The sequence below is a fragment of the Streptomyces sp. AC602_WCS936 genome, assembly GCF_019049125.1.
Lineage (GTDB): Bacteria > Actinomycetota > Actinomycetes > Streptomycetales > Streptomycetaceae > Streptomyces.
In genome coordinates this window covers 1-112,665 of sequence record NZ_JAGMUF010000039.1, presented here as the reverse complement: position 1 = coordinate 112,665, position 112,665 = coordinate 1, and the positions used below count along the sequence as shown (strand labels likewise).

The window sequence follows — 112,665 nt, the reverse complement described above, 5'->3', positions numbered from 1 at the left end:
CCCGCGATTATTCGGTTTGGTGACGCCCCGAAAGCCGTAGTACAGTCTCGTCGTGCCCAAGGGCAGCGGTCAGGGCTTGACCGTCCCGAACTCCATCAGGGGCCAGGGAGAAGCGGAACCTTTCGAGGGGAAGCGGAGTCACATGCTTCTCACGTCCCCTAATGGGGGCGACAAGCGAAGCAAGCAGTAACAGCTTGTCCGCCCTCATCGTCTAGCGGCCTAGGACGCCGCCCTTTCAAGGCGGTAGCACGGGTTCGAATCCCGTTGGGGGCACGCAGTACATGTGCGACACTGTCGTACGTAGCTTGGTCCTGTGGAGCAGTTTGGAGTGCTCGCCACCCTGTCAAGGTGGAGGCCGCGGGTTCAAATCCCGTCAGGACCGCTGAGGTTTCACGTGAAACCTCGCGGCTGGGTAGCTCAGTTGGTACGAGCGATCGCCTGAAAAGCGATAGGTCGCCGGTTCGACCCCGGCCCCAGCCACAGCAAAGGCCCCGATCTTCGGATCGGGGCCTTGTTGTGTCCGGCACGTGCCGCCCGCTGTCCGGCGGACAAAAGCGTTCGCCAGGTTTTTCCGTCGGATGAGATCCTGGAAGCCGTATGTCTACGCATCCCGCCCCCACTCTCGGCACTCTCGCCCCCCGGCTGACCGAGCTGTCGCTGCGCGACGCGCACCGGCTCGGCCGGAGGCTGGAGGGTGCGCGGAAGATCCGTAAGCCGGAGGCCCGGGCCGCCGTTCTCGCCGAGATCGACGCGGAGGTGGCCAAGGCCGAGCAGCGCGTCGGTGAGCGCCGGGCGCGGGTGCCCGCGGTCACCTACCCCGAGCAGCTGCCCGTCAGCCAGAAGAAGGAAGAGATCGCGGCCGCCATCCGTGATCACCAGGTCGTCATCGTCGCCGGTGAGACCGGGTCCGGCAAGACCACGCAGATCCCGAAGATCTGCGTGGAGCTGGGGCGCGGCGTGCGCGGCATGATCGGGCACACCCAGCCCCGGCGGATCGCCGCACGCACCGTCGCCGAACGGGTGGCCGACGAGCTGGACACGCCGCTCGGTGAGGCCGTGGGCTGGAAGGTGCGGTTCACCGACCAGGTGAACCCGGACGCCACCTTCATCAAGCTGATGACGGACGGCATCCTGCTCGCCGAGATCCAGACCGACCGCGAGCTGCGCGCCTACGACACGATCATCATCGACGAGGCGCACGAGCGGTCCCTCAACATCGACTTCCTGCTGGGGTACCTGGCGCAGCTGCTGCCGAAGCGGCCGGACCTGAAGGTCGTCATCACCTCGGCGACCATCGACCCGGAGCGGTTCTCCCGGCACTTCGGCGACGCGCCGATCGTCGAGGTCAGCGGGCGGACGTACCCCGTGGAGGTGCGGTACCGGCCGCTCCTCGAAGAGGACGGGGACGACGCCGACCGGGACCAGATCACCGCGATCACCGATGCCGTCGAGGAGCTGATGGGCGAGGGGAAGGGCGACATCCTCGTCTTCCTCTCCGGTGAGCGCGAGATCCGGGACACGGCGGACGCGCTGGAGAAGAAGAAGTACAGATTCACGGAAGTACTGCCGCTGTACGCGCGGCTCTCGCACGCCGAGCAGCACCGGGTCTTCCAGCAGCACACCGGGCGCAGGATCGTTCTGGCGACCAACGTCGCCGAGACCTCCCTCACCGTCCCCGGCATCAAGTACGTCATCGACCCCGGCTTCGCCCGGATCTCCCGGTACAGCCACCGCACCAAGGTCCAGCGGCTGCCGATCGAGCCGGTCTCGCAGGCCAGCGCCAACCAGCGCAAGGGCCGCTGCGGCCGTACGTCCGACGGCATCTGCATCCGGCTGTACTCCGAGGACGACTTCGAGGCGCGGCCGGAGTTCACGGACGCGGAGATCCTGCGGACCAACCTGGCCTCCGTCATCCTGCAGATGACCGCGGCCGGCCTCGGCGACATCGAGAAGTTCCCCTTCATCGACCCGCCGGACCATCGCAACATCCGCGACGGTGTGCAGCTCCTCCAGGAGCTGGGCGCGCTCGACCCCGCGCAGAAGGACGTACGCAAGCGGCTCACCGACACCGGGCGCAAGCTGGCGCAGCTGCCCGTGGACCCGCGGCTGGCCCGGATGGTGCTGGAGGCCGACAAGAACGGCTGTGTCCGCGAGGTCATGGTCATAGCGGCGGCGCTGTCCATCCAGGACCCCCGGGAGCGGCCGGCGGAGAAGCAGGCGCAGGCGGACCAGCAGCACGCCCGCTTCAAGGACGAGACCAGCGACTTCCTGGCGTTCCTGAACCTGTGGCGGTACGTCCGCGAGCAGCAGAAGGAGCGCGGCTCGTCGTCCTTCCGCCGGATGTGCAAGCAGGAGTACCTGAACTTCCTGCGCATCCGCGAGTGGCAGGACATCTACACACAGCTGCGCACGGTCGCCAAGCAGATGGGCATCCACCTCGACGAGCAGGACGCACCCGAGGACCGCGTGCACGTGTCGCTGCTGGCGGGGCTGCTCTCCCACGTCGGCATGAAGGACGTGAAGGAGGGCGCGAAGAACGAGTACTTGGGCGCGCGGAACGCCAAGTTCGCGATCTTCCCGGGCTCGGCGCTCTTCAAGAAGCCGCCGCGGTTCGTGATGTCCGCGGAGCTGGTGGAGACCTCCCGGCTCTGGGCCCGCGTCAACGCGAAGATCGAGCCGGAGTGGGTCGAGCCGCTCGCCGGGCACCTGCTCAAGCGGACGTACAGCGAGCCGCACTGGGAGAAGGACCAGGCGGCCGTGATGGCGTACGAGAAGGTGACGCTGTACGGCGTGCCGATCGTGGCGCAGCGCAAGGTGAACTACGGGCGGATCGACCCGGAGGTCAGCCGTGAGCTGTTCATCCGCAACGCCCTGGTCGAGGGCGACTGGCGTACGCATCACAAGTTCTTCGCGGACAACCGCAGGCTGCTGACCGAGGTCGAGGAGCTGGAGCACCGCGCCCGGCGCCGGGACATCCTGGTCGACGACGAGACGCTGTACGACTTCTACGACCAGCGGGTGCCCGAACACGTCGTCTCGGGCGCGCACTTCGACTCGTGGTGGAAGCACAAGCGGCACGAGCAGCCCGACTTCCTCGACTTCGAGCGCGAGATGCTCATCAACGAGAAGGCGGGCGCGGTCACCAAGGACGACTATCCGGACTCCTGGCGGCAGGGGCCGCTGAAGTTCCGGGTGACGTACCAGTTCGAGCCGGGCGCGGACGCGGACGGCGTGACCGTCCACGTGCCGCTCCAGGTGCTGAACCAGGTGACGGACGAGGGCTTCGACTGGCAGATCCCGGGGCTGCGGGAGCAGGTGGTCACGGAGCTGATCCGCTCCCTGCCCAAGCCGATCCGCCGCAACTACGTCCCGGCCCCGAACTACGCGCAGAAGTTCCTGGAGCGGGCGGTACCGCTCCAGGAGCCGCTGACGGTCACCATGGCGCGGGAGCTGAAGCGCATGGTGGGGGTGCCGTTCGACGCGGAGGACTTCGACTGGGCGAAGGTCCCCGACCACCTCAGGATCACGTTCCGGATCGTCGACGAGCGGCGGCGCAAGCTGGCGGAGGACAAGGACCTGGAGGCGCTGCGGCTCCGGCTGAAGCCGAAGGCGCGCAAGGCGCTGTCGCAGGCCGCGGCGGCCACCGCCGTGCGCAGTGGCGGCGAGTCGCTGGAGCGCTCCGGTCTGACCGACTGGACGATCGGCACCCTGTCCCGGGTCTTCGAGACGCGCCGGGCGGGCCAGCCGGTGAAGGCCTATCCGGCGCTGGTCGACGACGGCGACACCGTGTCCGTGCGGCTCTTCGACACCGAGGCCGAGCAGGCGCAGGCGATGTGGAAGGGCACGCGCCGGCTGATCCTGCGCAACATCCCGGTCAACCCGGCGAAGTTCGCGTCCGAGAAGCTCACCAACCAGCAGAAGCTGAACCTGTCCGCGAATCCGCACGGTTCCATCCAGGCGCTGTTCGACGACTGCGCCATGGCGGCGGCGGACAAGCTGATCGCCGACTTCGGCGGTCCGGCGTGGGACGAGGAGTCGTACCGGAAGCTCTACGACAAGGTCCGCGCGGAGATCGTCGACACGACCGTCCGCACGGTGGGGCAGGTGCAGCAGGTGCTGGCGGCCTGGCAGGCGTGCGAGCGGCGCCTGAAGGGCGTACGGAGCCCCGCGCTGCTGGCGAACCTCCAGGACGTGCGGGGGCAGCTGGACGCGCTGGTGAAGCCCGGCTTCGTGACGGAGGCGGGGATCAGGCGGCTGCCCGACCTGATGCGCTACCTGGTCGCCGCGGACCGGAGGCTGCAGCAGATGCCGACCGGCGTCCAGCGGGACACGTCCCGGATGGAGAAGGTCCACGAGATGCGGGACGAGTACGCCTGGCTGCTGGAGCAGATGCCGCGGGGCCGGCCGGTGCCGCAGCAGGTCCTGGACGTGCGGTGGATGATCGAGGAGCTGCGGGTCAGCTACTTCGCCCACGCGCTGGGCACGGCGTATCCCGTCTCGGACAAGCGGATCGTGAAGGCGATCGACGCGCTGGCGCCGTAGCCGACAGGTGTGACGAGGCGTGCACGGAGGGTGAGTTCGACCCGGGGCTCCCCCTCCTGTACAGTCTCTTCTCGCAGCGCAACGCAAGGAAAGCGCCGCGAAACCTGGTCCTGTGGAGCAGTTTGGAGTGCTCGCCACCCTGTCAAGGTGGAGGCCGCGGGTTCAAATCCCGTCAGGACCGCAGCAGAAGGACCCGCATCCATCGATGCGGGTCTTTCCTCGTCTTCCCGTCCGAAAGCGCTCGCCACCCTGTCAAGGTGGAGGCCGCGCCCGCGGCGCAGCCGCTGCCGGGTACAGCAAATCCCGTCAGGACCGCAGCAGAAGAGGCCCGTACCTACCGGTACGGGCCTCTTTCTCGTGCCCTCGGGCACGCACCGATTGGTGTGGGCCTCTTCTTGTGCTCCCGCGTCGCGTTCCGCCCCACGCTCCCCAGAAAGCCCTCAGCGCCCCTCTCCCGGCCTTGACGGCGTCACATTCGCTCGGTACTCCAAAGAACAGGGAACGTCCCTGTACGGCCCCGGAGGTGGCGTATGGCGGCATCGGTCAGGCACGAGACGCGGGCCCTGCTCCGCGCGCATCTGTCGGCCGCGTCGTCCTACCGTCATCTGACGCGCCACTGTCCGATCTGCCACCGGTTGCTGCGGCTGGCGCTGGACTCGCCCGTCCCACAGTCCCCGACGGGCCGTCAAGACGGCGTCGAGAGCGAGACGGCGTCCCCGGCGTGACGCCCGCCGGCCCCAACACCCTTGCCACGCCAGCCTTCTGGAGCGCGGGCCTCCATTAACGCACCCGTGCCGGACCCAACAAGCACCGCGCGCTGTGACGGGTGTCACCGCATGAGTTTTTGAAACCGTGGCACTTACGGCTCCCCTACAACCGGTCAATTTAATATGTGCAATTGCACCACTCCCACCGGTCTCCGCCCGGCCCTCCCACAGCCGTTCCGACACCCCTCCCCAGACTCCGACAAGGCCGCTCACAGAGGGCGGCGGACGGCCCTCACCAGGCACAGGACCGCACAAAAAAGAGATCGCGCTGGACCCGGCGGAGTCCAGCGCGATCCACGACGCACCCCTGTTGGGGCAGGAACGGCGTCGTTTGGAGCTGTGGTTCCGAGCGCCTCGGCGGGTTGGGGGACCTGCCGTTTTGCCCGGTTATTCAGTTGTTCAGGCCTCGCTGCGCTGCTGCGGGATGCCCGCGAGCAGGGCGCGGACCTCGGCCTCGCGGTAGCGGCGATGCCCGCCGAGCGTGCGGATCGACGTGAGCTTGCCGGCCTTCGCCCAGCGCGTGACCGTCTTCGGGTCGACGCGGAACATGGTGGCGACCTCAGCCGGGGTCAGCAGCGGCTCGGCATCAGGGGTGCGAGCGGTCATGAGCGGCCTCCTCGGGAGAACCGAACCTTCTCGGTTCTTTCCTCTAAATTCTGCACCTTGACCCGCGTTGCCCGATATGGCGGACGCGAGTCGAGTCGGTTATAGGACGAACGGCTTGTCCTCGGCACTACAACTACACCATCTGTCCAGCCGCGTCGGCCAAACCGATGGAATTGCCCTCCCAGGTGTTCATCAGCGACGGAAGCCGATGGACCATGCCATAGCGGACAGTCACGCCACTGTGACGATCAGTCACAGGACGATCAGGCGTCACCAGACCCCCCAAAGCGTGCAAACCCAGGAATCCGCCCACAGTGCATCACAATGGGACGGAACGAGCCCTCCCCGGGCTCCTTGTCCTATTTTGGCATGAGGAGGGGGAACGGGCGCAAGAGTGATGTACGTGCGGTCCGTCACGCTTGACGCATACGCCCGGATCGGGACCTACGTCCCTTGTCGACAAAACATCAGCCCACACCGGGCGAGTGTCGGATCGGAAGACGAAACCTCACATCGGGCGGTACGTCAAACGTCAGTTCGCCGACCGGCGGTCCCGGACCGCGCGCCAGCGCTCCACCAGTCGCCCGTACGCCGCCCCCGCCGTGGCCCCGTCGCCGTGCCGCAGCGCCTCGATGCCCTCGGCCACGTCCGCCGCGGAGTGGTCGTCCTCCAACTCACCGGCGGGCACGGCATGCACGAGCCCTCCGTAGTCCAGCTCGACCAGGGAGCGCGGGTGGAACTCCTCCAACCAGCGCCCCACGTCCACCAGGCCGTCGATGAGCGGCCCCTCGTCCATGGCCTCCTTGAGCGCCCGCAGTCCCCGCGCCACCCGCCGGCGGGCCTGCACCATCGGCGTCCGGTAGCGCAGCACCGGCGCGGCGGCACCCTCCCCGTCGCCACCCTTGTCGTACTCCCGCTCGGCGTCGGAGACCAGCACGAACCAGTTGATCGGCACCTGCCAGGTGGCGGTGCGGATCCAGGGGCGGGCGTCCGGGTTGCGCTCCAGCCACCGTTCGTAGTCCTGGGCGCTCTGGCGGCGTACGACCGGGGGCAGCAGGGCGTCCAGCACCGGCTCCGGGAAGTCCTCGGCCAGCTCGCCCAGGGCCTGCCAGCCGCGCAGCCGGGTCCGCCAGGGGCAGACGCAGACCACGCCGTCGACCTCGGTCACGAAGGCGTCGGCGCTCTCGTGCACCGGCACCGCGACGGGCGGGGTGGGCAGCAGGTCGGCCAGGGAGCGGCGCAGCTCGTCCTGGTAGGAGGGCAGATCGGTGCGGCGGGCGTAACGGGTCCAGTGGGCGCGCTCGTCGTCGGGGAACGCGGCCAGCGGCTCGTACACGCGCAGGTACGCCGCGTAGGGAACGATCACCGAGGACACCTTGGGCACGCCTGCTCCCTCCCCCGCGCACCGCCCCGAAAACCTGCCGGAACCGATCACAAACGCGCGGGAACCTCGGCAAATCGTCGCACGCCCGTACTCCGTGCGGAGGTGATCCTGAGCACTGTGCGGCGGGGGGACGCCTCCAGGCTCTAATCTCGTGCCACAGTCCCCGCCACCCCTTGGGGACAGGTCTCCACCCGCCGCACCTACACAGGAGTCACCACCGTGACCGACGTAACCGGCGCACCTGCTGATGTACTGCACACCCTGTTCCACTCGGACCAGGGGGGACATGAGCAAGTCGTGCTCTGCCAGGACCGGGCCACCGGTCTCAAGGCCGTCATCGCCATCCACTCCACCGCCCTGGGCCCCGCGCTCGGCGGTACGCGCTTCTACCCGTACGCGAACGAGGCGGACGCCGTCGCCGACGCGCTGAACCTCGCGCGCGGGATGTCGTACAAGAACGCCATGGCCGGCCTCGAGCACGGCGGCGGCAAGGCCGTGATCATCGGCGACCCGGAGCAGATCAAGAGCGAGGAGCTGCTGCTCGCCTACGGCCGGTTCGTCGCCTCGCTCGGCGGCCGGTACGTCACCGCCTGCGACGTCGGCACGTACGTCGCCGACATGGACGTCGTGGCCCGCGAGTGCCGCTGGACGACCGGCCGCTCCCCGGAGAACGGCGGCGCCGGCGACTCCTCCGTCCTCACCTCCTTCGGCGTCTACCAGGGCATGCGGGCCGCCGCCCAGCACCTGTGGGGCGATCCGACCCTGCGCGACCGCACCGTCGGCATCGCGGGCGTCGGCAAGGTCGGCCACCACCTGGTCGAGCACCTGCTCGCCGAGGGGGCGCACGTCGTCATCACCGATGTACGCAAGGACGTCGTGCGCTCCATCACCGAGCGGCACCCGTCGGTGGTCGCCGTCGCCGACACGGACGCGCTGATCCGGGTGGAGAACCTGGACATCTACGCCCCCTGCGCGCTCGGCGGCGCGCTGAACGACGACACCGTGCCGGTGCTCACCGCCAAGGTGGTGTGCGGCGCCGCCAACAACCAGCTCGCCCACCCGGGCGTGGAGAAGGACCTCGCCGACCGCGGCATCCTCTACGCGCCGGACTACGTGGTGAACGCCGGCGGGGTCATCCAGGTCGCCGACGAGCTGCACGGCTTCGACTTCGACCGGTGCAAGGCGAAGGCCGCGAAGATCTACGACACCACGCTGGCCATATTCGCACGTGCGAAGGAAGACGGTATTCCGCCGGCCGCCGCCGCCGACCGGATCGCCGAGCAGCGGATGGCGGAGGCACGCACCCGTCGGTGACCGGGCGGTGACCGCGGGGCACCTCTACGGTGATCCGGACGGCCGGTATTCGAACGTGTGAGCGGTACCCGCCGGGGGTCGGTTGGAGAGAACTCTCACTTATCCCGGCGGGTCGACCGTCGAAACGTGGTTAAAATCGCCCTTGACCAGCGAGGACGGGGCGCCTCGACGGTCCTGGACGTGGTCACGTCCTGTGGGCGACGTACCGTATGGGCGTGGGCTCAGGTACCGTGGAAGCCCTACGGACCGGTCTCTCTGCGGAGAGCCCGTTCCGGACCATGAACGCGTGTCAAGACTCTGGGGCCGTCGAGCCCCGTCGTTGAGGGGGTCGAGCCATGGGGCGCGGCCGGGCCAAGGCCAAGCAGACGAAGGTCGCCCGCCAGCTGAAGTACAACAGCGGTGGGACTGATCTCTCCCGCCTGGCCGAGGAGCTGGGCGCATCGCCGTCGAATGCACAACCGCCTAATGGCGAGCAATTCGAGGACGATGAGCAAGAGGATGACGTGTACGCGAAGTACGCCGACCTCTACGAGGACGATGACGAGGACGAGGACGGCCAGTCCCCGCAACAACGTCGCGGCGCTTGACCTCGCACTGAACACCCGCCCGGTCGGTGACTCAGGTCACCGACCGGGTTCTGTGCTACCCGCGGGTACCGCAGCGGCTCAGGCGGCGTAGTCGCCGACGAGGGCCGCGCCGGTCCCGTGGTCGCCGCGGTCGGTGATCTCGCCGGCCACCCAGGCGTCCACGCCGCGGTCGGCCAGGGTCGCCAGTGCCACGTCCGTCGACTCCTCGGGCACGATCGCGATCATGCCCACGCCCATGTTCAGGGTCTTCTCCAGCTCCAGGCGCTCGACCTCGCCGGTCGTCCCGACCAGGTCGAAGATCGCGCCCGGGGTCCAGGTGGAGCGGTCGACGATCGCGTGCAGGCCGTCGGGGATCACGCGGGCCAGGTTGGCCGCGAGTCCGCCGCCGGTGACGTGGCTGAAGGCGTGGACCTCGGTGGTGCGGGTGAGGGCCAGGCAGTCCAGGGAGTAGATCTTGGTCGGCTCCAGCAGCTCCTCGCCGAGGGTGCGGCCGAGGCCGTCCAGGTGGGCGTCGAGCGAGAGACCGGCCTCGTTCAGCAGGACGTGGCGGACGAGTGAGTACCCGTTCGAGTGAAGGCCGGAGGCGGCCATGGCGACGACCGCGTCACCCTTGCGGATGCGGTCGGGGCCCAGCAGCCGGTCGGCTTCCACGACGCCCGTACCGGCGCCGGCGACGTCGAAGTCGTCCGCGCCCAGCAGGCCCGGGTGCTCGGCCGTCTCGCCGCCGACCAGGGCGCACCCGGCCAGGACGCAGCCCTCGGCGATGCCCTTCACGATGGCGGCGACGCGCTCGGGGTGGACCTTGCCGACGCAGATGTAGTCGGTCATGAACAGCGGCTCGGCGCCGCAGACCACGATGTCGTCCATGACCATGGCGACCAGGTCGTGGCCGATGGTGTCGTAGACGCCGAGCTGCCGGGCGATGTCGACCTTGGTGCCGACGCCGTCGGTGGCGGAGGCGAGCAGGGGACGCTCGTAGTTCTTGAGGGCGGAGGCGTCGAAGAGGCCGGCGAAGCCGCCGAGGCCGCCGAGGACCTCGGGGCGGCGGGTCTTCTTCACCCATTCCTTCATGAGCTCGACGGCGCGGTCGCCCGCCTCGATGTCGACGCCCGCGGCTGCGTAGCTGGCACCAGTTGTGTCAGACATGACGATGAGAACCTTTGTGTCGTACGGCAGGTGGTGCGGGCGGCGCTACGGGCGACGGATGGCGTCGGCGGCGGCCGTCGCGGCGGGCCCGGCGGCCAGCTCGGTCTCCAGGAGCTGCTTGCCGAGCAGCTCGGGGTCGGGGAGCTCCATCGGGTACTCGCCGTCGAAGCAGGCGCGGCACAGGTTCGGCTTGGCGATGGTGGTCGCCTCGATCATGCCGTCGATGGAGATGTACGCCAGGGAGTCGGCGCCGAGCGAGGTGCCGATCTCGTCGATGCTCATGCCGTTGGCGATGAGCTCGGCGCGGGTGGCGAAGTCGATGCCGAAGAAGCAGGGCCACTTCACCGGCGGGGAGGAGATCCGGATGTGGACCTCGGCGGCGCCGGCCTCGCGGAGCATGCGGACCAGGGCCCGCTGGGTGTTGCCGCGGACGATGGAGTCGTCGACGACGACCAGCCGCTTGCCCTTGATGACTTCCTTCAAGGGGTTCAGCTTCAGGCGGATGCCGAGCTGGCGGATGGTCTGCGAGGGCTGGATGAAGGTGCGGCCGACGTAGGCGTTCTTCACCAGGCCGTTGCCGAAGGGGATGCCGGAGGCCTCGGCGTACCCGATCGCGGCGGGCGTGCCGGACTCCGGGGTCGCTATGACCAGGTCGGCGTCGGCGGGTGCTTCCTTGGCCAGCTTGCGGCCCATCTCGACGCGCGAGAGGTACACGTTCCGGCCGGCGATGTCGGTGTCCGGGCGGGCCAGGTACACGTACTCGAAGACACAGCCCTTGGGCTTTGCTTCCGCGAATCGCGAAGTGCGCAGGCCGTTCTCGTCGATGGCGACGAACTCGCCCGGCTCGATCTCGCGGACGTAGGCGGCGCCGCAGATGTCGAGGGCGGCGGACTCGGAGGCGACCACCCAGCCGCGCTCCAGGCGGCCGAGGACCAGCGGGCGGATGCCCTGCGGGTCACGGGCGGCGTAGAGGGTGTGCTCGTCCATGAAGACGAGGGAGAAGGCGCCCATGACCTGGGGAAGCACCCGGTGGGCGGCCTCCTCGATGGTCAGCGGCTTGCCGTCGTCGTCGACCTGGGCCGCGAGCAGCGCGGTCAGCAGGTCGGTGTCGTTGGTCGCCGCGACCCGCGTGGAGCGGCCGTCCTGCTTGGGCAGGTCGGCGACCATCCCGGCGAGCTGGGCGGTGTTGACGAGGTTGCCGTTGTGCCCGAGCGCGATGGAGCCCTGCGCGGTGGCACGGAACGTCGGCTGGGCGTTCTCCCACACGGAGGCGCCGGTGGTCGAGTAGCGGGCGTGACCGACCGCGATGTGACCCTGGAGCGAACCGAGCGAGGTCTCGTCGAAGACCTGGGAAACCAGGCCCATGTCCTTGAAGACGAGGATCTGGGAGCCGTTGCTGACCGCGATTCCCGCGGATTCCTGACCCCGATGCTGGAGGGCGTAGAGCCCGAAGTACGTGAGCTTTGCGACCTCTTCACCCGGAGCCCAGACACCGAAGACGCCGCAAGCGTCCTGGGGGCCCTTCTCGCCGGGAAGCAGATCGTGATTGAGTCGACCGTCACCACGTGGCACGCCTCCGAGTGTAGGCGAGGTCGACCACTGGTCCGAATTGGGGACAGCCGCTCACGTATGGATCACTGACCGGCCCAGGCCCTGAGAGTCTTTCCGTCTTCCCTGGTCAGCGTCAGGCTTTCATGATCGATGCGGTATTCGACCCGGCCCTCGAAGAAGCCCAGGATCCGCTTCTCGGCGTCCATGAGTGAGCCTTCGCACATCATTCGGGTCGTCGCCGGGGCGCCCAGGGTGATCCGGCCGTCGCCGACCGTGGCCTTCGCGTTGACGTGGTTGCAGGGCAGGCGGCCCGCGACGGTCTTCGCGTCCTTGTCGAAGGTGAGGTGGGCCCGGCCCTCGTGACCGGGGGTCGTGACGGTCCACTTCGTGCCGTACAGGGACGCGTCCTTCGGTTTGCTGAGGCGGACGGTGTCGCCGTCGGCGGTGGTGAGGGTCAGCCGGTCGCCCTCGGCCTCGGCGGTGAGCTGGGCGGCGAGGGTGCGCCCGAGGGACTTCTCGAAGCCGGCGGGAGTGTTCTCGCAGGCCTTCTCGGTGAACATGGCGTCGCTGAGCCGGACGCTCTCGCCGTCGACGTCGGCGCGGGCGCTGAAGGTGTTGCACCCGGTGCTGCCGGACGCCTCACCGCTCTCGTCGATCCGGACCCGCGCCGAGTCGGGTGCCTTGTGGGTGGCGCCGTCCACGGTGACGGAGTCGATGCTCCACTGCACGCCGGTGACGGGTGTGCCGGCGCCGACGGAGCCGCTGCCGCCGTCGGCCTTCTCGGTGCCGCAGGCCGCGGCGAGCGGCACGAGCACGGCGACGGCGGCCACGGTCAGGGGCCTGGTGCGCCCGGTCAGAGGCCTGGTGCGCCCGGTCGGGGGAACGCTGCGCTGCTGCTTCTGCCTGTACATGCCGATTCGACGGACGCGCGGAGGAACCGGTTCCCCTCTCCCGCTCAGCCGAGCAGCGGCAGCAGTTCCCCGAGGTCGGACCGCTCCCCGCTCGCGCTCACCTTCGCGTCGGCCACGGCGTCCTTCCAGGCCAGCCGCCCGGCCGCCAGCCGCACCCAGGTCAGCGGGTCGGTCTCGACGACGTTCGGCGGGGTGCCCCGGGTGTGCCGCGGACCCTCGACGCACTGCACGACGGCGTACGGCGGGACGCGCACCTCGGTCGAGCCGCCGGGTGCCTTCACTGCGAGCGCGTCCGCGAGCAGCCGGGTCGCGGCGGCCAGCGCCTGCCGGTCGTACGGGATGTCGAGGCCGGGCACGGCGGCGTTCAGGTCGTCGGTGTGGACGACCAGCTCGACGGTGCGGGTGACGACGTAGTCGGCCAGCGGGAGGGCGCCGGCGCTGGTGGGCAGCAGCCGGGTGCCGAGGTGGGTGTCGAGGCGGTCGGTGAAGCGGCGCTCGACGTCGGCGAGGTGGGCGTCGAGGTCGGGGTGCTCAGCCGCGAGGCGCCGGGCGGTGGCGGCGATGGCGTCCGCGTCGGCGGCGATCGCGAACGGCCAGTCGAGCAGCCGCCCGTCCTGCCGCGCGGGCTCGGGCTCGTCCAGCAGCCGGTCCACGGCGGTCAGCGCCATCCCGACGTGCGCGACCAGCTCCCGCACGGTCCAGTCCCCGAGCCGGGTCGGCAGGGCGAGCTGCTCGGGCGTGAGGGTGCGTACGGCGGCCCGTACATTGCCGAACTGGGCCAGTACGGCGGCACGGGTGCGGGCGGGGTCGTAGGCGCGGGGGCGTTTCCTGGCCGGGGGCATGCGGTGAGCCTATGCGGCCGTGGTGGACGGCGAGGGCGCCTGGAAGATCTCACCGTTGCGCGGGACGCCGACGCCCCGCCAGGTGAAGGGGACGCCGCGGGCGGTGTCGGGGTCGGGGCCGTCCATCAGCTGGAAGTGGACGTGCGGTTCGGTGGAGTTGCCGGAGTTGCCGCACCGGGCGAGCACCTGCCCGGCGCGAACCCGGTCGCCCTCGCGTACGGCGAACGAACCGCGTCGCACATGGGCGTACATCGCGTACGTGCCGTCGCCGAGGTCCAGCACCAGGTGGTTGCCGATTATCCGGCGGACCCCGCCCAGCTCGCGGACCGAGCCCTCGACGAGCATCAGGTACAGCAGCGCGGGCAGTGAGTTGCGGCTGAGGTGGTCGCGCTGGCCGTCGTCGGTCCGTACGACCGTGCCGTCGGCGACCGCGAGCAACGGGGCGCCGAACGCCGGGAAGTGGCGGTTGCGCCGCGCGATCGGCCACAGAACGCGGAAGCCCGGGCGGGCGCCGGGCTCGGGCTCGGCGACGAGGTCGATGGCGAAGGTCTGGCCGTAGGCGTGGATGCCGTGGCTCGGGGTGCGGTCGGCGGGGCTGTTCAGCGCGGACCAGCGGCCGGTGACGGGCGGGCCGGTCTCGACGGGTTCGCGGACGACGCTCGGGGCGTCGGGGGCACCGCCGCCCCAGCGGTTGACCACGGCGACCAGGGCGTACGCCAGGACCAGCGGCAGGAAGTTCAGCCAGAAGGGATGGGCCAGGTCGAAGACGACATCGGCGGCCACCAGGGCCAGGAAGGCGAGTTGCAGCACCCGGAAGGCGGTCATGGCGGCTTTGCGTACGGACATCGTTCCCCCTTGCTCGTGTTGCTCGTGTTGCTCGTGTTGCTCGTGACGATCCCGGTCAGTTCCGCGCGGTCGACAGCGCCACCAGCAGCGGTACGACCCGCCCCGGCGGCACCTCGTGGCGGCCCCGGCCGGTGGTGTGCAGCCAGCCGGCGGCGGTGAGCAGGCGCAGGTGGTGGTAGATCTGGCCGGTCGTACCCATCCCGTCCAGCTCGGCCAGCTCGGCGGCGGTGCGCCGGCCGCCGACGATCTCGCGCAGCAACCGCAGGCGGACGGGGTGGCCGAGCGCGGCGAACGCGTCGGCGGACTCGGCCCAGTCGGCGTCCATCAGGCCGTCGGTGAGCGCGCCGTGCTGCCAGCCGTACTGCTCACCGGACGGCAGGCGTACCGAGCCGGTGAACAGGACGCCGCCGGCTGCCGCACCCAGCTCGGTGAGCTGTTCCTTCAGTCCTTCCAGGGCCCAGAAGTCGCCCTCCTTGGGGCGAGGTGCGGGCCGGTCGGTGGCTTCCAGTGCGGCCAGACGGCGTTCGAGATCGGCGACGCGTTGTTCCAGTTGCTCCACTCTTACGAGATTACGTATCTACGTAACATCGTGCAAGCGTCACTCGTGCGTGTGTCTGACGGCGAAACATCGCCGTGGAGCACCCTGGCCGCCGGAACACTGGCCCGCGCCCGGAAGGAGGCAGGATGACGGTGAGGGCCGCACGCACTTCTCAGATGTCGGTGGACGAGTTCGAAACGATCGTCTCCGCCGCTCCCGAGACAGTCACGTTGGAGTTCGTTGCTCGTGCCCGAGGCCCACTTCGCGGGACACGGCGCGTGGGCCGACCTGGCCGGAGCACTCATGGTGGTCGAGGTCTCCTCGTACGACCCGGACGTGGACCGGCGTAACCGGCACGAGAAGCCGGCGGCGTACGGGGAGGCGGAGATCCCCCTGTATCTCTTGATCGATCGCGACACCCGCACCCTTACGGTGCACAGCTCACCGGACCGAGCGCTCGGCGGCTACCGCAACGCCCGCGTCACGAAGTTCGGCGAGACGTTGGCCCTCCCCGACCCGGTCGGCATCGAACTCGACACCGAGATCCTCAAGAGCTACGTGCGCTGACGCGGCGGGAACGCCGAGGTCCCGCCCGGAATCGACCGGACGGGACCTCTGACTCTCAGGGACCTGCGACTACGCGAGCAGCCCCGGAATCGTCCCCTCGTGCGCCGTGCGCAGTTGCTCCAGCGGCAGCGTGAACTCGCCCTGGACCTCCACCGCGTCCCCGTCCACGACACCGATGCGGGTGGCCGGCAGGCCGCGCGCACCGCACATGTCGTTGAAGCGGACCTCCTCCGAGCGCGGGACGGCGACGACCGCGCGGCCCGCCGACTCCGAGAGGAGGAAGGTGAAGGCGTCCAGCCCGTCCGGCACGACCAGACGCGCGCCCTTGCCGCCGAGCAGCGCCGACTCGACGACCGCCTGGACCAGGCCGCCGTCGGACAGGTCGTGCGCGGAGTCGATCATGCCGTCGCGGGAGGCGGAGATCAGGATCTCGGCGAGGAGGCGTTCGCGCTCCAGGTCGACCTGCGGGGGCAGGCCCCCGAGGTGGTCGTGGACGACCTGGGACCAGGCCGAGCCGCCGAACTCCTCGCGGGTGTCGCCGAGGAGGTAGAGCAGCTGGCCCTCCTCCTGGAAGGCGACCGGCGTGCGGCGGGCCACGTCGTCGATGACGCCCAGCACGGCCACCACCGGGGTCGGGTGGATGGCGGCCTCGCCCGTCTGGTTGTAGAGCGAGACGTTGCCGCCGGTCACCGGGGTGCCGAGCTGCTGACAGCCGTCGGCCAGGCCGCGCACGGCCTCCGCGAACTGCCACATCACCGCCGGGTCCTCCGGCGAGCCGAAGTTCAGGCAGTCGGAGACCGCCAGCGGCTTCGCGCCGGTCGTGGCGACGTTGCGGTATGCCTCCGCGAGCGCCAGCTGCGCGCCCGTGTACGGGTCGAGCTTGGCGTAGCGGCCGTTGCCATCGGTGGCGATGGCGACGCCGAGGCCGCTCTCCTCGTCCACGCGGATCATGCCCGAGTCCTCGGGCTGGGCGAGGACGGTGTTGCCCTGCACGAAGTGGTCGTACTGCTGGGTGATCCACTGCTTGGACGCCTGGTTCGGGGACCCGACCAGCTTGAGGACCTGGTCCTTGAGCTGCTCGCTCGTCTCCGGACGCGGCAGCTTGTTCGCGTCGTCGGCCTGGAGCTCGTCCTGCCAGGACGGACGGGCGTACGGGCGCTCGTAGACCGGGCCCTCGTGCGCGACCGTGCGCGGGTCGACGTCGACGATCTTGCCGCCGTGCCAGTAGATCTCCAGGCGGTCGCCGTCGGTCACCTCACCGATGACGGTGGCGATGACGTCCCACTTCTCGCAGATCTCCAGGAAGCGGTCGACCTTGCCGGGCTCGACGACCGCGCACATGCGTTCCTGCGACTCGCTCATGAGGATTTCCTCGGGCGAGAGGGTCGAGTCGCGCAGGGGGACGTCGTCCAGGGTGACGCGCATGCCGCCGGAGCCGTTCGACGCCAGCTCGGACGTGGCGCAGGACAGGCCCGCCGCGCCGAGGTCCTGGATGCCGACGACCAGCTTCTCCTTGAACGCCTCCAGGGTGCACTCGATGAGGAGCTTCTCCTGGAAGGGGTCGCCGACCTGGACAGCCGGGCGCTTCGACGGCTTGGCGTCGTCGAAGGTCTCGCTCGCCAGGATCGACGCGCCGCCGATGCCGTCGCCGCCGGTGCGGGCACCGTAGAGGATGACCTTGTTGCCCGCGCCGGACGCCTTGGCGAGGTGGATGTCCTCGTGCCGCATGACGCCGATGGCACCGGCGTTGACCAGCGGGTTGCCCTGGTAGCAGGCGTCGAAGACGACCTCGCCGCCGATGTTGGGCAGGCCCAGGCAGTTGCCGTAGCCGCCGATGCCGGCGACGACGCCCGGGAGGACGCGCTTGGTGTCGGGGTGGTCGGCGGCGCCGAAGCGCAGGGGGTCCACGACCGCGACCGGGCGCGCGCCCATCGCGATGATGTCGCGGACGATGCCGCCGACACCCGTGGCCGCGCCCTGGTAGGGCTCCACGTAGGAGGGGTGGTTGTGCGACTCGACCTTGAAGGTGACCGCGTAGCCCTGGCCGACGTCGACGACCCCGGCGTTCTCGCCGATGCCGACGAGCATCGCGTCGGACTCGGGGGCCTTCTCGCCGAACTGGCGCAGGTGGACCTTGCTGCTCTTGTACGAGCAGTGCTCGGACCACATCACCGAGTACATGGCCAGCTCCGCGCCGGTGGGGCGGCGGCCGAGGATCTCCACGACCCTCTCGTACTCGTCCTTCTTCAGGCCCAGTTCGGCCCAGGGCAGCTCGACGTCGGGGGTCTCGGCCGCGTGCTCGACCGTGTCCAGAGGCGTCCGGCTCATGCGTTGACCAGCTTCTTGAGGATCGAGGTGAAGAACGGGAGGCCGTCGGTGCGGCCGGTGCCGATCAGCGGCTCGACGGCGTGCTCGGGGTGCGGCATGAGGCCGACGACGTTACCGGCGGCGTTGGTGATGCCGGCGATGTCGTTGAGCGAGCCGTTGGGGTTCATGTCCAGGTACCGGAAGGCGACCCGGCCCTCGGCCTCCAGCTCGTCCAGCGTCCGCCGGTCGGCGACGTACCGGCCGTCCATGTTCTTCAGCGGGATGTGGATCTCCTGGCCTGCGGTGTAGTCGCTGGTCCAGGAGGTGTCCGCGTTCTCCACCCGCAGCTTCTGGTCGCGGCAGATGAAGTGCAGGTGGTCGTTGCCCAGCATGCCGCCGGGGAGCAGGTGCGCCTCGGTGAGGATCTGGAAGCCGTTGCAGATGCCGAGGACGGGGAGCCCGGCCCTGGCCTGGTCGATGACCGTGCCCATCACCGGCGAGAAGCGCGCGATGGCGCCGGCGCGCAGATAGTCGCCGTACGAGAAACCACCGCAGAGCACCACGGCGTCGACCTGCTTGAGGTCCTTGTCCTTGTGCCAGAGGGCGACGGGTTCCGCGCCGGCGACGCGGATCGCGCGCTGCGTGTCGCGGTCGTCGAGAGAGCCGGGGAAAGTGACGACGCCAATACGAGCGGTCACTTCGCGGCCTCCGCGACTACGTCCTCGGACTCGACCTTGACGGTGAAGTCCTCGATCACGGTGTTGGCGAGGAAGGATTCCGCAAGATCATGGATGCGGGCGAGGGCGGCGTCGTCGACCGGCCCGTCCACTTCCAGTTCGAATCGCTTTCCCTGACGGACGTCCGAGATCCCTTCGAAACCCAGTCGCGGCAGTGCGCGCTGCACCGCCTGGCCCTGGGGGTCGAGGATCTCCGGCTTGAGCATGACGTCGACTACGACGCGTGCCACTGGCACTCCCGGTGTGTGGTGCTGAGCAGGTTCCTTCAGACTACCCGTACAAAATTTCTACGCGCGTAGCCTTGGAGGAAACTACGTGAGCCCAGTCACGATCGGGTATCGGAAGGGTGCCGCCACGAAAAGCTTCGGGAAAGATCCCGGATCACCCCCCGCCACCTATTGCGCACAGACACGCCAAGAGATTTAGTCGGGCTTCCCATTGCAATGCCGGGCACTGTACAAATGAAATGTCATTAGCCGATACTTTGCCCAATTACAGGCGAACAGTCGGCATCATCGCGGCGTCTTGGCACGTTCGGGCACGTCATCGCGGAGATGCCGCACGAAGGGACCGATATTCGTGGCGCAGCGTGTCGTGGTCACTCTCTTTGACGACATCGACGGCTCGGAAGCAGCGGAGACGATCGCCTTCGGAGTCGACGGCCGGATGTACGAGATCGACCTGAACGAAGCCAATGCCCGGAAACTGCGCACGGCCCTCGAGCCGTACGTGTCGGCCGGCCGCAAGCGGTCCCGGTCCGGCAAGGCGTACCGGCAGACGGAGGTCGCCCCCGACCCGGCGGCGGTTCGCGCCTGGGCGCAGGCGAACAAGATGGACGTGCCCGCGCGGGGCCGGATCCCGAAGCGGGTGTACGAGGCGTTCGCCGCGGCGCGGTGAGCCGCCGCCGCGGTGAGCCACCGCGGGCCAGGAGGGGCCGACGGGCGCTCAGCCGCCCCTCGCGTCAACCGACTTGCGCGGCACCCCGGGTGATCAGCTAAAGTCTGGAGCACGCCGAGGGGCGAGGCCGAAAGGCCCAGCTCACGGAACATGCGGGTGTAGTTCAGTAGTAGAACATCCCCCTTCCAGGGGGAAGGCGCAGTGTGCAATTCCTGTCACCCGCTCTGCATCGCCGTACCGGCCACTCGATTGGATCAGGTAGGCTGGTGCTCGCACCGATCGGTGAAGGCCGGTCGGGGGCAATGCGGACGTAGCTCAGTTGGTAGAGCGCAACCTTGCCAAGGTTGAGGTCGCGAGTTCGAGCCTCGTCGTCCGCTCGGGAATGAGACCCCGGTCCTCCGTGGACCGGGGTCTTTTCATGCGTCCCGTCCGGTACGACTCCCCCGGGCGGCCTCCGTCTGACATTTGTCATGCCCGGTGATGACGGCCCGCACTGTTCCGAGACCCGGGAGCCCGGGATGCTTGGGGCATGCAATCAAACGGACACGAACACGTGATTGAGGTCACCGACCTGCGGCGTGTGTACGGGGGCGGGTTCGAGGCCGTGCGGGGGATCGACTTCTCCGTGCGCCGCGGTGAGGTCTTCGCACTGCTCGGCACCAACGGCGCCGGCAAGACGTCGACGGTCGAGCTGCTGGAGGGCCTCGCCGCTCCGGCCGGCGGGCGGGTGCGCGTCCTCGGGCACGATCCGTACACCGAGCGGGCCGCCGTACGACCCCGCACCGGGGTCATGCTCCAGGAGGGCGGCTTCCCGTCCGAGCTGACCGTCGCGGAGACCGCGCGGATGTGGGCGGGGTGCGTGAGCGGGGCGCGTCCGCCGGCCGAGGTGCTGTCCCTGGTCGGACTGGAGACGAAGGCCAACGTCCGCGTGAAGCAGCTCTCCGGGGGCCAGCGGCGCCGCCTGGACCTGGCGCTCGCGCTGCTCGGCGACCCCGAGGTGCTCTTCCTCGACGAGCCCAGCACCGGACTGGACGCCGAAGGCCGCCGGGCCACCTGGGAGTTGGTGAGCGCGCTGCGCGACGCCGGGACGACGGTGCTGCTGACCACGCACTACCTGGAGGAGGCCGAGAACCTCGCCGACCGGCTCGCGATCATGCACGAGGGCCGGATCGCCGCCACCGGCACCCCGGCGGAGGTGACCGCCGCGCAGCCGTCCCGGATCTCCTTCGAACTGCCCGACGGCTACTTCGCGGGCGACCTGCCGCCGCTCGGCGAACTGGGCGTGAGCGACCACGAGGTGGACGGCCGGCTGATCCGGCTCCGCACCCGCGAGCTCCAGCGCGCGGCCACCGGACTGCTGACGTGGGCCGAACGGACCGGCGTCGAGCTGCGCCGCCTGGACGTGCGGTCGGCGTCGCTGGAGGAGGCGTTCTTGAGGATCGCGAAGGAGGCCTCCGCGAAGGACGCGCGGAGCGCCTCCGCACAGGCCGCCGACACCACGACGAAGAAGGAGTACGCGGCATGAGCGCCACGGACACCCAGGCCCCCGCGGCGCGCGCCGCCAAGGGCCGGGCCACCACGCCGATGAGCCGGATGACGGCGCTCGCCCGCGCCGAACTGACCCTGCTGGCACGGAACAAGGGCACCGTCTTCGCCGGCCTGTTCGTGCCGCTGGTGCTGCCGTTCAGCGTGTACTCGGCGTCCCAGGAGATGGACCTCGCCGAGGCCGGGCTGACCCCCGGCATGCTGGTGCTGCCCGCCGCGGTCGGCTTCTCCCTGCTGTTCGCCGTCTACTCCTCCCTCGTCGGCGTCTTCGTCGTCCGGCGCGAGGAACTCGTCCTCAAGCGGCTGCGCACCGGCGAACTGCGGGACGTCGAGATCCTCGGCGGCTCCGCGATGCCGGCCGTGCTCAGCGGACTCGTGCAGAGCCTGCTGCTCGCCGTGGGCTGTGCCGTCCTGCTGGACCTGTCCGCGCCGTCCGCGCCCCACCTCGCCGTCCTCGGCCTGCTGCTGGGCCTCGTGATGTGCGCCACGCTCGCCGCCGTCACCGCGAGTTTCACCCGTACCGGTGAGAGCGCGCAGGTCACGCCGTTGCCGTTCACGTTCGTCTCGATGATCGGCTCCGGCATGTTCGTGCCGCTGGACCTCTTCCCCGACCAGGTGGCCGCCGTCTGCGAACTGCTGCCGCTGACGCCCGTCGTCACCCTGGTCCGCGGCGGCTGGGCCGGCGACCTCTCGGCCTACGAGGCGCTGGGCGCCGTGGCGACGGCGGTGGCCTGGACCGTGGTCGCGGTGTTTGCTGTACGGCGGCGGTTCCGGTGGGAACCGCGGCACTGACCAGCGGGGCGAGCGGGAGCGGCGGACGGATGCGCAGACCGGGCGGATGGTGGCGGCTCAAGAGCACGCCGGAGAAGGTGGAGACGTACACGCGATGGTCGTTCCACTTCTTCGGGATCGCGGAGATGGTCGTCGCAGGGCTGTCCGCGTTCGGTCAGGTCGACGCGCGGCTCGCGGCCGTGCTCTTCCTGGTGGTCACCGCGCACGCCGCCGTCCTCATGGTGGTCGCCTCCCGGACCCTGGACTGGGAGCTCGGCCTGCGGACGAAACCCGTGCGACTGCTGTGGGCACTCGCCGTCCTCACCATGGTGATCGCCGTTGCCGCGCTCGCCTTCGCCAAACGCGGTCCGGACAACGACGCCGCCGCGGCGGCGGCGGGTGGCGTCTTCGGGTGTGTCGTGACCATCGGGTCCGGTGTGCTCGCCCTCGGGGTACGCAGCCACCGGCACACGGCCGCGCTCGTCCTCGGTATCGCGGTCGCGGCCGGAGCCTTGTCGCTGGTGCTGGGCGTCCCGGGCCCCGCCGCGCTGTTCACCGCGGGCGTGGTGCTCGTGGGCGGCGGTTTCATCTCCTTCACCTGCGTGTTCTCCGTGTGGCTGCTCAACGCGGTGTACCAGCTCGACGAGGCCCGCGAGACCCGCACCCGGCTCGCCGTCGCCGAGGAACGGCTGCGGTTCGGCCGGGACCTGCACGACGTGATGGGACGGAACCTGGCGGTGATCGCCCTCAAGAGCGAACTGGCCGTCCAGCTGTCCCGGCGCGGCCGGCCCGAGGCGGTGGAGCAGATGATCGAGGTGCAGCGCATCGCCCAGGAGTCGCAGCGGGAGGTCCGGGACGTCGTGCGCGGCTACCGGGAGGCCGCCCTGGAGGTCGAGCTCGCCGGTGCCCGGGGCGTGCTCTCGGCGGCCGGCATCGACTCGGAGGTCACCGGTGGGACGGACGGGCTGCCCGCCGAGGTGCAGTCGGCGCTCGGCTGGGTGGTGCGGGAGGCGACGACCAACGTGCTGCGGCACGGAAACGCGCAGAAGTGTGCCGTGGCGGTACGAGTTTCGGAGGGACGTGTGGTGCTGACGGTGGAGAACGACGGCGTGGCGGAGGCGGCCGAGGACGGCGCCGCCGCACGGCCGGGCGGCTCCGGGCTCGCGGGACTGCGGGAGCGGCTGGCCGCCGTGGACGGCACGCTGGAGGCCGGGAGCGCGGGCAAGGGCGTGTTCCGGCTCAGGGCCGAGGTCCCGCTGCCCGCGTCCGCCGGGGCGGGCGTGCTGGAGGCCGCGTCGTGACGATGCCCGTACGGGTGCTGCTCGCCGACGACGAGCACCTCATCCGCGGGGCGCTGGCCGCCCTGCTCTCCCTGGAGGAGGACCTCACCGTGGTCGCCGAGGCGGCCACCGGGCCGGAGGCGCTGGCGATGGCGCGGGCCCACGAACCGGACGTCGCCGTGCTGGATCTCCAGATGCCCGGCGCGGACGGTGTGAAGGTCGCCACATCGCTGCGGGCCGAGCTGCCCGCCTGCCGCGTGCTGATCGTGACCAGCCACGGGCGGCCCGGCCATCTGAAGCGGGCGCTCGCGGCGGGAGTGCGCGGCTTCGTGCCCAAGACGGTCAGCGCCCAGCGGCTCGCCGAGCTGATCCGCACCGTGCACGCCGGAAACCGTTACGTCGACCCCGAGTTGGCCGCCGACGCGATCTCCGCCGGGGACTCGCCGCTGACCGCGCGGGAGGCCGAGGTGCTGGAGCACGCCGCCGACGGGGCGCCCGTCGCGGAGATCGCCGAGCGGGCCGCGCTCGCCGAGGGGACCGTGCGGAACTACCTGTCGTCGGCCGCGAGCAAGCTCGGCGCGGAGAACCGGCACGCGGCGGTGCGGCTCGCGAGGGAGCGGGGTTGGGTATAGTGGCTGTCGCGCCACGGAGAAATCCACGGCGCGGAGTGCGAACGTAGCTCAGTTGGTAGAGCGCAACCTTGCCAAGGTTGAGGTCGCGAGTTCGAACCTCGTCGTTCGCTCCACATGAGGAAGCCCCCGGTCCCGGCCGGGGGCTTCTTCGTGCCTGCGCCTCCGTCCTACGACCAGCTGAGGCCGGTCAGGCGCTCGTAGGCCTCCACGTACTTGGCGCGGGTGGCGTCCACGACCTGCCGGGGCAGCGGCGGCGGGGGCTGCTCGCTCTTGCGGTCCCAGCCGGACTCCGCCGAGGTCAGCCAGTCCCGGACGAACTGCTTGTCGTACGACGGCTGCGCGCGGCCCGGCTGCCACTGGTCGGCCGGCCAGAAGCGGGAGGAGTCCGGGGTGAGCACCTCGTCGGCGAGGATCAGGTCGTCGCCGACGAAGCCGAACTCGAACTTGGTGTCGGCCAGCACGATGCCGCGTTCGCGGGCGATGTCCCGGGCGCGGGAGTAGACGGCGAGGGTGGCCTGGCGCAGGCGGGCCGCGGTGTCCGCGCCGACCTGGCGGGCGACCTCCTCGTAGGAGACGTTCTCGTCGTGCTCGCCGACGTCGGCCTTGGTGGCCGGGGTGAAGATCGGGGCGGGCAGCTCCGAGCCGTCGACGAGGCCCTCGGGGAGGGCGAGGCCGCAGACGGTACGGGTCTCGTTGTACTCGGCCAGCCCGGAGCCGGTGAGGTAGCCGCGGGCCACGCACTCCACGGGGACCATCCGCAGCGACTTGCAGACCAGGGCGCGGCCCTCCCAGTCGGCGGGGGCGCCCGAGGGCAGCTCGGTGCTCAGGACGTGGTTCGGGACCAGGTCGGCGAGCTGCTCGAACCACCACAGGGAGAGCTGGGTGAGGACCCGGCCCTTGTCGGGGATCTCGGTCGGCAGCACCCAGTCGTAGGCGGAGATGCGGTCGCTGGCGACCATCACGAGATCGCCCGCCTCGTTCTGGTACAGCTCGCGCACCTTGCCGGTGTGCAGATGCACCAGACCCGGAACCTGGAGCGGCTCGGGCTTTTCGACGAATCCGGACACGGTTCCTCCCCGTGGTTCTGTCCAATACGTCGATTGTCCCGTACGTCGCGGGGAGGGGGGACGGCGGGGCGGTGGGGGTGCGCCCGGGTCAGTCCCGTTTGCAGATGCGGTCCAGGAGGTTGGCGGTGGCCCGCTGGACGCGCGGGTCGACGTGGCCCGGGCGGTCCAGGGCCGGGGACCAGGCGAACGTCCCGGACGCGAAGACCCAGGCGCCCGACGGCGCCCGGTACAGCGACGTCTCCTGGTGGCGGCGGGCGCCGTCCGCGTCGGTGTAGGGGCTGTGCGCCAGCAGGACCCGCTCGTCGTGCGCGGGGAGCGGGGCGCGCGGGAAGTAGCGGTCGGCCTCGCCGGCGACCATGTCCTCGATCTCGTCGCCCTCGTGGGCCCCGGTGGCCTCCCACAGCCAGTGGCCGGCGTTGCGGACGATCATCGGGTGCGGTTCGGGGACGCGGCCGGCGTACTGGATGCCGAGGAGCTGCTGCTCGGGGCGGTCGACCTCCCGCCACAGCACCGGCTTGCCCGGCCCCTTGCGCTTGCGGCAGGTCAGCAGCCGGTCGGGGGCGCCGGACGGGGACGGGCCGAGCTCCACCTGCCAGTACATGGTGTTGGCGGAGAGGAAGACCAGGGAGGTGCCGTGCTCGCGGGCGAGTTCCGTGGTGCGGCGCATCGGGACGGACCAGTACTCGTCGTGGCCAGGGAAGACCAGGCCCCGGTAACGGGTGGGGTCGATGCGGCCGGAGTGCAGGTCGCGGGCGTCGGCGTAGGCGAGGTCGTAGCCGTAGCGCTCGGCGAAGCGGATGAAGTCGTAGGCGTGGCCGACGTGCAGGGGAAGCCCGGCGCCCGCGTACGGGCGGTCGAAGGAGACGGTCGTCGCGGCGTCCGCCTCGCCCAGCAGGCGGCCCTCCTCGTCCCAGGCGTGGTACAGGCTGGCGCCGGTGCGGCCGTCCTCCGGGTACAGGTTGTACGCCTGCCAGGTGACGTCCGGCAGGAGGAGGAGCAGGTCGGCGGGGTGGCTGTCGCGGACCGTGAAGGGCACGTGGGAACGGTGGCCGTCGGCGGTGGTCAGGACGGCGACGTACGCGCCGATGTTCCAGTACGACGGGATCTGCAGCCGCCAGGACAGCCACCAGTGGTGGCATGAGACCGTGCGGTCGGCGGTGAGCGGCGGGGGCTGGACGATGCCGGACAGGCGGGGGCTGGTGGTGATCTTGGCGGCGCCGTCACCGCCGTAGTGGCCGATGCGGTAGACGTCGACGCTGAACTCCTGCGGCGGGTCGACGGTGATGTGGAAGTCGATGGCCTCGCCGGGGGCGGCGGCTCCGGTGGCGGTGAAGCCCTTGATCTGGCGGCGGACGTCGTCGGCGGCGCGCGGGCCGCCGCCGTCGGTGCGCCGCTCGCGGGACCTGGTGCCGGGCGAGCCCGTTGTGCCGTCCGGGTCCGGTGCGGCGTCCGGGTCGGCGTACCAGGGGATGACCTGGCCGGTGTCGCCGAAGTACGTCTCGCCACCGCGCAGCCAGGGGACGGGCCCCTGTCCGAAGGGGTCCGTGACGGCGTGCGCGAGTGCGCCGGACTCCCAGCGGCGGATCTGCTCGGGCCCCATGGGACAGTCCCCTCCCTCGTGCCCCCGTGGTCGTGCGTATGACGAACGCCTTTGCCATGTGCGCGATCGGTCCCAGCACATCACATTTCGCGCGCGCGCTGTCACTGTTCGTCGCGAAGTGGCCGAAAGTGGAATTCGGAGGTCCGCTTTGAGTGAGGCTGGGCGGGGTCAGACGAGGCGTACCGGCTTCTCGGGGCGTACGCCGAGATCGGCCAGCCAGGCGCGCAGCGGGTCCGGATCGCCGGTCTCCACGAGGCTGCGGACGTGGGAGGCCAGATCGGCGGCGCGGGCGCCGTCGACCAGGAGGGACGGTCCGTCGAGCCAGTCCAGGCCGGGGGCCGCGCCGGCGGTGTCCATCGCCGCGCAGCACACCATCGCCGTGATGTGGGCGGTGAGGATCTCGCGACCGGTGCGCGGGGGCTGCAGGGGGAGGAGGGGCAGCGCGCGGTCGTCCCAGAGGGCGGTGTCCGGGGCGACAGGTCCGGCGTCCGCCCCGGAGGGAGCGGCCGGGGCCGGGGCGCCGGTGGGCTGTGCCTGTGCTTCCTCGCGGGCCAGCTCGGCACTGAGCCCGGCGGCGAGGGCGGCACCGCGGGAGGTGGTGCCGGCGAGGTCGTCATCGTCGTCGGGGGGGAGGGCGATGCCGGTGTCGGTGTCGGACTCGGCCGCCGGGTCATCCGCGGGTGCGGGGCCGTCCGGGGGCGTGGTCGTGAGGTGGTCCAGGACGCGGGACAGGGTCGGACCGTCCGTGCCCGGTGCGGCCCCCTCGGCGGCGCGGCGGACACCCAGTGCGTCGAGGACGCGGTGGAGGCGGGCCGCGTCCGTGCGCCAGGTCCGGTCGACGACCTCATCGGGATACTCCTCCCACCCGACCGGCGCCCAGTCCGGGCCGGTCTCGGCGGGTCCCCCGTGGAAGAGGCGCGCGGCCAGGAGCGAGACCGCGGCGTCCATCGCCCCGGGCTCCTCCAGCAGGTCGCAGGCGGGACGCTCGCCCAGGCGGGAGGCGAACCCCTCGGCCAGCCGGTCGCGGCGGGACAGCTCCGTGAGCGCGGCGACGACGCCCACGTCCAGCCGGGAGGGCCAGCGGCCCATCCGCCAGGCGGGCAGCGCCACCCGGGTCAGCAGCCGGTCCCAGCCCGCGTAGGCGAGCCCGACCTGCTCCTGCGCGACGATCCGCAGACCGTAGTCCACAGCCTGTGCACGCTCCGCGGCTGCCGCGGCGACCCCGCGCTCCATCTCGGCCGCGTGCACACGGCAGCTGCGCAGCAGGAGCCGGGACACCCAGCCGAGGCCCGCGCCCACCGCACGGGACAACGGCCCCCGCCCGACGTCCGACGCCGCCGCCACCGCCGCGTCCAGGCCCCGTATGAAACGGCGGGCCGCGGCTATGTCGGGGTGGGCCGAGGGCCCCGTACCGGCGACGACCGGGGCGAGGACTGCGCGCAGCTCCCCCACCCGCATCCACCACAGGAAGGGCGAGCCGATGACGAGGACGGGCGCGGCGGCACTCCGGCGACGGGCGGGTCCGCCCGGTCCGGACACGTCGTCGTGCTCCTGGGCGGACGGCGGGCCGTGGGCCGGGTGGTTGCGGTCCTCCAGCCAGCTGTCGCAGTCCGGAGTGAGGGCTATCGCGGAGGGAGCGGGAACGTCGAGCCGGTCGGCCAGGTCGCGGACCATCCGGTAGAGGTCGGGGGCCGACTCCTCGGCGACCGCGACCGTCGGCGTGGCGGCGGGCCGGGAGCGGGTGACGACCAGGGCGACCGCGGCGGCGGCCGCCAGGACGAGGAGCGCGAGCACGGACACGGCCCAGCGGACGGCGTCCCAGCCCCCGCCCACCAGATGCCCGGTCGAGCCGCCCGCCAGCAGGATCACGGCGGCGGCAGCGGGCAACAGGGCGACGGCGACTGCCCTGCTCCGGATGCGCAACACGGCCAGCGCCCGGGAACGCGCGGCCTGCGCGCCCAGCTCCACTCCACCACCGATACCGGTCACGACCGGACCTCACCCCCTCCTCGCTGTCCTGTCCGTCCAGGGCTGTCCTGCTGCTCTCCCGCTCTTGCTCACTCACCCCACTGTGGCACCCGCCACTGACATCGCAATGCCGGTGGGCCAAGTGCCGGACGCTTGCGCGGCACCCTAGTTGGGGGTCGTGCACCCGTCAGCCGTATAGCCCATCGGTCACTCGATGGAATGGCTTTGGGGAAAGGTGGGTGACGGACGGCAAGGATCAGGCCCCGGCTCCTGAGACGGAGCCGGGGCCTGTCGGGTTCGGGTTGCTGGGCGTCGGGTTACGCGCCCGCCGCCTTCGCCGCGATGTCCGTGCGGTGCTGGGAGCCGTCGAGGCCGATGCGGGCGACGGCCCGGTACGCGCGGTCGCGGGCCTCGGTGAGGTCGGCTCCGGTGGCGGTGACGGACAGGACGCGGCCGCCGGCGCTGACGACCGCGTCGCCCTCGCGCCGGGTGCCGGCGTGCAGGACGTAGGCCTGCGGGGCGTCCTGGGCGGCGATCTCGTCGAGGCCGGTGATCGGGTCGCCGGTGCGCGGGGTGCCGGGGTAGTTGTGGGAGGCGACGACCACGGTGACGGCCGCGTCGTCGCTCCAGCGCAGCGGCTCCAGGTCGGCGAGGTTGCCGGTGGCGGCGGCCATCAGCAGACCGGCGAGCGGGGTCCGCAGCCGGGCCAGCACGACCTGGGTCTCGGGGTCGCCGAAACGGGCGTTGAACTCGATCACGCGGACGCCGCGCGAGGTGATCGCCAGACCGGCGTACAGGAGTCCGGAGAACGGGGTGCCGCGGCGGCGCATCTCGTCGACGGTCGGCTGGAGGACACTCTCCACGACCTCGTCGACCAGCTTGGGGTCGGCCCACGGCAGCGGCGAGTACGCGCCCATGCCGCCGGTGTTGGGGCCCTCGTCGCCGTCGAGGGCGCGCTTGAAGTCCTGGGCGGGCTGGAGCGGGCGGACGTTCTCGCCGTCGGTGATGGCGAAGAGGGAGACCTCGGGGCCGTCCAGGTACTCCTCGATGACGACGCGGTCGCAGGCCGCCGCGTGCGCGCGGGCCGCCTCGGCGTCGCCGGTGACGACGACGCCCTTTCCGGCGGCGAGCCCGTCGTCCTTGACGACGTAGGGCGCGCCGAAGGAGTCCAGGGCCGCGTCGACCTCGTCCGCGTTCGTGCAGACGTACGAGCGGGCCGTGGGCACGCCGGCGGCGGCCATGACGTCCTTGGCGAAGGCCTTCGAGCCCTCCAGCCGCGCGGCCTGGCCGGAGGGGCCGAAGACCGGGATGCCCGCCTCGCGCACGGCGTCGGCGACCCCGGCGACGAGGGGCGCCTCGGGCCCGACGACGACCAGTTCGGCACCGAGCCGGGTGGCGAGCGCGGTGACGGCCGCACCGTCGAGTGCGTCGACCTGGTGCAGCTCGGCGACCTCGGCGATACCGGCGTTGCCGGGTGCGCAGTGCAGCGCGGTCACGTCGGGGTCGAGGGACAGGGAACGGCACAGGGCGTGTTCGCGGGCGCCGCCGCCGATGACAAGGACCTTCACGGGGGTCAGCCTAATGGGAACGGGCCGGTGCGCTTTGTGCGGGCTTCCGAAGGGGCGGGACGCGGATGGTTGTGCTTTCCTCCAGCGCGGCTCGCCCCTGCTCGTTACTCGCCCACTTGTTCACTCGTTCGCGATCTCCTCGACCACGGTCGCCCCCAGCTCCCGTACCAGCAGCTCCTTGCCGGAGAGGGCCGACTCGTCCAGGTCGGGGTCGTCGTCCTCGGGGATGTCGTCCTCGGGGGAGACCGAACGCGGCTCGGGCGCCGGGGGTCTGGGCGCGGGAGCGGCCGCGGGTGCGGCGGGCGGGGTGGACGAGGGGGCCGGCGCGGACGGCGCGGAGGCCGGCGGCCGGGCGGCGGGCGAGGGCTCCGACGGGCGCGGCGCGGGCGCACCGCCACCGAAGCCGCCACCACCTCCGCCGCCGGTGTTCCCGAAGCCGCCGGGACCGCCGTATCCACCGGCGGGTCCGGCCGGGGCCGCAGGTGCCGAGCCGCCCGACGGATCGACGACCGCCTCGATCTTCCACTGCACGTTGAACTGCTCGACCAGGGCCTGCCGCAACACGTCCTCGCTGCCGCTGCTCAGGAAGTTGTCGCGGGCACCGGCGTTGACGAAGCCGACCTGGAGGGTGGTGCCGTCGAAGCCGGTCACCTGGGCGTTCTGACTGAGCAGGATCCAGGTGAACCGGCGGCGGTTCTTCACCGCCTCCAGGATGTTGGGCCAGAGCTGGCGGGGGTCCGCTCCGGAGCCCGGCGGCGGGGCGGCGGGTGCGGCTGCGGCCGGCGCGGGTGCCGGAGCGGCGGCCGGAGGCGCGGCGGGGCCGGGAGCGGCCGGGGTACGGGGCTGGCCGCCGCCCGCGGGTGCCGCGGTGGGCCACCCTCCGGGCCGCCGTCCGCCACCCGCGGGCGCCGCGGTCGGCCACGCACCGGGCGTGGGCGACGAGGCGGGCGGGGCGGCGTCGGGCTCGGGAGCGGGCGCGGGAGAAGAGGCAGGGGCGGGAGCGGCCTGGGGCGAGCCGCCGCCGCCCCCGAGGGAGTGACCGCCACCGGCACCGGCAGCCGGCTCCGGGGCAGGACCGTCCTGGCCGGCCGCCGCCGGCCCACGCACCGCCGCCCGCGCGGCGGCGGGCCCACCGCCCGGCGGAACCGGAGCGGCGGGAGCGGAAGGAGCGGGAGCGGAAGGAGGGGAAGCGGAGGGGGCCGCGGCACCGGCGTGCGCCTCGGGCCCGGGTACGTATCCCATGGCGGGCGCGCCCGCACCCGCCGAGAACTGCACGCCACGCTCGATGCGGTCCAGCCGCGCCATCACCGAACGCTCGTCGCCGTACGCGGCGGGCAGCAGCACGCGCGCGCAGATCAGCTCCAGCTGGAGGCGCGGCGAGTGGGCGCCCCGCATCTCGGTGAGCCCCTCGTTGACGATGTCGGCGGCGCGGCTCAGTTCGGCGGCGCCGAAGGAACCCGCCTGGGCCTGCATCCGCTCCACGACGTCGGCGGGGGCGTCGATGAGCCCCTTCTCCGCGGCGTCGGGCACGGCGGCGAGGATCACCAGGTCACGCAGGCGCTCCAGCAGGTCGGTGACGAAGCGCCGCGGGTCGTTGCCGCTCTCGATCACCCGGTCGACGACCTCGAAGGCGGCCGAGCCGTCCCCTGTGACGAACGCCTCGACGACGGAGTCGAGCAGCGAGCCGTCCGTGTAGCCGAGCAGGGCGGTCGTCATGTCATACGTCACACCGTCGGCACCGGCGCCCGCGAGCAACTGGTCCATGACGGACATGGAGTCACGGACCGACCCCGCGCCGGCCCGCACCACCAGGGGCAGCGCGCCGTCCTCGACCGGGATCTCCTCCTTGCCGCAGACCTCGCCGAGGTAGTCGCGCAGGGTGCCGGGCGGCACGAGACGGAAGGGGTAGTGGTGGGTCCGCGACCGGATGGTGCCGATGACCTTCTCGGGCTCGGTGGTCGCGAAGATGAACTTGAGGTGCTCCGGAGGCTCCTCGACGACCTTCAGCAGCGCGTTGAAGCCCTGCGGCGAGACCATGTGGGCCTCGTCGATGATGTAGATCTTGTACCGGCTGGAGGCGGGCCCGAAGAACGCCTTCTCTCGCAGGTCACGGGCATCGTCCACGCCACCGTGGGAGGCGGCGTCGATCTCGATGACGTCGATGGAACCCGGCCCGTTCCTGGCCAGGTCGCGGCAGGACTGGCACTCGCCGCACGGGGTCGGCGTGGGGCCCTGCTCGCAGTTCAGACAGCGCGCCAGGATGCGGGCGCTGGTCGTCTTGCCGCAGCCGCGCGGACCGCTGAACAGGTACGCGTGATTGACCCGGTTGTTCCGCAGCGCCTGCTGCAGCGGGTCGGTGACATGCCCCTGACCGATGACCTCGGCGAAGGACTCCGGGCGGTAACGGCGGTAGAGCGCGAGAGACGACACGCATACGAGGTTATAGGCGCCCACTGACAACCGGACCGCCCCGGGAACGCAGGCGCCCCCCACGCACCCGCCAGAGCCGACCTACCCTTGCTGCCTTCCGGCCCTGGGGGAGTTCAGTCAGATAGTGCCGCGTGAGGGGCTGAGCCACACGTTACCCGATCCTGGGCCCCGAGAACGAGTTCGCGAGCACTCTCCGACGTCATGTAATGTTCTCTGCGGAGGATTCGCCTAGAGGCCTAGGGCGCACGCTTGGAAAGCGTGTTGGGGGCAACCCCTCACGAGTTCGAATCTCGTATCCTCCGCCAGTGCCTCACCGGGCACGAAGTCGAAGGGCCCCCTGGAAACAGGGGGCCCTTCGACGTTGTCGTGGTCTTTGTCCAGCGCACCGGCGGCCGCCACCGTTCACCGCCGCACGCGCCCCGCCCGTGTGACCTGCACCGCGACCCCCTATGAACGCCGCCGTACGACCGCGCGGACAGTTGACAGCACGTTGGGGGCAACCCCTCACGAGGTCCAAGCGCTCGTTCGCCGACTTGCACGCTGGATCCAAGTCCGCCGTACCAGCGCCTTCCATGTCGCTCGGCACCCCAGAGGGTCGAGCCGTTTGCGCGGCCCGACCCTCTGACGTTGCACTCAGCCTCCGGCGACCGTTCCTCAGTCCCATCGCCTCGCGAACTCAGCACCGGCCAGCAGGTCGCCCGTCCGCACGATCGAATCGTCGATCCCCAGAGCCACCATCACATCGGCGGGAAGGGCCACGTATCTTCCCTTCAGTTTCGTGACACGACATGGAAAGCGGTTCGCCCTCACCAACCCGGATGCCTTCGACGGATCGACCCCGAGGAGATCTGCCACCTTGCGCAGGGGCATTGGCTCGGCCAGCCATTGCGACAGTCGCCTTGCACCTGGGCTCATTCGGCTTCCCTCTGCGGTCCGCCGAGTTCACCGGACTCGCCCTCGGGCTCCTGCTCTGAACTCAAGGCGAGGAACTCGCCCAATAGCCCGAGGCGGTGCAAGGTAGCGCCCATGCGTTCACTGCTGATGCGCTCCCACAACAAGGGGTCCGCCTCGTCGACCGCCTGGATGTCCGACTCGTTGCGGATGGGCGAGTAGCCCTCGTCGCATCGGCTCGTTCGATCGACAAGGCTGTGCGGATCCATCGTGCGCTCGGCCGGATCAGCGCGATCCACTGCCCAGCCGGCCGCGTTGGCGGATCGAACAACCTCGTCACGGACATCGTCGCCTTCAAGGGCCAGCGCCAGACCGTACAGCGCACCGAACACCATGGCCGATCTCACCTCGGCGACGTCGACGCAGAGCCTCCTCGACACCCTCCCGGCCGACTTCCGTAGGTAGGGGATGACGAAATACAGGGCGAGCAACTGACTACGCTGAGCCAGGCTCGGCACGTCACTACGGGCATTGCGGCCTACACATCGCCACAACGCGTCCCGAAGCGCAACGTCGGTGGCATCTCGCGCCGCAGCATCCTTCGCCTCCGAGAGCGTGAGGTGTTCACCCACCGAACACCTCTCCCCGGGCGCATGTGGACACACCAACTGCCCACCGAACAACTGCGAAACCTTTAGCTCGATCGATCTGAAGACGTCTGCCGAAGGCAGCAGGGACACGGCCCCTCCTCTTGTGGTTCCGCCAACGGCAGGAGGCTCACCGCGTCGAAGGGTGACTATCCACACCAGCCGATGCATGCGCTGGCGGGAGTGAACGGCTCGGGGTGACCGAGTGAAACGGTGTGTCCCAGCGATCGACATCGGGGAAGGCTCCGGGATCACCCACTCGCATCCTGGCCTGGCTGGTCCAACGAGCCTGGTATGGATACTTACACCAAGAGTATGGTCTCTAGTATGGCAACGAAGAAAGTCACGGTGACGATCCCCGAAGATCTCCTCGACGAGATCCGCGCTGACGCGGCTGAGCGGGGACTTTCGGCATATGTAGCCGAAGCACTGCGATTCAAGCGCGATCGGGACCGGCTGCTGGAGCTGGTCGACTGGCTGCAGGCGGAACACGGGCCGGTCACCGAGGACGAGCGCGCGGCAGCCCTCGCGGAACTGGACGATCTCGACGCCGAGCACGAGCGCCGGCACGCCGCCGGAGGACACGATGCCGGAGAGGCCGCGTGAAAAAACGCGCCGGTGAGCACAGGCAGCGGCCACTGCGCGTCTTCGTACTCGACTGCGAAGCCCTGTCCCTGGCCGTGCGCGGCGACCGCAGGATGATCGCCTGGCTGGACCTCGCGGCCGGGGGTGAGGCCGAAGTGGTGACGTCTCCCATGACGCTGGTCGAGGCGTACGACGGCAGGACCACCGAGCAACGTTGGGACTGGGTGCTCTCCCGGATCAAGGTCGCCGATATCGGAAAAGACGAGGCCCGCCAGGCCCGGCGTCTCCTGGCCGGCGCCAAGCTGCACGGCCACAAGTACGCGATCGATGCCGTGCTCGCTGTCATCGCACGCCAACAGAAAGGGCAGGTCACAGTCTTCACCTCGGACGTAGACGACTTGGAGAAGCTCCTCCCGGACACCATCGTTGTCGTGAAGGTATGACCCAGCAGCACCCTGGTCTCAGTTCTGGTCTCAGTCCTGGTCCCATTTCACACCTGACCAGCGCCGTCCGCGGCCTCCCAATGCAGTACGAACAGTCGCAGGGGCATAGGAACGGCGGCGCAGTGCGCCCAGTGCGCCCAGCGCGCCCGGCAGCTGCCGGGTGCCCAGCCCCAGCTGGGCGGAGACCACCAGCTCGCCCACCAGCTCCTCGGCACCAGCCCGGTCGGCGTGCGGGCGAACAGCTCCACGCCCAGTTCCCGCTCCAGGCCCCGGATCTGCTGGGACACCGACGGCTGGGCGACGCGCAGCGATTCCGCCGCCGCCGTCACCGAGCCCTGCTCGGCCACGGCCAGGGCGTACTCGATCTGACGGAGACTCATCGGTGAAGGGAAGAAGTCCTTCCCGGCCGTCGTTCATCCCTACCTTTCGATGCGTATCCGCCTCGACTCGCTCACCTGGTCGATCTCCGACACCCGGACCGTCGTCCTCATCGTCCAGGTGCCGGGGAGCGGGAGGGTGAGGGAGTTGGCGCTCCAGTAGCCGCCCCGGTCGACGAGTTCCGCGTCGATCGGGCCCACGTCCTGGTCGGGCAGGGTGAAGGAGAGGCGCAGTTCGGGTACGGCGGCCAGACTGCCGTCGGGGCCGAAGACGACGGCCTGGACCGCGTTGTCGCCGGTGCGGCCGGGGTCCAGGGTGATCTGGACGGTGCCGCGGCCGGAGGCGCCGATCTCGAAGGGGATCGTGGTGACGGACGCGGGCAGGACTCCGCCCGCCGGCGCGGACCGCGCCGCCTCGGCCGCCGCGCGGCCCGGGACGGTGCTGGTGAGCACGGTCGTGATTCCGAGGACGACGGCCGCGACGGTGGCCTCGGCGATGACCGACCTCCGCAGTCCCCGGCGGTGGGCGTCCACGGCGGTCCCGGCCGGTGGCGCCGACTCGGACGGCTCCGGGGCGGCCTCCCGAGGCCCGGGCGGTCCGCCCACCCGTGCCGGCACCCTCTCAAGCGCGTGCCCCCGTTCCCGTACGGCTGTCCCGGCATCCGCCAGTGCCGCCGTCCACCGCCGCGAGACCGCCGCCGCGGCCAGCAGCACGGCGACCGCCGCCAGCTTGGCCAGCAGCAGCCTGCCGTACGTCGTCCCGGTGAGCGCCTGCCAGGAACCGAGGCCGCGCCAGGACTGGTAGACGCCGGTGACGACCAGGACGGTCACGGAGACGAAGGCCGCGCGGGAGAAACGGGCGACGGTGGCGGCGTCCGTGGTGCCGCGCAGGGTGAGGAGGAGGGCGACGAGGCCGCCGAGCCAGACGGCGGTGGCGAGGAGGTGCAGCACGGACGACGTCATCGCGACCGGCACCTGGATGCCGGCGGAGGCGTGCTCGGCCGCGGCCCAGGTCAGGGCGAGACCGACGGCGAGCGCGACGCCCGCCGCGGCGGAGACGGGGGTGCGTATGTGGCGCCGGGCGGCGCGGGCCAGGAGGAACGCCACCGGCACCAGCAGCGCCAGCCTGGCCAGCAGCAGCGCGCCCGGCCGGGTCGACGCCGTGTCGCCGAGGGCCGAGACGTCGAGGACCGCCGACGGTCCCGTCCCCGCCTCGTACGGCGCCCTGAGCAGCAGCAGGGCGACGGTGGACGCCAGCAGGGCCCACCAGGACGCCACCAGCGGACGACGTAGCGGGGCGAGGTCCGGCGGGCGGCACAGGGCGACGAAGGCGGCCGCGCCGATGAGCAGGGCGGCGGACAGGTAGGCGAGGTAGCGGGCGATGTGGTGGAGGGCCGCGGTCGCGGGGTCCTCGGTGGGGCCGGGGTCCACCGCGGCCGCCCCCGCGGAGGGCTTGCCGACGGAGAAGGTGAAGGCGCCGGAGACGGGGTGGCTGTCGGCCGACACCACCCGCCACGCCACGGTGTACGTGCCCTCGCCGAGCTCGCCCGACAGCGTGACGCGGGCCGTGTCGGAACGGCCCTCGGCACGTCCGGCCTCCCCCGTGCGCACCCGGTGACCTCCGGGGTCCAGGACGCGGAAGGAGTCGTCGCGCAGGCCGACGGACTCGGTGAAGGTCAGGGTGACGTGGCGCGGGGCCGACCGGAGGACGCTGCCGTCCCCGGGGTCGGTGGAGCGGAGGGCGGCGTGGGCGGACGCCGGTCCGGCACCGCCGACGCCGAGCACGAGCAGGGCGAACACGGTGCCCAGGAGCACCGGCCACCGCCGCCCCCATGGCCCCCGCACTCGCCGGTCCACGGCACGCGCACCGCCACCACGCCTCACGTCGCAACTCCGTCGTCGGGACCCACTGCCTCGGGGATACGTACGGATGCGGGGGCCGCGCCGCTCAGCGGATGCCCGGCCGGTTCCTCACCACGACGGGCGTGCCGTCACCCCGCCGTCCACCACGAGGTCGTGGCCGGTGATCCAGGACGCCAGCCGCGAGGCGAGGAACACGCACGCGTCGCCCACGTCCTCCGGCCGCCCCAGCCGCCCCGTGGGCGCCGCCCGCCGCCACCGCCGTACGCCGTCCGGCCAGGCCTCGGCGAGGCCGTCCCGGTCGATGAGGCCGGGCGAGACGGAGTTGACCCGCACTCCCCACGGCCCGTACTCCAGGGCCGCCGAACGGGCATGCATCACGACCGCCGCCTTGGATGCGCTGTAGTGCGCGTGGGCGGGGGCCGGGGCGCCCGCCTCGATGGACGCGATGTGGGTGACGGTACCGCCGCCGTCCTGGTCCCGCATGATCCCGGCGGCGGCCTGCGTGCACGCGAAGACGCCCGTGAGGTTGGTGTCCACGACCTCCCGCCACTCGGCGGCCGTCGTGCCGGGCAGTTCCCGCAGCGGCTGCACGCCGGCGTTGTTGACCAGCGCGGTCAGCCGTCCGCCGCCCCAGTCGGCGGCGTCCTCGACCAGGGCGCGGCAGGCGTCCTCGTCGGTGAGGTCGGCGCGCAGCACGATCGCCCGGCCGCCGTGGTCCCGGATCCGCGCGGCCACGTCCTGGGCCGCCGCCACCGCCGTACGGCAGTGCACCGCGACCGCCGCGCCCTCCTCGGCGAACCGCAGCGCGATGCCCCGGCCGATGCCGCCGCCCGCGCCGGTGACCAGGGCGACCTGTCCGTCGAGGAGAGTGGGGGGAGTGGGGAGAGTCATGGACGGCACAGTTCCACGATCCGCGCCGCCTGGTCCGGGTAGCGCGCCGTGAGTGAGGCCGCGTCGCCGTGCTCGTAGTCCCCGTAGGTGAAGCCGGGCGCCATCGTGCAGCCGAAGAGCGACCACGCGCCGCCCGTCCGCACCCGGCCGCCCATCCAGGTCCCGGCGGGGACGGTGAACTGCACGTGCTGCCCGCCCAGGACGTCCGGCCCCAGCACGGCGGTGCGCGTGCCGCCGTCCGGGCCGAGGAGCAGCAGCTCCAGGGGATCGCCGAGGTAGAAGTGCCAGACCTCGTCGGAAGGCAGGCGGTGCAGTGCCGAGAAGTCGTCCGGGCGGGCGGTCAACAGCGCCACGATGGCGGACCCGGCGGGGCGTCCGTCGGGGCGCCCGGGGCCCGCCCAGGTGCGGCGGAACAGGCCGCCCTCCCGGGGGATGGGCTCCAGCCCGTAGTGCGCGATCAGGTCCTCGGCGGTCGGCGTGCGCGTCACGCGGGGAAGGCTACCTCCCGGCGGAGGAAGGCGAGTTGCGCCTTCTTCTCCGGCAGGTACACGTCCGGCAGATCGACCTCGGGCAGCACGACGGCCGGTCCGGCGGTGAAGCCCTGCTTGAGGAAACGGGCGATCGCCTTCTCGTTGCCCACGTCCGGGTCGACCACGATCCGCGTCCGGTCCAGGCCGATGAGGACGTACGCCATGAGGGCCGAGGCCAGTGCGGCCGTCCAGCCGGGGCGCGCGCCCTCCGGTCCCGCGGGCGCGAGCAGCAGGTGGACGCCGATGTCACCGGGTTCGGCCTCGTAGCACTCGCTCACCCGGTCGGCCTCGGGGTCGTAGGTCTGGAGCAGCGCGACCGGCGCGTCGTCCTTCACGACCAGGAAGGCGTGGTGGGTGTCGAGCGTGTCCATGTGGGCGTAGACGTCGGCGACCTGATCGCGCGTGAGGCCGGTCATGCCCCAGAAGGCCGCGCGCTCCTCGCTCACCCAGCGGTGGATCGCGTCGGCGTCCGCGGCGGGGTCGAGGGGGAGGACGCGGACGGTGCCGAAGCCGCCGAGCTCCTGCTCGTGGACGGGGGTGCGGGAGGCGTACGGCGGCGTGGGAGCGGCCTGGTGCGGGTGAGGGTCAGTCATCGGTTTCCTTCGTGAGCCGGTCGAAGTTGGTGACCACCGGGGCGAGTTCGCCGCCGAGCCACAGGGGTTGCTGATCACGGTGGTGGGGTGAGCCGGGGGCGCCCGAGGCGCCGAGGGGCACCACCCAGCGGCTGTGCTGCCGGTCGGCCAGGTCCCAGACGTAGCGGGCGGCGGGGCCGCGTGCGGCGCGGTCGGTGAGTCCGGGGACGGCGGAGGTGCAGAGCACGCAGTCGTGGTCGCCGGCCAGGGCGGGCTCCGGGCGGCCCGAGGTGTCCGGCAGGGCCCGCCAGGGGGCGAGGCGGTGGGTGTCGCCCCAGGTGCCGGCGGGGGGCCGGGCGGCCACCTCCTCCAGGGCGGCGCGGACGGTCTCGGCTCGGTCGATGCCGTACAGGTCGTCCGCGCGCAGGAGGTGTTCGAGGGCGTAGGCGACGCGCGGGACGAGGGCGAGCCAGGGCTGGAGCACCTCGGGGTACGCGGGCGGGACAGCCGCCGGGGCCAGCGCCGGGTGCGCCGCGAGCCGCCGTACGACGGCTGCCCGGACGGCCGCGTACGCCGCCGCGTCGGCGCTGTCCGCGTCCATGTGCCGGTCCCAGGCGAGAAGGCGGTCGCGCAGGGCGGCGGCCTCGGAGGACAGGGCGGCGGCCTCGTGGGGGAGGGTGGTGGCTGCGCGGGGCAGGGTCGTGGCCTCGCCCGGCAGGGCGGCGGCCTCCCGGGACACGGTCATGGCCTCGCCGGGTGGGCCGTCGAGTGCGGTGAGGTGGTCCAGGAGGGGGCCGGCCGAGGCGAGGTGGGTGTCCGTGTGGATCGCGGGCATGTCGGCCGCCGACCAGCGTTCCCTGCCCGCGAGCAGGGCGGCGATGCGGTCGGCGCGGTGCGGCGGGGCGAACTCGACGCCGAGCGGGGCGGCCGGGCCGCGTTGGTTGGCCATCACGGCGACGCCGTCGGTGAGGCCGGCGCGGGGCGGGGTGTGCCAGCCGGTCCACTCGTGGCCGGGCTCCCAGGCGGGCACCGGGCGCAGGCCGTTCGCGGCGGGGCGCACGGGTACGCGGCCCGCCACCCGGTGCAGCAGCCCGCCCTCGGTGTCCGCGGCCTGCACGACGTTGACCGGCTCGGCCCACGCGTCCAGGGCACGGTCCACGTCGGCGACCCGGCGGGCCCGCAGCAGCGGCAGCAGGGCGCTGAAGCCGAGGTCGGCGGTGACGCGGGGCGGGTGGCGCAGGCTGAGGGCGGCCGGGGTGCCGTCGTCCAGGCCCTCGGGGCCGCCGGCGATCACCGGGCCGCGGTCGGTCTCGATGATCTCGACCTCGACGGTGTCCTCGCCCGCGACGTGGATGGTCTCCGTGTGCCGGGCGGCGCGGTGCCAGGTGCCGTCGGGGCCGAGCGCCTCGACGCCGGCGCCGGTGCGGCGCAGCCGTTCGAGGTAGAGGTCCTGGTAGTCGGCCATGGCGTTGGTGATGGCCCAGGCGACCGTGCCGGTGTGGCCGAAGTGGGCGATGCCGGGGACGCCGGGCACGGCGAGGCCGACGACGTCGAACTCCGGGCAGGACAGATGGATCTGCTGGTAGACGCCGGGGTCCTCGATGAAGCGGTGCGGGTCCCCGGCGATGATCGCGTGCCCGGTGACGGTGCGGTCGCCGGAGACCAGCCAGCCGTTGCTGCCGGCGGTGCCGGGGCCGTCGGTGGCGAAGAGGGCGGCGGCGTCCGGGCCCAGGTGGGCGGTGATGTGCTCGCGCCAGAGCTTGGCGGGGAAGCCGGCGAACAGGATGTGCGTGGCGAGCCAGACGGCGAGCGGGGTCCAGGGTTCCCAGTGGCCCGGGGTGAGGTCCACGCGGGCGAACTCAGGGGCGTCGCAGGCGGCGAGCCCCTCGTTCACGCCGTCCGCGTACGCCCGTACCCAGGTGGCCGTCTCCGGGTCGTTCTCCTCCAGGGCGGTGAAGCAGCGGCGGGCGGTGTCGGCGAGGCGGGCGCGGCGGGCCAGGCGGTCCCAGGACAGGGCCTCGGGGCCGAGGAAGGACGCGGAGGTGCCCTGGGCGCGGTGGCGCTCGACCTCCAGTTGCCAGGCCCGGTCCCGGGCGGTGACCCGGCCCTGGGCGCGGGCGAGTTCGTCCGCGTCCTGCGCGCGAAGGTGGGGGATTCCCCAGGCGTCGCGGTATGTCTCGGCGCTCACCCCTGTGCCTCTACTTTCCTTTAGGTTAGGCTCACCTAAGTCTTGGTCGTGGCCGAATAGTACGTGAAGGGTGAAGAAACGATGGGGCAGGGGCGGGGTTGGGAGGGCGCGGTCCTCAAGCTGATGCGGGGCAAGGACTTCGAGTTCACCGTGACGGACGTCGAGGATGTGACGCCGGACTTCCGGCGGCTGCGCCTGACCGACGGCGGCATGCTGGCGGCGACCGGGGTGCATCCGACGATGTGGGTGCGGCTGTGGTTCGAGAACGCGGGCAAGCCGCACCAGCGGGCGTACACGCTGGTCGACCCGGACCCGGAGGCCGGCACGTTCGGCATGGAGTTCGCCCTGCACGAGGGGTGCGCGAGTGACTGGGCGCGGGCGGCGAAGGCGGGGGACACGATCGAGGCGACGGTCCAGGGCACGGGGTTCGAGGTGCCGCAGCCCCTTCCCTCCCGCGTCTTCGCGGTCGCGGACCCGGCGTCGCTGCCCGCGCTGAACTCGCTGCTCGACGCGGTGGGGGCGGTGCCCGCGACCATCTGGTTCGAGGGCGGCGGCGCGGAGGACGGCCTGCCGTTCCGTACCGATCCCGACCGGCACGAGGTCCGCACCGTGCCGCGCGGGGACGCGGGCGCGCATCTGGTGGCGCGGGTGAAGGAGGAGCTGCCGGAGCTGCTGCGGGCGGCCTCCGAGCCGTACGTCTGGATCGCCTGCGACACGGCGACGACGCGGGCGCTGGGGGCGTACGTGCGCAAGGAGCTGGGCGTGGCCAAGCAGCGGGTGAACGCGCTGGGGTACTGGCGCGCGACCTGAGCCGTTGCTTGCGATCATCGGGGGTATGGACGTCACACTGCACCTCGCCCAGGACCCCGAGGCCGACGAGCTGCTCGGCCGCAGTCCGCTCGCCGCGCTGGTGGGCATGCTGCTCGACCAGCAAGTGCCCATGGAGTGGGCGTTCAAGGGGCCGTCGACCATCGCGCGGCGCATGGGCGCGGAGGATCTGGACGCGCACGACATCGCGGCGTACGACCCGGAGGCCTTCGCGGCACTGCTCTCCGAGAAGCCGGCGGTGCACCGTTATCCCGGCTCGATGGCGGGCCGGGTGCAGCAGCTGTGCCGGTACCTCGTCGAGACGTACGACGGTGACGCCGAGGCGGTGTGGCGGGGCGTCGGCAGTGGGAAGGAGTTGCTGAAGCGGCTCCAGGACCTGCCGGGCTTCGGCAGGCAGAAGGCCCAGATCTTCCTGGCCCTGCTGGGCAAGCAGCTCGGCGTCCGGCCGGAGGGGTGGCGGGAGGCGGCTGGGGCTTACGGCGAGGCGGACTCCTTCCGGTCGGTGGCCGACATCACCGGGCCGGAGTCGCTGACGAAGGTGCGGGCGTACAAGCAGGAGGCGAAGGCTGCGGCGAAGGCGAAGGCGAAGGCCTCCGGCAAGTAGCGGGTGGGGTGCCTGCGGCGGCCTGTGGCTGTCCGGTGGGGGTGCGCGTAGGGCGGTCGGTTGTCCGTGGGTCGGGGCCGCGCCGGGGGGTGTCCGTCCTCGGAACGGCGCGGAATCGGTCGGCTACGGGGGTGAACGGCGCGGACGCGCCAACCGCTGCGGGCGGACACCCCCCGACACGTCCCCTTCCCGCCGTACGCGGCTGACCGTCCACGCGGGGTGCGCAACCGGGGGTGTGCCGCGCCATCGCGCGCGGCCGCGGGCAGTAGCCCTCCCGCCCCAGCTGCGGACAGCCGCGGTTCCGCCCTGGCTGCGGGCAGCCGCCCTCCGCCCCGGCCGGGGCGGTCCCCGCCCGCCCCAGCTGCCGTAGCTGCGGGCAGTCGTGCCTCCCCCAGTGCCTGAACGGCCTGGGAGGTACCCCCAGGGCGGCACGGGTGGGCGGTGGGGGCACCTCCCGCTCGAGCGGAGCCGAGAGTGGGGGAGGCACCCCGTCGCGCCGGGCCGCGCACCCACCCCCACGGCCACGCCCACGCCGGGCACCCCGCAGCGCCGGGCCGCACGACCCGCCCGCGCCCACACCCACGCCGGGCACGAAGGAAACGCCGGCCCCCGAACACCGCCCCAATGCCCCACGCACCGTCAGCCTGACAGCCCACCCCAAGTGGCGCAGCCCACCGTGCCGTTCCCAGCATGGAGCATGACCGAGCCACCGAGCGGCGCTCCCGGTAGTCAGCCGTACGACGACCGCGGGGTGCACACCCGGACCGCCGGCCGGCGCGAGCACGAGCGCGAGCACGAACCCGAGCCGGCCCTCGATGGGCCCCTGCACCTGCTGTCCCGCACCGCGTGGCAGACCGTGCTGCTCACCGGGGCCGCCTCCCTGGTCCTGGGCGTGCTCGTCCTGGTCTGGCCGGGCGCGTCGCTGCTCGCCGCCGGAGTGCTCTTCGGCCTCTACCTCGTCGTCAGCGGCGTTCTCCAACTGGCCGCCGCCTTCGGCACGCACCGGACGACCTCGCTGCGGGTCCTCGCCTTCATCAGCGGTGCCGTGTCGATCCTGCTCGGCCTGTTCTGCTTCCGCGGGCACTTGCAGTCGGTGCTGTTGCTGGCGCTGTGGATCGGCATCGGCTGGCTGTTCCGCGGGGTCACACAGATCGTGGCCGCCGTGCACGACCCCGCGATGCCCGCGCGCGGCTGGCACGTCTTCCTCGGCGTCGTCACCGTCGTCGCCGGGATCGTGCTGATCGACTCGCCGGTCGAGTCGGCGACGGTTCTCATGCTGGTCGGCGGCTGGTGGCTGGTCGTCGTCGGGGTGGTGGAGATCGTCACGGCCGTGGGCCTGCGCCGGCGCGCCCGTCAGGTCCCGCGCACGCTGTGAACGGGACGCGCCGCTACGCCGAGCGGGCGGTTCTCGTACCGGCGCGATGGGCGCGGTGCGCCCGGCGGGGACACGAACCGACGTGAGCCCCGCACCGTACGCCACCCTCCGCGCCGGGCGTCGTGGTGCGTGGCTGCGGGTCCTTGTTCTGCTGCTCGCCCTCGCCCTGCCCTGCGCCCACGTCACGGGCCAGGCGGCGCCGCCCGTGCCGGTGGCTGGCGCGAGCGGCGGGGGCGTCGGCGAGTACGACCATCTCGACACCGCCACGCGCACACCGGCCCGAAGCGTCCGGCGCGGGGTCGTGCCCCCGTGCGCGGCGCCTACGTCGGCGCCGACGGCCGGTCCTCGGCAGCGGTCCTTCGCACTCCCCGTGCCGGCCGGGCTGCCGTCCACCCCTCGTTCCGTGGTCCTGCGCTGCTGACAGGGCCGGTGCCGGGCGTCCGTCCGGTCCGTCCGTCCCACGACAGGAACAGGAACAGGAACGAGGGAGACAGCCATGCCCAACGACCCCTACGCAGTCCTGCGCGCCCTCCTGCGCGCCGAAGGTGCCCGCCGTACTCCGCCTCCCGGCACCGGCAAGCCGCAGGTCCCGAGCGAACCCCGGCCGTCCGCGCGTGAGGGGAGGCGGGACTGACCGAGGCGGCCGAGCGGGGCGGAGGCGGTCCGGCCGTCTCCGCCCCGGGTGCGCCCGGACCTGTTTGCCCCCGTTTACGGCGTCATTTCCAGCGCCGCACTCCGCCGCCATGGCTGCGCCCGCGACGACTTGGCCGGTAGGCTTTCCGTGTGATCTTCAAGCGCATCGGAAACGGCCGGCCGTACCCCGACCACGGCCGGGAGAGCACCCGGCAGTGGGCGGACGTCGCGCCGCGCCCGGTCCGCCTCGATCAGCTCGTGACGACCAAGGGCCAGCTCGACCTGGAGACCCTCCTGGCCGAGGACTCCACCTTCTACGGCGACCTCTTCGCACACGTCGTGAAGTGGCAGGGCGACCTGTATCTCGAGGACGGGCTGCACCGTGCGGTGCGCGCGGCTCTCCAGCAGCGCCAGGTGCTGCACGCGCGGGTGCTCGAGCTCGACTGAGCTCGGCCGACCGGCCCCGCGACGTTCGGGTTTGATCCGTTCGGGTTGCATCGCACCGGGTCCCGGAACGTCGACTGATCATCTAATAGGCATCACCGCCGGAGCGCACTACGCTGCGTTCATGAGCATGCTCACTCCCCCTGGCATGGGCGGCCAGTACAAGATCACGGGGGACCGGTACCCGCGGATGCGACCGGCCCGGCGACGCGGCAGGCTCGCGGTCGTCGCCGTCGCCTGCGTCACCGTTCTCGGCGTGCTCGGCTGGGGCACGCTCCAGCTGATCGACGTCTTCACCGGCGGGGACAAGGCGAGCGCGGTCGGTGCCGCCGCGGACTGCCCGACCACCCGCGCGAAGGCGAGCGCCGCGCCCGCGGTGGTGAAACTGCCGAAGCCCGCCCAGGTGACCGTCAACGTGCTCAACGCGACGACCCGCAGCGGGCTCGCCCAGAAGACCGCCGACGAGCTGAAGAAGCGCGGTTTCCGCATCGGTGAGGTGAGCAACGCGCCCAAGGAGTACGACAAGAAGATCAAGGGTGCGGGAATCCTGCTCGGGCCCTCCGCCTCTCTGAAGAGTTCGCTGGCCGTGCTCGGCACCCAGCTGCCCGGCGCCGAACGCCGTACCGACGCGGCACGCAAGGGCGCCGAGGTCGATCTGATGATCGGCGACGCCTTCAAGGGGCTGGCGAAGCCCGCGGACGCCGACGCGGCGCTGACCGCACTGGCCGCGCCGCAGCCGACGCCCAGCGCGGAGAAGAAGGGCTGCTGACGGACGTACGGCTTATTCGGCCGCGCCGTACATGCGGTCGCCCGCGTCACCGAGGCCGGGGACGATGTAGCCCAGTTCGTTGAGACGCTCGTCGACCGAGGCCGTCACGACCGTCACCGGGGTGCCGGCCAGCTCGCGCTCCATCAGCTCGACGCCCTCGGGAGCGGCGAGCAGCACCACGGCCGTCACGTCGTCCGCGCCGCGCTTGATCAGCTCCTGGATCGACGCGACCAGGGTGCCGCCCGTGGCCAGCATCGGGTCCAGGACGTACACCTGGCGTCCGGAGAGGTCGTCCGGCATGCGGGTGGCGTACGTGGAGGCCTGGAGCGTCTCCTCGTTGCGCACCATGCCCAGGAAGCCGACCTCGGCGGTCGGCAGCAGCCGGACCATGCCGTCCAGCATGCCGAGACCGGCCCGCAGGATCGGCACCACCAGCGGGCGCGGGTGGGAGAGCTTGACGCCGGTGGTCCGCTCGACCGGCGTCTGGATGTCGACCTGTTCGGTGCGCACGTCGCGCGTGGCCTCGTAGGCGAGCAGGGTGACCAGCTCGTCGGCGAGGCGGCGGAAGGTCGCGGAGTCGGTGCGCTGGTCGCGCAGCGTGGTGAGCTTGTGGGCGACCAGGGGGTGGTCGACGACGTGGAGACGCATGCCCACCACAGTAACCGGGCCCCCAGGCGGACGCTTCACTCGCTCGCTGGAGTCAAACCGCCCGGTCGGGGGAAGGTGGGAGGGACGGACGCTGGGTGGTGAGACTGTGCCTGACCGGGACTTCTACGACACTCCGTCCCTCGGCGAGCAGCGGGGGGCCGGGAGCGGGGCTGAGCGGAGCACGGAGCCGGACCGGGAGGCGGCCCGACGACGGCGGCGGGCCCAGTTCCTGCGGGACCTGGCGGAGGCCCGGGAGCTGCGGGACCGCGTGCAGCCGCGCCGCGCCAAGACCGCCCGGCTGCGCCACGCGATGCGCATGCGCACCTTCCGCTGGTAGTTCCGCCGCCCGGCGGGGGAAGATCGCGCGCCGCGCCGGTGTTGGGGCGACGGGAGTACGCGGGTGGCGGGAGAAATCCGCGTACGATCCGCACGTGGTGGCGACGAGTCGGGTCCCCGGGCAAAACTGCCGGACACAGGGCGCCGAAGACGTCCCCTGACGGCCTTGTTTCTGCCACGATTCCGAGTGGGTGGGGCTCGGAGCACCGCTCCCCCGCCCGCAGCCTCCGCCGGGGGGACCCCCAACCGGCACGCCTATGACCAGTGGGAGAGTCACGGTGTACTTCGCCGCACTGCTCGCGCGCACCGAAGAGGGATGGGTAGCGAGCGACACTGAGCTCGACGATGTGGAGACCCTGTCGGATCTGGCCGACCTGGCCCGGGAGGCCTCTCCCGACGAGGACACGGTGCTCGTGCTGATCGAGCAGGAGGACGCGTGGTTCGGAGTCGTCCGGGTGGACGGCGAGGAGGACCCCCGTATCTACGTGTCGGACGCCGCCGCCGCGGCCCGCAGCAGCTACGGCGAGATCCTGCTCACCGACGAACTGCTGGGCCGCGAGCCCGGTGACGACGGCGACGACCTCGATGCCCTCGACCTCGACGGCACGGAGGACGGTGAGTCCGACGACGACGAGGACGGTGCCGACGGCGGTGACGCGGCCGCCGGTGCCGGGGAGGCCGTGCCGCACGGGCCGGTCGGTGACGCCGAGGTCCTGGACGACCTGGGCGTGAGCGAGAAGGAGTTGCGCTCGATGTCCGGGGACGCGGTCGGCGAGATCGCCGAGGCGCTGGGCGCCTCCGAAGTGCTGGAGACCGTGCGCTGACCGGACAGGACGTGGGAGAACAACCGGCACGTTCCGCGCCGCCCGACCCGGTGCGCGATCCGTGGCGGGCGGCGATGCGGCTCGCCCTGGCCGAGGCCGGGCGGGCCGCGCTCGGCGGTGACGTGCCCGTCGGTGCCGTCGTGCTGGCGCCGGACGGACGGACGGTGCTGGCCGCCGGGCACAACGAGCGCGAGGCCGGCGGCGATCCCACGGCCCACGCCGAGGTGCTCGCCGTCCGCCGGGCGGCTCAGACGCTCGGGGAGTGGCGGCTGGCCGGGTGCACCCTCGTCGTCACCCTGGAGCCGTGCACGATGTGCGCGGGCGCGCTGGTGCAGTCCCGCGTGGACCGCGTCGTCTACGGCGCCCGCGACGACAAGGCGGGCGCGGCCGGCTCCCTGTGGGACGTCGTGCGCGACCGGCGGCTCAACCACCGTCCCGAGGTGATCGAGGGCGTCCTCGCGGACGACTGCGCGCGGCTGCTGACCGACTTCTTCCGCGACCGCTGACCGGCCCCGAATACCGATTTCGAACCATGCGGCACTGTGCTGTAAGGTCTGTCTCGGTAGCGTGTCCGAGCGGCCGAAGGAGCTCGCCTCGAAAGCGAGTGTGGCGCAAGTCACCGAGGGTTCAAATCCCTCCGCTACCGCTTTTGAAGGGCCCCGTCGAAAGACGGGGCCCTTCGTGCGATCATGTGCGATCGAAAGGCGTGCAACAAGGGACAGGGGAGGCCGCGGTGGCGGTGAACGCGAAGAAGATCGCCGTCTACGCACTCGTGGTTTTCGTGCTGTATGTGATCATCACGGATCCGGCCAGGGCCGCCGACTACGTCCAGATAGGTTTCCAGGGCATCTCCGACGCGGCGGGCGCCGTGGGCGACTTCATGACCTGGGCCGCCAACGGAGGAAAGTGATGATCCGCCACCTGGTGCTGTTCAAGCTCAACGACGGCGTGGAGCGCGAAGACCCGCGCGTCGTGGAGGGCGTCGAGGCGTTCCGCGCGCTCGGCGGCCGGATCGAGGAGCTGCGTTTCTGGGAGTGCGCCTGGAACATCAGCGACCGGCCCATCGCCTACGACTTCGCCATCAACTCGGCCGTGGACGACGCCGACGCCCTCAAGCGGTACCTGGAGCACCCCGCACACCAGGCGGGCGTCGCGCTGTGGCGGGAGTTCGCCACCTGGGTGATCGCCGACTACGAGTTCTAGCTCCTCGCCGCGCAGATCGGCCCCGCACCTGATCGGTGCGGGGCCGATCTGCGTTCGTTCACTCAACACGACGTTATGAGGTGCTTGCACACAGTGCACATGTCTTGTGATGCTATGACCGCTTTTGACGGATGAGTGACGGAAGAGTTGACGATCACGAGGTGGAGTTGACCGTGCCGGCCAGTACTGCGCCTCAAGCACCGCCCGCGCCGCCCGCGCCCCCGGCCCAGGCCACCACTGAGGCGCCCGCGCGGGAGAACACGCAGCAGCGCAGCCGGGGCGCCGACACCCGGGCCCTGACCCAGGTGCTCTTCGGGCAGCTGAAGGGGCTCACGCCGGGCTCACCGGAGCACGACCGGGTGCGCGCGGCGCTCATCGAGGCGAACCTGCCGCTGGTGCGCTACGCCGCCGCCCGCTTCCGCTCCCGCAACGAGCCGATGGAGGACGTGGTCCAGGTCGGCACGATCGGGCTCATCAACGCCATCGACCGCTTCGACCCCGAACGGGGCGTGCAGTTCCCGACGTTCGCGATGCCGACCGTCGTCGGCGAGATCAAGCGGTACTTCCGCGACAACGTCCGAACAGTGCACGTACCGCGCCGGCTGCACGAGCTGTGGGTGCAGGTCAACAGCGCCACCGAGGACCTGACGACCGCCTTCGGGCGCTCCCCGACCACCGCCGAGATCGCCGAGCGGCTGCGCATCACCGAGGAGGAGGTGCTGTCCTGCATCGAGGCGGGGCGGTCGTACCACGCCACCTCGCTGGAGGCCGCGCAGGAGGGCGACGGGCTGCCCGGCCTGCTCGACCGGCTCGGCTACGAGGACCCCGCCCTCGACGGGGTCGAACACCGCGACCTGGTGCGGCACCTGCTGGTCCAGCTCCCGGAGCGGGAGCAGCGGATCCTGCTGCTGCGCTACTACAGCAATCTGACGCAGTCGCAGATCAGCGCGGAACTCGGCGTCTCGCAGATGCACGTCTCGCGGCTACTGGCGCGCAGTTTCCAGCGGTTGAGGTCCGCCAACCGCATCGAGGCGTAGTCTCGCCACAGCGCGGGAAGCATTCGAAGGCACGAGCGAACGGTCACCGGGGAGAGCGAATCGCTCACCAGGGCCGTTGCGGGCGGAATCGGGCCGAAAGCCCGTCAGACCCCCTGTTTCCAGGGGGAATTCGCGTCTCGGATGTCGACATGTCACTACAGCGCGTTGCCGACATGTGACATTCTGCCGGAGACGCGTTTGCCGGAGCTCCGGCTCCGGTATTCAGGTGAAGGCTGCGTTCCCGTCCCGGGAGCGTGTGCCGTGACCGTCCCGCGACCCAAAGGGGGTGGCATGTCCGCAGACCAGGGCAGCTCGAAGGTGCTCGCGCTCGCGGAGAGCGAGACCGCGCCCGACACGCTCGAGGCGCTCGGCCCCGTCGGCTCCATCGACTCCGTCGGCTCCGTCGACGACGGTCAGGCCGTCGAAGCCGTACCGACCCTCGACGCCGTGCCGGCCCAGGCCCTCGCGGCCCCGGAGGCCATCGACACCCGCACCCTGTCCCGCTCCCTGTTCCTGCGGCTCGCCGCCCTCGACGCGGACAGCCCCGAGCGTGCCTACGTCCGGGACACCCTGATCGAGCTCAACCTCCCGCTGGTGCGCTACGCGGCGGCCCGCTTCCGCTCGCGCAACGAGCCGATGGAGGACATCGTCCAGGTCGGCACCATCGGCCTGATCAAGGCGATCGACCGCTTCGACTGCGAGCGGGGCGTGGAGTTCCCGACCTTCGCGATGCCGACCGTCGTCGGCGAGATCAAGCGGTTCTTCCGGGACACCTCATGGTCGGTGCGCGTCCCGCGCCGGCTCCAGGAGCTGCGCCTGGCCCTGACCAAGGCCAGCGACGAGCTCTCCCAGAAGCTGGACCGCTCCCCGACCGTGGGCGAGCTGGCCGCCGTGCTGGGCGTCTCCGAGGAGGACGTCGTCGACGGCCTCGCGGTGGGTAACGCCTACACCGCCTCCTCGCTGGACTCCCCGGCCCCGGAGGACGACGGCGGCGAGGGCTCGCTCGCGGACCGCCTCGGCTACGAGGACACGGCGCTGGAGGGCGTGGAGTACCGCGAGTCCCTCAAGCCGCTGCTGGCCAAGCTGCCGCCCCGGGAGCGGCGGATCATCATGCTGCGCTTCTTCGCCAACATGACCCAGTCGCAGATCGGCGAGGAGGTCGGCATCTCGCAGATGCACGTCTCACGGCTGCTGACCCGCACCCTGGCGCAGCTGCGCGAGGGACTCATCTCCGACTGACGCCCGGTCCTCGGTCCTCGGCATTCCGGTGACCGCCGCGGCCCCGCAGGGGTGCCGCGGCGGTCACCGTCGCGTATGCGCGCCCGCACCAGGCGCCGGTTGTACTCCGGCTGCGCTCCGGCTGCTGCGACAGGCCTACGCCAGCGCCAGCCAGGCCACGGCCGCGACGACCGCCACGGCGACCACGATGCCGACGATCAGGCCGACGCGGGGGCCGGAGGAGGCGGCGGGGGCCGCCTGCCGGGACTGGGGGGCGTCGTCGACGAACGCGCGGAACATCTGGGTGCTGCCGGCGGGGTCGTGGTTGCCCTGCGGGCCCTGGGTGCCCTGGTTGTTAGCCATGGGCCGAGACACTAGCGAATCCTCGGTGGGGCCCCAAGTGCGGGGCCGCCGAACCCTTTTGGGGTCCCCCACCACCCGCCACCTGCGCGTTTACTTTCGCAATACTTGCCTTTGCCAACTTTTTATGGCCGCATGACCGTTTTTGTTTGCCTGTAGCAACCAACTGCTTCTATGGTTGCCCTAAGCAACGAATGCGGGAGGTGCGCATGGCCGAGAGGGCGCAGTACGAGGAGCTGATCCGACAGTTCAGCGCCTTCGGCGCCGTCAAACGGGAGATGGGCCGCATGCTGCCGGCCGACTGCCCCGGCGGTTCCGCCGCCGTACTGACCCTGCTCGGCCGCCACGGGGACATGCGCATCAGCAAGCTCGCCGAGCTGCTGGCCGTGGACATGTCGGTGACCAGCCGCCACGTCGCGCACATCGCCGACCGGGGCTGGATCGAACGCTCCCCCGACCCCGCGGACAAGCGCTCGCGCATCCTGCGCCTGACGCCCGCGGGCCAGGCCCTGCTCGACGAGCTGTCGGAGCGGACGACCCAGCTGCTGGCCCACCGCCTGAGCGACTGGAGCGACGACGAGGTCGGCCAGCTCACCCGGCTGATGACCAGGCTCAGGGCGAGCTTCGACGACTGCCGGTCCGCACCGGCCCGGCCGCCCGCACCACCCGAGGTCGAACAGACCACCCGTACACCCGCGACCACCACGAAGTAAGCAAAGGAAGTCCATGGCAACGACCACACCAGCCGGTGTGCGGGCTCATGCCAAGCACGGGGGAGGCTCCGCCGGAGACGCTCCGATGTCGCACCGGCAGATCATGGAGGCGCTGTCCGGGCTCTTGCTCGGCATGTTCTGCGCCATCCTGTCCTCGACCATCGTCACCAACGCCCTGCCCGAGATCGTGGGCGACCTCGGTGGCGGCCAGAGTGCCTACACCTGGGTCGTCACCGCGTCGCTGCTGACGATGACCGCCTCCACCCCGCTGTGGGGCAAGCTCGCCGACCTGGTCAGCAAGAAGGCCCTGGTCCAGATAGCCCTCTGCGTCTTCGTCCTCGGCTCCGTCGTGGCCGGCCTGTCGCAGAACGCGGGCATGCTCATCACCGCGCGTGCCATCCAGGGTCTGGGCGCCGGCGGTCTGTCCGCCCTGGCCCAGATCATCATGGCCGCGATGATCTCCCCGCGCGAGCGCGGCCGGTACTCCGGCTACCTCGGCGCCACCTTCGCCGTCGCCACCGTCGGCGGCCCGCTGCTCGGCGGCGTCATCACCGACACCAGCTGGCTCGGCTGGCGCTGGTGCCTCTACGTCGGCGTGCCGTTCGCGATCATCGCGCTGATCGTGCTGCAGAAGACGCTGAACCTGCCGGTGACCAAGCGGAAGGTCAAGGTCGACTGGGCCGGCGCCTTCTTCATCACCGCCGCCGTCTGCCTGCTGCTCGTCTGGGTCACCTTCGCCGACGACAAGTACTCCTGGATGTCCTGGCAGACGGGCGTCATGGTCGGCGGCGCGATCGTGCTGACGCTGATCTTCCTGCTCGTCGAGTCCAAGGCCAGCGAGCCGATCATCCCGCTGCGCCTGTTCCGGAACCGCACCATCACCCTGGCCTCGCTGGCCTCGCTGTTCGTCGGCATCGCGATGTTCGCGGGCACCGTCTACTTCAGCCAGTACTTCCAGCTGGCCCGCGGTGAGTCCCCGACCATGTCGGGCGTCATGACCATCCCGATGATCGGCGGCCTGTTCGTGTCGTCGACCGTCTCCGGTCAGATCATCACCAAGACCGGCAAGTGGAAGGGCTGGCTGCTGGCCGGCGGCGTGCTGCTGACGGCGGGCCTGGGCCTGCTGAGCGGCATGCGCTACGACACCCCGTACTGGCACATCGCGATCTTCATGGCGCTGATGGGTCTCGGCGTCGGCATGATGATGCAGAACCTGGTGCTCTGCACGCAGAACCAGGTGGCTCCGCAGGACCTGGGTGCCGCCTCCTCCGTGGTGACCTTCTTCCGGTCCCTCGGCGGCGCGGTGGGCGTCTCGGTACTCGGCTCGATCATGTCGACCCGGATCAGCCACTACGCCCAGGACACCATCGGGCAGCTCAGCCCGCAGGAGCAGGCGGGCGCCGCCAAGGCCACCGGCGGGGGCATCCCCGACATGGACCTGCTGCCCCCGGGCATCCGCGAGTGGCTGGAGGCCGCCTACGGGCACGGCATCGCCGACATCTTCCTGTACGTCGCGCCGATCGCCGCCCTCGGCTTCATCGTGACCCTCTTCATCAAGGAGGTCCCGCTGCGTACGTCGGGCGCCCTCGCCCAGGCCGCGGAGGCCACCGCCGAGACCGCCTCCCCGGCGGCTCCGGCTCCGGCCGAGGCCACCCGGGTCGCCGCCGAGCCGGTTCCGGCCGGTGTGGTCGCCGCCCCGTCCGTCGCCGACTCCGGCACGCAGCCCGCGGCCACGCAGCGGCTCGCCGCCGTCGCCACCGCGGCCGGCTCCGGTGAGCCCCCGGCGCCCGTCTCCGGCGGCATCGCGGTCCGCGGCTTCGTCCGCGGCGCCGAGTCCGCACCGGTCCCGCAGGCCGCGGTCACGCTGATCTCGCTGGGCGGCCGGCAGCTGGGCCGCTCGGTCGCCCAGGCCGACGGTTCCTACGCCGTGGACGCGCCGGGCGCGGGCTCGTACGTCCTGATCGCCTCCGCCGACGGTTTCCAGCCGCAGGCGTCGACGATCGTCGTGAACGACGAGCCGGTCGCCTACGACATCCTGCTCAGCGGCACCAGCGGGCTCACCGGCCTGGTGCGCGCCGTGGAGAGCGGGCTGCCGGTCAAGGACGCCATGGTGATCGTGACCGACGTCCGCGGTGACCTGCTGGCCACCGCCGCCACCGGTGAGGCGGGCGACTTCGCCTTCACCGAGCTGGTGCCGGGCACGGTGACCGTCGCGGTCAACGCCGCCGGCCACCGTCCGCGCGCCCTGCCCCTGGAGGTGGGCGGCACGGGTGTCACCCGCGTCGAGATCGACCTCCAGGCCGGTGCGCAGGTCCAGGGCGTCGTGCGGGCTCCGCACGGTCCGCTGGCCGACGCCCGCGTCACGCTGGTCGACGCGGCCGGCAACGTGGTCGGCACGGCCACCACCGGCGCGGACGGGGCGTACGCCTTCACCGACCTGGACGCCGGTGAGTACACCGTGATCGCGACCGGCTACCCGCCGGTGGCGACGTCCCTGACGGTCGCCGGCCCGGGTGCCGACGGCCACGACATCGAACTCGCCCACCCCGGCGAGTAGCGAGTCCCCGGCCCGTGGTGGCGTGCGCGCTCTGAGCGGAGGTGCGCCCGCCCACCACGGGCCGGCTTCTTTACGACCACTTTCTGAGCCTTTGCAGGGAGAAAACGGGATGGGACTGACCGCGAGGATCCGAACGCGGGACGGATGGGCCGTGTCGCACGCGGTCGTCACGGTGACCGACATGACCGGCACGCAGGTGCTGCGCGCCGAGGCGGACACCGAGGGCACCGTGCGGGACACCACCGCGCTGGCGCCGGGGGCGTACACCGTGATCGTCACCGCCGTCGGCTACGCGCCGGCCGCGTCCAGCGCGATCGTCACCGCCGGCGGCCGGGCCGAGGTCGGCACCGTGACGCTGGCCCGCCAGGGCGGCAGCGAGCTGCCGCCGCCGGGGCCGTGGACCATCGACCCGGCGCACTCCAGCGTCGCCGCGGTCGCCCAGCACCTGGGCATCTCCAGCGTGCACGGCCGGTTCACGGAGTTCGCCGGCACGGTCGAGATCGCGCCGGACGACGTGACCAAGTCCAGGGTCGAGGCGGTGATCCGGGCGGCCTCCGTCGACACCGGCAACGGCATGCGCGACACCCACCTGCGCTCCGCCGACTTCCTGGACACCGAGCGGTACCCGGAGATCACCTACCGCTCCACCGGCGTCACCGAGGCCGGCCCCGACCGCTGGACCGTCCACGGCGAGCTGGGCCTGCACGGCGTGGTCCGCCCGGTCGACCTGGACCTGGCCTACCTCGGCACCGGCGCCGACCCGTGGGGCGGCACCCGGGCGGCGTTCCGCGCCACCACGGAGCTGCGGCGCGAGGACTTCGCCATGAACTACAACCAGGTCCTCCAGGCCGGCATCGCCGCCATCGGCACGACCCTCAGGGTCGAGCTGGACATCCAGGCGGTCCAGGGGGAGTCACTGCCGGCCGCGTGAGGCGCCGCCGGACGCCTGGGCCACCAGCTCGCCGCACAGGTCCCGGAGCTTGATGTTCCGGTGTTGCGAGGCACGGCGCAGCCGCGCCAGGGCCCGGTGGGCGTCGATGCGCTCCCGGGCCATGAGGATGCCGACCGCCTGGTCGATGACGCTGCGGGAGAGCAGCGCGGTGCGCACGTCGGCCGCCGAGGCCCGCTGCCGCTCCAGGCGCAGGGCCTCGTTCACCGCGTCGGCGGCCCGCTCCGCGAAGGCGCGGGCCGCTTCGCGTCCCTCGGCCAGCGAGTCGGGCTCCATGCCGTAGAAGTTGAGCGCGGCACCCGTCTCGCCCTCGACGGCCATCGGCAGCGCCAGCACACAGCGCACGCCGGTGGCCAGCGCGTACTCGGTGTACGACGGCCAGCGGGTCTCCGTGGCCAGGTCGGGGGAGTAGCGGGGGCTCTCCGTCTCGGCGGCGTCCACGCACGGCCCCGAGCCGTTCTCGTACTGCCGGAGATCGAGGCCGCTGGGCAGCCCGGAACTCCCCGCCAGCGTCAGCAGCCGGTCGGCGCGGCGCACGGTGACCGAGCAGGCCACGGCGCCGGGGACCTGGCCGACGGCGCGGTCGGTCAGGTCGCGCAGCAGGGTGTCGAGACCCTGGCTGCGGGCTATCGCCTGGTCGAGCGTGTCAGAGGTCTCCGAGGTCATGCACGTACGGATATCCCGTCAGCGTTCCGTCACGCCTCGGCCGCCCGCGCCGCCTGTCGCGTCGACGATGCGGCGGGCGAGGTCGCGCAGCTTCACGTTCTCCCGCTGGGAGGCCTTCACCAGGGAGTCGAAGGCGCCGGCCGCGTCGATGTCCAGTCTCTCCATGAGGATGCCGGTGGCCTGGCCGATCAGGTCCCGGGTGCGCATGGCCTCGGTGAGCTGCTCCCGCACGGTCGCCGAGTCCAGGGCGAGGGAGACGTGCGCGGTGAACAGGCGGCCGATGCGGGTGGCGTCCTCGTCGAAGGCCTGCGGTTTACGGGCGTAGGCCGTCAGCACGGTCAGGCGGCGCCGGTCGGCGCGCAGCCGCAGCGACAGGGCCGAACGCAGGCCGAGACCGGAGAGGGCGTTGCCGCCGCCGTCCGCCTCGCTGTCGTCCGTCCGGACCACGGGGGTGGTCCACAGGCGGTCCCAGTCCGGGTGCGGCTCGCGGCCCCCGTGCCGGGAGTCGGCGTCGAAGCGTACGGCCTCGTCGGTCCAGGCGAGGGTGCGCAGCCGGCCGCGCTGGATCTCCGAGATGCCGGCGTGCTCGGCGCCGGGCAGCAGGCGCACCGCCAGCTGGACCGCGGCGCTCAGGGTGTCGTCCGGGGTGCCCGTTCCATGCAGCTGCCGGGCCGCCGACGTCAGGGTCTCGGCCAGCTCGAAGCCCACCGGAAAACGCGGCAAATCAGTAAATTCGGACGCAGCCACCACGAACCTCTTCGGCGTGCACGACCCGGTGGCCGTGCGCAGGAGAGCTCCGCAGCACATTCCTGACTGCGAGCACAGGACGGACAGCACTCTAGCTGCTCGGTTGCGCTCCGGTGACGCCCGGTCGACGGACCGAGCAGGCGCCTTCCCCATCCTCGCGACGGCGTGATGGAATGGGGCACGGGTCAGGAAGCGGCCTTCCCGGAAGCCGGACGGACGTCTGCAGGTGAGTGCCGTGACCTTCCAACCCCGACCTTGCGAGCCGTGTGATCCACCCGGCTGCGCCGTACTCGCGCTGCCCCCCGACATCGACTTCTGCAACGCCACGGGGCTGCTCCCCCTGATCATGACCGCCGTGGAACACCACTCGGCCGGCCTGCGCGTCCTCGTCCTGGACCTGACGGCGACCCGCTTCATGGACTCCCAGGGCGTCCGCCTCCTCGACGAGGTGCGCCGCCGCCTGCCCGGCAGCGCCCGGCTGCGAGTGGTGGCCGCCCCGAAGGGCGTGCCCAGCCGGGTCCTGGAGCTGTCCGGGCTGCGCCGGGACGTGCCGGTGTACGACAACCTCGCGGAGGCGCTGCGCCAGGAGAGCGGTGCGGCGAGCGGGCCCGGAAGCGGGAGCACGGCCTAGAGGGGACAGCGTGTGACAGCCTCTAGGGTGACCGCATGGCACCGAACATCGCGACGAACACCCGCGTCTCCCTCGACGAGTTGCTGGACTTCGTACGCCCCCGGCACCGGGCGATCCTGCTGACCCGCCGGGCCGACGGCAGCCCGCAGGGGTCGCCGCTGACCTGCGGGGTCGACGACTCGGGCCGGATCGTGGTCTCGACGTACCCCGAACGGGCCAAGACCCGCAACGCGCATCGCGATCCGCGGGTCAGCGTCATCGTGCTCAGCGACGAGTGGAACGGCCCCTGGGTCCAGATCGACGGCACGGCGGAGGTCGTCGACAGCCCCGAATCGGTCGAGCCGCTCGTGGAGTACTACCGCAACATCGCAGGCGAGCATCCCGACTGGGACGAGTACCGGCGGGCCATGGTGGCACAGGGCAAGTCGATCATCCGGGTGACGCCGGAGAAGTGGGGACCGGTGGCCACGGGGGGCTTCCCGGCGCGGCTGGCGTCGGACGGCTGACGTCCGGGGCGGGTCAGCCCCGTTCGACCATCGCCTCGACGCCCGCGACCAGCAGGTCCAGCGCGAACTCGAAGTCCCGGTCCAGCATCTCGGCGACCGTCTCACCGCCGCGGGCCGACATGATCGCCCGGGACTCCGCGATGACGTCCGGGGCGGTGTCCGGCGACTCGGCCACCGCGTTCATGGAGTCCTGGAAGTACTCGTCCGGGCTCATTCCGGTGTCGGCCGCGCGGGCGAAGAGGTGGCCCTCGATGGTGCCGTAGCCGTACACGAACTGGAAGACGGCCGAGATCGCCCCGGTCAGCCGGTGCGCGGGCAGTCCGCTGCGCCGCATCACGCCCTGCACCGCGCGGGAGAACTCCATCGAGTGCGGACCGATGTTGAGGTAGGTGCCGACCAGCTGGGACATCCACGGGTGGCGCACCAGCAGTGACCGGTTGTCCCGGGCCAGTGCGCGCAGCTGCTCGCGCCAGTCCCCCTCGGCCTCCGGGTCGAGGGGGCGCAGCTCGCCGAAGACCGCGTCCAGGGCGAGTTCGAGCAGTTCGTCCTTGGTGTCGACGTACCAGTAGACGGACATGGCGGTGACGTTCAGCTCGGCGGCCAGGCGGCGCATGGAGAACTTGGCCAGCCCCTCGGCGTCCAGCAGCCGCACCGTGACCTCGGTGATCCGCTCCCGGTCCAGCCCCGACGGCTGACCGCCACGCCGCCCGCCACGCCGGCCTTCGCCCACCAGCCACACACTGGCCCGCGCTCCCCGACCCGCCTTCGCCATACGCACCTACCTCGCTCACCGATGCCGGTCATGCTAGGCGCCCCTTCCAGGGGCGCGGGACAGCGTCAATGTACGGCTCCGCCGTGCGGGCGCGACCAGCCACGACGAAGCCCGCAGCCGCGCGAACACTCCCACCCCCGAGCTTTCAGGCGCCCGCCCGTTCCGCCCTCCGCAACAACACCGACGCCACCGCCCCGCCGGCCAGCACGGCCACCGCCCCCACCAACTGACTGCTCTCCAACCCGGAGGAGAACGCGTCGACGACCCGCTCCCGCTCCGCCTCCCCCTCCGCCGAGGCCAGCGCCGCGGGCAACGACGCCGCCGCGACCGGCACCAGCGCCGCGAACCGCGAGTTCAGCACCGCGCCCAGCACGGCCACGCCCAGCCCGTTGCCGAACTCCGCGAGCGTCCCGTTGATCCCCGCGCCGACGCCCGCCTTGGCCGGCGGGATCGAGCTCATGATGGCGTGCGCCATGGCCGGGTTGCCGAGCGCGCACCCCACGCCGATCAGCAGCAGCCCCAGCAGCGTGCCCGGATAGCCGACGCCGGTCAGCGTGGCGATGGCCACCAGGCCCGCCGACATCAGCACCATGCTCAGCATGACCGCCACCGGCGTACCCAGCTTGACCAGCCACTTGGCCGCGATCCCGGAGAAGTTCAGGACCACCACCGTCGCCGCCAGCGGCGCGGTCGCCAGCCCCGCCTCCAGCGGGTCGTACCCGAGCACGAACTGCAGGTGCTGGGTGAGCAGGAACAGCGCGCCGCCCATACCGAAGGTGATCAGCATCAGCCCGGCGACCGCGCCCGTGAACCGCTGGTTGCGGAAGAAGGCCAGGTCGAGCATGGGATACGGGATGCGGCTCTCCCAGTACGCGAAGAGCGCGAGCACCCCCACCGCGACGGCCGCCGTGGCCAGGACCCGGCCGGAGGTCCAGCCGTGCTCGGGGCCGGAGATGATCGCGTAGACCAGCGCCGCCATGCCGATCGTGGAGAGCAGGGCACCCGGCAGGTCGGGACGGTCGCCCTGCCGGTTCTTCGACTCCGGGACCAGGGTCACGACCGCGACCAGGCCCAGCGCCACGACCGGCAGGTTGATCAGGAAGATCGCGCCCCACCAGAAGTGGTCCAGCATGAAACCGCCGATCAGCGGCCCGCAGGCGAAGCCCAGCGCGCTCACCGCGCTCCAGATGCCGATCGCCTTGGGGTGCTCCTCGGGCGCGAAGATCTGCATGACCACGGCCAGGGTGGTGGTCAGCAGCAGCGCGCCGCCGACGCCCATCCCGGCGCGGGCCGCGATCAGCTGGCCGGTGCTGTCCGCGAGGCCCGCCGCCAGTGAGCCCAGACCGAACAGTGCCAGGCCCGCGGTCAGCATCTTCTTGCGGCCGTAGCGGTCGGCGGCGCTGCCCGCGGTGAGCAGCAGGCCGGACTGCACCAGTGAGTAGGCGTTGATCATCCACTGGATGTCGGAGGTGGCCGCGCCCAACTCGTCGGTGAGTGAGGGGATGGCCACGTTCAGCACGGTGTTGTCCAGCACCACGGTCAGCTGGGCGAGGCTGATGACACCGAGGATCAGCCAGCGCTGCGGGTGGCCCTGGACGGCGGGCGCGGTCGGCGCCCGGCCGGGTTCCTGTTCCTGTTCGGGGGAGGACGTCGTCATGCTGTACAGCGTATAGGGCTTCCTATACGCTGTACAGCTGAGCAATTCGTCGTCCGATCAGGCGGTCGGTCGGGTCAGGTCGTAGAAGGTGGCCGAACCGACCGTGACCTCCTCGAAGTTGGCCTCGACCCAGGACGCGATCTGCGACGAGGTGCCGGAGTCGCCGCCCATGTCTCCTCCCGTTCCGCCGGCGATGAAGTAGTGGATCCTGGCGTCCGCGACGTACTCCTTGAACCGGTCGAGGGTCGGCGACGGGTCCGTGCCGTTGAAGCCGCCGATCGCCATCACGGGCTCACCGGTGGCGAGCTGGTAGCTCGCGGCGTTCTGGGAGCCGACCGCGGCGGCCGCCCAGGTGTAGTCGTCGGCGTCGGTCTCCAGCAGCTTCTTCGCCTCGGTGCCGACCTGGGCGCCGTTGAGCAGGCCGCCCATGCCCATGCCGCCGCCTCCGCCCGCGCCGGCCTCGCCGGTCCGGCCGTTCTGGCCACCGGGGTCTGGCTGACCGCCGGGGGCTGCCTGGCCGTTCGGGGGCGTCTGGCCGTTCGGGGGCGTCTGACCGTTCGGGGCCGTCTGGCCGTTCGGGGCCGTCTGGCCGTTCTGGCCCGGTGCGCCTCCGGGGAAGCCGCCGCCACCCGGACCACCGCCCCGGCCACCGCCACCCCCACCGCCCGGAGGTCCCCCGCCGCCCATCACGCTCGCGCCGGACGGACCGGCCGTGACGATGGAGCCGCTGTGTCCCTCCCGCACGGTGCTCAGCGTGTACGCCGTCGGCGCGGCCAGCGACGCCACGATCCCCAGCCCCGCCGCCGCGAGCGCCGCCCGCCGCCCCAGCCGCCCGGCGAAGACCAGCCCGAGCGCGGCGGCCAGGCCTGTGACGAGGACCAGCCACTTCAGCCACGGCAGGTAGTCGGGCGTGCGGTCGAGGAGCACATACCCCCAGGCCGCGGTCGCCGTGGCCGCGGCGGCCAGCGCGAGGGACGCCCAGGCCCGCTCCCGCCGCTCCCACAGCGTGGCCGCGCCCATGCCGACCACCGCGGCGAGGTACGGCGCGAGGGCGACCGTGTAGTACTGGTGGAAGATGCCCGCCATGTAGCTGAAGACGGCCGTGGTCGTCAGCAGCGAGCCGCCCCAGACCAGGAGGGACGCGCGGGCGGCGTCGGTACGGCCGCCGCGGCGCAGCGCGACCAGCGCCGCGGCCAGCAGGATCAGGGCCGCCGGGAGCAGCCAGGAGATCTGGCCGCCGATCTCGGAGTTGAACATCCGGTCCCAGCCGGTCTCGCCCCACTGTCCGCCGCTGCCGCCGCCGGGGCCACCGCCGCCGCCGACGCTGCCGGTCTCCTCGCCGTTGAGCCGGCCCAGGCCGTTGTAGCCGAAGGTCAGCTCCAGGAAACTGTTGTTCTGCGAGCCGCCGACGTACGGGCGGGACGACGCGGGCCACAGCTCCACGACCGCCACCCACCAGCCGCCGGAGACGACGATCGCGAGGGTGGCGAGCGCGAGCTGCCCGAGCCGCTTCCCCGGCCGCACCGGCGCGCAGACGCCGTAGACGAGGGCGAGGGCGGGCAGGATGAGGAACGCCTGGAGGGTCTTCGTCAGGAAGGCGAGGCCGATCGCGACGCCGGCCCACACCAGCCACTTGGTCCGGCCGTCCTCCAGCGCGCGGACGACGAGGTAGCAGGCCACGGACATCAGCAGCGCGAGCAGCGCGTCCGGGTTGTTGAAGCGGAACATCAGCGCGGCGACGGGCGTCAGGGCCAGCACCGCACCGGCGATCAGCCCGGCCGCGGGGCCGGACCGGCGGCGCACGGCCGCGTACACGACGGCGACCGTCGCGACGCCCATCAGCACCTCGGGGACGAGGATCGCCCAGGAGCCGAGCCCGAAGATCCGGACCGCCAGCGCCATCGGCCACAGCGCGGCCGGCGGCTTGTCGACGGTGATGGCGTTGGCCGCGTCGAGCGAACCGAAGAAGAACGCCTTCCAGGACTGGCTGCCCGCCTGCACGGCCGCCGAGTAGAAGGAGTTGGCGTAGCCGGAGGCGCTCAGGTCGTACAGGTACAGCACCGCGGTGGCGAGCAGCAGGCCGAGGAAGGCCGGGCGCACCCATCGGGGGTCTTCGGGGCGGCCTCTCCACAGGCCCCTCCACCGGCCCTTACACAGGTACCGCCACGGGCCCCGCCGCAGGCCGTGGTGGGTCGTCATCGTCCGTCCCTCAGGTCGGTTCCGTCCCCCGGCTCGGTCGCCGACCGCGTCGAGTCCGCGAACACCCAGGCGCGCAAGAGCAGGAAGCGCAGCACGGTGGCCGCGAGGTTGGCGGCGATCAGCACCGCCAGTTCCGTGGAGTGGCCGGGGTCCGCGGTCGCCGCGTTCAGGGCGGCGAGCGAACCGCTGGTCAATACGAGACCGATGCCGAACACCACCAGCCCCTGCGCCTGGTGCCGCACCGCACCGCCCCGCCCCCGCACGCCGAAGGTCAGCCGCCGGTTGGCGGCGGTGTTGGCGACCGCCGAGACCAGCAGGGCGAGCGCGTTGGCGAGCTGCGCACCGGCGAAGAGGCGGAAGCCGCTGTAGAGCAGCAGGTAGAAGAGTGTGGACAGGGCGCCGACGACGCAGAAGCCGACGAGCTGCCGGGCCAGGCCCTGCGGTACGCCGGTCAGCTCCCGGTCACGCGGGTCGTCGCCGAACGGCCGGGCCAGCCGGTCCAGCGGCAGCGAACCGGTGGCCAGGGCCTTGCCGACCCGCCACACGCCCTTGAGGTCGTCGGTCGCCGTCCGCACGATGTGCACGGTCGAGTCGGGGTCGTCGACCCAGTCGACCGGCACTTCGTGGATGCGGCACCCGGCGCGCTCGGCGAGCACCAGCATCTCGGTGTCGAAGAACCAGCCGGTGTCCTCCACCAGCGGCAGCAGCACCTGGGCGACGTCCCGGCGGATCGCCTTGAAGCCGCACTGGGCGTCGGAGAAGCGGGCCTGGAGGGAGCCGCGCAGGATGAGGTTGTAGGAGCGGGAGACGAACTCCCGCTTGGCGCCGCGCACCACGCGTGAGCTGCGGGCGAGGCGGGAGCCGATCGCCAGGTCCGAGTGACCGGAGATCAGCGGCGCCACCAGCGGCAGCAGGGCGTTCAGGTCGGTGGACAGGTCGACGTCCATGTAGGCGAGGACGGGGGCGTCCGAGGCCGACCAGACGGTGCGCAGGGCCCGGCCCCGCCCCTTCCGCTCCAGGCGGCGGGCCGTGACCTCGGGCAGCTCCGCCGCGAGCCGGGCGGCCACGTGCGCGGTGTCGTCGGTGGAGGCGTTGTCCGCGACCGTGATGCGGAAGCCGTACGGGAAGGTCCGCGTGAGGTGGTCGTGCAGCCTCAGGACGCACGGCCGGAGGTCTTTCTCCTCGTTGTGGACGGGGACCACTACGTCCAGGACAGGCGTAGCGGCTCCTGCGGCCGGGAGATGCTCCCGCGCCGGCAGGGAGCCGGGAGAAGAGTCGGTTCGCATGGGACCGACACTTCTCAACTCCCCTGTCGCACCCGTGTGGTGACGCTGTGCTGTGCCTGTGAGTGCGCCGGCGTGCTCTCCAGGGCCGGCAGGCGCAGGGTGAAGACGGTCCGTCCGGGCACGCTGTCGACGGTCACGGCGCCACCGTGCGCGGCCGCCACGGCCTGCACGATGGCGAGCCCGAGGCCCGTCGAGCCGGTGGCGCGGGAGCGGGCCGAGTCGCCGCGCGCGAACCTCTCGAAGACGTGCGGCAGCAGCCCGGCCGGTATCCCCGGCCCGTTGTCCTCCACGTCCGCGCACAGCCACGCCCCGTCGCGCCGCACGCGCGCGGTGACGGTGGTGCCGGGCGGGGTGTGGTTGCGGGCGTTGGCCAGCAGGTTGACCAGCACTTGCTGGAGCCGGGCGGCGTCCGCCGAGACGGTCGCCGGTTCGTCGGGCAGGTCGAGGCGCCAGTTGTGGTCGAGCCCGGCCGCGCGGGCGTCGCTGACGGTGTCCACGACGAGCGGTACGAGGTCGGTCCGCCCGAACTCCAGCGGCCGTCCGGCGTCCAGGCGGGCGAGCAGCAGCAGGTCCTCGACCAGCCCGGTCATCCGCCCGGCCTCGGACTCGATGCGGCCCAGTGCGTGCCGGGTGTCGGGGCCGACCCGCTCCCCTCCCCGGCGGGTGAGTTCGGCGTACCCGCGGATCGAGGCGAGCGGCGTGCGCAGCTCGTGGCTCGCGTCGGCGACGAACTGCCGTACCCGCGTCTCGCTGGCCTGGCGGGCGTGCAGCGCACCGTGCACGTGGTTGAGCATCCGGTTGAGCGCGGCCCCGACCCGGCCGACCTCGGTGTGCGGGTCGCACTCGGACTCCGGGACGCGTTCGGTGAGGTTCACCTCGCCCGCGTGCAGGGGGAGTTCGGAGACGCGGGTGGCGGTGGCGGCGACCCTGCGCAGGGGGCGGGTGGCGACACCGACGATGACGGTACCGGCGAGACAGGCGGCGACGAGTCCGGCGGCGGTGACGCTGGCCTCGACGATGACCAGGGTGTTGACGGTGCCGGTGACCTCGGAGGTGGGGACGGCGGCGTAGTAGCCGTCCCTGTACTCCACGCGGTAGTCGCCGAGGTCGCCGATCTCGACGGTGTGCGTCTTCCCGTCCCGGGGTGCGGAGGCAAGCGCGGCGCGTTCCGCGTCGGTGAGGGCTACCGAACTGATACCGCTGAAGTCGGTGCTGTCGTCGTCCTTCTCGCCGTACTTGGCGTCGACGACGACACCGCCTTGGACCTCGGCGACGATCGTGCCGAGCGGCTGCGGCCCGCGGGTGACGAACTCGTCCAGGTCCATCCGCCGCGGGCCGTCGCCGCCGGGCTGGAGGTCACCGGGTCCGGCGTCGCCGGGCGGGCCGAAGCCGGACACCCGCATCGCGACCTCGCCCAGCTGCTTGTCCAGCTGGTCGTACAGGTGCGACCGCAGCGCCACCGTCGTCACCGTGCCGATCACCGCGCACACCACCGCGATCAGCGCCACGGACGCGACGACGAGCCGCGTCCGCAAGGTCCGCGGACGCGGTCGCCGCCGTCCGCTCATGCCACCGCGGGCTTGATCAGGTAGCCGGCTCCGCGCCGGGTGTGGATCATCGGCTCGCGTCCGGCGTCGATCTTCCGGCGCAGGTAGGAGATGTACAGCTCGACGACGTTGGCCTGCCCGCCGAAGTCGTACGACCACACCCGGTCCAGGATCTGCGCCTTGCTCAGCACGCGCCGCGGGTTGCGCATCAGGAAGCGCAGCAGTTCGAACTCGGTGGCGGTGAGGTGGATGCCGTCGCCGCCCCGCGTCACCTCGTGACTGTCCTCGTCGAGGGTGAGGTCGCCGACGACCAGGACGGACTCGGAGCGCCGGTCGGCGGCACCGGTGCGCCGGATCAGTCCACGCAGCCGGGCGACGACCTCCTCCAGGCTGAACGGCTTGGTGACGTAGTCGTCCCCGCCCGCGGTCAGCCCGGCGATGCGGTCCTCGACCGCGTCCTTGGCGGTGAGGAACAGCACCGGCACGTCCGGCAGGTCGCGGCGCAGCCGCCCCAGCGCGCTCAGCCCGTCCATGTCGGGCAGCATCATGTCCAGCACGACCGCGTCGGGCCGGAAGTCGCGCGCGGCCTGGACGGCGCCGTGGCCGTCGCCCGCGCTGCGGATCTGCCAGCCCTCGTAGCGCAGGGCCATGGAGAGCAGTTCGGTGATGGACAGCTCGTCGTCCACTACAAGCACCCGGACGGGGCTCCCGTCCGGCCTCAGCAGTTCGGTGCGCCCCTGGGGCGAGGTCGTGGTCATACCGGACACCTTGGCGGTGCGCTCTGAGAGCACTCTTTCGCCAAGCTGTGATTTTCCTGAGAAACCCACAGGGGCCTCCCAGGCACCGCCCGGCCGGAGCGACCGGTCGCCGTCAGTGCCCGGGCAGCCCGAACAGCCGGGCCCCGTTGTCGTGGCACACGCCCCGCAGCCACGCGTCGCCGAGGTCCAGCCGCTCCAGTGCGCGCAGCTGGTGCAGGTAGGGGTAGGGGATGTTGGGGAAGTCCGTGCCGAGGAGGACGCGGTCGCCGAGGCCGGCCAGCCGGGGCAGCGCCCGCCGGGGGAAGGGGGCGAGCCGCTCGCTGAAGTCGGTGAACGCCATGGTGGTGTCCAGCCGCACCTCGCCGTACCGCTCGGCGAGGTCCAGGAAGTCCTCGTACTCGGGCATCCCCATGTGCGCGACGATCAGCCGCAGCCGGGGGTGTCGGGCCAGTACGCGGGCGATCGGTTCGGGCCCGGTGTGCTTGCCGGGCGCCGGCCCGGACCCGCAGTGGATCACGACCGGCACCCCCGCCTCGGCGAGCAGCCCCCACGCGCCGTCGAGCAGCTCGTCGGCCGGGTCGTAGGCGCCGACCTGGACGTGCGCCTTGAAGACCCGCGCCCCCGCCTCGACCGCCTCGCGGACGTACGCCTCGACACCGGGCTCCGGGAAGAGGGTGGAGGTGTGCAGGCAGTCGGGGGTCCGGCGGGCGAAGTCCACCGCCCAGCCGTTCAGCCACCGGGCCATGCCCGCCTTGTGCGGGTAGAGCATGGCGGTGAAGGACCGCACGCCGAACTCCCGCAGCAGCGCCGTCCGTTCGTCCTCCTCCCTCCGATAGGTGATCGGCCACTCGACGCCGCCGGTCAGCGGCCCGAGGGAGTCGAAGTAGCCCCACACCTTGCGCAGCACGCGCTCGGGCATGAAGTGCGTGTGCACGTCGACCAGCCCGGGCAGCCCGAGCCCCTCCCAGAACCGGCGGACCTGTCCGGCCTCGTGATCACTCATGGGGCCACGATCCCGCCCGGCCCGCCCCCGGAACAAGGGGCCGGATCAAGAGGCCGGGACAAGAGGCCGGGACAAGAGGCCGGGACAAGGGGTCAGAACAGCCCGTCCTGCACCCCGGCCGCCGCGCCCCTGAACTCCCGCACGGGCACGGCACACGGCTCACCCCCGGCCGGCACCAACTCCCACCCGGTCATCAGCCGCGAGTCGAGCACGATCACCCCCCGCTCCGTCGCCAGATGCAGATCGGGCCCCGCGACGGCCACCAGCCCGCCCCCGATCGCACCGCCCGCCACCAGTTCGGCCACCTCCCCCACGGCGCCCGGGCCCTCGGCCCCGCCCTCCGCGACGCCGAAGGCGGCCGCATGGTCCACGCCCCGGAACGGCGCCGGCGTCAGCGACTGAGGCCAGCCGCCCAGCGCCACCGCCCGCGCGTGCAGCTCCGCGATCTCGGCCGCCCGCTCCCCCTCCGACCCGGGCAGCCCGGACCGCACCGCACGCTTGTGTGCGTAGGGAACGCGGTCGGGCACCCCCAGCGCGGCCCGCAGCAGCTCCTCCGTCCGCCGTGCGGCCATCAGCGGGCCGTGGCCCAGCCAGCTGAAGCAGACGGCACCCTGCTCCAGCAGCCGGGCGGCCCCCCGCTCGTACGCGGTGATCCCGACCTTGACGAGGCCCGGCCCGAACCACGCCAGGTAGACGCGGTACGGCCGCGGATCGTCCGCGATGGTGTCGGCGGCCACGGAGTGCGCCCGGTCCAGCCGCGCGCACTCCTCGCACCGCGCCCCCGTGCTCCGTCCCGGCACGCCGGCCCGCACCGGGCACGCGTGCCCCCGTGCCCCCACGCATGTCCGCTCACCCCCCTCGACGACCCCGAAGGCCACCCTCCTGCCCCGGACCAGCGCACTGCGCCGTCCCCCGACCCACGTCAGCACGGGACCGTCCGCCGCCCACCGCAGCCCCGAGCACTTCCACGTCTGTGCCATCCCCGCCGAGCGTAGACGGCACCACTGACAACGCCACCGGCAGCGACGAGGCGGGCACTGACCAGAAGACAGTGCCCGCCTCGACGTACGGTATGAGCATGATGGGAAGCGACCCGACGTGTCCGGAACGCCTGGTCATGGAGCACGTCACCAGCCGCTGGGGCACCCTGGCCCTGATCGCCCTGCTGGACCACCCTTACCGCTTCAGCGAACTGCGCCGGGAGATCGGCCGGGTCAGCGAGAAGATGCTGGCGCAGACCCTGCGGACCCTGGAGCGCGACGGCCTGGTCCACCGGGACGCCAAGCCGGTGATCCCGCCCCGCGTGGACTACTCCCTCACGGACCTCGGCCGGGAGGCCGCCGAACAGGTCCGGGGCCTCGCCCGCTGGACGGAGCGGCGGATGGCGGCGGTGGAACGGGCCCGCGAGGCGTACGACGCCGCCGGCCGGGCCTGACCCGCCACCGCCCTCCGCCTCACTGCTGGAGGACCGCCTTCATGACGTCCCGGGCGATGGGCGCGCCGAGACGTCCACCGGAGATGTCCGATCGGGAGATGTCCATGTCGGTCGGGTCGATGAAGACGGCGACGGCGACGGAGGACCCGTCGTCCTTCTTGCCGTAGGAGACGAACCAGCCGTAGGGCACCTTCTCGTCCACGTCGACACCGCGCTGCGCGGTACCCGTCTTGCCGCCGACCGTGATGCCCTCGATCAGGGCGCGCTTGGCGCTGCCCTCCTTGGCGGTGAACTCCATCATCTGCTGGACCTTCTGCGCGGTCTCGGCGGAGACCGCCTCGCTCATCACCGCGGGCTCGGTCTTCTCCAGCGTGTCGAGGTCCGGGCCCTTGACCTCGTCGACGATGTAGGGCTGCATCAGCTTGCCGTCGTTGGCCAGCGCGGCGGTGACCATGGCCATCTGCATCGGCGTGCTGGTGAGGCTGCCCTGTCCCATGCCGGTGAGCGCGGTGCCCGGCAGGTCGAGGTCCTCGGGGTAGAGGCTCTTGGTGGCGAGCAGGTCGCCGAAGTCGTCGGAGTAGACGTCCTCGTTGAAGCCGAACTTCTCGGCCGTCTCCCGCATCTTCTCCGGCCCCAGTTTGGCCGCGGCGTCGAGGAAGACGTTGTTGCACGACCACTGCATCGCGACCTTCATCGAGGCCTTGTTGCAGACCGCGTCACCGGCCTCACTGCCGATCTTGGTGCTGGACTGCGGCAGCTTGTACGGCGACTCGGCGTCCGTGCGCGCGTTGATGTCGGTGACCACCTCGTGCTCCAGCGCGGCGGCCGCGGTGAGGATCTTGAAGGTGGAGCCCGGCGGGTAGGTCTCGCGCAGCGCGCGGTTGGCGAGCGGCTTGCGCTTGTCCTTGGTGAGCGCGACGAAGCGGTCCGACTCCTTGAAGGTGCCGCCCGAGAACGTGGACGGGTCGTAGGAGGGCGCCGACACCAGCGCCAGCACCTTGCCGGTGCTCGGGTCGAGCGCGACCACGGCTCCCCGGGCGCCCTCCAGCTTGGTCAGCCCGTCCCAGGCGGCCTTCTGCGCCTTCGGGTCGATGGTGGTGACCACCGAGCCGGCCCGGCGGCCCTCCCCGCTGACGACGTCGGCGAACCGCTGGAACGCCAGCCGGTCGTCCTTGCCGGTCAGGATGCCGTCGTACGTCTTCTCCAGCAGCGTCATGCCCTGGGCCTGCGACGCGTACCCCGTCACCGGCGCGTACATCGGCCCGTTGGCGTAGGTGCGCTTGTACTTGAGGTCGCCCTCGGTCTCGGTGGAGCCCGTGATGGCCCGCCCGCCGACGATGATGTCGCCGCGCGGGGTGGAGAACTGCTCGATCTGCACCCGTCGGTTCTTGGTGTCGGAGGCGAGCTCCGGCGCCCGGACGTACTGCAGCCAGTTCGCGCGGATCAGCAGGCCGAGCACCAGCAGCCCGCAGAAGATCGCCACGGCCCTCAGCGGCTTGTTCACCGGATGCCTCCGTCGAGGCTCGGCCGGGTGGCGGTCGGCCTGTCGGATATGGAGACGCGTCGTCGCAACATGGGCACACCCTAGACACAGTCACGGGCCGTCTTCACCGGGCGGTGCGACCTTGCGACGCGTCTGCGACAGACCTGTGCCGCGGTATTGCCCGGCACGGAAGGCCCTGTTGATCATAAACTCATCACACATTCAGGCCGACCCCCACACTCTCGGCGGCCGGCCCCCACCGTCTCTCCCCCATGAAGGGCCCATTTGTGAGACTCCGTCGTTCCCTGTCCGTGGCCGCCGCGGTCGCGGTCGCCACTCCCGTCGTACTGCTCACCGCCGCTCCGGCGTTCGCCGCCGGGACACCCGCGGCGCAGACGCAGAACCAGCCCACGTACGCGGAGTTGGAGAAGGCCGCCGCGGACGCGGCCAAGGAGTACGAGGACGCCGTCGCCGCCGAGAAGGAGGGGAGGAAGACGGTCGACGCCACCATGGCGGCGCTGGATTCCGAGACCCACCCGCTCAAGGCGGCCGCGATCACCGCGAAGAAGACGGCCAAGGACGCGGCCGACGCCGAGGCGGCCGCCGAGAAGGCCGTCACGGACGCGCGGGCCGCGGTCGAGGCGGCCGGGACCGACGCCGAGAAGGCCGAGGCGCAGCAGGCCCTGGAGGCCGCCGAGACCGACCTGGCGGAGGCCGTCGAGGCCAGGCAGGAGGCCGACGCCGCCGCCGAGGCGGCCCAGACCGCGCTGGACGACGCCCGGGTGGCGGCGGTACGCGCGTACGGGAAGCTCCAGACGGCCCTGGAAAAGGCCCTCGAGGCCAAGGAGGCCGCCGAGGAAGCGCTCGGCACCGCGAAGGAATGCGTCCGAGAGAACGGACTGACCGCACGCGCGGTGGGGTTGCCGTCCAAGGTCGTCGCCGGCACCACCGTCGACTTCACCCTGCGCGTGACCAACGGGTCCGAGCGCACGCTGGACGTGGACCCCCTGGCCTTCGTGCACGTGGAAGGCGAGGACAGCGGCGCGAAGAGCACGCTGAAGGTCAAGTGGTCCGACGGCTCCGGCTGGAAGGCCCTGGGCGGCAACCGGCCCGAGCACATCGCCCCCGTCGACACCATGAAGCCCGGCGAGCACAGCGACGTGAAGCTGCGGATGAAGGTCGCCTCCGGTGCCGGGGCCGCCGACGCCTTCGCCCTGTTCGCCGCCGACGCCTCCAGCGCGTACAAGCCCTGCGTCCGGGGCCCGATGAACCGCTACGACTTCGAACTCCTGCCCGCGGACAGCGACCCCGGCCCGGTGGACGAGGCCGACCCCGGCAAGCCCGACAAGGACGACGACAAGCGACCGGCCACCGGTACGGGCACGGGCACCTCCCCCCAGGGCGGCACCCCGGAGCAGACGACGCAGACGGTGCGCACGTCGGCCACCGGCACCGGCGGCACCCTCGCCCAGACCGGCACGTCCCCCGCACTGGCGCCGCTCGGCATCGCGAGCGCCGTCGCCGTGGCACTCGGCGCCGGCACGGTCGTCGCCGTACGCCGCCGCAGGGCCGCGGACAACGCCTGACGCGGGACACCGAACAGGTCCGCCCGGCCCGGGCGGACCTGCTCCAAGGGAGGCGAAGGAAAGAGGAACACCCCCGAAGGCACAGCCCGAAGGCACAACGACAGAGGCCTCGGATTTCTCCGGGGCCTCTGTCTCATGTGCACTCGGCAGGATTCGAACCTGCAACCTTCTGATCCGTAGTCAGATGCTCTATCCGTTAAGCTACGAGTGCTTGTCTTTTCAGTTCTACCGTCGCTCCCGGCCCTTTCGGCCCGCTCGCGGCGACAGGAAGAACATTACATGACTGCCGCCGTCATGTGAAATCCATTGACCGCACCCCTTGTGACCTGCGAAAACACCGAAGCCCCGGCCAAGTGGGCCGGGGCTTCGGTGATCGGTGCGGAGGCGGAGGGATTTGAACCCTCGATGGGGGGTAAGCCCCAAACCGCATTAGCAGTGCGGCGCCATAGACCGGACTAGGCGACGCCTCCAGACAACATCACCGTCTCGCGTGCGAGCGCGAGCGGTGCGTGCCGATGATGACACAGTTGAGCGCGCTGTCACCAATCGACCCCTACGGTACTAGGCGGGCGGGCCGCAGGGCAAAGCCTTACGGCGTGGTCCGCGGCCGGTCGCGCAACGTCCGGCGGGCCGGCGCGTTAGTCAGGTCATGTTGCAGGTCACCCGAGTCCCCGCCGCCCGCCTCCTCGGCGCCGCCGCCCTGTCCGTCGCGAGCCTCGCCGCCCTGTCCGCGCACCCGGCCGCGGCCACCGGCCCGCACACCCCCGCCACCGCCGCCGACCCGGGCGCCCGGGCCACGAACCACCTGACCGTCACCGTCCGGGACGCCGGCCCGGACGCCGACGGCACGTACGAGCTGTCCTGCGGCCCCGCCGGCGGCACCCATCCCGACCCGGCCGGCGCCTGCGCCGTCGTCGAGCGCGACACGCGCTGGGGACAGGAAGCCTTCGCGCCGGTCCCCGAGGGCAGCGTCTGCACCATGCAGTACGGCGGCCCGGCCACCGCGCACGTCACGGGCTTCTGGGCCGGCCGCCCGGTCGACGTGACGTACGACCGCCGCGACGGCTGCGAGATCTCCCGCTGGGACCACATGGTGCCGCTGCTGCCGGAGGTGGGGTCGCCGGGACGGTCGTAGGCGGCCCGGCGGGTGCCGTAAGGGCGGCGCCCGGGGGCATCGGTCACACGTTCTGCGTCAGTCCCACGTGCGACCTCCGTCCCATCCCGCACCGCCCGCCGGGCCCCAACCCTTAGACTCCCTCGCGTGACACGTCGCGGGCCGGTTGGCAAGATGGCCCGGGCGGTCGGCAAGTGCGGTAACAGGAGGGAAGCGTCTCGTGAGCAGCAGGCCATCCCGAGGCGCTGCTCGCCTCGCAGCCATACTGGACGCGCTGCCGGACGCGTTGGTCCTGGTCAACGCCAACGGCACCGTCGTCAACGCCAACACCATCGCGCTGGAGGCCTTCGAGACGCCGGGCACGGCGCTGGTCGGGCGCGGGCTGCTGGATCTGCTGCCGGAGTTCGACTCGCGGCTCATTCCCGGGTCGATGCGGCGCCCCGACCACATCGACCCCCGCGCGCGCACCAAGCCGACGCGCATGGTCGCCCGGCGCACCGACGGCAGTGAGTTCCCCGTCGAGGTCACCAGCGCCAACCTGGAGACCGGCCAGCAGGCCTACGACAACTACGGCTACACCGGCGACGAACTGCTGATGCTCGTCGTCCGCGACCTCTCCGGCACCGTCGACACCGAGGCCGAACTGGCCCGTTCGCAGCGGCAGACCGAGATGATCCTGCGGGCCGCCGCCGAGGGCGTCGTCGGCACCGACACCGACGGGCGGATCGTCCTCGTCAACCCGGCCGCCGCCCAGATACTGGGCTACCGCGCCAGCGACCTCGGCGGCCGCGAGCTGCACACCCTCGTCCTGCACTCGCGGGCCGACGGCTCCCCCTTCCCGTACGACGAGTCCCCGCTCGCCGACACCCTGCGCTCCGGACGCAAGCACCGGGTGCGCGGGCAGGTGCTGTTCTCCAAGAGCGGCGACCAGGTGCCGGTCGACCTGACGACCGCCCCCGTGCGCGACGGCGACCAGCTCGTCGGCGCCGTGATGACCTTCACCGACCGGCGCCCCTACGACGCGCTGGTCAAGGAGCACGAGGACGCGGAGCGGCGGCACGCCGAGGAACTGGAGCGGCTCGCCGAGGAGCACGCCGCCGAGCTGACCGCCCTGCGCCAGGAGCACGTGAGTGAGCTGGAGGAGCTGCGGGAGAAGCACGCGGAGGAGGTCGCCGCGGACGCGGACCGCTACGCCGCGCTCGGCGAACGGGAGAAGGACCGCTACGAGGCCCTCGCCGCCCGGCACGAGCAGCTCCTCACCCTCCTCGGGGGCTCCCTGCGCGGACCCCTGGACGAACTGCGCCAGGACCTCGCCGCACTGGCCGCGGACGACGCCGGGCAGCTGTGGCCCGAGGCCAACCAGGTGCTGCACCACCTGTCGGCCGGCTACTCGCGCATCACCACGCTCATCGACAACGTCCTCGGCTACCAGCGCCTCGACGTCGGCAACGAGGGCGTCGCCCGTACGAAGGTGATGCTCGACGCGGTCGTCGCCTCCGGTGTCGACGGTGCCGTCGAGCTGATCGGGCCGGGACGGGTGCAGTTCGCGGTGCACGCGCCGCCCATCGAGGCCGAGGTCGACCACCGGCTGCTCGCGATCGCCCTCGCGCACCTCGTCGCGGACGTGGCGGGCGTCGACGCCACCGGCAACTCGCCCGTGTCGGCGACCGGCGGCTACCTGGACAACACCGTCGTGGTCGCGGCGGCGCAGCGCGGCGAGGTCGTACGCATCGAGGTGCGCGGGCCGTACTCCGGGGGAGACCCGGTGCACGAGCCGATCGTGCGCGGGATCGTGCGGGCACACGGTGGCGTACTCCAGACCCACGAGGTGCCGGGGATGAGCGGCAGCGCGTTCGTGCTGGAGGTGCCGATCGGGGGCGGGGCGGGAGCCGTCGCGGACCGGAGTCCGGCACCGGAGTCGGCTCAGGTGTCGGCACCGGCCTCGGGGCCGGGCGGGGCCGAGGAAGCGGATGCCGCGGGTGCCGCGGGCACGGTCGGTGCTCCGGCCGGTGCGCAAACGGCCGGTTCCGGTGGCGGGCGGCGGCGTGCCCGGCGGGCGTCCGTCGACGCGTTCCTGGAGAGCGAGGTCGCGGGGGCGGCGGGCGAGGGTGCCGACGGGTCCGGTGCCGCCGAGGACGGTCCCGAGGGCGCGGGTGCCGCGCCGACGGGACGGCGCAGGCGACGCGCGGCTCAGGCCCAGGTCCAAGCTGAAGAACAGGTGGCGCCGGCGTCCGCACCGCTGCCGGTTCCCGCGCAGGCCGCCCCGGGCGAGGGGTCCGGCGGTACCGGGCGTCGGCGCGGTCGCCCGGCGGAGGACGTGGGTGCCGCCGTCGAGGCCGCGCATCCGATGGCGCTTCCCGCCGGAGTGTCCGAGGGCGCCGTCGTCATGGCCGGGGAACACGGTGGAGGGGCCGCGGCCTCCAACACCGGTCTGGGCGGGACCGTACCGCCGCAGGGCGTTCCCGCGCCGACCGGACGGCGCGCCCGGCGGGACGGTGCCGCGCAGCAGGCGCTGCCGCCGGCCCTGCCCGCCCAGGCCGGCGAGTCGGACCCGGCCGACGCGGACCGGCCCACCGGGCGCAGGCGACGCGCCCTGGCCTCCGCGAACGAGCGCGCCGCCGCGCAGGAAGCCGCGCCCCGTCAGGTGTTCGCCCTGCCGCCCGCCGACGCGGACCGGCCGTCCGACGCCGTGGCGGAGCCCGGAGGGGCGGAAGGGCGGGGAGCGGCCGAGCCGGCGGGGTCCGTCGGTGGAACGGCGGCCGCGGCCGCGGCGTCCGCGGCGTCCACGGCGCCCGATGGGCACGGCCAGGAGCGGGAGCAGGAGCAGGGGCAGGAGCACGGACGGGGGCACGGTCCGCTGCCCGGACCGGCCGTCCCCGGTGACGCCCTCGTCGACGACGGCCGGCACGACGCCGTACCGCACGACCAGGCCGACGACCACACCCCGCCGCAGCCGCACCCGGCCGAGGCGCCCACCGGACGGCGGCGCCGGGCGGGGACCGCCCAGCAGGCGGAGGCGGCCCCGCCCGGGCCGGCGCGGAGCGGTCCGGTCCCGTCGGCAACGGTCCCGTCGGCACCCGTGCACGGAGCGCCCGTTCCGCCGCAGAGCACCGCCGGTCAGCAGGCGTCCGCCCCGGCCGCACCGGGGGCGGTGCCCGCACCGGCCGCTGCCGCCCACCCCGGGCAACCCCACCCCGCCGACGCGACCGCGGGCGCCCAGCCGGCCACCGGACAGACCGGCACCGGCCGGCCCGCTACCGGTCAGCCCGCGCCGCAGCCCTGGCCGGCAGCCGCCACGGACATGCCGGGCGCCGGTACGGACGCGACCGCACCGGACGCCACCGCTACGGGCGCGGCCACTCCAGAAGCGCCGGGCGCCGCACCGGGCACGGAGACCCCCGCAGCACCCGACGGCACCACCGGCCCCGCGTCGGCACCCGCCCCCGGGGCCCCCAGCGCGCCCGCGGCCCCAGCGCCCCCGCGGGGCGTTCCCGCGACCACGCCGAGCCAGGGCACGCCGCTGCCGCCCGAGAACGCTCCCGCCCCGCGCGCGGCGCAGCCGCTGCCCGCCGAGGCGTCCGCGCCCGTCGACCCGAACTCGACCCAGGGGCGGGCGATCAGCGTGCGGACGCTGGGCCAGGGCGTGCCGTTCAACCGGCAGGCGGTCCAGGTGCAGCAGCCGACGGCCACCCCCGTCCCGCAGCAGCCGGGCGGTTCGGGCCGGCGCCGCAAGCTGGGTACGCCCCCCGACCCGGCGGCCGCGCGTGCCGACCAGCCGGCCGCCGCCGCCGCGCAGCCGCCGAGCCGACCCCAGCAGCCCCAGGGCCAGGCCACGGGCCAGACCCAGGGCGCGGGCCAGACCCAGGGCGCGGGCCGGCCCCAGCCGCAGCCCCAGTCCCACCCCCAGCCGCCCCAGGAGCAGCCGTCCCTGACCGGCGGTCAGCCGCGGCGCATGCCGGGGACGGAGGGCGTCGGGCGGTCGTACGCCATAGGCGCGCCGGACCGCAACGCCGCCGAGGGTCCCGAGCCGCTGGACGGGCCCGGCGGGGCCGTGGAGGTCGCCGACCCGCCGCGTCCGCAGCCGATGGACGACGAGTTGCCGCCGGAGCCGCTGGACAACCCGCGGCGGCTGCTGGTGTGGCCCGCTCCGGACGTGTCCACGCAGCAGGCGCTCAGCGACCGTGGTTACCGGCCGGTGATCGTGAACTCGCGCGAGGAGGTCGACGCGCAGATCGCGGCGTTCCCCGCCGCGCTGTTCGTGGACCCGCTGACCGGCCCGATCACCCGTACCGCGCTCCAGTCGCTGCGTCAGGCGGCGGTGGCGGCCGAGGTTCCGGTGCTGGTCACGGCCGGACTCGGACAGGCCTCGCGGGACGCCGCCTACGGCGCCGACCCCGCCGTACTGCTGAAGGCGCTCGCGCCGCGCGACAGCGAGCAGCACCCGCCGCGCGTCCTGCTGATCGAGGAGCACGCGGAGATCGCGCTGGCGCTGACCTCGACGCTGGAACGGCGCGGGATGCAGGTGGCGCGGGCGGCGAGCGACGCCGACGCGGTGACACTGGCCGGGCAGTTCCGGCCCAACCTGGTCGTGATGGATCTGATGCAGATCGAGCGGCGCCAGGAGGGGCACGCCGGGATCATCGACTGGCTGCGCGCGAACGGGCAGCTCAACCGCACCCCGCTCGTCGTCTACACCGCCGCCGTCGACCAGGCCGACCTGCCGCGGCTGGCCTCGGGCGAGACGGTGCTGTTCCTGGCGGAGCGTTCCACCAGCGGCGAGGTGCAGTCCCGGATCGTCGAGCTGCTCTCCCGGATCGGGACCAACTGACGCGCGTACGCCGGGCTCGGTGCCGCCCGGCGTACGCGCGCTCCGGACTCGGTCAGAGCCGGGTCACGTCCAGCCCTCCGTCGGCGTACTGCCTGCGCAGCACCTTCTTGTCGAACTTGCCGACGCTCGTCTTCGGCACCGCCTCGATCACCGTCCAGCGCTCCGGGAGCTGCCACTTGGCGATCTTGCCGTCCTCGGCGAGGAAGGACCGCAGTTCCTCGAAGCCGACGCTCGCGCCCTCCTTGAGGACGACGGTGGCCAGCGGGCGCTCGCCCCACTTGTCGTCGGGGACGGCGACGACCGCGGCCTCGGCGACGTCCGGGTGGGACATCAGCGCGTTCTCCAGCTCCACGGAGGAGATCCACTCGCCGCCGGACTTGATGACGTCCTTGGCGCGGTCGGTGAGGGTGAGGAAGCCGTCGGGGGAGATGGTGCCGACGTCGCCGGTCTTCAGCCAGCCGTCCTCGCTGAACTTGTCCTCGGGACGCAGCGGCTCGGCGCCCGGCCCGTTGTAGTAGGCGCCGGCGATCCAGTTGCCGCGTACCTCCAGCTCACCGGCGGACTCGCCGTCCCAGGGCAGGCGCTCGCCGCCGGGGCCGGTGAGGCGGGCCTCGACGCCGGCCGGGAAGCGGCCCTGGGTGAGGCGGTAGGCGAACTCCCGGTCGGTGCCGATGGCGTGGGCCGGCGGTCGGGCGATCGTGCCGAGCGGGGAGGTCTCCGTCATGCCCCAGGCGTGGCAGACCCGCATGCCGAGCGCGTCGAACGCCTCCATGAGGGAGGGCGGGCAGGCGGAGCCGCCGATGGTGACCTGGGTGAGGGAGGAGACGTCCCTCGGCTTGGCGGTCAGCTCGGCGAGCAGGCCCTGCCAGATGGTGGGGACGGCGGCGGCGTGGGTCGGCCGCTCGCCCTCGATCATCTCGGCGAGCGGGGCCGGCTGGAGGAAGCGGTCCGGCATCAGCATGTTCACGCCGGTCATGAAGGTGGCGTGCGGCAGTCCCCAGGCGTTGACGTGGAACTGCGGGACCACGACCAGCGAGGTGTCCTCGTCGGTCAGGCCCATCGACTGGGCCATGTTGACCTGCATGGAGTGCAGGTAGATGGAGCGGTGGCTGTAGACCACGCCCTTGGGGTCGCCGGTGGTGCCGGAGGTGTAGCACATGGCGGCGGCGGCCCGCTCGTCCAGCTCGGGCCAGTCGTACGCCGTCGGCTTCCCGGCGATCAGGTCCTCGTACTCGTGCACCTGGACGGAGGCCTCGGCCAGCAGGGCGCGGTCGCCCGGGCCGGTGACGACGACGTGCTCGACCGTCTTCAGGTGCGGGAGCAGCGGGGCGAGCAGGGGGAGCAGGGAGCCGTTGGCGATCACGACGCGGTCGGCCGCGTGGTTGACGATCCAGGCCAGCTGCTCGGGCGGGAGGCGGAGATTGAGGGTGTGGAGGATCGCGCCCATGGAGGGGATCGCGAAGTAGGCCTCGACGTGCTCGGCGTTGTTCCACATGAGGGTCGCCACGCGCTCGTCGTCGCCGACGGCGAGGTCCTCGCGCAGGGCGTGCGCCAGCTGGGCGGCACGGTCGCCGATCTCGGCGAAGGAGCGGCGGTGCGGCTCGTCCTCACCGGTCCAGGTGGTCACCTGCGAGCTGCCGTGGATCGTCGACCCGTGGTTCAGGATCCTCGAAATCAGCAGCGGTACGTCCTGCATCGTGCTCAGCACGGTGTCCTCCCGGGGCGACTTTGCCTACGCGGCGGTAAGGGTTGCGCTGATTCTGCGCACATACCGCGCGGTATGTCACTACTCCAGGCTGATCGATCAGTGTGCGGGCGTCTCGGCGGTCTCCCGGCGGGAGCCCTCTACGGCGGCACGGGCGCCGGGCAGAGAACGGGCGGAACCGGGCCGGAACCGGACGAAACCCGGCTCAGGACCGGACGAACCCCAGCTCGGGGTCCTCACGCAGCTTACCGAGCGCCCGGGACACCGCCGACTTCACCGTGCCCACGGAAACGCCGAGCACGTCGGCCGTCTGGGCCTCGCTGAGATCCTCGTAGTACCTGAGGACGACCATCGCGCGCTGCCGGGCCGGCAGCTTCATGATCGCCCGCCACATCGCGTCGTGCAGCGCCTGGCGCTCGGCCGGGTCGTCGCCGGCCGGCACGGGCTCCGGCTCGGGCAGCTCGTCGCAGGCGAACTCGTCGACCTTGCGCTTGCGCCACTGCGACGTCCGGGTGTTCACCAGTGCCCGGCGCACATAGCCGTCGAGGGCTCGGTGGTCCTCGATGCGCTCCCAGGCCACGTAGGTCTTGGTGAGGGCGGTCTGCAGCAGGTCCTCCGCGTCGCTCGGGTTCGCGGTGAGCGACCGGGCGGTACGCAGCAGCACCGGCTGGCGGGCCTTCACGTACGACGAGAACGACGGGTACGGGAAGGTCTGCGTCCTTGCCGCGGCTCTGGCCGGGACCTTGGCCGGGGCCATGGCGGTGGCGGCGTTCGAAGCGCTGGTGCAGACGGGTGCGGTCATGTCTCAACGCTATGAGCGGGAGGGTGCCCGGCGGATCGCCCGCAGGTCCCGAAGCCGCGTCCGCCTCAGGTTGTAGGGGTGGTGCCGGCTGCACCTCCTGTAGGTGGACGAGGGGAGGAGAGGCAGTGCGGGTTCACCCCTGGGGGAGCCCCGGCGAGCAGGGCCGCCGGAAGGCCCCCGCGCACACGGAAAACGCCTGGGCGGCGGTGCCGGAACAACCGGCCCACCGCCGCCCAGACGTCTTGCGACCCCATGAAGCACACCCCGCACGGAGAGTGAGGGACCGGGCGCGGGAGCGCACCCGCGCCCCGGCCCCTCAGCTCACCACCACAGCGGGGAGAAGCTGACGGCCACGTTCTCGTTGCCCTGATTGATCGCCGTGAACGCGGAGCCGTCGACCTGCGCGGTGTTGCTCTGGTTCGAGGCCCCGGAGCCGACCGCCTGCTGCTGCGTGGTGGACGAGTTGCCGTTGTTGTCCCCGCCGACGCCGCTGCCGAGGATGCCGGCGTTGGCGCTGGCGGCGGTCGCGCTCGATCCGTCGTCCGCGATGGCGCCGTTGTCCGCCGTCGCGATGCCGCCGAAGAGGGCGGCGGCGAGCGGCAGGGCGGCGACGGCGGCGACGACGCGGGCGGTACGGATGCTTGCCATGTTGTTCCTCCAGAACAAGTGCGCACCGGCTTGCAGCCGAAGGCGCGGTCAGTACGTGAAGCTGCCTGAACCTGCGTGAAGTTTCGTGAAGCAGTTCTGAACTCTGTTCCCTGCCAAGGCAGTTGGCCGACCGCCTCGACGCTGTGCACGACGTCGCGTGATCAGAATTGCCCACCGAACCCCGGCGAACCACCCCGGAAGGCCTGATTCGCCCTCAAGCGTGATGACAAGTCGATAAACCCCTTTGCCCCCCTTCCACCCCAGCTCGGCACAGCAGGGACACCTGTCCCCCAAGCACCGCAAGAGGTGAAGCGTTCCAGCACTTTTTCCGCCCGCCGCCCCGCCCCGGCGTGTCGCACGCACTCGCCCTTCCCTTTTTCGAACACACATACGAACATGGAGTCATGGCCACCACCGACCGGCAGGCCACGACGCTGGCCCTCGCACACGCCCTGTCAGCCGCCGAACGCGGCCTGGCCGTCATCCCCCTGTCCCGGACGAAGCTCCCGGCCCTCCGCTCCCCCCACCGCGACGACCCGTCCCCGGCCCCCTGCCACGGCGAGTGCGGCCGCCTCGGCCACGGGGTCTACGACGCCTCCACCGACCCGGCCCGCATCCGCGAACTGTTCGCCGCCGCCCCCTGGGCCACCGGCTACGGCATCGCCTGCGGCCTGCCCCCGCACCACCTCATCGGCGTCGACCTGGACACGAAGTCGGAGACGGACTCCTCGGCCGCCCTGCGCGAACTGGCCCTGCGCCACCTGTTCACGATCCCGCCCACGGTCGTCGTCCTCACCCCGAGCGGAGGCCGCCACGTGTGGCTGAGCGGCCCGTCCGACGCCGTCGTCCCCAACTCGGCCGGCCGCCTCGCCCCCGGCATCGACATCCGGGGCGCCGGCGGCTACCTGGTCGGCCCCGGCTCCCGCACCCGGCACGGCGCGTACACCGCGGCCCCCGGCACCGCCCACCTCGCCCCCGCGCCCTGCCCGCCCGCGCTCCTGCGCCTGCTCCTCCCACCGCCCCGGCCGCGTCGGCACGCTCCCGCCCACACCACGACCGACGCCCATGGCCGGGGACTCGTCCAGTTCGTCCTCGCCGCCCACGCGGGCCAGCGCAACACCCGCCTGTTCTGGGCGGCCTGCCGCGCCTACGAGAACGGCATCGGGGCCGCCCTGGTGGGCCCCTTGGTCGAGGCGGCCCGCAGCACCGGCCTGACGGAACACGAAGCCCGCGCCACGATCGCCTCCGCGGCCCGCATGACGAGCCACCGCCCCTGACCGGTCCCTCCCGCCGCCTCCCGGAGCAACGGTTAGCCCGTCCTCCTACGCGCCCCGGTGACCTTCGAGGCGGGCAGCCGGCCGGCCCGTGAAGTACCGGCCAGGCTGTCACCGTCGACCGTCACGTCGAAGGCCAGGTTCAGCCGCAACGGCTTGGTGACGGCCTGCTTCCAGGTGAGCCGGTCGCCGTGGAGTACGACGTCACGCAGCGGTACTTCCTCCCCCGCCCCGTGGGCGGTCCCGACGAGGAGCCCGTCCTCGCGCCTGCGGAACTCGGCGACCGCCGCGATCCTGCCGATCGGAGTCGAGATGGACAGGTCCCAGGTGCCTTCGACGGACATACTGTGCTTCTTCCTGACGGTGGGTGGCAGAGGACGGGATCAGAAGCCGACGGGCACGGGCCCCTCGGCCTTCCACACGGTGCCGCGGCGCTCGTGGGCGAACAGTTCCTCGACGGCGTGGGCGATCCGCGGGCCCACCTCGCGCTCCAGCAGGTACAGGCCCAGGTCGAGCCCTGAGGTGACACCGGCGCCGGTGACGAGGTCGCCGTCGTCGACGACACGGGCGTTCACCGCGTGGACGCCGGTGGCGTCGAGCATGTCGAGGCCCATGTGGTGGGTGGTCGCGTGACGCCCCTCCAGCAGTCCGGCCATGGCCGGCACGAGCGACCCTCCGCACACGGCAGCGACGGTGACCTCGGGGTTCTCCATCGCCGCCTTCAGCAGCACGGGCAACTCGGTGGCGAGGGTGCGGCCCAGCAGCACGGGGATCGTCTCGTCCCCGGCCCCCGTGTCCTCGCCCGGGACCTCGCCGGGCTCCCCGACACGACCCGACGCCCCGGGCAGCACGACGAGCCCCGCACGCCCGGGATCGAGCGCGGCCGTGGCCCGCAACGCCAGCCCGTTCGTACCGCTGACCACCTCCCGCGGCCCCTCGGCGGACACCAGCTCCACGCTCACCGCACCGGGTGCGGCGGTACCGCCGGCACACAACACCTCGAAGGGGGCGACGACATCGAGCGGATCAAAACCGTCGAACAGAACGATCTGGGCATGCATGAGGGGCACCCTTCAAGTCCGAGAATCCCGGCCTGCACCGGCCGCCCCTCGAACGTAACGACCGCCCCACCCGCCTCCCAGCGGCAAAAACGACACCTCTCAACGGGTTCGTGCCGACCACACCGCCGACCCACCGCACGGCCCCCGCCCCGCACCGGACACGACGACGGCCCCCGACCGTCATGCCTGGTCAGGGGCCGTCAATCAGTGCGGTGGGTGTGGGATTTGAACCCACGGTGACTTGCGCCACGACGGTTTTCAAGACCGTTCCCTTAGGCCGCTCGGGCAACCCACCCCGCGCCGGTCGGGATCGGCGGCGCGGGGACAAGGGTAGCGGGTCGGTGCGTGGGGGTGGGATCAGTCGTCGCCGATCTTGGAGCCCAGGGTGAGTTCCGTGGTGTGTTCCTTGCCGCCGCGCTCGTAGGTGACCGTGACCTCGTCGCCGGGCTTGTGGGTCCAGATCTCGCCGATCAGGGTCGGGCCGCTGTCGATCGCGCGGTCGTCGAGCTTGGTGATGACGTCGCCGGGCTTGAGGCCGGCGTCGTCCGCGGGGCCGCCCGGTTCGACGGGCTCGGAGCCGTTCACGCCCTGCTCGGTGAGCTTCGCGCCGTTCGTCGTCTGCTCGAGGGAGACGGAGGCACCGATCTTCGCGTACACCGGCTTGCCGGTCTTGATCAGCTGCTTGGCGACGAACTCGGCCTGGTTGATGGGGATGGCGAAGCCCAGGCCGATCGAACCGGCCTGGCCGGTGCCGAAGCCGCCGTTGCTCGTGGACTGGATGGCGGAGTTGATGCCGATGACGTTGCCCTGCGCGTCGAGGAGGGGGCCGCCGGAGTTGCCCGGGTTGATCGACGCGTCGGTCTGAAGGGCGCTCATGTAGGAGGCCTGGCTGCTGCCGCTGCCGTCACTGGAGGCCACAGGGCGGTTCTTGGCGCTGATGATGCCGGTCGTCACCGTGTTGGACAGGCCGAAGGGGGCGCCGATGGCGATGGTGGAGTCGCCGACCGCCACCTTGTCGGAGTTGCCGAGAGGGAGGGGCTTGAGGTCCGAGGGGGCGTTCTCGAGCTTGATGACCGCCACGTCGTAGCCCTGGGCGTGGCCGACCACCTGGGCCTCGTACTTCTTGCCGTTCGGGAAGGTCGCGCTGAGCTTGCCGCCGTCCACCGCCTCCGCCACCACGTGGTTGTTGGTGACGATGTGGCCCTGCTTGTCGAAGACGAACCCGGTGCCGGTGCCGCCCTCGCCGTTGCTGCCCTCGGCCTGGATGGTGACCGTGCTGGGCAGCGCCTCAGCGGCCACGCCGGCGACCGTGCCCGCGTCGCGCTTGACGGAGCCGCCGGTGTCGGAGGCGGAGACCGTGGTGGAGCCGGACTCGTCGTTGTTCTTGGCCAGGGTGTAGCCGAGGCCGCCGCCCAGGCCGCCCGCCACCAGCGCGGCGACCAGGAGCCCGGCGACCAGTCCGCCGCGGCCCCGGCCCGCCTTCGGAGCGGGGGGCTGGTACGAGGCGCCCCAGCCGCCGGCGCCGTAGCCACCGCCATAGCCGTAACCACCACTGCCGTAACCGGCACCGCCATGGCCCTCGCCGCCATGGCCGTCACCGCCTCCTCCGCCGTAGGACGGGGTGCCCGGCGGCGGGGGCGGCGGCGGCGGCCAGGAAGCGTCCGGAGCGCTGTGCGTCACGCCGGAAGCCTGGGGCGCCGCCGGGTCCTGGGGGGCGGCGGGGGCCTGGCCGTCCTGCGGCTGCGGCGCCGTCGGCGCGGGGGACGGCGGCTGGGAGTCTGGGTGGGGGTCCGGGTGGGGAGAGGCTGCGGGAGAGTCCACCGGCACTGGGGGCGCGGACGGGGCCGGGGGTACCGCGGTGCCCTCGTTCTCGGTGCTCACAGCTTCTCTCCTCGTTCCACGGCTGTCTTCCGGTCCGCGGGCCTTTCGCGGTCCACGGGCTGTTTCGTCACATCGGCCGGTCTCGTCCGCGCTCACGCGGTGCTCCGCGGTCCGGCGCGGCGCGGATGTGCGGTGTTTTCGTATGCCATCAGCTTTTCCCACGGGCCGTCAGAGCACCATAAGCGGTTGCTGTGGGTCCACGGACAGCCTTTACATGGGACATCCAAGACTAAACGGACGTACTGGCGATGGCCGCCGACGACTCCGATGGCACGTCTACCCGCATGCGGTGGCACCATGACGCGGTGACCCACGCACGACAGCACCGGATCCAGGTCGTCGCCCACCGTGGCGCCTCCGAGGACGCTCCCGAGCACACCCTCGCCGCCTACCGGAAGGCGATAGAGGACGGGGCGGACGCCCTCGAGTGCGACGTGCGCCTGACCTCGGACGGCCACCTGGTCTGCGTGCACGACTGGCGCGTCAACCGTACGTCCAACGGCCGCGGCGCGGTGTCGGCCCTGGAGCTCGCCGATCTGGCCGCCCTGGACTTCGGCGCCCGCAGGACCCGGGAGTTCTGGCGCACGCGCGACGAGCAGCCCGACTGGGAACACCGGCCCGAGGACCGGGAGGAGACCTCCGTACTGACCCTGGAGCGCCTGCTCCAGCTGGTGGCCGACGCGGGGCGACGGGTGGAGCTGGCCATCGAGACCAAGCACCCCACGCGCTGGGCGGGGCAGGTGGAGGAGCGGCTGCTGCTGCTCCTGAAGCGGTTCGGACTCGACGCTCCCGCCTCGGCCGCCGAGTCCCCGGTGCGCGTGATGAGCTTCTCGGCCCGCTCGCTGCACCGGGTGCGGGCCGCGTCGCCGACCCTGCCGACGGTCTACCTGATGCAGTTCGTCTCGCCCCGGCTGCGCGACGGCCGGCTGCCCGCCGGTGTCCGGATCGCGGGCCCCTCGATCCGGATCGTGCGCAACCACCCCGCCTACGTCGAGCGCCTGAAGCGGGCCGGCCACCAGGTGCACGTGTGGACCGTGAACGAGACCGAGGACGTCGATCTCTGCGCCGACCTGGGCGTCGACGCCATCATCACCAACCGGCCGCGCGCGGTACTGGACCACCTCGGCCGCTGATTCGCCGCCGCTTCGTCGCTGATTCGTCGCTGATTCGTCGCTGATTCGTCCGGAAACCTTGACCCGGCGCGCTCTCTGGCCCATTCTCCGGTCTCGGCCACACCGACGAAATCCAGCCACACGATTACGGGGAGTGCTCCGGCGCGTTCGGCACGTGTTCGACCGTGTCGAATGCGTCACTGGACGGCGACCGGCCGGTTTCCGGTTCAGGCCAGAAGGGCATCCACACCGTGGCGTGGGGCGAAGGAGGTCTCGGGGGTGGCGTTGGTGGTGGCACAGGAGGTGCCCACGTCGTCGAGCATGGCCGTTCCCCATGGCCCTGCGGGCGTGGGGAAGGCACGGCGCCGGATGCGCGAGCAGTTGCGCGGCGGCGGTGTGGCGGAATCGGTCATCGACGACGCCGTACTGGTCCTTTCGGAGCTTTTGAGCAACGCGTGCAAGCACGGCCGTCCGCTGGGCGACGCCCTGGCGGGGGACGGCGACGTCCGCGCCGCGTGGCAGGTGGACGCGGCCGGACGGCTCCTCGTGGAGGTCACGGACGGCGGCGGCCCGACCCGTCCGGCGCCGGCGACCCCCTCGGTCACCGCGCACGGCGGCCGCGGGCTGAACATCATCACCGCGCTCGCGGACGACTGGGGCGTACGGGACGACGCCCGCGGGGAGGTCACGGTCTGGGTCGTCGTCCACGACGACGTGCACGACCCGGACGCCGGGCACCGGCGGGACGACTTCGCCACCCGGATCACGGCACCCGCGGTGTCGGAGATCCCCGGGCTGGACTTCGCGGACGCCTTCGACGACGTGGGCTGACCAGCGCCCGCGCGGCGCACGGCGATGGCGATGGCGATGGCGATGGCGATGGCGATGGCGATGGTCACCACTGCGGCCTGCCCGGAAGACGGTGCGGGCGGTGGTCGGGCGGTCAGTCAGCCGGTCGGTCGGTCGGCCCGGCGGTCACGTGGCGTGCGGTGACAACCGTCCCTGCGGCCCGCGCGACGCGCGTACACACGGTCGGTCGGCCCACGCGGCGAGCAGGCCAGGCCGCTGCTGCGATCGCGGAGGCGGCCGGTGGCGGAGACGCCCGTCGGCGGCCCGTCGTCCGCCCGTCAACGGCAAACAGCCCGCCGTCCATCGGCGACCCGTCGTGCACCCGTACCAGCCGCCCACCCGAACCAGCCGTCCACCGTCGGCCCGTTGTACACAAGCGGCCGGTTGTCCACAGGGTCCCGTCGGCCGGAGTGGGAGCGGCTAGGCTCGCGCCCGTACGAGATTGAGCCGCAATCGGGAGACACCCACGATGGCCAAGAAGCGACCCCAGACGAAGGCCAAGCGGCCGCAGCTCACGGACAGTGAGATCCCGGTGGTCGGCGCACGCGAGCCCTGCCCGTGCGGCAGTGGCCGCCGCTACAAGGCCTGCCACGGCCGTGCCGCCGCACAAGCCACGACCGAGCTGGTGCAGCGCCCGTTCGAGGGGCTGCCCGGCGAGTGCGACTGGGTGGCCTTGCGCGAGCTGGTCCCGGCGGCCACGGCCGAGCTCACCCTGAAGGACGGTCTGCCCGAAGGCGTCCCGTCCGTCACGCTGGCCACGGTGCTGCCGATGGCCTGGCCCGCCCTGCGCCGCGACGACGGCTCCGTCCTGCTCGGCCTGCAGAACGACACGGCTTCCGGTGACATCAGCCGCGACCTCGCCGACACCCTCCAGCGGGCGCTGACCGCCCAGCCGGGCAGCCCCGTGCAGGGCCGCCGCGCGCCGTCCGACGGGCCCCGCCTGCAGGACCTGCTCGCTCCCGAGGGCCCGTTCCAGCCCGAGGTGCACCCGGGCTTCGAGTTCTGGGTCCCGGACCCGGAGAACGCCACTCCGGACGTGACCGCCTCTCTGGAGCGCGCCAACGCCGCGGCCATCCCGACCGTCCGGCTCCAGGGCGTGGACTTCGCCTACTGGTGCGAGACGCCGGACAAGAACCACCTGCGCTGGGTCATGCCGCACGAGGAGGAGCGGCTTCTGGACGCTCTCGCCCGGTTGCACGCGGCCGGCCGGTCGTCGCTCGGCGAGGGCACCCGCCTCGTCGGCTCCTTCCGGGCACACGGGCTCACCGTTCCGGTGTGGGACCTGCCGAGCGGGGTCACCGCGCAGGACATCGAGAAGCCGGCGGCCGAGTTCGCCGAGCGTCTCGCCGAGGCGCTGGCGGCGGACACCCCGCTCAGCCCGGAGGAGCGCCGGGCACGCGGCGGCCTGACCAACCGGCAGGTCACCCTCAGCTGACCCCGCCGCCGCGGAAGCCGACCCGGCTGACCGACCGGTCAGCCGGAACATCCGGCGGCACACGCGTGACTCCGGTCACAACTCCCGGCCTGAACAGGCCAGTCGGTGACCGGAAAGCAGGAGATCGAATTTGCTAACCGCCGATCTCTTGTTACCGTTCGAGTAGCCCGGTTGCTGGTGCATCCCCCGTCGCCAGCAACCGGGTCTTTCCATGCGCCCGGCCGCCCACACACCGCGACCGCCCGTCAACTCCCCGTCTCCGTCGTCGAGTTGCCCCGTCGGCCGTCAACACTCCTGGCGCTCCCGTTGCCCCCGTTGCTCCCGCCGCCCACGGCACCACCGCTTCCGGGACCGCCGTCGCCACGGTTGCTCCCGGTGCGCAGCAGCAGCGGCCCGTACCCGGCCCGGCCCGCGAACTCGGCGACCGCTGTGTACGCCGCCGGTCCGCCGCGCACGGGCTCCCTCGGCGTCTCGCAGGTACCCGGCGCGTCCTCGGCGCCGACCTCGCAGCGCATCCGCACGCTGCGCCCGTCGGGTCCCAGAAGGCTCAGCACGGCTTCCAGCGGGTCACCGGTCGCGTTGCGGTAGTAGGTCCGCGCCCAGGTCCGCGTGCCGGTCCCGGTGCCCTGGGTGAGGACGCAGGTCTGGGCCTCGACGCCCTCCGGGGAGGTGAGTTCGGGGCCGCAGCGCACCGCGGTGGCCGGTCCCGCGGGCAGCGGGGAGGGGGCGGGCGCGACAGCCCCGGCCGGGTCCGGGTCGGCTCCTTCGGCGGTGCCCGCGTCGCCGGGCGCCTTGCCGTCACCGCCCCGCGAGAGGAGAGGGACGGTCGCGGGGGTCTTCCCCCGGTCACCCGGCCTGTCACCCGACGGCCCCGCGGACGCCACCGCGAACGGCAGTACGACCGCACACACCACGACCGCGGCGAGTCCGTACAGCCGGATCCGTCGACGGTCCGGCCGATCCGGGCGCGGCCACGCGCGGTGCTGCCCGGCCGCGCGGTGCTGCCCGGCGACGCGGTACCGCCCGAAGGCGCGGTACCGCCGGGCGGCGCGGTGCTCCCCTGCATGAAGCGGCATGGGGCGGACGATAACGACGGCGGGCGGGCGCGCCCTTCCGCGCGCGCCGGACACCCCTACAACTCGGGCGCGCTCACACCCGTACGAGTGAGGGCGTCGACCACCGCGTCCACCACGGCCTCCACGTCGGGCACCCAGGGCGAGGCGGAGCCGTGCAGCGGCGCCCGCTCCCAGCGGACGGCGCCCGGGCCGGTCTCGGACGGCGGCAGCGCGAGGTAGCCGCCCTCGCCGTGGAACCGCAGGGAGCCGGGCACGAAGTCCTTGGCGTACAGCAGCTCGCCCAGCTGCTCCATGGAGTACGGCCGCACCAGCAGCGACCAGCGGGTGGGCGAGGCGACGACCGGGCCGAGCCGCATGCCGGCGCGGTCGAGCGCGGCCAGCGCGCGGGCGGCCGGCAGGGCAGGCAGGGAGACGGCGCAGGGGGCGCCGCCCCCGGTGGCCAGGACGATCGGCGCGGTGGGCCGGTTGCCCCACCACCAGCGCACCATGCGCGCGTCGGTGGTGGCCGCGAGGAGCCCGGGGTCGAAGGGATGCGCGCCGGGCACCGTGCACTCGGGGTCGGGACAGCCGCAGCGCGACCGCGCCCGCGGGTCCGCCGCCACTCCCGGGAGTACGGGCCACTGCCATTGTGTCGCGTAGGTCAGGGCCGCGCCGATGAGCTCAGGCCGCCCGTCGTCGTGCTGGGACAAGAGCCTGCGTCGCCTTCCGAGGATCTCGCGCATGAGCGCTCGTTCCTTTCCGTTGCACGCCTGGCAACACCGTGGTCACATCACCATGTGTCGATCACTTCGCTGTGCGTAGCTGGTGGCGCATCACACCCCTGCCGAGGGCCATCTTCCGCCGACGACGCCTCCGCCAAGGGCGGGGAGAAGCCCTGTGGGCCGAGCACTGACTGCGTCCGGGACGGTTCGTCCGCACTGCGTCCATCAAAAGCATGGGCGTGGCGCGGGGGTGGCGAAGTCTGGCGTTTTGCCGTCGCGCGTATTTCTCTCCGCCTCCGCCACGGGAGGATGGGGCACGGTCGTCGGTGGATAGGACGCCCGGGTCCGCCGCCAGGTTCCGAATGGTCCCCAACCACCCCTGGCCTTCACCGAGTACGTACCCATCACGACCGCTGTGACGCTCCGTAAAGCACCCCCAGTCGACCGCAACAAGACGTCCTCCGGGGCAGTTTCAAGCCATTTTCTCTTTTACGCAAGAGGTCGAGAAGGAGGACACCCGCACCCCACGGACACCAGGAATCCCGGCAGGACAATGCTGGACATCTCCTTACGAGTGCGTGTACATGTGGAGACACTGCTAGCGGCGCAGAATGACATGGGGGTTCGCGATGCTTTTGAGCAGTAAGCGCCGGTCGGAAGGCCGGACGCCATGAACGCCCCGCACCCTGCGAAAGTGGCCGGAATCGATTCAACGGTTCCGTCCCCCGCACACACTGTCGCGTCCACCGCCCCGAGCACCTCCCCGGCCGCCCCGCAGAGCGCCACGGACACCGCGGACGTCGCCGACGACCCGGGCACCCCCTGCGCCCCCGGCGCCCTGCTCCAGGACCGGCTCGCCGGCTGGGTCTCGGACCTCACGACCCTGCACGAACTCACCGAGCGCCTGGTCCGTACGGACTCCCTGGCCGAAGGCCTTCAGGAACTGCTGCGCGCCGGAGCCGCCCTGGTGGGCGCCCGGCGCGGTCTCGTCACCCTGGAACCGGCGGACGGACTGGGCCCGGACACCACCGTCGGCCTCGGGCTCGCCCGCGCGGACCTCGGCCACATCGAGACGGTGCCCCGCGACGCCCTGCCCCACGGGCGGATTCTGGACGGGCTGCCGGTCGGCGAGGGCGGGCTCGCCGAGCCGGACCTGTTCGCCGAGAAGGGGCTCGACCCCCGCCACCGCGAGGTCGCCACCCGCCTCGGCTACGCCGCCAGCTACGCGCTGCCGCTGTCCGCGGAAAGCACCGGCAGCGCCGGAAGCCACGGAGTTGCCGGAAGTACCGGAAACAACGAGAGCACCGGAGGCACCCGGCGCCTCGGAGCCGCCGTCTGGCTCTACGACGAGCCCGCCGAGCCCGACGAACGACAGCGCCACCTCGCCGGCCTCTACACCCGGCACGCCGCACCTCACCTGGCCCGGCTGCTGGAAGTCGAGCGCACGCGCGCGTCCATGGCGACGCTGGCCGAGGAACTGCTGCCCTCCCGCCTGCCCCGGGTGCCCGGCGTCCAGCTCGCCGCCCGGCACCGCACCGGACCGCGCGCCGGCGGCGACTGGTACGACGCCCTGCCGCTGCCGGACGCCGCGCTCGGGCTCGCCGTCGGGTCCGTCACCGGGTCCGGGCCCAGTGCGGTCGCCGCGATGGGACGGCTGCGCGCCTCCCTGCGGGCGTACGCCGTGATGGAGGGCGAGGACCCGGTCGCCGTCCTGTCCGACCTGGAGCTGCTGCTGCGGCTCACCGAGCCCGCCCGCTCGGCCACCGCCCTGTTCGGCTACTGCGAGCCCGCGCTGCGCCGGATCACCCTGGCCGGCGCCGGACACAGCCCGCCGCTGCTGATCGGTCAGCGGCGCACGGAGTACGTCGAGACCTCCGTCTCCGCGCCGCTGGGCATGCTCGCCTGCTGGGAGGCACCGAGCGTGGAGGTGCAGGCCGAGCCGGGAGAGACGGTTCTGCTGTACACCGACGGACTGCTGCACCGCACCGGCGACCCGGCCGACCGCGCCTTCGCCCGGCTGCACGCGGCGGCTGCCGGTGTGCCCCGGGCCGCGCGGCAGGACCCGGACGCCGTCACCGAGCACGTCCTGCGCACGGTGCTGCCGGACGGCAAGGCCGAGGCCGACTCCGAGGAGGACGTGGTTCTGCTGGCGGTCCGGTTCGATTAACGGACGTCTACGCCGGGTCCGCGACGGATAACGGACGGTAGCGCTTCCGTGTAACAGGCCCTTCGGCCCTGGGCCCCCTTCCGTACGACCGTACGATGGGGGTGGTCCAGTGCCGTACCTAGGAGGATGACCGTGGCGGAGGAGCTCACCCCGGCGAACCCGGAGAACCCGGAGATCTCGGAGAACCCGGAGGCCCCGGACGAGACCGAGGAGCCGATCAAGCAGCGCAAGAACGGCCTGTACCCGGGCGTGTCCGACGAGCTGGCCGAGAGCATGAAGTCCGGCTGGGCCGACACCGAGCTGCACGACCTGGAGCCGATCGCCCAGGCCGCCGAGACCGCCGCCCGCCGCGCCGCGCTGTCCGCCCGCTTCCCCGGCGAGCGCCTGGTGATCCCCGCGGGCAACCTGAAGACCCGCTCCAACGACACGGAGTACTCCTTCCGCGCCTCGGTCGAGTACGCGTACCTGACCGGCAACCAGACCGAGGACGGCGTCCTGGTCCTGGAGCCCGAGGGCGACGGTCACGAGGCCACGATCTACCTCCTGCCCCGCTCCGACCGCGAGAACGGCGAGTTCTGGCTGGACGGCCAGGGCGAGCTGTGGGTCGGCCGCCGCCACTCCCTCACCGAGGCCGAGAAGCTGCACGGCATCCCCGCCTCCGACGTGCGCGAACTGGCCGGCGCCCTGCGCGAGGCCACCGGCCCCGTGCGCGTCGTGCGCGGCTTCGACGCCGGTATCGAGGCGGCCCTGACCGACAAGGTCACCGCCGAACGCGACGAGGAACTGCGCGTCTTCCTGTCCGAGGCCCGCCTGGTGAAGGACGAGTTCGAGATCGGCGAGCTGCAGAAGGCCGTCGACTCCACCGTGCGCGGCTTCGAGGACGTCGTGAAGGTCCTCGACAAGGCCGAGGCGACCAGCGAGCGCTACATCGAGGGCACCTTCTTCCTCCGCGCCCGCGTCGAGGGCAACGACGTCGGCTACGGCTCCATCTGCGCCGCCGGCCCGCACGCCTGCACCCTGCACTGGGTGCGCAACGACGGCCCGGTCCGCTCCGGCGACCTGCTGCTGCTCGACGCGGGCGTCGAGACGCACACGTACTACACGGCGGACGTCACGCGCACGCTGCCGGTCAGCGGTACGTACACCGAGCTGCAGAAGAAGATCTACGACGCCGTGTACGACGCCCAGGAGGCGGGCATCGCGGCGGTCAAGCCGGGCGCCAAGTACCGCGACTTCCACGACGCCGCCCAGCGCGTGCTGGCCGAGCGGCTCGTCGAGTGGGGTCTGGTCGAGGGACCGGTCGAGCGCGTGCTGGAGCTGGGCCTGCAGCGCCGCTGGACGCTGCACGGCACGGGTCACATGCTCGGCATGGACGTCCACGACTGCGCCGCCGCGCGCGTCGAGTCGTACGTCGACGGCACGCTGGAGCCCGGCATGGTGCTCACCGTCGAGCCCGGCCTGTACTTCCAGGCCGACGACCTGACCGTGCCCGAGGAGTACCGGGGCATCGGCGTGCGTATCGAGGACGACATCCTCGTCACCGCCGACGGCAACCGGAACCTGTCGGCCGGGCTGCCGCGCCGGTCGGACGAGGTCGAGGAGTGGATGGCCGCGCTGAAGGGCTGACACGACCGGCACACGACCGACGGGGTCACACCGCCACCAGCGGTGTGTCCTCCCGCCACTTGAGGATCTTGTCGAAGCTCACCACGGACCCGGACCGCCCCGGCGTGCCACCGATGTGGACATGGTCGGCGAGTTCGCGGATGAGACACAGACCCCGTCCGCTCTCCGCCTCGGCCTGCGGCGCCGGAGGCAGTACGCCCGCCCCCGCGGCACCGGCGGGAAAGCCCGGGCCGGTGTCGGCGACCTCGATACGGCACCGTTCACCGTCGAGGTAGGCCGTGACGCGGTACGCCTCCGAGGGGCCGCCGGGCTCGTCGTCGCCGCCGTGCTCGACGGCGTTGGCGCAGGCCTCGCTCAGGGCGACGGAGAGGTCGAAGGAGATGTCCGGGTCGACGCCCGCGGTCTCCATGGTGCCGATCAGCAGGCGCCGGGCCAGGGGCACGCTCGCAGCCTCGCGCCGCAGATGGAGTGACCACCAGATGCTCATGCTCCAGCCTCCCGGCCGCGGCTCGACATACCGTTACGTATTGCCCCTCGTACCCGGACGTAAGCGCGCCGTCCGCGCGGGACCGCCCGAACGGCGGATGCGTCCCTGCCGCCGATCGGTGTATGCGGGACGACTCGCACCAACAATGATCTTCCTGTTGCCTTCCGGACGCTTCCGGTCTCTTCCCTCCCCTTTCACCCTCTTCCGGTCGTACGGCATCTTGTGGACCTGCCGTACGGGGCGGGTGGCGCCAGTGCGATGATGAGGCGGCCATGACTGCCCCCCACCCGCCAACGGCGCGCTCCGGAAACGATCTCCGGATCCTGCGGGCCGCGGTGTTCGCCGCGGTCTGCGTCGTGCTGGCCGCGGCGGGGCACACCCTCGCCTCCTGCGCCGGCGTTCCACTGTGGTCGCTGGGCGCGGGATTCCTCGGGGCGGTCCTGGTCGCCGCGCCCCTCGCCGGACGCGAACGTTCGCTGCCCGGCATCGCGGTGCTGCTCACCGTCGGCCAGACCGCCCTGCACACCCTCTTCGGGCTGGGCCAGCACGGCACCACGGCGGTCACGGCCGCCGGCGCGGCCACGGGTGGTTCCGGCGCGCCGTCCGACGCCTCACTGGTCCAGCAGGCCGCACGGCTGGTCTGCGGGACCACCGCGGCGGCGATCAGTCCGGCCGAGGCCCAGCGCATCCTCACCGACGCGCGGATCTCCCCGGCCACCGGCGCCCACTCCGGCGCCGCGCACCACCCCGCCGACGCGCTGGCCGGTCCCTCCGCCGCCCTGCTGCCGTCCCTGCCGATGCTGCTCGGTCACGTCCTCGCCGCCCTGGCCGCCGGCTGGCTGCTGCGCCGCGGGGACCTCGCCCTGGCGCGGCTGGTCGAACTGTCGGCGCAGTCGGCCCACTCGGTGGCCGAGGCGGCCTTCGTCCGCGCCCTGCGCGCGGCGCTGTCCCTGGTGCGCGCGCTGCACGCCGGCCTCGCCGGCGCTCCCGGCAAGGGCCCGCGCCCGCCGCGTGCCGCCCAGCCGGTACCGCCGCGCCCGTGCGCCACCGCGCTCCAGCACACGGTGATCAGGCGCGGACCGCCGAGCGACGCGTTCACCCTCGCCGCCTGACACGACGCGACCGCTTCCGGAGTACGGAGGGGCCGCCGTCGTGCGGCAGGCGCGCGTGCGCGCATCCCTCGCGTGCGCGCGTCCCTCCCGTCGTCCGACACCCCGTCACCGGCTCCGTGCCGGTGACCCACTCGAAGCGGAGTACTCCGTCCCATGAAGGCTTCCCGTATCGCCGCCGCCGGCGCCGTCTCCGGCATCGCCGTCCTCGCCCTGTCCGCCCCCGCCTTCGCGCACGTCAGCGTGCAGCCGGAGGGCACCGCCGCCAAGGGCGGCTACGCCACCGTCGGCTTCAAGGTCCCCAACGAGCGCGACAACGCCTCCACCACCAAGCTGGAGATCAACTTCCCCACCGACCACCCGCTGGCCTCCGTGATGCCGCAGCCGGTCCCCGGCTGGAAGGCCGAGGTCACCAAGTCCAAGCTCGACAAGCCGCTGGACTCGCACGGCAAGCAGCTCACCGAGGTCGTCAGCAAGGTGACCTGGACGGCGGAGGGCAAGGGCATCGAGCCCGGCTACTTCCAGAAGTTCCCCGTCTCCCTCGGCGCGCTGCCCGAGGACACCGACCAGCTGGTGTTCAAGGCGATCCAGACGTACTCCAACAAGGAGGTCGTGCGCTGGATCGAGGTGCCGCAGGAGGGTCAGGAGGAGCCCGAGACCCCGGCTCCCGTGCTCGAACTGTCCGCCGCCGAGGACGACGCCCACGGCGCGTCGGGTGCCAAGGCCGGTGACGACACCGAGGCGGCCGCGCAGGACACGGCCGCCGACAGCTCCTCCTCGTCCGGCTCCGGCGACAGCAGCGACACCACCGCCCGCGTCCTCGGCACCGTCGGCATCGTCGTCGGCGTTGCGGGCGTCGCGTACGGCGTGCTGGCGGGCCGCCGGCGCGACTCCGGTGCGTCGGCGTAAACACGCCCGCGCCGGTGTGCCCGCGTGACCACGTCGGCACACCATCTCGTCCGGTGCGCGCCGGGACCCCGTCGGCCGACGGACCCCGGCGCGCACCCGAGCACCTCACATCTGGGACATTTTCCTATGCGCAAGAAGACGTTCGCCGCGGCCGCCCTGCTCGCCGCCGCCTCCCTGACCCTGTCCGCGTGCGGCAGCGGCACCGACAGCGACAAGCCCGTCACCGTCGTCTCCGAGGACACCGGCCAGCAGGCCGCCACCGTTCTCGACAAGCCCTTCGAGAAGCCCGACCTGGTCCTCACCGACACCCGGGGCAAGGAGTACGACCTCCGCGAGCAGACCGCCGGCAAGCCCACCCTGATCTACTTCGGCTACACCCACTGCCCCGACGTCTGCCCGCTGACCATGAACAACATCGCGGTCGCCAAGAAGCAGCTGTCCCAGGCCGAGCAGGACAAGCTCCGGATCGTGTTCGTCACCACCGACCCGGAGCGCGACACCCCGGCCGCGCTCGGCAAGTGGCTCAAGGGCATCGACCCGCAGATCGTCGGCCTCACCGGCGACTTCGACACCATCCAGGCCGGCGCCCGCACCCTCGGCATCTCCATCGACCCGCCGACCAAGGACAAGGACGGCAAGATCGTCTCGACGCACGGCACCCAGGTCGTCGCCTTCTCCCCGAAGTCCGACGACGGCTACGTGCTGTACGGCGAGGACGCCACCGTCGAGGACTACACCAAGGACCTCCCCAAGCTCATCAAGGGGGAGAACCCGTGAAGCGCACCAGGACCCCGAAGGGCCTGGGCGGCCGCCCCGCCCTCGCCGCCGTGGCGGTGAGCGGCGCGCTGGTCCTCACGGGCTGCGGCGGCTCCGACTCGGACTCGCCGGGCTCCGGGGCCGAACTCTCCGTCGGCGCCGCCTACATACCGCAGCCGGTCTCCGACTCGATGGCGGCGGGATTCCTCACCATCACCAACAAGGGCGACGCCGAGGACGAACTGACCTCCGTGACGAGCGAAGCCGGTGACGTCACCGTGCACGAGACCGTCGACGGGACGATGAAGGAGGTCGACCGCCTCCCGGTCCCCGCCCACGGTGAACTCGTGCTCGAGAGCGGCGGCAACCACCTGATGTTCGAGAAGCTGACGCAGCGGCTCGAACAGGGTGAGACCGTCTCCGTCGAACTGCACTTCGCCCACTCCGACCCGGTCACGGTCAAGCTCCCCGTGAAGGCGGCCACGTACCGGCCCACCACCGGACAATCCGAACACACCGGACACTGAGGGAGGGACCACCTTGACGCAGACCATCGCCCCGCGCGTCCGGACCCTGGTGCTGCTGCTCCTGGCCGCGGCCTGCGCACTGCTCGCCGCCGCCGGACCGGCCTCCGCGCACGCCGCGCTCACCGGCAGCGATCCCCAGCAGGGGGCGGTGGTCGACAAGGCTCCGGCCCAGGTGTCGCTCACCTTCTCCGAGTCGGTCTCCATGGACGACGACTCGCTGCGCGTCCTGGACCCCAAGGGCAAGCGCGTCGACGAGGGCAGGCCCACCGGCACCGGCGGCACGACCTACACCGTGAAACTGCACGCCGGACTCCCCGACGGCACGTACACGGTGACCTACCAGGTCGTCTCCGCCGACAGCCACCCCGTCGCCGGGGCCTACACCTTCTCCGTCGGCGCCCCGTCCGAGACCTCCGTCTCCGTCTACACCACCGAGGCGGGCGGCGGGGTCGTCGGCTGGCTCTACGGGCTCGGGCGGTACGTGTCGTACGCCGGGTTCACCGTCCTGGTGGGCGGCGCCGCCTTCGTCCTCGCCTGCTGGCCGCGCGGCTCCGGGGTACGGCCCGTGCAGCGACTCGTCGTCTCCGGATGGCTCGCGCTGACCGCCGCCACCCTCCTGCTGCTCCTGCTGCGCGGCTCCTACACGAGCTCCGGGAAGTTCGGTGACGTCTTCGACCTGAGCCTGCTCGGCGAGGTACTGCAGACCAAGTCCGGTGCGGCACTGGTCTCCCGACTGCTCCTGCTCGCGGCGGCCGCCCTGTTCATCGCGGTCCTCTTCGGGGCCTACGACAAACGGGAGGACGAGGAGAAGCGGGACCTCAGCTTCGGGCTCGCGATCGGCGGAACCGTCGTGGCAGCCGGCCTCGCGGCGACGTGGGCGATGTCCGAGCACGCCTCCGTCGGCCTCCAGGCGGGCATCGCCATGCCCGTCGATGTCGTCCACCTGCTCGCCGTCGCCGCCTGGCTGGGCGGCCTCACCGCCCTGCTCGTCGCCCTGTACCGGGCGACCGCCGAGACACCCGTCCCCGCCCTCGCCGTACGCCGGTTCTCCCGCGTCGCCTTCGGTAGCGTGGTCGCGCTGGTGGCGACCGGCACCTACCAGTCCTGGCGTCAGCTCGGCTCCTGGACGGCCTTCACCGACACGCGGTACGGGCAGCTGCTCCTCGTCAAGATCGGGCTCGTGGCCGTACTGGTCGGCATCGCGTACCTGTCGCGGCGGTGGACGGCACGGCTGGCGGAGACGGGGCCGGCGATGGTCCGGCAGCGGGAGGAGACCGCGGAGGTAGCGGGGGCGGCGGAGAAAACGGGAGCGGCGGAGGAAGCGAGCACGCCGGAGAAGACCGCCGTCGGCAAGGCGTCCGGCAAGGTGACCGGCACGGCGAAGGCATCCGCCGCGACCGCCGGCTCCGGTGACTCCAGACGAGCCGCACAGCTCTCGAGACAGCGCGCCGCCATGGACGCCGCCCGGCAGAAGAGGCAACGCGACGCCGACCCTCAGCGCTTCGGACTACGGCGCTCCGTGCTCGCCGAGGCGGGAGTCGCCGTCGTCCTGCTCGCCGTGACCACCGTACTGACCCAGACCGAACCGGGCCGGACCGAGGAGGAGGCCAAGGCCGCCAACCCGTCGTCCTCCGCCGCCGCGTCCGCGTCCTCCGGGGCGGTAACCCTGGACATGCCCTTCGACACCGGCGGCCAGAACGGCAAGGGCGTCGTACGCGTCGAACTGGACCCCGCCCGCGTCGGCGCCAACGACCTGCACCTCTACGTCGAGCGCCCGGACGGCACCGCCGTCGACATCCCCGAGGTGAAGGTCGCCTTCACCCAGAAGGCCAAGGACATCGGGCCACTGCCCGTCGTCCCCGACCACATCACCACCGGACACTGGTCGGCGAGCGGAGTACAGATCCCGATGGCCGGCGACTGGGAGGTCGCCGTGACCGTACGGACCTCCGACATCGACCAGGTGACCGTCTCCAAGAACGCGCAGATCGGCTGAACCGCACCATGGCTGACCAGTCCAACCCGGAGACCCGCACCCCCGAGGCGAACCGTGGGACGCCCGGCGCATCCGGGCCCGCCGACGCCCAGGACACCACTCGGGAGGGCATCTCACGCCGACGGCTGCTCGGCACCGCCGGTGCCACCGGGCTCGTACTCGGCGCGGCGGGCGCCGCCGCCGGCTACGCCGCCGCACCCTCCTCCGCGGCCACCCCGCTCGCCTCGGTAGGCAGCGAGCAGGTGAAGTTTCACGTGAAACATCAGCCCGGCATCACCACGCCGATGCAGGCCCGCGGCCACCTCATCGCCTTCGACCTGGCGGCGGGCTCCGGCCGCAAGGAGGCCGCCGCACTGCTGCGCCGCTGGTCCGACACCGCGCGGAGGCTGATGGCAGGCGAACCGGCCGGGTCCCACGACACGGACGTGGCCCGGGACGCGGGCCCCTCCTCCCTGACCGTCACCTTCGGGTTCGGGCACAGCTTCTTCGGCCGCACCGGCCTGGAGAAGCAGCGTCCGGTCGCCCTCGACCCGCTGCCCGACTTCTCCTCCAACCACCTCGACAAGAACCGCAGCGACGGCGACCTCTGGGTGCAGATCGGCGCCGACGACGCCCTGGTCGCCTTCCACGCCCTGCGCGCGATCCAGAAGGACGCCGGATCGGCGGCCCGCCTCCGCTGGCAGATGAACGGCTTCAACCGCTCACCCGGTGCCACCGCCCACCCCATGACGGCCCGCAACCTCATGGGCCAGGTCGACGGCACCCGCAACCCCAAGCCGGCCGACGCCGACTTCGACCAGCGGATCTTCGTCCCCGGCAACCCCGGGAAGGACGGGACGAACGCACCGGCGTGGATGGCGAACGGCTCCTACGCCGTCGTACGTCGCATCCGCATGCTCCTCGACGACTGGGAGAAGCTGTCGCTCAAGGCCCAGGAGGACGTCATCGGACGCCGCAAGTCCGACGGGGCACCGCTGTCCGGGGGCACCGAGACGACCGAGATGGACCTGGAGAAGACGGACGGAGCGGGAAAGCTGGTCGTCCCGATCAACGCCCACGCCCGCATCACCCGCCCCGACCAGAACGGCGGCGCGGCCATGGTCCGGCGCCCCTTCTCCTACCACGACGGCTTCGACGCGGACGGCGCCCCGGACGCCGGGCTGCTCTTCATCTGCTGGCAGGCCGATCCGCTGCGCGGCTTCGTGCCGGTGCAGCGCAAGCTGGACCGGGGGGACGCCCTGTCGCAGTTCATCCGGCACGAGGCGAGCGGCCTGTTCGCGGTGCCGGGCGGGGCCGCGGAGGGAGAATACGTGGGGCAGCGGCTGCTGGAGGGGTGAAACCGGCCGCGCTTCACCCCGGCGAGGGGCTTGGGCGAGACGCGTCAGCCGCCTCGGCCGGGGCCCATTAGGGTGAGGACATGCCAGCCAGTTACGCGTATCTCGGTCCCGAAGGCACCTTCACCGAAGTCGCCCTGCGCACACTCCCGGAGACGGCGACCCGGGAGCTGGTCCCGTACGTGTCCGTGCAGTCCGCACTCGACGCGGTGCGCACCGGCGAGGCCGAGGCCGCGTTCGTGCCGATCGAGAACTCCGTCGAGGGCGGCATCACCACCACCCTCGACGAGCTGGTCGCCGGCCAGCCGCTGATGATCTACCGCGAGGTGCTGCTCTCCATCACCTTCGCGCTGCTGGTGCGCCCGGGCACCAAGCTCTCCGACATCAAGACGGTCACCGCCCACCCGGCGGCCCAGCCGCAGGTCCGCAACTGGCTCAAGGCCCACCTCCCGGACGTCGCCTGGGAATCGGCCGCCTCCAACGCGGACGGCGCCCGCCTGGTGCAGGAGGGCCGGTACGACGCGGCCTTCGCCGGCGAGTTCGCCGCGAGCCGCTACGGCCTTCAGGTGCTGGAGTCCGACATCCACGACGCGGAGAACGCCCAGACCCGCTTCGTGCTGGTGGGCCGTCCGGCCCGGCCCGCCGCACCGACCGGCGCGGACAAGACGTCCGTCGTGCTCTGGCAGCGCGACGACCACCCCGGCGGCCTGCGTGACCTGCTGGGCGAGTTCGCCACCCGGGGCATCAACCTGATGCTGCTCCAGTCCCGGCCCACCGGCGCCGGCATCGGCAACTACTGCTTCTGCATCGACGCCGAGGGCCACATCTCCGACCGTCGGGTCGCCGACGCCCTGATGGGCCTCAAGCGGTCCTGCCTCCAGGTGCGCTACCTCGGGTCGTACCCGCGCGCGGGGGTCACGCCGGCGGACGTGGACGCGCTGCGGCCGGGCACCTCGGACGAGGAGTTCGTGGCGGCGGCGGACTGGGTGGCGCGCTGCCAGGACGGCCGCTTCTGACGGCCGGAATCGGCCAGTCGTAGGTCATATCTGTCGATCTTCGTTGTCCACAGGAGTTATCCACAGGTCCTCTTCTCGACCTGGGGACAAGTCGACAACGAACCGCCATTCAGTCGACAAATCCCCCTACAGCCCCCCACTTCATCCACAGAGCCGCAGGTCACCCCTCGTCCACCTGTTTCTTGCCCGCCATACTCCGGAGTGACACCGAGTGCCCCGTTTTCACTCGAAAGTGGGCGCGTGGAGGGTTTGGACCAACCCTCTCCCGGAATTAGGAATGATCAATTCCGAGAGTCCACAGATCTTGCGCACAGCCTGTGGATAACTTTTCCGGGCTGTGGATTCCGACGGGCCTCGAACTCCACCTCGAACTCCCAAGTCCCGTTCTGTGCATGGGAATCCGGTCAACCCACCGCTCGTCGACTGGCTCGTTCCAGGGAATGAGACGCCTTTTATTGACAGTCCGGACCACAGGGCACCTGAGGCGTACACAACGGGCAATACCCACATAACGGAACGTGAGACTCGCGATCGGCAATAGTGAGTCGAGACCCGTCATCGCACACCGGTAGCCTTGACCGCGTGATTGACCTTCGCCTGCTCCGTGAGGACCCCGACCGTGTGCGCGCGTCCCAGCGCGCCCGTGGAGAGGACGTCGCGCTCGTCGACTCCCTCCTGTCTGCCGACGAGCGGCGCAGGTCGTCCGGCGTGCGCTTCGACGAGCTGCGTGCCGAGCAGAAGGGCCTCGGCAAGCTCATCGGCAAGGCCACCGGGGACGAGAAGTCCGAGCTGCTGAAGCGGGCGGGCCAGCTCGCCGCCGACGTCAAGGCAGCCGATGCCGAGCGCGACAAGGCCGACGCCGAGACCCAGGAGCTGCTCCAGCGGCTCGGCAACCTCGTCCACCCCGACGTCCCCGTCGGCGGCGAGGAGGACTTCGTCACCCTGGAGACGCACGGCACGCACCGCGACTTCGCGGCCGAGGGCTTCGAGCCCCGCGACCACTTGGAGCTGGGCCAGCTGCTCGGCGCCATCGACGTCGAGCGCGGTGCCAAGGTCTCCGGTTCGCGCTTCTACTTCCTCACCGGTGTCGGCGCGCTCCTGGAGCTGGCCCTGGTCAACGCGGCGATCGCCCAGGCCTCGGCGGCCGGCTTCACGCCGATGCTCACCCCGGCGCTGGTCCGCCCGCAGTCGATGGCCGGCACCGGCTTCCTCGGCCAGGCCGCGCAGGACGTCTACCACCTCGACAAGGACGACCTGTACCTGGTGGGCACGTCCGAGGTGCCGCTGGCGGCGTACCACATGGACGAGATCATCGACGCCGAGCGCCTGCCGCTGCGCTACGCCGGCTTCTCACCGTGCTTCCGCCGCGAGGCGGGCTCGCACGGCAAGGACACGCGGGGCATCTTCCGCGTGCACCAGTTCGACAAGGTCGAGATGTTCTCCTACGTCCTTCCCGAGGACTCGCAGGCCGAGCACCAGCGCCTGCTGGAGTGGGAGAAGCAGTGGCTGACCTCCCTGGAGCTGCCGTTCCGAGTCATCGACGTCGCCTCGGCCGACCTGGGCTCCTCGGCTTCGCGCAAGTACGACTGCGAGGCGTGGATCCCGACGCAGGGCAAGTACCGCGAGCTGACCTCGACCTCGGACTGCACCGAGTTCCAGTCCCGCCGGCTGTCGATCCGGGTGCGCGAGGACAAGAAGGTCCGCCCCCTGGCCACGCTCAACGGCACGCTGTGCGCGGTACCGCGCACGATCGTGGCGATCCTGGAGAACCACCAGCAGGCCGACGGGTCGGTGCGCGTACCCGAGGTGCTGCGCCCGTACCTGGGCGGCCGGGAGGTCCTGGAACCGGTGGCCAAGTGAGTGCCACCGACTCCGTCACGGCCGCTGCCGGCGCCGGCACCCCGGGCGGTTTCCCGTACCGGCTGATCGCCACCGATCTCGACGGCACGCTGCTGCGCGGTGACGACACGATCTCGCGGCGGACCCGGGACGCGCTCGCCGCGGCCACCGCGGCGGGCACCGCCCACATCGTGGTCACCGGCCGTGCGGTGCCGTGGACCCGTCACATCCTCGACGACCTCGGCTACGACGGCCTGGCCGTCTGCGGTCAGGGCGCGCAGGTCTACCACGCCGGGGAGCACCGCCTGCTGACCTCGGTCACACTGGACCGCCAGCTGGCCGGGGTGGCGCTGGCCAAGATCGAGGCGGAGACCGGCCCGCTGTACCTCGCGGCGAGCCGTGACGGCCTGGACGGCGACGTCCTGGTCGGCCCGGGCTACTCGGTCGGGGGCGACCTGCCCGCGGTGCCGTTCACCGACGCGTCGGACCTCTGGTCGGCGCCGCTGAACAAGATCTACATCCAGCATCCGACCCTGTCGGACGACGAGCTGGCCGAGGCGGCCCGGCGCACCGCTGGCGGCTTCGTCACGGTGACCATGGCCGGCGCGGGCATCGTCGAGCTGCTGCCCCTGGGACTGACCAAGGCCACCGGGCTGTCGCTGGCGGCCCGGCGGCTCGGCCTGAAGGCCGCGGACACGATCGCCTTCGGCGACATGCCCAACGACGTGCCGATGTTCGGCTGGGCCGCCCGGGGCGTGGCGATGGCCAATGCCCACAAGGAGCTGAAGGCGGTGGCCGACGAGGTGACGTCCTCCAACGACGAGGACGGCATCGCGGTGGTGCTGGAGCGTCTGGCGGGCTGACGCCGCCCGGCCTGACTCCGCCCAGCCTGACGCTGACGTCCCAGGCGCCGGTCTGCCCGCCCGGCGCCGGGCCTCGCGCACGGTCCGGACGGCACCGGCGTCCCCGTCGGGTGGCCCACGCCGGGCGCCTCGCGAGAGACGGCCGACGTGCTCGAAGCGGCCTCCCGATGCGCCGGTGCCGTCCGGCCTCGTGCATTCACCACAGTGCCGGTACGGAAAGCCGGGCGCCACCGATTAAATGCGGACGTAGGGCGCGTTACCGCCGGCGCCACCTGCGGCGTCGGCCCTTGCTGAAGAACCACCCGGCGGGCGGCTCGTCGGAGCGCCACGGTTGCGGTTCCGGCTGCTCCCGGCGCCAGCGGGCGGTGAGCATCCGGGCACGGGCCGACGGCTCGGAGGTCCCGGCGTCGCGTATGAACTCCTCGTCCAGGACGAGACCGTCCCAGGGGTCGTCACCACCGTGAGCGTCGCGCTGAGGTGTCTGGTCCGCCATTCCGGTCCTCCCCGCCCTGCGTCCTCGTGTTCTCCCGCGTTCTCCCCGGCTCTCCCGCGCCTGCCTCGGCCCAGTCTGCCCGGGCCGAGGTCAAGGCACCGTCAGGACCAACGCCCGGTCACTCCTCCCCGGCGAGCGTCAGCGACCGCAGCTTCTGGCCGGCGTACCAGGTGGCGAGCACGGTCACCGCAGCCAGCAGCACCGTCGCCGTCGGCAGGCCGACGTCGGAGGTGACCAGGTTCCCGTCGGCCACCTTCTGCGCCACCGCCAGCGACCACTGCTGGACGCTCAGCGTGCGGGCGCCGGGGACCAGGGAGCCGAAGAGGGCCTCCCAGACGAGGGCGTAGACGAGCCCGAAGACCACCGCGTGCCGGGACACCGTGCCCAGCAGCAGGAACAGCGCCGCGTAGGCGATGGAGGCGACCAGCGCGGCGATCGTGTAGGCGACGGCGACCTGCTGGCCGTTTCCGTTGAGGATCAGGCCGGCGAGGAACGTGGGCACGGCGGAGAAGACCATCGTCACGGCGATGGCGACGATGAGCTTGGTGAAGATGATCGTCGGCCGCTTGATCGGCTTGGAGAGCAGGTACACCACCGAGCCGTCGTCGATCTCCGGCCCGATGGCGCCGGTGCCGGCGATGACGCCGATGATCGGCACCATGGTGGCGAGCGCGAACCCGCCCAGGACGTCGGCCGCGGTCTGGTCGTCGGCGCCGGCGAGGGCGCGCACCGCCACGGCGATGACGAGCAGCAGCAGGGGCAGCGCGCCGAGGATGAGGGCCCGGCGTCGGCCGAGCAGGGCCCGGTAGGTGAGCCGGGCGACTGTGGGGTCGTACATTCTTCGGCCTCCTACGCCGCGACGAGATACGAGAAGACGGACTCGAGGGACTCGTCGGACGGCGAGACCGTGAGCAGCCGGATGCCGTGGTCGCGGGCGACCTTGGGCAGCAGGGCTGTGAACCGGCCGAAGTCGACGGCCTGGATGCGCAGGGCGCCCTCGGCGAGGTCGACCTCGATGCCGGACGTCGACGGGTCGGCGATCAGCGCCGCGGCGAGCGCCCGGTCGTCGCTGGAACGCACCAGGTACCGGTGCGGCCGGTCGGTCATCAGGCGGCGGATCTTGCGGAAGTCGCCGCTGGCCGCGTGCCGGCCGGCGACGATCACCTCGATGTGCCAGGCGAGCTGTTCGACCTCTTCGAGGATGTGCGAGGAGAACAGCACCGTGCGGCCCTCGTCGCCCATGCGCCGCAGCAGGTCCATCAGCTGCATGCGCTGGCGCGGGTCCATGCCGTTGAACGGCTCGTCGAGCAGGAGCAGGGAGGGGTTGTGCACGAGGGCGCTGGCCATCTTGACGCGCTGCCGCATGCCCTTGGAGTACGTGGCGATCTTCCGGTCCTGCGCGTACTCCATCTGCACGGTGGCGAGCGCTTCCTGGGCCGCCTTGGCGCCCAGGCCGTGCAGCTCGGCGTTGGCGAGGACGAACTCGCGGCCGGTCAGGAAGTCGTACATCGCCTCCCGTTCGGGGACGATGCCGATGTGCTGGTAGATGGCCTCGTTGCGCCAGACCGGCTGTCCGTCGAGGGTGACGCTGCCGGTGGAGGGGGCCAGGAAGCCGCCCATCATGTTGATGAGGGTGGACTTTCCCGCGCCGTTGGGGCCGAGCAGGCCGGTGACGCCGGGGCCGATCGTCATGGTGACGTCGTTGACGGCGACCACGTTGCCGAACCAGCGGGAGACGTGGTCGATGCTGAGGGTGCTCACAGTCCCACCTTCTTGTAGCGGCGCAGCAGCAGGCCGTAGGCGCCGGCGATCAGGCCGAGGGTGACGAGGACGTAGACCGCGCCCTCGGCGTTGCTCGGGCCGATCCCGCCGGGGAAGGCCGAGGTGGCGCCCAGGAAAGCGGACTGCACGCCGTCGATGAGGGTGATCGGCGAGAACAGGCCGATCCAGGCGACGGCGTCGGTGCTGCCCTGGACGTCCGCGATGGCCTGGAGCGTGGAGACCGCGCCGTAGGTGATGGTCAGGACGGCGATGACGGCCGCGATGCCGAAGCCGCGGCGCGGGGTGACCGACGCGACGACCAGGCCGAGGCCGGCGAAGAGGAGCGAGAGCAGTGCCACGGAGACGAGTCCCTGTGCGAATCCCTTGGTCTGGTCCGCGAAGTCGAGTTTGGCGAGCAGCGCGCCCACGTAGAGCACCACGAGCGGTGCGGCGGTGAGGACGAACAGGGCCGACGCCAGCGACGCGTACTTGGCGCGGACGTAGTCGGCGGTCTCGATGGGCCGTGAGAAGTACAGCGGCACGGTCTTGAAGCGCAGGTCGCGGGAGACGGACTGGGGGGCCTGCGAGGCGACGTAGAGGCTGATGACGGCCTGGAGGACGATGGCGTAGCGCGTGTAGTCCAGCGGCAGTTCGTTCGCCTTGGTGGCGACGGCCACGGCGACCATGATGGCCGCGGGCAGGCACATCACCACGAACAGCAGCATCGGCAGGACCTTGGACTTGACCGAGCGGCCGAGACCGTAGGCGCCGCGCAGGGACTGCGAGTAGAGGGAACGGCGGGCGTAGGCGCGGCCGAGGCGGGGGCCGTCGTAGTTGCGGTAGCCGATGTTGTGGATGCGGGTCTGGTCACCCGCCGCACTGGCTACGGGCTGCTCAGTTGCCATGGCCGACCGCCTCCTTCCGTTCTGCGTCGCTGTCCTTGAAGACCTCCGAGATGTGGTGCCGGCGCTGCTCCATGCGCACCAGGCCGAGCCCCAGGTCGGCGATGGCGTCCCGGACCAGGTCGTAGGTGTCCTCGCCCGCCGCGGTGAGCAGCAGGACGTGGCCGGCGCCGGGCAGGCCGCTGCCGTCCTGGACGTTCACGCCGCGCGCGTGGAGCGCGTCGCGGACCGCGCGGGTGCCGTCGGGGTGTTCGTCGGTGTCGGTGACCTCGATCGCGAGGGTCGTCGTGGTCTGGGTGAAGTCCGTGGTGGAGCTGGAGCGCAGCAGCTTTCCGCCGTCGACGACGACGACGTGGTCGCAGGTGCGTTCCAGTTCGCCCAGCAGATGTGAGGTGACCAGGACGGAGATGCCGAAGTCGGTGTGGATGCGGCGGATGAGGCCGAGCATCTCGTCGCGGCCCACCGGGTCGAGGCCGTTGGTCGGCTCGTCGAGGAAGACCAGCTGGGGGTCGTGGACCAGGGCCTGCGCGAGTTTCACGCGCTGCTTCATGCCCGTGGAGTAGCCGCCAATGGGCCGGTACCGCTCCTCGTACAGGCCGACGTGGCGCAGGGTATCGGCCGTGCGTTCGCGGGCGGCGGTGGGCGGCAGGCCGGACATGCGTGCCATGTGGACGACGAACTCGGTGGCCGAGACGTCGGGTGGCAGGCAGTCGTGTTCCGGCATGTAGCCGACTCGCTCGCGGATGTCGGCGCCCTTGGTGGCGACATCGAGTCCGAGCACTTCGGCCCGGCCCTCGGTGGCGGGAGACAGACCCAGCAGGATCTTGATCAGAGTGGACTTGCCGGCGCCGTTGGCACCGACGAGTCCGGTCACACCGGGTCCGACGTCCACGGAGAGCCGGTCGAGGGCGGTCACCCGGGGGAACCGCTTGCTCAGGCTTTCGGTCGCGATCACAGTCACATCCATGACAGTAGTGACGGGCGCCACTCAGGTCGTCAGACCGGAGAGCCGTCTTCGCGTCAGACTCGAGTAGTACGGGCCCGTAGGGGATGCCGTGCCTGAGAGCTACGGCACGAGGGCATAGGGGGCCTGCCTGCCCTTGCCCCGCGCTCTATTGACGGCAGGTCTAACAACTGGGAGATTCGGCGACGTCGCTGGGCTGAGGGGAGTCGACGGTGCTGGACGGTGCGCGGGAGCGCTGGGTGCGCTCGGGCGGGGTCGAACTGTGCGTGGCCGAACTGGGCGACCCGCTGCACCCCACGGTCGTACTGGTGCACGGCTACCCGGACAGCAAGGAGGTCTGGTCCGAGGTGGCCGCGCGCCTCGCCGGCCGCTTCCACGTGGTCCTCTACGACGTCCGGGGTCACGGCCGGTCCACCGTGCCGAGCCCGCTGCGCGGTGGGTTCACGCTGGAGAAGCTGACGGACGACTTCCTGGCCGTCGCGGACGCCGTCAGCCCGGACCGGCCCGTGCACCTGGTGGGCCACGACTGGGGCTCGGTGCAGTCGTGGGAGTTCGTCACCGTCGAGCGGACCAGGGGCCGTATCGCGTCCTTCACGTCGATGTCCGGGCCGTCGCTGGACCACTTCGGGCACTGGATCAACAAGCGCCTCAGGCGCCCCACCCCGCGCCGGGTCGGCCAGCTCCTCGGCCAGGGCGCCAAGTCCTGGTACGTGTACCTGCTGCACACACCGGTGCTGCCCGAACTGGTCTGGCGCGGACCGCTCGGCAGGCGCTGGCCGGGCATCCTGCGGCGGCTGGAGAAGGTGCCCGGCGGCGACTACCCGACCACTTCTCTCCCGACGGACGCGGCACACGGGGCGTGGCTGTACCGGGACAACGTCCGGCCCCGGCTGCGCCGCCCGCGCGGCGACGCCCACGCGCACGTCCCCGTTCAGCTCATCACGCCGCTGGGGGACGCCTTCCTCTCCGAGCGGCTCTACGACGAGCTGGAGCTGTGGGTACCGAGGTTGACCCGTCGCACGCTGCCCGCCAAGCACTGGGTGCCGCGGACTCGCCCGGACAGGCTGGCGGACTGGATCACGGAGTTCGTCACCGCTGTCGAGGGCGGCGGGCACGGGGCCACGGCGAGCGGCCGGCACGCCGACCGTTTCGCCGGGCAGCTCGTGCTGGTCACGGGCGCGGGAGGCGGCATCGGGCGGGCGACGGCGCTGGCCTTCGCCGAGGCCGGCGCGCGCGTGGTGGCCGTCGACCGGGACACCGAGGCGGCCGTCCGCACCGCGGAGCTGGCCCGGCTGATCGGTGCGGCGGCTGCCTGGGCGGAGACCACCGACGTCTCCGACGAGCAGGCCATGGAGAAACTGGCGGGCAGGGTCGCCGCCGAGTACGGCGTGGTGGACGTCCTGGTGAACAACGCCGGGATCGGTCTGTCGGGCTCCTTCTTCGACACCACCCCGCAGGACTGGAAGAAGGTCCTCGACGTCAACCTGTGGGGCGTGATCCACGGTTGCCGCCTGTTCGGCGGGCGGATGGCCGAGCGCGGGCAGGGCGGTCACATCGTCAACATCGCGTCGGCGGCGGCCTTCCAGCCCTCTCGGGCACTGCCCGCCTACAGCACGTCCAAGGCGGCCGTGCTGATGCTGAGCGAGTGCCTGCGCGCCGAGCTGGCCGGGCAGGGGATCGGCGTCACGGCGATCTGCCCCGGCCTCGTCAAGACCGGCATCACGTCGACAGCGCATTTCGCGGGCGTCGATGCCGACGAGGAGAAGCGGCGGCAGCGGCGCGCGGCCCGGCTGTACGGACTGCGCAACTACCCGCCGGAGAAGGTCGCCGACGCCGTTCTGGAGGCGGTGGCGCACAACAGGGCCGTGGTTCCGGTGACGCCGGAGGCGCGGGGAGCCCACCTGATGTCCCGCGTTTTCCCCCGCGTGTTGAGGCGGCTCGCTCGGGTGAAGCCGCCGCTCTGATATCCACAGGGAGACTCAAAAGGCCTGTGGATAACCGCACTTGACTGTGGATCAAACCTCCGACTCAAAATCATTCGCGTGACGCGCGTCTCTGTCGTCAGGCTGATTGCATGCCGAGAGACATGCCACGAGGACCCATGGACGACAGACGCACCGTGAAGGTGTCCAAGTTCCTGTCGAAGCATCTCCGCCACCAGCCGGAGAGGGTGGGGCTCGCACTCGACGAGGCCGGCTGGATCGAGATCGACACGCTCATCGCCGCGGCGGCCGCGCACGGCTTCCACTTCACTCGGGACGAGCTCGACCACGTCGTCGCCGACAACGACAAACGGCGCTTCGCGGTCGAGGGCACCCGTATCCGCGCCAGCCAGGGCCACAGCGTCGAGGTGGACCTGGGCCTTCCCCCGGCGACCCCGCCGCCGTACCTCTATCACGGGACCGTCGCCCGGCACCTGGACGCCATCCGCACCGAGGGGCTGCGGCCGATGAACCGGCACGATGTGCATCTCTCGCCCGAGCGTGAGACGGCGACCCGGGTCGGCGCCCGCCGCGGCCGGCCGGTCGTGCTGTCGGTGGACGCCGCCGCCATGCACCGCGAGGGACATGTCTTCCATGTCAGCGCCAACGGCGTCTGGCTGACGAAGGCGGTACCGCCGCGGTATCTGCGTTTTCCCGCCCGGCATTGATCGCCAGGCACTGATCCCGCATGATCGGTGGCATGGAGCAGCTGCCCACCACGCAGGCCGCCGTCACCGCCCTGCGCGCCATTGCCGAGGAGTACGCGCTGGAGATCGAGGTCGGCGACGACATCGGTGCCGACCAGACCTCCCGCCACAGCGCCGCGGGCGTGGGTGTGGTCATCGACGCCGACGGCTCCCTCCCCCACGAGGCCTTCGTCGAATTCGGTGGAGTGCCCCGGGTGAGCGTCCGGCTCTTCCACGAGGGCGACGCCCTGATCGACGTCGAGGGCGTGGAGTGCCCGGACATCCCGCGCGATGACGTTCCCGCGTTCCTGCGCTCCGTCTTCAGTGGCCTGGCCTACGTCAAGGGGCGTCGCTTTCCGCCCGGCTACCGTCTGATCGTGCCGCTGCCCGGCGATCGCGCGCACAAGGAATTCATGCCGATGGTCTTCCTCACCCCGTGGCTGAGCAGCCGCGTGCGGTGACGCCCGTGCATGTTTCACGTGAAACCCGGGTCGGCCGCTTAAGCGTTGTCCCGTAACTACTGATCGGTACTCGCGTCTGGTTACGTCAGCTGGGCGCCGTGCAGAGAGTTCGTAGCCGCTGATTCTCGGGTCGGCTG

At 72.0% G+C, this 112,665-nt stretch carries 103 protein-coding genes, 12 tRNA genes, 1 other RNA gene and 1 pseudogene; 62 read left to right on the top strand and 55 right to left on the bottom strand.

All coding sequences use genetic code 11. The features are described 5' to 3' along the window. Positions 1-200: 200 nt before the first annotated feature. The 6 genes from KUM03_RS15165 (at position 201) to KUM03_RS38315 (ending at position 5,267) form a co-directional block, all read left to right on the top strand. A tRNA-Glu gene (locus tag KUM03_RS15165) sits at positions 201-273 on the top strand. A gap of 34 nt (positions 274-307) precedes the next feature. After that, a tRNA-Asp gene (locus tag KUM03_RS15160) sits at positions 308-382 on the top strand. A gap of 24 nt (positions 383-406) precedes the next feature. Beyond that, positions 407-480, top strand: a tRNA-Phe gene (locus KUM03_RS15155). 117 nt (positions 481-597) lie between these two features. Further along, entirely contained in the window at positions 598-4,542 is a 3,945-nt protein-coding gene (gene hrpA / locus KUM03_RS15150) for an ATP-dependent RNA helicase HrpA (RefSeq protein WP_217248759.1), read from the top strand. 106 nt (positions 4,543-4,648) lie between these two features. Then, positions 4,649-4,723 (top strand) — tRNA-Asp (locus tag KUM03_RS15145). A 349-nt stretch (positions 4,724-5,072) separates the two neighbouring features. Further along, a complete protein-coding gene (locus tag KUM03_RS38315; RefSeq protein ID WP_254399363.1) occupies positions 5,073-5,267 on the top strand; it encodes a DUF6274 family protein in 195 nt (64 codons plus the stop codon). Positions 5,268-5,708: 441 nt separating this feature from the next. On the opposite strand, the gene bldC is transcribed toward KUM03_RS38315, so the two are convergent. After that, entirely contained in the window at positions 5,709-5,915 is a 207-nt protein-coding gene (gene bldC / locus KUM03_RS15140) for a developmental transcriptional regulator BldC (protein WP_003949541.1), read from the bottom strand. A 532-nt stretch (positions 5,916-6,447) separates the two neighbouring features. Beyond that, positions 6,448-7,299: a hypothetical protein gene (locus KUM03_RS15135; protein WP_217248757.1), complete on the bottom strand. Its 852-nt coding sequence runs from the start codon at positions 7,297-7,299 to the stop codon at positions 6,448-6,450. Positions 7,300-7,518: 219 nt separating this feature from the next. Here KUM03_RS15135 and KUM03_RS15130 point away from each other — a divergent pair, with 219 nt between their 5' ends. Both KUM03_RS15130 and KUM03_RS15125 read left to right on the top strand, forming a co-directional pair. Next, positions 7,519-8,613, top strand: a complete 1,095-nt coding sequence (locus tag KUM03_RS15130; RefSeq protein WP_217248755.1) for a Glu/Leu/Phe/Val dehydrogenase dimerization domain-containing protein — start codon at positions 7,519-7,521, stop codon at positions 8,611-8,613. Positions 8,614-8,948: 335 nt separating this feature from the next. Continuing rightward, on the top strand, positions 8,949-9,200 hold the full coding sequence (locus KUM03_RS15125) for a DUF3073 domain-containing protein (protein WP_217248747.1): 252 nt from the start codon (positions 8,949-8,951) through the stop codon (positions 9,198-9,200). A 78-nt stretch (positions 9,201-9,278) separates the two neighbouring features. On the opposite strand, the gene purM is transcribed toward KUM03_RS15125, so the two are convergent. The 6 genes from purM to KUM03_RS15095 all read right to left on the bottom strand — a co-directional run bounded on the left by purM (position 9,279) and on the right by KUM03_RS15095 (position 15,055). Further along, entirely contained in the window at positions 9,279-10,346 is a 1,068-nt protein-coding gene (purM, locus tag KUM03_RS15120; RefSeq protein ID WP_217248738.1) for a phosphoribosylformylglycinamidine cyclo-ligase, read from the bottom strand. 45 nt (positions 10,347-10,391) lie between these two features. Further along, positions 10,392-11,918 (bottom strand): amidophosphoribosyltransferase, encoded by a 1,527-nt coding sequence (gene purF, locus KUM03_RS15115; RefSeq protein WP_217248736.1) that lies wholly within the window; start codon positions 11,916-11,918, stop codon positions 10,392-10,394. 62 nt (positions 11,919-11,980) lie between these two features. Beyond that, positions 11,981-12,808, bottom strand: coding sequence for an META domain-containing protein (locus tag KUM03_RS15110; protein WP_217248734.1), 828 nt, complete (start codon positions 12,806-12,808; stop codon positions 11,981-11,983). Positions 12,809-12,852: 44 nt separating this feature from the next. After that, positions 12,853-13,650: a maleylpyruvate isomerase family mycothiol-dependent enzyme gene (locus tag KUM03_RS15105; RefSeq protein WP_217248732.1), complete on the bottom strand. Its 798-nt coding sequence runs from the start codon at positions 13,648-13,650 to the stop codon at positions 12,853-12,855. A gap of 9 nt (positions 13,651-13,659) precedes the next feature. Beyond that, positions 13,660-14,496 carry a M23 family metallopeptidase gene (locus KUM03_RS15100; protein WP_217248725.1) on the bottom strand — a complete coding sequence of 279 codons (837 nt, stop codon included), beginning with the start codon at positions 14,494-14,496 and terminating at the stop codon, positions 13,660-13,662. 55 nt (positions 14,497-14,551) lie between these two features. Continuing rightward, positions 14,552-15,055, bottom strand: coding sequence for a helix-turn-helix transcriptional regulator (locus tag KUM03_RS15095; RefSeq protein WP_217248722.1), 504 nt, complete (start codon positions 15,053-15,055; stop codon positions 14,552-14,554). 225 nt (positions 15,056-15,280) lie between these two features. Between KUM03_RS15095 and KUM03_RS15090 the strand changes: the two genes are divergently transcribed. Continuing rightward, on the top strand, positions 15,281-15,601 hold the full coding sequence (locus KUM03_RS15090) for a Uma2 family endonuclease (protein WP_374225313.1): 321 nt from the start codon (positions 15,281-15,283) through the stop codon (positions 15,599-15,601). Positions 15,602-15,670: 69 nt separating this feature from the next. On the opposite strand, the gene purL is transcribed toward KUM03_RS15090, so the two are convergent. Genes purL through purS form a run of 3 tightly spaced genes read right to left on the bottom strand, consistent with a single transcriptional unit; the run spans position 15,671 to position 18,875 of the window. Beyond that, the gene (gene purL / locus KUM03_RS15085; protein ID WP_217248720.1) at positions 15,671-17,929 is read right to left on the bottom strand and encodes a phosphoribosylformylglycinamidine synthase subunit PurL; all 2,259 of its coding nucleotides are present in this window, start codon (positions 17,927-17,929) and stop codon (positions 15,671-15,673) included. Then, positions 17,926-18,606 carry a phosphoribosylformylglycinamidine synthase subunit PurQ gene (gene purQ / locus KUM03_RS15080; protein WP_217248718.1) on the bottom strand — a complete coding sequence of 227 codons (681 nt, stop codon included), beginning with the start codon at positions 18,604-18,606 and terminating at the stop codon, positions 17,926-17,928. The genes purL and purQ overlap by 4 nt, the downstream gene beginning before the upstream one ends. Further along, positions 18,603-18,875, bottom strand: a complete 273-nt coding sequence (purS, locus tag KUM03_RS15075) for a phosphoribosylformylglycinamidine synthase subunit PurS (RefSeq protein ID WP_073725854.1) — start codon at positions 18,873-18,875, stop codon at positions 18,603-18,605. Before purS ends, purQ begins: the two co-directional genes overlap by 4 nt. 349 nt (positions 18,876-19,224) lie before the next feature. Here purS and KUM03_RS15070 point away from each other — a divergent pair, with 349 nt between their 5' ends. The 8 genes from KUM03_RS15070 (at position 19,225) to KUM03_RS15035 (ending at position 23,883) form a co-directional block, all read left to right on the top strand. Further along, on the top strand, positions 19,225-19,542 hold the full coding sequence (locus tag KUM03_RS15070) for an Lsr2 family protein (RefSeq protein WP_217248716.1): 318 nt from the start codon (positions 19,225-19,227) through the stop codon (positions 19,540-19,542). A 152-nt stretch (positions 19,543-19,694) separates the two neighbouring features. Continuing rightward, positions 19,695-19,766, top strand: a tRNA-Gly gene (locus KUM03_RS15065). 80 nt (positions 19,767-19,846) lie between these two features. Next, positions 19,847-19,919: transfer RNA gene (locus KUM03_RS15060), tRNA-Gly, on the top strand. 152 nt (positions 19,920-20,071) lie between these two features. Then, on the top strand, positions 20,072-21,067 hold the full coding sequence (locus KUM03_RS15055) for an ABC transporter ATP-binding protein (protein WP_217248714.1): 996 nt from the start codon (positions 20,072-20,074) through the stop codon (positions 21,065-21,067). Continuing rightward, positions 21,064-21,879: an ABC transporter permease gene (locus KUM03_RS15050; protein ID WP_217248712.1), complete on the top strand. Its 816-nt coding sequence runs from the start codon at positions 21,064-21,066 to the stop codon at positions 21,877-21,879. The genes KUM03_RS15055 and KUM03_RS15050 overlap by 4 nt, the downstream gene beginning before the upstream one ends. Positions 21,880-21,908: 29 nt before the next feature. Further along, the gene (locus KUM03_RS15045) at positions 21,909-23,159 is read left to right on the top strand and encodes a sensor histidine kinase (RefSeq protein ID WP_217248710.1); all 1,251 of its coding nucleotides are present in this window, start codon (positions 21,909-21,911) and stop codon (positions 23,157-23,159) included. A gap of 2 nt (positions 23,160-23,161) precedes the next feature. Further along, entirely contained in the window at positions 23,162-23,770 is a 609-nt protein-coding gene (locus tag KUM03_RS15040; protein ID WP_217248849.1) for a response regulator transcription factor, read from the top strand. 37 nt (positions 23,771-23,807) lie between these two features. Further along, positions 23,808-23,883, top strand: a tRNA-Gly gene (locus KUM03_RS15035). Positions 23,884-23,937: 54 nt separating this feature from the next. Here the strand turns inward: KUM03_RS15035 and KUM03_RS15030 are convergent. The 6 genes from KUM03_RS15030 to ffs all read right to left on the bottom strand — a co-directional run bounded on the left by KUM03_RS15030 (position 23,938) and on the right by ffs (position 32,546). Continuing rightward, positions 23,938-24,837, bottom strand: a complete 900-nt coding sequence (locus KUM03_RS15030) for a phosphoribosylaminoimidazolesuccinocarboxamide synthase (RefSeq protein WP_217248707.1) — start codon at positions 24,835-24,837, stop codon at positions 23,938-23,940. A gap of 88 nt (positions 24,838-24,925) precedes the next feature. Next, positions 24,926-26,437, bottom strand: a complete 1,512-nt coding sequence (locus KUM03_RS15025) for a N,N-dimethylformamidase beta subunit family domain-containing protein (RefSeq protein WP_217248705.1) — start codon at positions 26,435-26,437, stop codon at positions 24,926-24,928. A gap of 168 nt (positions 26,438-26,605) precedes the next feature. Then, positions 26,606-28,426 carry a hypothetical protein gene (locus KUM03_RS15020; protein ID WP_217248703.1) on the bottom strand — a complete coding sequence of 607 codons (1,821 nt, stop codon included), beginning with the start codon at positions 28,424-28,426 and terminating at the stop codon, positions 26,606-26,608. A gap of 296 nt (positions 28,427-28,722) precedes the next feature. Next, complete coding sequence (gene purD / locus KUM03_RS15015) at positions 28,723-29,973, bottom strand: phosphoribosylamine--glycine ligase (RefSeq protein WP_217248701.1); 1,251 nt, start codon at positions 29,971-29,973, stop codon at positions 28,723-28,725. A gap of 120 nt (positions 29,974-30,093) precedes the next feature. Further along, on the bottom strand, positions 30,094-32,403 hold the full coding sequence (locus KUM03_RS15010) for a DNA polymerase III subunit gamma and tau (RefSeq protein WP_217248692.1): 2,310 nt from the start codon (positions 32,401-32,403) through the stop codon (positions 30,094-30,096). 48 nt (positions 32,404-32,451) lie between these two features. Beyond that, positions 32,452-32,546, bottom strand: an RNA gene (gene ffs / locus KUM03_RS15005) — signal recognition particle sRNA small type. Between the two features lie 74 nt (positions 32,547-32,620). Here ffs and KUM03_RS15000 point away from each other — a divergent pair. Then, positions 32,621-32,708, top strand: a tRNA-Ser gene (locus tag KUM03_RS15000). A 349-nt stretch (positions 32,709-33,057) separates the two neighbouring features. On the opposite strand, the gene KUM03_RS14995 is transcribed toward KUM03_RS15000, so the two are convergent. Continuing rightward, positions 33,058-33,318 carry a DNA-binding protein gene (locus tag KUM03_RS14995; protein ID WP_217248684.1) on the bottom strand — a complete coding sequence of 87 codons (261 nt, stop codon included), beginning with the start codon at positions 33,316-33,318 and terminating at the stop codon, positions 33,058-33,060. Then, positions 33,315-34,034, bottom strand: a complete 720-nt coding sequence (locus KUM03_RS38310) for a hypothetical protein (RefSeq protein WP_254399361.1) — start codon at positions 34,032-34,034, stop codon at positions 33,315-33,317. Before KUM03_RS38310 ends, KUM03_RS14995 begins: the two co-directional genes overlap by 4 nt. Positions 34,035-34,268: 234 nt before the next feature. On the opposite strand from KUM03_RS38310, the gene KUM03_RS14985 reads away from it, so the two are divergent. Together KUM03_RS14985 and KUM03_RS14980 are read left to right on the top strand one after the other, a co-directional pair. Next, on the top strand, positions 34,269-34,547 hold the full coding sequence (locus KUM03_RS14985) for a ribbon-helix-helix domain-containing protein (RefSeq protein ID WP_217248682.1): 279 nt from the start codon (positions 34,269-34,271) through the stop codon (positions 34,545-34,547). Then, positions 34,544-34,969 (top strand): PIN domain-containing protein, encoded by a 426-nt coding sequence (locus tag KUM03_RS14980; RefSeq protein ID WP_217248680.1) that lies wholly within the window; start codon positions 34,544-34,546, stop codon positions 34,967-34,969. Before KUM03_RS14985 ends, KUM03_RS14980 begins: the two co-directional genes overlap by 4 nt. A gap of 111 nt (positions 34,970-35,080) precedes the next feature. Here the strand turns inward: KUM03_RS14980 and KUM03_RS14975 are convergent. The 6 genes and pseudogenes from KUM03_RS14975 to KUM03_RS14950 form a co-directional block, all read right to left on the bottom strand. After that, positions 35,081-35,349, bottom strand: a pseudogene (locus KUM03_RS14975) (LysR family transcriptional regulator); the annotation flags it as partial. A gap of 39 nt (positions 35,350-35,388) precedes the next feature. Further along, positions 35,389-37,161, bottom strand: a complete 1,773-nt coding sequence (locus KUM03_RS14970; RefSeq protein ID WP_217248678.1) for a copper resistance protein CopC — start codon at positions 37,159-37,161, stop codon at positions 35,389-35,391. Between the two features lie 156 nt (positions 37,162-37,317). Further along, positions 37,318-38,100 carry an SDR family NAD(P)-dependent oxidoreductase gene (locus tag KUM03_RS14965; RefSeq protein WP_217248676.1) on the bottom strand — a complete coding sequence of 261 codons (783 nt, stop codon included), beginning with the start codon at positions 38,098-38,100 and terminating at the stop codon, positions 37,318-37,320. Then, positions 38,097-38,588, bottom strand: coding sequence for a cupin domain-containing protein (locus KUM03_RS14960; RefSeq protein WP_217248674.1), 492 nt, complete (start codon positions 38,586-38,588; stop codon positions 38,097-38,099). The genes KUM03_RS14965 and KUM03_RS14960 overlap by 4 nt, the downstream gene beginning before the upstream one ends. After that, the gene (locus tag KUM03_RS14955) at positions 38,585-39,223 is read right to left on the bottom strand and encodes a GNAT family N-acetyltransferase (protein WP_217248671.1); all 639 of its coding nucleotides are present in this window, start codon (positions 39,221-39,223) and stop codon (positions 38,585-38,587) included. The genes KUM03_RS14960 and KUM03_RS14955 overlap by 4 nt, the downstream gene beginning before the upstream one ends. Next, positions 39,216-41,390 (bottom strand): penicillin acylase family protein, encoded by a 2,175-nt coding sequence (locus KUM03_RS14950; RefSeq protein ID WP_217248669.1) that lies wholly within the window; start codon positions 41,388-41,390, stop codon positions 39,216-39,218. The genes KUM03_RS14955 and KUM03_RS14950 overlap by 8 nt, the downstream gene beginning before the upstream one ends. Positions 41,391-41,471: 81 nt before the next feature. Here KUM03_RS14950 and KUM03_RS14945 point away from each other — a divergent pair, with 81 nt between their 5' ends. From KUM03_RS14945 to KUM03_RS14915, 7 genes are all read left to right on the top strand, one after another. Further along, a complete protein-coding gene (locus tag KUM03_RS14945; protein WP_217248668.1) occupies positions 41,472-42,200 on the top strand; it encodes a siderophore-interacting protein in 729 nt (242 codons plus the stop codon). A 25-nt stretch (positions 42,201-42,225) separates the two neighbouring features. Then, positions 42,226-42,822: an HhH-GPD-type base excision DNA repair protein gene (locus KUM03_RS14940; protein WP_217248659.1), complete on the top strand. Its 597-nt coding sequence runs from the start codon at positions 42,226-42,228 to the stop codon at positions 42,820-42,822. Between the two features lie 697 nt (positions 42,823-43,519). Continuing rightward, the gene (locus KUM03_RS14935; RefSeq protein ID WP_217248658.1) at positions 43,520-44,197 is read left to right on the top strand and encodes an HdeD family acid-resistance protein; all 678 of its coding nucleotides are present in this window, start codon (positions 43,520-43,522) and stop codon (positions 44,195-44,197) included. Between the two features lie 82 nt (positions 44,198-44,279). Beyond that, positions 44,280-44,618 (top strand): hypothetical protein, encoded by a 339-nt coding sequence (locus KUM03_RS14930; RefSeq protein ID WP_217248657.1) that lies wholly within the window; start codon positions 44,280-44,282, stop codon positions 44,616-44,618. Positions 44,619-44,693: 75 nt separating this feature from the next. After that, positions 44,694-44,831, top strand: coding sequence for a hypothetical protein (locus KUM03_RS14925; protein ID WP_217248656.1), 138 nt, complete (start codon positions 44,694-44,696; stop codon positions 44,829-44,831). 149 nt (positions 44,832-44,980) lie between these two features. After that, positions 44,981-45,277 (top strand): type II toxin-antitoxin system VapB family antitoxin, encoded by a 297-nt coding sequence (locus tag KUM03_RS14920; protein WP_003999914.1) that lies wholly within the window; start codon positions 44,981-44,983, stop codon positions 45,275-45,277. A gap of 145 nt (positions 45,278-45,422) precedes the next feature. After that, a complete protein-coding gene (locus KUM03_RS14915) occupies positions 45,423-46,043 on the top strand; it encodes a LytR C-terminal domain-containing protein (protein ID WP_217248845.1) in 621 nt (206 codons plus the stop codon). Between the two features lie 12 nt (positions 46,044-46,055). On the opposite strand, the gene upp is transcribed toward KUM03_RS14915, so the two are convergent. Next, the gene (gene upp / locus KUM03_RS14910) at positions 46,056-46,691 is read right to left on the bottom strand and encodes a uracil phosphoribosyltransferase (RefSeq protein WP_217248654.1); all 636 of its coding nucleotides are present in this window, start codon (positions 46,689-46,691) and stop codon (positions 46,056-46,058) included. A 106-nt stretch (positions 46,692-46,797) separates the two neighbouring features. Between upp and KUM03_RS14905 the strand changes: the two genes are divergently transcribed. The 8 genes from KUM03_RS14905 (at position 46,798) to KUM03_RS14870 (ending at position 51,330) form a co-directional block, all read left to right on the top strand. Next, the gene (locus tag KUM03_RS14905) at positions 46,798-47,028 is read left to right on the top strand and encodes a hypothetical protein (RefSeq protein WP_217248652.1); all 231 of its coding nucleotides are present in this window, start codon (positions 46,798-46,800) and stop codon (positions 47,026-47,028) included. A 277-nt stretch (positions 47,029-47,305) separates the two neighbouring features. Then, positions 47,306-47,851, top strand: coding sequence for a hypothetical protein (locus KUM03_RS14900; RefSeq protein WP_217248650.1), 546 nt, complete (start codon positions 47,306-47,308; stop codon positions 47,849-47,851). Between the two features lie 74 nt (positions 47,852-47,925). After that, positions 47,926-48,357 carry a tRNA adenosine(34) deaminase TadA gene (gene tadA / locus KUM03_RS14895; RefSeq protein ID WP_254399374.1) on the top strand — a complete coding sequence of 144 codons (432 nt, stop codon included), beginning with the start codon at positions 47,926-47,928 and terminating at the stop codon, positions 48,355-48,357. 55 nt (positions 48,358-48,412) lie between these two features. Further along, positions 48,413-48,497 (top strand) — tRNA-Ser (locus KUM03_RS14890). Between the two features lie 87 nt (positions 48,498-48,584). Next, complete coding sequence (locus tag KUM03_RS14885; protein WP_217248648.1) at positions 48,585-48,761, top strand: hypothetical protein; 177 nt, start codon at positions 48,585-48,587, stop codon at positions 48,759-48,761. Further along, positions 48,761-49,054 carry a Dabb family protein gene (locus KUM03_RS14880; RefSeq protein ID WP_217248646.1) on the top strand — a complete coding sequence of 98 codons (294 nt, stop codon included), beginning with the start codon at positions 48,761-48,763 and terminating at the stop codon, positions 49,052-49,054. The genes KUM03_RS14885 and KUM03_RS14880 overlap by 1 nt, the downstream gene beginning before the upstream one ends. A gap of 131 nt (positions 49,055-49,185) precedes the next feature. Then, on the top strand, positions 49,186-50,091 hold the full coding sequence (locus KUM03_RS14875) for an RNA polymerase sigma factor SigF (protein ID WP_217248644.1): 906 nt from the start codon (positions 49,186-49,188) through the stop codon (positions 50,089-50,091). Positions 50,092-50,382: 291 nt separating this feature from the next. Further along, complete coding sequence (locus KUM03_RS14870; RefSeq protein WP_217248642.1) at positions 50,383-51,330, top strand: RNA polymerase sigma factor SigF; 948 nt, start codon at positions 50,383-50,385, stop codon at positions 51,328-51,330. A gap of 135 nt (positions 51,331-51,465) precedes the next feature. Here KUM03_RS14870 and KUM03_RS14865 read toward each other — a convergent pair whose 3' ends face one another. Next, positions 51,466-51,672, bottom strand: coding sequence for a hypothetical protein (locus KUM03_RS14865; protein ID WP_217248640.1), 207 nt, complete (start codon positions 51,670-51,672; stop codon positions 51,466-51,468). Positions 51,673-51,878: 206 nt separating this feature from the next. Here KUM03_RS14865 and KUM03_RS14860 point away from each other — a divergent pair, with 206 nt between their 5' ends. The 3 genes from KUM03_RS14860 to KUM03_RS14850 all read left to right on the top strand — a co-directional run bounded on the left by KUM03_RS14860 (position 51,879) and on the right by KUM03_RS14850 (position 55,870). Next, positions 51,879-52,382 carry a MarR family winged helix-turn-helix transcriptional regulator gene (locus tag KUM03_RS14860; protein WP_217248633.1) on the top strand — a complete coding sequence of 168 codons (504 nt, stop codon included), beginning with the start codon at positions 51,879-51,881 and terminating at the stop codon, positions 52,380-52,382. Positions 52,383-52,395: 13 nt separating this feature from the next. Beyond that, the gene (locus KUM03_RS14855; RefSeq protein WP_217248626.1) at positions 52,396-54,939 is read left to right on the top strand and encodes an MFS transporter; all 2,544 of its coding nucleotides are present in this window, start codon (positions 52,396-52,398) and stop codon (positions 54,937-54,939) included. A gap of 109 nt (positions 54,940-55,048) precedes the next feature. Continuing rightward, positions 55,049-55,870, top strand: coding sequence for a YceI family protein (locus KUM03_RS14850; RefSeq protein ID WP_217248624.1), 822 nt, complete (start codon positions 55,049-55,051; stop codon positions 55,868-55,870). Here KUM03_RS14850 and KUM03_RS14845 read toward each other — a convergent pair. Together KUM03_RS14845 and KUM03_RS14840 are read right to left on the bottom strand one after the other, a co-directional pair. Next, on the bottom strand, positions 55,853-56,554 hold the full coding sequence (locus KUM03_RS14845) for a GAF and ANTAR domain-containing protein (protein ID WP_217248614.1): 702 nt from the start codon (positions 56,552-56,554) through the stop codon (positions 55,853-55,855). The genes KUM03_RS14850 and KUM03_RS14845 overlap by 18 nt on opposite strands. 18 nt (positions 56,555-56,572) lie before the next feature. Beyond that, positions 56,573-57,277, bottom strand: coding sequence for an ANTAR domain-containing protein (locus KUM03_RS14840; protein ID WP_254399359.1), 705 nt, complete (start codon positions 57,275-57,277; stop codon positions 56,573-56,575). Between the two features lie 259 nt (positions 57,278-57,536). Between KUM03_RS14840 and KUM03_RS14835 the strand changes: the two genes are divergently transcribed. Further along, positions 57,537-57,932: an STAS domain-containing protein gene (locus tag KUM03_RS14835; protein WP_217248611.1), complete on the top strand. Its 396-nt coding sequence runs from the start codon at positions 57,537-57,539 to the stop codon at positions 57,930-57,932. Between the two features lie 35 nt (positions 57,933-57,967). Further along, positions 57,968-58,438, top strand: a complete 471-nt coding sequence (locus tag KUM03_RS14830; RefSeq protein ID WP_217248609.1) for a PPOX class F420-dependent oxidoreductase — start codon at positions 57,968-57,970, stop codon at positions 58,436-58,438. Between the two features lie 13 nt (positions 58,439-58,451). On the opposite strand, the gene KUM03_RS14825 is transcribed toward KUM03_RS14830, so the two are convergent. The 8 genes from KUM03_RS14825 to KUM03_RS14790 all read right to left on the bottom strand — a co-directional run bounded on the left by KUM03_RS14825 (position 58,452) and on the right by KUM03_RS14790 (position 68,640). Continuing rightward, positions 58,452-59,210 carry a TetR/AcrR family transcriptional regulator gene (locus KUM03_RS14825; protein WP_217248606.1) on the bottom strand — a complete coding sequence of 253 codons (759 nt, stop codon included), beginning with the start codon at positions 59,208-59,210 and terminating at the stop codon, positions 58,452-58,454. 145 nt (positions 59,211-59,355) lie between these two features. Then, positions 59,356-60,867, bottom strand: a complete 1,512-nt coding sequence (locus tag KUM03_RS14820; protein WP_217248604.1) for an MFS transporter — start codon at positions 60,865-60,867, stop codon at positions 59,356-59,358. Positions 60,868-60,924: 57 nt separating this feature from the next. Then, a complete protein-coding gene (locus tag KUM03_RS14815; protein ID WP_217248601.1) occupies positions 60,925-63,066 on the bottom strand; it encodes a glycosyltransferase family 39 protein in 2,142 nt (713 codons plus the stop codon). After that, complete coding sequence (locus KUM03_RS14810) at positions 63,063-64,352, bottom strand: bifunctional glycosyltransferase family 2/GtrA family protein (RefSeq protein WP_217248598.1); 1,290 nt, start codon at positions 64,350-64,352, stop codon at positions 63,063-63,065. The genes KUM03_RS14815 and KUM03_RS14810 overlap by 4 nt, the downstream gene beginning before the upstream one ends. 14 nt (positions 64,353-64,366) lie before the next feature. Next, positions 64,367-65,920 carry a HAMP domain-containing sensor histidine kinase gene (locus KUM03_RS14805; protein WP_217248594.1) on the bottom strand — a complete coding sequence of 518 codons (1,554 nt, stop codon included), beginning with the start codon at positions 65,918-65,920 and terminating at the stop codon, positions 64,367-64,369. Then, positions 65,917-66,657: a response regulator transcription factor gene (locus tag KUM03_RS14800; protein WP_217248592.1), complete on the bottom strand. Its 741-nt coding sequence runs from the start codon at positions 66,655-66,657 to the stop codon at positions 65,917-65,919. Before KUM03_RS14800 ends, KUM03_RS14805 begins: the two co-directional genes overlap by 4 nt. A gap of 112 nt (positions 66,658-66,769) precedes the next feature. After that, positions 66,770-67,660, bottom strand: a complete 891-nt coding sequence (locus KUM03_RS14795; protein ID WP_217248589.1) for an amidohydrolase family protein — start codon at positions 67,658-67,660, stop codon at positions 66,770-66,772. Positions 67,661-67,752: 92 nt separating this feature from the next. After that, entirely contained in the window at positions 67,753-68,640 is an 888-nt protein-coding gene (locus tag KUM03_RS14790) for a DUF2797 domain-containing protein (RefSeq protein ID WP_217248577.1), read from the bottom strand. Between the two features lie 92 nt (positions 68,641-68,732). Here KUM03_RS14790 and KUM03_RS14785 point away from each other — a divergent pair, with 92 nt between their 5' ends. Next, positions 68,733-69,095, top strand: a complete 363-nt coding sequence (locus KUM03_RS14785) for a helix-turn-helix domain-containing protein (protein WP_217248574.1) — start codon at positions 68,733-68,735, stop codon at positions 69,093-69,095. Between the two features lie 19 nt (positions 69,096-69,114). On the opposite strand, the gene KUM03_RS14780 is transcribed toward KUM03_RS14785, so the two are convergent. Next, positions 69,115-70,599, bottom strand: a complete 1,485-nt coding sequence (locus KUM03_RS14780; protein ID WP_217248572.1) for a penicillin-binding protein 2 — start codon at positions 70,597-70,599, stop codon at positions 69,115-69,117. 266 nt (positions 70,600-70,865) lie between these two features. Between KUM03_RS14780 and KUM03_RS14775 the strand changes: the two genes are divergently transcribed. Beyond that, positions 70,866-72,164: a hypothetical protein gene (locus KUM03_RS14775; RefSeq protein ID WP_308406320.1), complete on the top strand. Its 1,299-nt coding sequence runs from the start codon at positions 70,866-70,868 to the stop codon at positions 72,162-72,164. Positions 72,165-72,302: 138 nt separating this feature from the next. Here the strand turns inward: KUM03_RS14775 and KUM03_RS14770 are convergent. Continuing rightward, positions 72,303-72,375: transfer RNA gene (locus tag KUM03_RS14770), tRNA-Arg, on the bottom strand. Positions 72,376-72,543: 168 nt separating this feature from the next. After that, a tRNA-Ser gene (locus KUM03_RS14765) sits at positions 72,544-72,634 on the bottom strand. A gap of 179 nt (positions 72,635-72,813) precedes the next feature. On the opposite strand from KUM03_RS14765, the gene KUM03_RS14760 reads away from it, so the two are divergent. Both KUM03_RS14760 and KUM03_RS14755 read left to right on the top strand, forming a co-directional pair. After that, entirely contained in the window at positions 72,814-73,299 is a 486-nt protein-coding gene (locus KUM03_RS14760) for an SSI family serine proteinase inhibitor (protein WP_217248560.1), read from the top strand. Positions 73,300-73,498: 199 nt separating this feature from the next. After that, positions 73,499-78,106, top strand: coding sequence for a PAS domain-containing protein (locus KUM03_RS14755; protein ID WP_217248558.1), 4,608 nt, complete (start codon positions 73,499-73,501; stop codon positions 78,104-78,106). A gap of 52 nt (positions 78,107-78,158) precedes the next feature. On the opposite strand, the gene KUM03_RS14750 is transcribed toward KUM03_RS14755, so the two are convergent. The 3 genes from KUM03_RS14750 to KUM03_RS14740 form a co-directional block, all read right to left on the bottom strand. Then, the gene (locus KUM03_RS14750) at positions 78,159-79,814 is read right to left on the bottom strand and encodes a long-chain fatty acid--CoA ligase (protein ID WP_217248548.1); all 1,656 of its coding nucleotides are present in this window, start codon (positions 79,812-79,814) and stop codon (positions 78,159-78,161) included. 202 nt (positions 79,815-80,016) lie between these two features. Then, on the bottom strand, positions 80,017-80,613 hold the full coding sequence (locus KUM03_RS14745; RefSeq protein WP_217248536.1) for a SigE family RNA polymerase sigma factor: 597 nt from the start codon (positions 80,611-80,613) through the stop codon (positions 80,017-80,019). Between the two features lie 321 nt (positions 80,614-80,934). Further along, positions 80,935-81,261 (bottom strand): hypothetical protein, encoded by a 327-nt coding sequence (locus KUM03_RS14740; protein WP_217248533.1) that lies wholly within the window; start codon positions 81,259-81,261, stop codon positions 80,935-80,937. Positions 81,262-81,665: 404 nt separating this feature from the next. Between KUM03_RS14740 and KUM03_RS14735 the strand changes: the two genes are divergently transcribed. Next, entirely contained in the window at positions 81,666-82,538 is an 873-nt protein-coding gene (locus KUM03_RS14735; RefSeq protein ID WP_217248521.1) for a bifunctional DNA primase/polymerase, read from the top strand. Positions 82,539-82,570: 32 nt separating this feature from the next. On the opposite strand, the gene KUM03_RS14730 is transcribed toward KUM03_RS14735, so the two are convergent. From KUM03_RS14730 to KUM03_RS14715, 4 genes are all read right to left on the bottom strand, one after another. Beyond that, positions 82,571-82,879 (bottom strand): hypothetical protein, encoded by a 309-nt coding sequence (locus KUM03_RS14730; RefSeq protein ID WP_217248519.1) that lies wholly within the window; start codon positions 82,877-82,879, stop codon positions 82,571-82,573. Positions 82,880-82,918: 39 nt separating this feature from the next. Next, complete coding sequence (locus KUM03_RS14725) at positions 82,919-83,596, bottom strand: DJ-1/PfpI family protein (protein ID WP_217248507.1); 678 nt, start codon at positions 83,594-83,596, stop codon at positions 82,919-82,921. 210 nt (positions 83,597-83,806) lie between these two features. Further along, positions 83,807-83,891, bottom strand: a tRNA-Ser gene (locus KUM03_RS14720). Between the two features lie 62 nt (positions 83,892-83,953). After that, the gene (locus KUM03_RS14715; protein ID WP_217248501.1) at positions 83,954-85,477 is read right to left on the bottom strand and encodes a S1C family serine protease; all 1,524 of its coding nucleotides are present in this window, start codon (positions 85,475-85,477) and stop codon (positions 83,954-83,956) included. A gap of 305 nt (positions 85,478-85,782) precedes the next feature. Here KUM03_RS14715 and KUM03_RS14710 point away from each other — a divergent pair, with 305 nt between their 5' ends. The 3 genes from KUM03_RS14710 (at position 85,783) to KUM03_RS14700 (ending at position 88,873) form a co-directional block, all read left to right on the top strand. Further along, on the top strand, positions 85,783-86,610 hold the full coding sequence (locus KUM03_RS14710; RefSeq protein WP_217248500.1) for a glycerophosphodiester phosphodiesterase: 828 nt from the start codon (positions 85,783-85,785) through the stop codon (positions 86,608-86,610). A gap of 258 nt (positions 86,611-86,868) precedes the next feature. Next, positions 86,869-87,420, top strand: coding sequence for an ATP-binding protein (locus KUM03_RS14705; RefSeq protein ID WP_241846948.1), 552 nt, complete (start codon positions 86,869-86,871; stop codon positions 87,418-87,420). Positions 87,421-87,907: 487 nt separating this feature from the next. Further along, the gene (locus KUM03_RS14700) at positions 87,908-88,873 is read left to right on the top strand and encodes a DUF5926 family protein (RefSeq protein WP_217248498.1); all 966 of its coding nucleotides are present in this window, start codon (positions 87,908-87,910) and stop codon (positions 88,871-88,873) included. Between the two features lie 245 nt (positions 88,874-89,118). On the opposite strand, the gene KUM03_RS14695 is transcribed toward KUM03_RS14700, so the two are convergent. Both KUM03_RS14695 and KUM03_RS14690 read right to left on the bottom strand, forming a co-directional pair. Continuing rightward, the gene (locus tag KUM03_RS14695) at positions 89,119-89,949 is read right to left on the bottom strand and encodes a hypothetical protein (protein ID WP_254399356.1); all 831 of its coding nucleotides are present in this window, start codon (positions 89,947-89,949) and stop codon (positions 89,119-89,121) included. A 56-nt stretch (positions 89,950-90,005) separates the two neighbouring features. Further along, complete coding sequence (locus tag KUM03_RS14690) at positions 90,006-90,671, bottom strand: bifunctional DNA primase/polymerase (RefSeq protein WP_217248496.1); 666 nt, start codon at positions 90,669-90,671, stop codon at positions 90,006-90,008. 649 nt (positions 90,672-91,320) lie between these two features. On the opposite strand from KUM03_RS14690, the gene KUM03_RS14685 reads away from it, so the two are divergent. Continuing rightward, positions 91,321-92,817: a PP2C family protein-serine/threonine phosphatase gene (locus tag KUM03_RS14685; RefSeq protein WP_217248478.1), complete on the top strand. Its 1,497-nt coding sequence runs from the start codon at positions 91,321-91,323 to the stop codon at positions 92,815-92,817. Positions 92,818-92,949: 132 nt separating this feature from the next. Then, positions 92,950-94,443, top strand: coding sequence for an aminopeptidase P family protein (locus tag KUM03_RS14680; RefSeq protein WP_217248469.1), 1,494 nt, complete (start codon positions 92,950-92,952; stop codon positions 94,441-94,443). A gap of 25 nt (positions 94,444-94,468) precedes the next feature. On the opposite strand, the gene KUM03_RS14675 is transcribed toward KUM03_RS14680, so the two are convergent. Beyond that, positions 94,469-94,930, bottom strand: coding sequence for an ATP-binding protein (locus KUM03_RS14675; protein ID WP_217248466.1), 462 nt, complete (start codon positions 94,928-94,930; stop codon positions 94,469-94,471). A gap of 272 nt (positions 94,931-95,202) precedes the next feature. Between KUM03_RS14675 and KUM03_RS14670 the strand changes: the two genes are divergently transcribed. From KUM03_RS14670 to KUM03_RS14630, 9 genes are all read left to right on the top strand, one after another. Next, the gene (locus KUM03_RS14670) at positions 95,203-96,042 is read left to right on the top strand and encodes a hypothetical protein (protein ID WP_217248464.1); all 840 of its coding nucleotides are present in this window, start codon (positions 95,203-95,205) and stop codon (positions 96,040-96,042) included. A gap of 153 nt (positions 96,043-96,195) precedes the next feature. Then, entirely contained in the window at positions 96,196-96,948 is a 753-nt protein-coding gene (locus KUM03_RS14665; RefSeq protein ID WP_217248454.1) for a YcnI family protein, read from the top strand. Positions 96,949-97,074: 126 nt separating this feature from the next. Next, positions 97,075-97,725, top strand: a complete 651-nt coding sequence (locus KUM03_RS14660) for an SCO family protein (RefSeq protein WP_217248452.1) — start codon at positions 97,075-97,077, stop codon at positions 97,723-97,725. Then, positions 97,722-98,231 carry a copper chaperone PCu(A)C gene (locus KUM03_RS14655; protein ID WP_217248450.1) on the top strand — a complete coding sequence of 170 codons (510 nt, stop codon included), beginning with the start codon at positions 97,722-97,724 and terminating at the stop codon, positions 98,229-98,231. Before KUM03_RS14660 ends, KUM03_RS14655 begins: the two co-directional genes overlap by 4 nt. A 13-nt stretch (positions 98,232-98,244) precedes the next feature. Then, positions 98,245-100,227, top strand: a complete 1,983-nt coding sequence (locus KUM03_RS14650; RefSeq protein WP_217248448.1) for a copper resistance CopC/CopD family protein — start codon at positions 98,245-98,247, stop codon at positions 100,225-100,227. Between the two features lie 8 nt (positions 100,228-100,235). Beyond that, complete coding sequence (gene efeB / locus KUM03_RS14645) at positions 100,236-101,564, top strand: iron uptake transporter deferrochelatase/peroxidase subunit (protein ID WP_217248445.1); 1,329 nt, start codon at positions 100,236-100,238, stop codon at positions 101,562-101,564. 80 nt (positions 101,565-101,644) lie between these two features. Further along, positions 101,645-102,577: a prephenate dehydratase gene (gene pheA / locus KUM03_RS14640; protein WP_217248441.1), complete on the top strand. Its 933-nt coding sequence runs from the start codon at positions 101,645-101,647 to the stop codon at positions 102,575-102,577. Between the two features lie 582 nt (positions 102,578-103,159). Beyond that, the gene (gene serS / locus KUM03_RS14635; RefSeq protein WP_217248434.1) at positions 103,160-104,437 is read left to right on the top strand and encodes a serine--tRNA ligase; all 1,278 of its coding nucleotides are present in this window, start codon (positions 103,160-103,162) and stop codon (positions 104,435-104,437) included. Continuing rightward, the gene (locus KUM03_RS14630) at positions 104,434-105,279 is read left to right on the top strand and encodes an HAD family hydrolase (RefSeq protein ID WP_217248432.1); all 846 of its coding nucleotides are present in this window, start codon (positions 104,434-104,436) and stop codon (positions 105,277-105,279) included. The genes serS and KUM03_RS14630 overlap by 4 nt, the downstream gene beginning before the upstream one ends. Before the next feature lie 256 nt (positions 105,280-105,535). On the opposite strand, the gene KUM03_RS14625 is transcribed toward KUM03_RS14630, so the two are convergent. The 5 genes from KUM03_RS14625 to KUM03_RS14605 form a co-directional block, all read right to left on the bottom strand. Next, on the bottom strand, positions 105,536-105,772 hold the full coding sequence (locus KUM03_RS14625; RefSeq protein ID WP_217248430.1) for a hypothetical protein: 237 nt from the start codon (positions 105,770-105,772) through the stop codon (positions 105,536-105,538). Between the two features lie 118 nt (positions 105,773-105,890). Beyond that, complete coding sequence (locus tag KUM03_RS14620; protein WP_217248429.1) at positions 105,891-106,610, bottom strand: ABC transporter permease subunit; 720 nt, start codon at positions 106,608-106,610, stop codon at positions 105,891-105,893. Positions 106,611-106,621: 11 nt separating this feature from the next. Then, positions 106,622-107,533, bottom strand: a complete 912-nt coding sequence (locus KUM03_RS14615) for an ABC transporter ATP-binding protein (RefSeq protein ID WP_073725991.1) — start codon at positions 107,531-107,533, stop codon at positions 106,622-106,624. Then, on the bottom strand, positions 107,530-108,438 hold the full coding sequence (locus KUM03_RS14610; RefSeq protein ID WP_217248427.1) for an ABC transporter permease: 909 nt from the start codon (positions 108,436-108,438) through the stop codon (positions 107,530-107,532). Before KUM03_RS14610 ends, KUM03_RS14615 begins: the two co-directional genes overlap by 4 nt. Continuing rightward, the gene (locus KUM03_RS14605; protein ID WP_217248836.1) at positions 108,428-109,390 is read right to left on the bottom strand and encodes an ABC transporter ATP-binding protein; all 963 of its coding nucleotides are present in this window, start codon (positions 109,388-109,390) and stop codon (positions 108,428-108,430) included. The genes KUM03_RS14610 and KUM03_RS14605 overlap by 11 nt, the downstream gene beginning before the upstream one ends. A gap of 221 nt (positions 109,391-109,611) precedes the next feature. Between KUM03_RS14605 and KUM03_RS14600 the strand changes: the two genes are divergently transcribed. The 3 genes from KUM03_RS14600 (at position 109,612) to KUM03_RS14590 (ending at position 112,528) form a co-directional block, all read left to right on the top strand. Beyond that, a complete protein-coding gene (locus KUM03_RS14600; protein WP_217248425.1) occupies positions 109,612-111,363 on the top strand; it encodes an SDR family oxidoreductase in 1,752 nt (583 codons plus the stop codon). A gap of 137 nt (positions 111,364-111,500) precedes the next feature. Further along, on the top strand, positions 111,501-112,049 hold the full coding sequence (locus tag KUM03_RS14595; protein WP_217248423.1) for an RNA 2'-phosphotransferase: 549 nt from the start codon (positions 111,501-111,503) through the stop codon (positions 112,047-112,049). A gap of 20 nt (positions 112,050-112,069) precedes the next feature. Beyond that, positions 112,070-112,528, top strand: coding sequence for a hypothetical protein (locus KUM03_RS14590; protein WP_217248421.1), 459 nt, complete (start codon positions 112,070-112,072; stop codon positions 112,526-112,528). Positions 112,529-112,665: the final 137 nt, after the last annotated feature.

What these genes read in the sequence shown, in the direction of transcription:
- hrpA (WP_217248759.1), top strand. Translation starts at nt 598, where the DNA reads ATGTCTACGCATCCCGCCCCCACTCTCGGCACTCTCGCCCCCCGGCTG.
- KUM03_RS38315 (WP_254399363.1), top strand. Translation starts at nt 5,073, where the DNA reads ATGGCGGCATCGGTCAGGCACGAGACGCGGGCCCTGCTCCGCGCGCAT.
- bldC (WP_003949541.1), bottom strand. Translation starts at nt 5,915, where the DNA reads ATGACCGCTCGCACCCCTGATGCCGAGCCGCTGCTGACCCCGGCTGAG.
- KUM03_RS15125 (WP_217248747.1), top strand. Translation starts at nt 8,949, where the DNA reads ATGGGGCGCGGCCGGGCCAAGGCCAAGCAGACGAAGGTCGCCCGCCAG.
- purM (WP_217248738.1), bottom strand. Translation starts at nt 10,346, where the DNA reads ATGTCTGACACAACTGGTGCCAGCTACGCAGCCGCGGGCGTCGACATC.
- KUM03_RS15110 (WP_217248734.1), bottom strand. Translation starts at nt 12,808, where the DNA reads ATGTACAGGCAGAAGCAGCAGCGCAGCGTTCCCCCGACCGGGCGCACC.
- KUM03_RS15105 (WP_217248732.1), bottom strand. Translation starts at nt 13,650, where the DNA reads ATGCCCCCGGCCAGGAAACGCCCCCGCGCCTACGACCCCGCCCGCACC.
- KUM03_RS15100 (WP_217248725.1), bottom strand. Translation starts at nt 14,496, where the DNA reads ATGTCCGTACGCAAAGCCGCCATGACCGCCTTCCGGGTGCTGCAACTC.
- purL (WP_217248720.1), bottom strand. Translation starts at nt 17,929, where the DNA reads ATGAGCCGGACGCCTCTGGACACGGTCGAGCACGCGGCCGAGACCCCC.
- KUM03_RS15055 (WP_217248714.1), top strand. Translation starts at nt 20,072, where the DNA reads ATGCAATCAAACGGACACGAACACGTGATTGAGGTCACCGACCTGCGG.
- KUM03_RS15050 (WP_217248712.1), top strand. Translation starts at nt 21,064, where the DNA reads ATGAGCGCCACGGACACCCAGGCCCCCGCGGCGCGCGCCGCCAAGGGC.
- KUM03_RS15045 (WP_217248710.1), top strand. Translation starts at nt 21,909, where the DNA reads ATGCGCAGACCGGGCGGATGGTGGCGGCTCAAGAGCACGCCGGAGAAG.
- KUM03_RS15040 (WP_217248849.1), top strand. Translation starts at nt 23,162, where the DNA reads ATGCCCGTACGGGTGCTGCTCGCCGACGACGAGCACCTCATCCGCGGG.
- KUM03_RS15025 (WP_217248705.1), bottom strand. Translation starts at nt 26,437, where the DNA reads ATGGGGCCCGAGCAGATCCGCCGCTGGGAGTCCGGCGCACTCGCGCAC.
- KUM03_RS14995 (WP_217248684.1), bottom strand. Translation starts at nt 33,318, where the DNA reads ATGAGCCCAGGTGCAAGGCGACTGTCGCAATGGCTGGCCGAGCCAATG.
- KUM03_RS14985 (WP_217248682.1), top strand. Translation starts at nt 34,269, where the DNA reads ATGGCAACGAAGAAAGTCACGGTGACGATCCCCGAAGATCTCCTCGAC.
- KUM03_RS14965 (WP_217248676.1), bottom strand. Translation starts at nt 38,100, where the DNA reads ATGACTCTCCCCACTCCCCCCACTCTCCTCGACGGACAGGTCGCCCTG.
- KUM03_RS14955 (WP_217248671.1), bottom strand. Translation starts at nt 39,223, where the DNA reads ATGACTGACCCTCACCCGCACCAGGCCGCTCCCACGCCGCCGTACGCC.
- KUM03_RS14945 (WP_217248668.1), top strand. Translation starts at nt 41,472, where the DNA reads ATGGGGCAGGGGCGGGGTTGGGAGGGCGCGGTCCTCAAGCTGATGCGG.
- KUM03_RS14940 (WP_217248659.1), top strand. Translation starts at nt 42,226, where the DNA reads ATGGACGTCACACTGCACCTCGCCCAGGACCCCGAGGCCGACGAGCTG.
- KUM03_RS14935 (WP_217248658.1), top strand. Translation starts at nt 43,520, where the DNA reads ATGACCGAGCCACCGAGCGGCGCTCCCGGTAGTCAGCCGTACGACGAC.
- KUM03_RS14925 (WP_217248656.1), top strand. Translation starts at nt 44,694, where the DNA reads ATGCCCAACGACCCCTACGCAGTCCTGCGCGCCCTCCTGCGCGCCGAA.
- KUM03_RS14915 (WP_217248845.1), top strand. Translation starts at nt 45,423, where the DNA reads ATGGGCGGCCAGTACAAGATCACGGGGGACCGGTACCCGCGGATGCGA.
- upp (WP_217248654.1), bottom strand. Translation starts at nt 46,691, where the DNA reads ATGCGTCTCCACGTCGTCGACCACCCCCTGGTCGCCCACAAGCTCACC.
- tadA (WP_254399374.1), top strand. Translation starts at nt 47,926, where the DNA reads ATGCGGCTCGCCCTGGCCGAGGCCGGGCGGGCCGCGCTCGGCGGTGAC.
- KUM03_RS14880 (WP_217248646.1), top strand. Translation starts at nt 48,761, where the DNA reads ATGATCCGCCACCTGGTGCTGTTCAAGCTCAACGACGGCGTGGAGCGC.
- KUM03_RS14875 (WP_217248644.1), top strand. Translation starts at nt 49,186, where the DNA reads ATGAGTGACGGAAGAGTTGACGATCACGAGGTGGAGTTGACCGTGCCG.
- KUM03_RS14870 (WP_217248642.1), top strand. Translation starts at nt 50,383, where the DNA reads ATGTCCGCAGACCAGGGCAGCTCGAAGGTGCTCGCGCTCGCGGAGAGC.
- KUM03_RS14865 (WP_217248640.1), bottom strand. Translation starts at nt 51,672, where the DNA reads ATGGCTAACAACCAGGGCACCCAGGGCCCGCAGGGCAACCACGACCCC.
- KUM03_RS14860 (WP_217248633.1), top strand. Translation starts at nt 51,879, where the DNA reads ATGGCCGAGAGGGCGCAGTACGAGGAGCTGATCCGACAGTTCAGCGCC.
- KUM03_RS14855 (WP_217248626.1), top strand. Translation starts at nt 52,396, where the DNA reads ATGGCAACGACCACACCAGCCGGTGTGCGGGCTCATGCCAAGCACGGG.
- KUM03_RS14850 (WP_217248624.1), top strand. Translation starts at nt 55,049, where the DNA reads ATGGGACTGACCGCGAGGATCCGAACGCGGGACGGATGGGCCGTGTCG.
- KUM03_RS14845 (WP_217248614.1), bottom strand. Translation starts at nt 56,554, where the DNA reads ATGACCTCGGAGACCTCTGACACGCTCGACCAGGCGATAGCCCGCAGC.
- KUM03_RS14830 (WP_217248609.1), top strand. Translation starts at nt 57,968, where the DNA reads ATGGCACCGAACATCGCGACGAACACCCGCGTCTCCCTCGACGAGTTG.
- KUM03_RS14825 (WP_217248606.1), bottom strand. Translation starts at nt 59,210, where the DNA reads ATGGCGAAGGCGGGTCGGGGAGCGCGGGCCAGTGTGTGGCTGGTGGGC.
- KUM03_RS14820 (WP_217248604.1), bottom strand. Translation starts at nt 60,867, where the DNA reads ATGACGACGTCCTCCCCCGAACAGGAACAGGAACCCGGCCGGGCGCCG.
- KUM03_RS14815 (WP_217248601.1), bottom strand. Translation starts at nt 63,066, where the DNA reads ATGACGACCCACCACGGCCTGCGGCGGGGCCCGTGGCGGTACCTGTGT.
- KUM03_RS14810 (WP_217248598.1), bottom strand. Translation starts at nt 64,352, where the DNA reads ATGCGAACCGACTCTTCTCCCGGCTCCCTGCCGGCGCGGGAGCATCTC.
- KUM03_RS14805 (WP_217248594.1), bottom strand. Translation starts at nt 65,920, where the DNA reads ATGAGCGGACGGCGGCGACCGCGTCCGCGGACCTTGCGGACGCGGCTC.
- KUM03_RS14800 (WP_217248592.1), bottom strand. Translation starts at nt 66,657, where the DNA reads ATGACCACGACCTCGCCCCAGGGGCGCACCGAACTGCTGAGGCCGGAC.
- KUM03_RS14795 (WP_217248589.1), bottom strand. Translation starts at nt 67,660, where the DNA reads ATGAGTGATCACGAGGCCGGACAGGTCCGCCGGTTCTGGGAGGGGCTC.
- KUM03_RS14790 (WP_217248577.1), bottom strand. Translation starts at nt 68,640, where the DNA reads ATGGCACAGACGTGGAAGTGCTCGGGGCTGCGGTGGGCGGCGGACGGT.
- KUM03_RS14785 (WP_217248574.1), top strand. Translation starts at nt 68,733, where the DNA reads ATGAGCATGATGGGAAGCGACCCGACGTGTCCGGAACGCCTGGTCATG.
- KUM03_RS14760 (WP_217248560.1), top strand. Translation starts at nt 72,814, where the DNA reads ATGTTGCAGGTCACCCGAGTCCCCGCCGCCCGCCTCCTCGGCGCCGCC.
- KUM03_RS14745 (WP_217248536.1), bottom strand. Translation starts at nt 80,613, where the DNA reads ATGACCGCACCCGTCTGCACCAGCGCTTCGAACGCCGCCACCGCCATG.
- KUM03_RS14740 (WP_217248533.1), bottom strand. Translation starts at nt 81,261, where the DNA reads ATGGCAAGCATCCGTACCGCCCGCGTCGTCGCCGCCGTCGCCGCCCTG.
- KUM03_RS14735 (WP_217248521.1), top strand. Translation starts at nt 81,666, where the DNA reads ATGGCCACCACCGACCGGCAGGCCACGACGCTGGCCCTCGCACACGCC.
- KUM03_RS14730 (WP_217248519.1), bottom strand. Translation starts at nt 82,879, where the DNA reads ATGTCCGTCGAAGGCACCTGGGACCTGTCCATCTCGACTCCGATCGGC.
- KUM03_RS14725 (WP_217248507.1), bottom strand. Translation starts at nt 83,596, where the DNA reads ATGCATGCCCAGATCGTTCTGTTCGACGGTTTTGATCCGCTCGATGTC.
- KUM03_RS14700 (WP_217248498.1), top strand. Translation starts at nt 87,908, where the DNA reads ATGGCCAAGAAGCGACCCCAGACGAAGGCCAAGCGGCCGCAGCTCACG.
- KUM03_RS14695 (WP_254399356.1), bottom strand. Translation starts at nt 89,949, where the DNA reads ATGCCGCTTCATGCAGGGGAGCACCGCGCCGCCCGGCGGTACCGCGCC.
- KUM03_RS14690 (WP_217248496.1), bottom strand. Translation starts at nt 90,671, where the DNA reads ATGCGCGAGATCCTCGGAAGGCGACGCAGGCTCTTGTCCCAGCACGAC.
- KUM03_RS14685 (WP_217248478.1), top strand. Translation starts at nt 91,321, where the DNA reads ATGAACGCCCCGCACCCTGCGAAAGTGGCCGGAATCGATTCAACGGTT.
- KUM03_RS14675 (WP_217248466.1), bottom strand. Translation starts at nt 94,930, where the DNA reads ATGAGCATCTGGTGGTCACTCCATCTGCGGCGCGAGGCTGCGAGCGTG.
- KUM03_RS14670 (WP_217248464.1), top strand. Translation starts at nt 95,203, where the DNA reads ATGACTGCCCCCCACCCGCCAACGGCGCGCTCCGGAAACGATCTCCGG.
- KUM03_RS14665 (WP_217248454.1), top strand. Translation starts at nt 96,196, where the DNA reads ATGAAGGCTTCCCGTATCGCCGCCGCCGGCGCCGTCTCCGGCATCGCC.
- KUM03_RS14660 (WP_217248452.1), top strand. Translation starts at nt 97,075, where the DNA reads ATGCGCAAGAAGACGTTCGCCGCGGCCGCCCTGCTCGCCGCCGCCTCC.
- efeB (WP_217248445.1), top strand. Translation starts at nt 100,236, where the DNA reads ATGGCTGACCAGTCCAACCCGGAGACCCGCACCCCCGAGGCGAACCGT.
- pheA (WP_217248441.1), top strand. Translation starts at nt 101,645, where the DNA reads ATGCCAGCCAGTTACGCGTATCTCGGTCCCGAAGGCACCTTCACCGAA.
- KUM03_RS14625 (WP_217248430.1), bottom strand. Translation starts at nt 105,772, where the DNA reads ATGGCGGACCAGACACCTCAGCGCGACGCTCACGGTGGTGACGACCCC.
- KUM03_RS14620 (WP_217248429.1), bottom strand. Translation starts at nt 106,610, where the DNA reads ATGTACGACCCCACAGTCGCCCGGCTCACCTACCGGGCCCTGCTCGGC.
- KUM03_RS14610 (WP_217248427.1), bottom strand. Translation starts at nt 108,438, where the DNA reads ATGGCAACTGAGCAGCCCGTAGCCAGTGCGGCGGGTGACCAGACCCGC.
- KUM03_RS14595 (WP_217248423.1), top strand. Translation starts at nt 111,501, where the DNA reads ATGGACGACAGACGCACCGTGAAGGTGTCCAAGTTCCTGTCGAAGCAT.
- KUM03_RS14590 (WP_217248421.1), top strand. Translation starts at nt 112,070, where the DNA reads ATGATCGGTGGCATGGAGCAGCTGCCCACCACGCAGGCCGCCGTCACC.